This is a genomic window from Variovorax sp. J22G73 (genome assembly GCF_030317035.1).
Taxonomy (GTDB): domain Bacteria; phylum Pseudomonadota; class Gammaproteobacteria; order Burkholderiales; family Burkholderiaceae_C; genus Variovorax.
In genome coordinates, this window is the sequence record NZ_JASZYK010000013.1 from 1 (window position 1) to 109178 (window position 109178).

Below are 109178 nucleotides of genomic sequence, written 5' to 3' on the forward strand. Positions count from 1 at the left end.
GAACCACAACCTGTTCGTGACCGCGCTGCTCAACGGCAACGAGGCCATCACGGCGCTGCGCGGCCGGCTGGAGAAGGTCGCGCAGGACAATGGCAAGGACCTGGACGAGGACGTGAAGTTCGGCTTCCTGCGCTGCGCCTATGCGTCGGACAGCAAGTCGGAGATCGACGCCTACCTGGACTGCGCACGCTTCCAGCGGCGCATCTCGGAGAGCCTGAAGTACCGCCGCGCGCAGTCCGACGACGGCTACATGGTCAAGGAGGTGCCTTCGGAGACCGACCCGAGCTTCGAGCAACTGCGCCGCAACCTGCCCGTGGGCTCGGTCAACCAGGTGATCGACAAGATGCTGGAAGAGATCAGCATCCTGCGGCCCAAGCACATCGCGCTGCAGACGCAGCTGGGCGACTTCGACCAGAAGACCATGCTGCGACAGATCGAACTGTGGGGCGAGCGGATCATCCCGGCCATCCGCAAGGAAGTCGGCGCCACCCGCCTTGCCACGGCCTGAGGCTCGGCAGACAAGCAGAAAGACCCACCATGCGCGTGCACCTCACCCATGCCGGCGGCATCACCTTGAGTGAGCCCTCGGTCTTCAACCGACTCGATGTCCGGGTCGACCCCCAAGCGCCACAGCAGCTGGAGCAGGCCATTGCCCGCATTGGCCAGCGCGATGGTGCGGAGCACGTCCGGCTCGCGCCGGCCGTGCTGCGGTTCCTCTCGGGCCACGCGGGCGAGGCCGAATGGGACGCGGGCTTCGACGCGATGATCGGCTACGCCGCCAGCAAGGGCTGGCTGGACGCGCAAGGGCGGGTGCGCGCGCACCTGACCCACGGCGAAGCGGCTGGCGTTGCGGACGCCGTGGCGCCGCCGGTCCGCGCCGGGGCCGGGGCAGGGGCCGTGGCCGCCTTCGGCCGCGAAGCGCTGCAGGGCAGGGTGGCGGTGGTCACCGGCGCGGCCGGTGGCCTCGGCCTTGCCATGTGCCGGCACCTGCAGGCGATGGGTGCGAAGGTGGTGCAGGTCGACATCGGCTGCGCGGCCACGCCCGCCGAAACCGACGGCATGCTGGCCGTGCAATGCGACATCGCGGACCCCGCATCGATCGCCGCCATGGCGGACGTGGTTCGGTCGCGCTTCGGACGTTGCGACGTGCTGGTGAACAACGCCGCCATCAGCGCCGCGCCGGTGCGGCTCGAGGCCTTTCCCGTCGCGCTGTGGGACCGCATGCTCCAGGTGAACCTGCGCGGGGCCCTGCTGTGCGCGCAGGCGCTGGTGCCGATGATGTTCGAGCGGCAGGCCGGAAGCATCGTCAACGTGGCGTCGATCGCCGCGCAGGTCGCTACCCGCGTCGGTGCTTACGGTACCTCGAAAGGCGCCATGCTCGCGCTGACGCACCAGATGTCAGTGGAGTGGGGACCGCGCGGCCTGCGCGCAAATTCGATCAGCCCCGGCATGATCCGGACCCCCTTGTCGGAAGTGCACTACCGCGACGAAGCCAAGCTGCAGAGCCGCATCTCCAGCATTCCGGCACGGCGCCTCGGCCTGCCTTCCGACGTCGCGGACGCCGTTTGCTTCCTGGCGAGCGATGCATCCACATACATCAACGGGCAGGACATCGCGGTCGACGGCGGCTTCCTGAAGGCCTCCCTGGCCAACCTCTACTGACAGCGCGCAAAGGAAGCCTCATGCCCGAAACCTCTTCTCCTGTTGCCGAACGGACGGCGACGCCCGGCACCGCCATCGAGCCGCGGCAGCTTCGCCAGTTGCTCGGCTGCTTTCCGACCGGCGTGGCCGTCATCACGACGACCAATGCCGACGGACAGCCGGTGGGGCTGACCTGCAACTCGTTCAGCTCCGTTTCGCTGGAGCCACCGCTGGTTCTTTTCAGCCTGCGCAAGGCCAGCAGCCTGGTGCCCGCGTTCTGCGCGTCCGACGCCTTTGCCATCAACATCCTCTCGCAGCGCCAGGATGCACTGTCAGGACGCTTTGCCTCCAGCAAGATTGCAGACAAGTTCGAGGGGGTCGCGTGGCATGTAGGGTCCCTGGGCATGCCCGTCATCGAGGATTGCCTGGCCAGCTTCGAATGCCGCGTGCATGCCTGTCACGACGCGGGTGACCACCATGTCTTCATCGGCGAGGTGAAGCACATGAGCGAGGGTTGCGCGGACCATGCGCTGGTGTTCTACAAGGGCGCCTACATGCAGTTGGCGGAGTCGCTTCGCAAGCAGGTGATCGAGGGAAAGCTGGGCACCGCCGACCTCGACGAGGCCTACCGCACGCTGTATGGCCGGCTGCTTCGGCTGGCGTGCGAGCACGCCAGCGAGGCCGAGCTCGACATGGTCGAATCAGCGGTCGACGCCATCGAGGCGCATGGCCCTGACGATTCGCTTGCGCAGCGCATCGAATCGGCGAGCCGATTCTTTTCCGCCATCGCGGTGGCCGGGCACAACGCGGCGCTGATGCTGATGGCGCAGACGATGACTGGCGTGCTGCGCGAACGCATGACCCATGTGATCCCGGTGCGACCGCGGCCCGACTTGTTTCCGCTGCGGCGAAAGGTTGTGCTTCGCCTGCGGCAGCGGGACCCCGACGGCGCGGCGGGCGCGCTCGACGAGTTGATCACCAAGCTGCGTGTCGACCGCGACGGCGGCGTTGTCGCGAATGGTTTCGGCGACTGAAGCCAGATCAGATGCACCGAAGCCGAGCAGGTCGGCGGTGCGTGTGGCCCGGTGGCACATTCGTACCAGAGCGTCCGCCAAAAGAAATGAGGACTTGGACCATTGAAGGCGATGAGGAAGCAACCAACAGCGCGATGTGAGCTTGTGCAGATCGTGACGAGCCTAGATCAGCCCGGTGCAGTTGCCGGCATCGCGAATTGCGCACAGCACGCGCTGGATCGCGTCTTCGACCTCGCACGTTTTCCCATCGTTGCCGAAACCCATGACGTGGGCGTGATCGTCGGACGGCGAGGGGCGCGGTCCGTTCGACCGCGACAGGAGTCTCGATCGTGACGATCAGGGCCATGCCGGCATTGCTGCGTGAGGTGTGCGCCACGCCGGGAAGTACGTCGTAGCCGGCCCCTCGCGGACTAACGTGCTGCCCATGCGGGGGGGCGGCATCTGACGCAACAGGTCGAGTGCCTCCTCGGCGCTGCCGTCAATGGTTATCTGCTAGCCGCTCGCGCCGCGTGTCGAGCGCGCGAGAGATGTCGCTGAGAAACAGCAGTCCGAGCACGCACCCGACCACCTTTGGCGCATTGGCGCTCGTTTCCCGGTGCCTACCGCACAGCCCTCCAGGCTTGACGCACATGTACGTCGAAGCGGACCTCGCCATGAAGGAGCGAGCACTGGCGCGCTTGAAGCAACCCAAGATCAAGCATGCTCGATACCGGCCGCCCAAAGCGCTGTTGGCGTTCCGGCGCTCCTTGTGATTATGCGAAGTGCCCCGGCTGCGCGAGTCGAGCGCGTTCGCGTCGGCCATCACGAAGACTTCGCATAAACCCCGACTTCGCCTTATTGCGGCCCGTTTCCCAGGGCTTGATCTGACGCTCCAGGTGGTTGTTACCGAGCATGCTTGTCTTCGCGCGCCTCCCGGCGCACGTCATGCCAGCAGGCGTGTCGTGCAGGTACCGGGATGGGGGCGACGGAAGCATCAGTGTTTGCGGGCAGGCCGCTATAAGACATGAGCTGCGAGCTCGGGTTGTTCTCTGGCTGGAAGCGCGGAAGCCGCGATCGAGGCGTTCATTGAAGCGATGGGCGCACAGCGCCATTTCGGATGAGAGACCAATCCGCCGAATCCTTGAGACACTGATCCGCGGCGGCTGCGGCTACGTAGAGCTGCCACGAGCGGGATCGGTCTCACGGTTCGGGGGTCGTCCTTTCTGTGTGCTCGGCCGAAGCGTTAGGCCACGTATTGAGCGAGTGCGCGGGCAAACGCTTGAAGTCGACCGAACTCTTCATCACTCAGCGGCTGTTCGACCACATCGAAGTGGCACAGCGATCCGAACAGCTTGCCTTCGGCGTCTAGGATGGGAACGCCGTGGTAGGCGACCATCACGCCCTTATACGGATGCCCGTTCAGCCGATCGTCCTGGCTGGAGTCGCTCGTAAGAAATACGCCGTCCCTGAGCACGTACTGGCAAAAGCTGGACGTCAGGGGTACCTCCGCCAGAAACTCCGGGCGAACTTCTCCGCGCTTGTCGACCAGTTCAATATTGGACAGCTTCATGTCGCGAAGCCGGTACACCGCCGTGTAGCGGTGCGGCACCCGGGCGTTGAGCTCCGTGAGAGCCGCATGAATGCCCTGTGCGTTGCACAGGCTGGCGAACTGACGGACTTCCTCCGCGTACTGCTCAGTCTCCCGCTTCTGGCGCATCTGCAGATACAGGCGGTCAACCTCATGCTCCCAGGCACTGCCAGCCATGATCAGAAAGCGATCGGCTTCCAATGGGTCCGCCCGAGCCAACGCGGGGTCGAGCTTGGGGTATGGGCGAATGGCGATCCCCGCGTGCCGGAGCGCAGTCTCTTTTTCCCGCCGCGTCAATGTCATTCAGTTCCTTGGTGTTGGCCGAAGATGTTAAGCCCCGAAGCCCTGAGAAGGCTGGACGACTGGCCAACTTCCGCCAGCCAGCAGGGGCAATCCGATGGACAGGCTCACGCCTTTCTATCGGCGGACACCACTCGCAGCGTCATCCGACGCCGGTGTACCGTCTTTGGGGGCGGCCGAAAGCCGCAGGACTCGGGCAGCTACTACGGCACCGCGGCCTCGATGCCGGCTTTCGCAATCGACTCGTAAGCCTCGAGGATGGCCTTGGTCGAGGCGCAATTACCACATCCATTCTTGGGCTGCTTTGTCAAAAGACGTAGCAGCCGATGGGAAGATCGGTTCATGCTTTTTCCAGTTTCAGGCGGCGCCGAGCGAGCAGAGGCGCTGGCCCTAAAGCTCGGCTGCTCCGTCGTATCGTTTTGCGAGCCCTATGGTCAAGTGAGACCAGCGTTGCTGGGCAGCGTCGGAGCCTTCGCTTCGACGCTCAAGGAGTTTGGAGGCCGGTGGGATCGAGTCGACAGGGTCTACTTTTTCGCCAGTTGGCCAATGCTGGAAGCCGCATTGCAGCACGTGATCGCCCATCGGGAGCGGGCCAGCATCGGGTAGCCATCGACCCGGTGATGATGCCGCCACCGCCACCTCTTTGCTGCAGGCATGGGTCGACCGAGGTGTGCCTGATCCAGAGCTCGGGCTCATCGGGCAAGCGACGCCGCGATGCTTCGTGCAAACAGCCAGTTCTGCATTTAGCATCCGCCGAAATCCGCATCAGGCGGATCGGCTGTACTGCCCTTGGCAGCGCTCGCAAGTTTCTAAGAATGCCCTTGCAAGACTGCACCACATAACCACCGATACCACGACCATCACCGATGCACCGACCAGCCGCCTTGTTGAATCGAGGACGGCGATCTAGATCTGCAGCTCCACTACAACGATGCCGGCGACGGCGAGCAGACCGTCGTCATGCTTCATGGCTGCGGTTCCCGGCGCGAGTGGTTGGTCGAACCTCCTTCGCAATGTCGAGTCGCTCGTCTCGGTCGGCTACCAGGTCGTCCTCATGGATGCTTCTGGCTGGAGCAAAAGCGATCCGATTTTTCTTGACGGGGTCTCGCCCTGAGCTCAACGCCACGGCCGCGAAGGGCTTGATGGATGTGCTGGAGATCGACAGGGCGTACCTCATTGGAAAGGCGATGGGTGGCCACAGCGCCGTGGCATTCGCGTTCGCTGATCTTTCGCGCGTCGGCAAGCTCGTGTTCATGGGCGGCGGCACTGGCGGCAGCTCGTATGTCCCGATGCCCTTGGAAGGTACCGAGCTCATCGGTGCGCTGTACCGCGATCTCAGTAACGAGAACCTCAGGCGAATGATGAATGTGTTCGTATAAGACACGAGCACGCTCAAAGAAGATCCTCCACCTGTGCCTACAGCGATCCGGCTGTACGCGCAGCGTGCGCCGGCTGTTCCACTTCGGCTCAAAGTCCTCAGCGTGAAGCGAATGTGGATATATCGTGAAGTGATATATTTGCGGCCGTTTCGCTGCACCCATAGACCATGGCCTCATCCCGCAAACTCGCCAAGAAAGACTTCGAGGCGCTCTCCCAGTTCCGCTACCAGATGCGCCGCTTCGAGCGCTTCTCCGAGCGCGCCGCGCAGGGCGAGGGCCTCACGCCGCAGCAGTACCTGGTGCTGCTGCACATCAAGGGCGTGCCCGGGCGCGAGTGGGCCTCGGTGGGCGAGATTGCCGAGCGCCTGCAGCTGCAGCCGCACGGCGTGGTGGCGTTGGTTACGCGCTGCGAGGCGCTCGAGCTCGTGCAGCGCCGGCCCAGCGAGGCCGATCGCCGGCAGGTCGAGGTGCACCTGCTCGCCAAGGGCGAACGGCTGCTTCTGCGTCTGGCCGAACTCCACCGCGCCGAGCTGCGCTCGCTCAAGGGCGTGTTCGACGTGCCGCAAATCGATCTTCCCGACACGCCATGAACGCCCGCACCGATCATTCCCATCCGCCGCGTGGCGACTTCGCGCTCAACACCCGCCTGCTGCGCATCACCGCCATGGCCGCCGTCATCGGTGCCATCAGCACAGGCGCGGCGCGCGTGCTGCTCGACCTGATCCGCTTCTTCACCAACCTGTTCTTCTTCCAGACCTTCTCGCTGGCCGAGCATTCGCCGGGCGCGAACACGCTGGGCCTGTGGGTCATCGCGGTGCCGGTGGTGGGCGGGCTCGTCGTCGGGCTGGTGGCGCGCTACGGCTCCGACAAGATCCGCGGCCATGGCATTCCCGAGGCCATCGAGGCAATCCTGTTCGGCAAGAGCAGGATGTCGTTCAAGGTCGCACTGCTCAAGCCGCTGTCCTCGGGCATCGTCATCGGCAGCGGCGGGCCCTTCGGCGCCGAGGGGCCGATCATCATGACCGGCGGCGCCATCGGCTCGCTGATCGCGCAGCACTTTCACCTCACCGCGGCCGAGCGCAAGGCGCTGCTGGTGGCCGGCGCCACCGCCGGCATGACGGCCGTGTTCGGCACGCCGGTGGCAGCCGTGCTGCTGGCCGTGGAGCTGCTGCTGTTCGAGCTGCGCCCGCGCAGCCTGCTGCCGGTGGCCGTGGCCTGCGCGGTGGCGGGCTTCACCCGGCCGCTGCTGATGGACGCCGGCCCGCTGTTCCCGCTGCAGACGGCCGTGCCCGGCCCCCTCGCCATGCTGTCGTGCGTGGTGGCGGGTGTGCTGTGCGGGGCGCTGTCGGCGTCGCTGTCGCTCTCGCTTTACAAAGTGGAAGACTGGTTCGGCAAGCTGCCGGTGCACTGGATGTGGTGGCCCGCCATCGGCGGCCTGGCGGTGGGCATCGGCGGCTACTTTCAGCCACGTGCGCTGGGCGTGGGCTACGACGTCATCGGCGACCTGCTGAACAACCACCTGGCGCTGGGCGTGGTGGCTGCGCTGCTGGCGGTGAAGGCGTTGATCTGGGTCGTCTCGCTGGGCTCGGGCACTTCGGGCGGCGTGCTCGCGCCGCTGTTGATGATGGGCGCCGGCCTGGGCGCGGTGCTGTCGCACGTGCTGCCCGGCAACGACCCAACGCTGTGGCCGCTGGTGTGCATGGCCGCCACGCTGGGCGGCGTGATGCGCGCGCCGCTTACCGCCACCGTCTTCGCCTTCGGCCTCACGCACGACAGCAATGCGCTGCTGCCGCTGCTCACCACCTCAGCCGTGGCCTACGGCTTCACGGTGCTGACCATGCGCCGCTCCATCCTCACCGAGAAGATCGCGCGCCGCGGCTATCACATCTACCGCGAGTACGGCGTCGATCCGCTGGAGCGGCATTCGGTCGAAGAAGTCATGACGCGCGAGGTGCGCAGCATCGACGCGGCGCTGCCGGTGGCGCGCGCGCTGTTCGCGTATTTCGGTGAAGGGCAGGCGCACCGCGCGTTCCCGGTGCTGCGCAACGGCGGCGTCATCGGCATGGCCGACCGCGTGATGCTGGCCGCGTGCCATGCCCGCGACGTGCATGAGGCGGGCGGCGCCGGCGGCCCGCTCGCCACCGTGGGCGAGGCCTGTGCCGACCTGCCGCTGTACTACGCGCTGCCGGGCGAAAACTGCCGCACGGTGGCCACGCGCATGGCGCGCCACCGGCTCGAGCGCCTGCCCGTGGTGAAAGACGCGCAGTCGTTCGCCCTGGCGGGCATCGTGGCGCGCAGCGACCTCATCAAACCCTCGCTCGCGCATTTCGACGAAGAAGAAAAGCGCGAGCGCACGCGCAGGCTGCCGTGGCGCTCCGCATAGGTACCCGGTTCGCGCGGGCTATGCGATTCGGCGCTCTGCGGGCAAACCGTTCCGGTCGTGGCCGGCAGCCTGTCGGCTGGCTGCAGCAGCAATCGGTGCGACCCTGAGATTTCCGACGACCCGCGTTGAGCCAAGTGCTGGATTTCGCCGCTCTTTGACCCTGGATTTCCATCGAGGACTGACCCACCCGCTTCGTGAGCCTCAGGCTTCACTGTGTGGATAAGTGCTTGATATTCCCCTTTTTGGGTTGAGTGTGTGAATCTGCCGCAGATTGCGCCGCTGTTTACGCGATTTCGTGGCCTCGATGCGAGCGAGGTCGCGAGCTTCTCGCATAGAGAACGAGCTTGCTTGAGTTCAGCCACTTGGCGTCGCGCGGCATTTTTTTGCCCGCTCCGAGGTACTTCTCATTTCGTTGAGCGCGATGGCTCATAGCGCCAGAGAGGCGCACTCAAGCGCAGTTGCGGGATCGTCCTACAGTACGCTTTTCGCCAGGAAGCTAGATTTATCGCGCTTCTCCGGAAGGAAGCGTGGTTAGTTCTGAGCCCAGTCGGTCTGCCCGGCTGGGCTATTTTTTGGCTCACTGACCGTCGATAGGCCTTTGAACTCCACGGCTTTGTGTTCGCGCGCTGGCGCGTTTTGCGGGGATTTTCCGAACGCCTATGACAACATGCTCGGCTCCGGTGCCGGCATCACGCTGGCCTTCCATTCGTATTCGATGATCATTCAAGCGTTGCACACGGTCAACGCTTAAGGGTCGTAAAACTTGAGTGCGGCGAGCATCATCAACGGGGGCATCCTCATGGGCGCCTTCGTCATGCTCGCATTGAACCGCAGCGCTCCCACGCGCCGCAGCAGCACGACTCGGCAGGGCAGCGCGCACATCGCTTGCGATGGAAATGGGCCCATGACCACGGCGGCGACGGCCGTGGGAATGCTTGATCCCGCACGCGGGAAGGCCGCCTTGGTTCGAGGCAGGCACCTCGGCTCTGGTCGCCGTCAGCTCGGCCAGCTTGCCAGCGACACCCGCGAAGGCTTTTCCTGACGCAGGCCTTCACTCACCACCGCGCCACATTGCTGGTGTTGCGGATACCTTGCATCTTGTGCTTGACCATCAAATGCATGCCGGTCGCCGTGACAGGGATGGTCGACTGAACCGTCCTACTTCGGAGCGGACCGGTCTCATACCTGTCGGTGGTGTTCACGCTGCGGGAATAGGCTGGTCTTGACGGGACAGCCGCGCAAGGGTACGTGGATGCCAATTCTATGATCCCCCGAATTCGCTGCGTGCTGTATTCACCTCCCAGTGCGGCTCTAGTCCCTTGTTCTGCATGCGGCCACAGGCTCGCGCGGTCAAGGCCTGCCAAGCGACAGGATTTCATTGGCGTTGACGATGGTCTGCGCGATTTCGTCGATGCTGACACGCTTGCTCATCGCCTGGTCTCGCAGCAGATCGTAGGCCTTGGTCTCGCCGATGCCTCGAGTGCGCATGAGGATGGCTTTGGCTTCCTCGATCCGGCGCACACCCTGGACCTTGCCAATCAGCTTGCGAAGGTGTCGCTTCTGAGCTTTCAGGTCCCCATGGACTTGCCGGGCGACGACCAGCACGGAGAGCAACCCGAAGGACCGCACGGGCGAAGGCAGCGTGGCCTTGGCCCCGACCCGGAGCACCGTCTCGACGATCGTGGGATTTTCGTAATTCACCACCGCAATGATGGTCGGCCCGTCCTCTGCACTGAACCACTCATAGTTCATGTCGATGCTGTCCGGTCGTACCGCGAGAAAGACGACATCTGTTTGCTCGGGCAATTGGGGCAGTGGCGGCCAGAACCCCTGCACGTGGCAGCCGATCCGGCGCAACTGCTGTGTCAGCTGTTGGCCGTCCGCGTCGTCGGGGTGGCACACCGCCACGCGCAGCATTCGCAGGTTTTTCAACTGGGTCGACGTCGGCCCGGCGTTCTGACGAACGGGATCTGCGCTCACGTCAGAGCTCCAGCGTGCTCAGCTCGGCGGCCCAGTCACCGAGCGAATGGGTGACCATGTACGGATCAGGATGGACTGGGCGCGTCGCCTCGCGCACGATGGTGAACTGCCCTTTGGAATTGACCACGCCGATACGCGGATAAAGGCAAGTGTGGTGGTTCGTTGGATCGATTCGGATCCGGCCTTGTGGCGCTTCGAACTCGCTGCCCAGGATGTGGGGCATGAGCTGCGCCAGTTCGTCAGTACCGGCCCGCGCGAAGGCATTGGCGAACACATGGGTCTGAAAATAGGCGGCTTCCCAGCACAGGTTGGGAACACAGTCCTCCCCGAAGCGCTCGCGCAGCCGCTCGAGACATCGAAGGTTGGTCTGCGAACTGATCGACTGGAAATAGGGTGCGGACGTGAAGTGGCCCGTGCCCGCCCCACGCATTTGCGAGACCTCCGCTTCCGAAGTAGTAAGGCTGCCGATGGGCATGGTCTTGGGGTCAAATCCAGCTTCGGCATAGGCTCGATACAGGCACGCAGCGGAGTCGCCGACGACCGTGGAGAAAATGAAGTCCGGCCGAAGGTTCTTGATCTCCTCGATGATCGGACGAAAGTCCTCCTCGGTCGCGTCCAGCGCCACGTAGCGTTCTGCCACCTTCTCGCTGTTCTGGCGCTGCAGAACGAGCTCGCTCATGATGCGGTTCGATTCGTAGGGATAGATGTAGTCGGATCCGACCAGGTACACACGCGCGCCGAAGTTGGCTGTCATGAACTCGGCGAGTTGCACACTGTTCTGATTGGGCGCCGCACCGGTGTAGATGATGTTGTTCGAAAACTCGAACCCCTCATAGAGGGTGGGGTAGAACAGGAGCTTGTTCCACTTCTCGATCAGCGGCAGTACCGCCTTCCGGCTGCTCGACATGTAGCAGCCCAGGATGACGTTGACCTTGTCTTCGACGATCAGCCGCTCGGCCAGGCTCGCATAGATCGCAGGTGTCGACTGAGCATCGTAATAAACCGGCACCATCTCTCGACCGTCGAGCCCGCCGGCCGCGTTGATCTCGTCGATGGCCAGCAAGGTGCCCTGAAGCTGAGACTTTCCGATGGTCGAGGTAACGCCGGTCTTCGAATAGAGAACGCCGACGCGCACGGGATCTTTGTTGGCCACGGACTGTGTCCTCGCGGTTGACTAGGGGTGTTTCAACGCCAGTGCCCGGCGATTCACGCTGGATGACTCATGCCGAACTCAGGCGAGCATACAGCCGGCACAGCGTGGCGGGCAGAGCATGCGGATCGTCCACGATGTCGAAATGGCCCCAGCCGAAGACCTTGCGAACATAGACGTCGGCCGCGGCGTCCACGGCCAGGCAATGAACTTGCAGCCCTTCGGCGCGCGCTTCCAGCACCGCGGTGCGTGCATCCTCGATCAGGTACGCGGGATCGTGGACGTCCACATCCGACGGCGCACCGTCCGTCACGATCAGAATAACCCGGTGCTGCGAGACCTCGTGAGACAGCGTGCGCGCGCCATGGCGCAGTGCGGCGCCCATGCGCGTGGAGTGGCGACCAGGCGCCGTGCAGATCATGGCTTCCGCTCGCGCATCCAGCGGCGCACCAAAGTCGAGCAGCCGATAGTTGTCGACCCCGGCACGGGTGTTCGAGGAAAATCCGTGGATCGCTATCCGGTCCGCAGTCCCGTGCGCTGTCGCGGCCGCATGGAGTGTAGGGGGGGACACCGCCTTCACGGCGCGTGCCAGCATCAACGCCGCCTGCTTCTCCAGGTCCAGCAGGCAGGCACCGGTGTCATTCAGCGGGTCGTTGGTCGACTCCGACAGGTCGAGCAGAACCAGCACGCTGCAGGCACGTGCCTCGCTGGCGCTGCCGATGAACAGGCGCGGCTCCGCCGGGATGCCGGCTCGATGCGCCACCATCACCTCGATGGCCGCATTCAGGTCGAGGTCGTCGCCTTCCCACTGACGGCGAAGCCTGTGGGCGCGGCTGAGCCGGCGCGCGCGTACCAGCCGCAACGCTTCGCCCCCGATGCGCGCGGGCGCCGCTGCTTTGGCCCCGGCCATTGCGGTTCGCCACGACGGAAGCTTGTCGATCACTGTGCACCAGTCCTTGCGCAGCACAGCGACGCGATGATCCCATTCGGGGTACGTTGTCCTGCGCAATTCTTCTTCGCGCGTGCCCGTTTCTTCCGATGGCAACTGCGCATCGTCCGATGGGGGGGGCGGTGGCGGCGCTGGTGGCCGCGATGGGCCGGGAGGTGGCGACTCGAGCACCATTTCCTGAGGCCGCGCGCGCGAGTCTTCATGAGTCCAAAGGAAGGCGTTGTCGTCCCGATAGGGGGCCGGTACCCGGTAGAGCTCGGACCGGAAGGGCACGCGCATCTGGCCCAGGTCGTTGGCGAGCAGCGAGCCGATGCGCCTGAATGCGGCATAGTCGTCGAGGTCGATCGTCGCCTGCGCTTCGAAAAGATCGCGTGCCTTGTTGACCCAGTAATTGTCGTCCTGGTAGTTGCCATCCATGAGCACCAGGTCCATGCGCGAGACCAGTGCTCCAAAGCTGAGGGCGCGGGGCTGCAATGCCAGCGTGAGCGCATCAACGAACCACCCACGCATGCCCGGGTAGGTGCGCAGCATCAGTCGTTCCACCCGCGCGTCCTCGATTGCGGAGATGACGGCAAGACTCATCGGTTTGAGCTTGCCGGCGGGAAGACCGGCTGGCGAATGCAGCAGGTGCGCCGCGGCATGCGCCGTGGCTGCGCGGTAGAGCCGCGAGCGGTCACTGCCGTCCAGGACGGTGTAATCGCCGGGCAGCAAGAGGTGAGTCGGTGTCAACGAGGGGCGCAGCGGGGCTGCGTAGAGCCTGCCCTGGTCGAGCGGCTGGATAAGGATGGAACGCCCGGTGAGCCCTCGCAAGAACCACCCGAGTGACGGTGCCCAGCGTTCGACGCCACCCGACGCCGCTTCTCGGTGCAGCGACTCGATGGAAGGTCCGTTCGCCAAGGACAGGTAGGCGCGCCGGCCATTGCGATCGTCAGCGTGCAGGCGCAAGCCGGTGAGAATCCAGCGTCCGACCGCTTCGATGGACGCGTGCTCGAGCAGCGCAGCGAGGCGGTCCTCCACTGCTCGCGCACACGCCGGATCGTCTTCGTTCAGTTCTTCCAGCCATGCCGAGAGCAGCACGCGCGGCGCTGTGGAATCCATCGAGATCATGTTTGTACTCAACCCTCGTCGAATTGCGCCTCGACGAAGCCTTGCAGTGCCCTGGACATGTCGGGGTCATCCGTGAGAGCACGGGTCATCGTCATCTCGCAGCTTTGACGGGGACTCACGCCGGAGACGATCAGGCGTGCGGCATAGATCAGCATCCGGGTCGAAATTCCCTCGTCCAGCCCACGGTACTTGAGTGCTCGCGAGCGGTGCGCGATGTTGACCAGGCACTGCGCGACCTGCTCGCTCGCGCCGCTTTCCCGGGCCACGATGGCGGCTTCGATGGCTTCTTGCGGATAGTCGAACTCCAGCGCCGCGAAGCGCTGGCGCGTGGACGGCTTCATATCCTTGCTGCGGCTTTGGTAGCCCGGGTTGTAAGACACAACCAGCTGGAAGTCAGGGTGCGCTTGCACCACCTCGCCTTTCTTGTCAAGCGAGAGGATGCGGCGGGCATCGGTCAACGGGTGAATCACCACCGTGGTGTCCTGCCGCGCCTCGACGACCTCGTCGAGATAGCAGATTCCGCCGTGGCGCACCGCCAGCGTCAACGGTCCGTCATGCCATGCGGTGCCGTCAGCATCGAGCAGGTAGCGCCCGACCAGGTCGGAGGCCGTCATGTCCTCATTGCAGGCTAGCGTGACGAGTGGCCGGTCGAGCTTCCACGCCATGTATTCGATGAAACGGGTCTTGCCGCAGCCCGTCGGACCCTTCAGCAGCATGGGCATGCGGTGGGCATAGGCCTGCTCGTAGAGCTCGACCTCATTGCCGGTGGGCTTGTAGAAGGGTTTGGCCGCCAGCCTGTAGCTGTCGATGGAATTGGGGGTGATCGTCGAGGTAGGCACAGGTGTCCTCAATGACGGGGCGGCGCAAGGGCGCCACCGCCCCGTGAAGTGGATGGATGTCAGCGGTGCGTGGAGGCTTCGTGGGGAATGCCCTCGATGGGGCATTCCGGCGTGCCCGGCGCCTCGCGGGTGAAGCCCTCGACCATCTTGCGGGTGCCCTCAGGGTCGTTGATCCACTTGCCGTAGAAATCGTACGGACAGGCGGCCACGCCGGCGGCATCTTCGCCCGAATTGATCTTGCCGGTGTAGCCACGGTGCACGAGCTTGTAGAGGAAGTTGTTCGACTGCTGGTTCTTGCGCGCGTCGCGAATCGCGCTGACCGACATCTCGGCGTACTGAATGCCCATTTCTTCGGTCCCGCAATCGCCAAGGCTGCGCCCGTCGAAGCCCACCAGCGCCGAATGGCCGAAGTACGAATACACGCCGTCGAAGCCGGTCGCGTTGGCCACGGCCACGTAGACGTTGTTCATCCAGGCCATGGTGCGCGCGACCATGATCTGCTGCTCCTTGGCAGGGTACATGTAGCCCTGGCAGCGCACGACGAGCTCGGCGCCGCGCATCGCGCAGTCTCGCCAGATCTCCGGGAAGTTCCCGTCGTCGCAAATGATCAGGCTCACTTTCATGCCCTTGGGACCATCGCTCACGTAGGTGCAGTCGCCCGGGTACCAGCCCTCGATGGGTGTCCACGGCATGATCTTGCGGTACTTCTGCACGATCTCGCCCTTGTTGTTCATGAGGATCAGCGTGTTGTAAGGCGCCTTGTTCGGGTGCTCCTCGTGACGTTCGCCGGTCAGAGAGAAAACGCCCCACACATTGGCGCGGCGGCAGGCGTCGGCGAAAATCTCGGTCTCGTCGCCCGGAATGGTGGAGGCCGTCTCGTACATCTCCTTGGGGTCATACATGATCCCGTGCGTCGAGTACTCGGGGAAGATCACCAGGTCCATGCCGGGCAGCCCCTGCTTCATGCCCACGACCATCTCGCCAATCTTGCGCGCATTGGCAAGCACCTCGCTTTTCGTGTGAAGGCGGGGCATCTTGTAGTTGACGACGGCCACGCCGACGCAATCGTTGCTGCTTCCAATATCTCCGTGACGCATATGAAACTCCAGGTGGTTGAGGTGAAAGAAACGGGTTGAGGAAAATGTTGTGAATCAGATGGTGAGGAACGACTTGACTTTGTCCTGGTCGAGCCGCGCGCGAGCCTCGTCGTGGACGATGCGTCCACCGTCGATCACGAGGAAGCGGTCTGCCAGGTCGAGCGCGAAGCTCAGCACTTGCTCGGACACCACGATGGCGATTTGTCGCTCGGTGCGCAGCACGTTCAGCGTGCGCGCGATCTCCTTGATGATCGAGGGCTGTATGCCCTCGGTCGGCTCGTCGAGGATCAACACCTTCGGCTCGGTCACCAGTGCGCGTGCGATCGCCAGCATCTGCTGCTGTCCGCCCGAGAGATTGCCGCCACGGCGGGATTTCATCTCGGCCAGCACCGGGAAGAAGCGGTAGATGTATTCGGGCACCACCGCATGGGCCGCCGCGCGCAGGCCGACGAGGATGTTCTCTTCCACTGTCAGCTGCGAGAAGATCATTCGCCCCTGCGGAACGAACGCCAGCCCGTGGTGAACGCGTGAATGACTGGGAGTCCCTGCCAGTTCTTGGGCGTCGATGCGGATGCTTCCTGAGCGCGTCGGCAGCATGCCGATCAGGGCTTTCAGCAGCGTGGTCTTCCCCATGCCGTTGCGGCCCATGATGGCCACCGATTCGCATCGGCCCACGCTGAAGGACACATCGCGAACCGCTTGCGACTCGCCGTAGAAAACATTCAGATGGCTGACTTCCAGCATGTTCTCTCCTTCAGTGCCCGAGGTAGACATCGATGACACGCGGGTCGCACTGCACTTGCGCTGCACTGCCTTCGCTCAAGACACGTCCCTGGTGGAGGACGGTCACCTTGCTGGCGATGCGCTTGACGAAGTCCATGTCGTGCTCGATGACGATGACCGATTTGCCGCGCGCTATTCGCTGCAGCAGCTCGCCGGTCAGCTCGCGTTCGCGCGGGCTCATTCCGGCGACAGGCTCGTCCAGCAGAAGAAGCTCGGGTGACTGGATCAGCAGCATGCCGATCTCGAGCCATTGCTTCTGTCCGTGGCTCAGCCGGCCTGCCTTGTGCTGCAGCATCGACTGAAGAAAGACCTGCTCGGCGACCGCCCGGATCCGGTCTTGCACATCGCGGCTTCTGCGGAAGAAGACCGAGCCCAGAACGTCCTGCTTGCCGGGGATGGAGATCTCGAAGTTCTCGATCACCGTGAGGTCTTCATAGACCGAGGGTGTCTGGAACTTGCGTCCCACGCCGGCGCGAACGATCTCGTGCTCGGGCAACCCCACCAGCTCTCGTCCGTTGAAGCGCACGCTTCCGGAGGTGGGGCGCGTCTTGCCGCAGATCATGTCGAGCAGCGTCGTCTTGCCGGCGCCGTTGGGGCCGATGATGACGCGGAGTTCGTCGCGGTGGATGGAAAGGCTCAGGCCGTCGACAGCCTTGAAACCATCGAAGGACACGGTGAGCGCGTCGACCTGCAGGATCTGCTGCGCCGTGGTGGAGACAGAAGACACGGTGGGGGTCTCCGTGGAGGTTGTGGACAATGGCAGCACGGCACTCATGGCGCGACTCCTTTGGCGCCGCGGCCAGTGGCCAGGCGATCGACGATGCCGGCAATGCCCAGCGGCATGAAAGCGACGACGACGATGAACAGCGCGCCAAGAAAATAGAGCCAGATCTCCGGAAAGGCCTCGGACAGGTAGGACTTCAGGAAGCCAACCAGCAGGGCACCAATCACCGCGCCCGGGATCGACAAGCGACCACCGACCGCGGCATAGATCACCATCTCGATGGAGGCCACCACGCCGATTGCAGTCGGCGATATCAATCCGACCTGCAGGCTGTAGAACGCCCCGCCAATGGAGGACAGCAACGCCGAGATGGCGAAGACGAATGCCTTCATGTGCGCCGTGTTGTAGCCGCTGAATCGAACTCGGTCTTCCTTGTCGCGAATGGCGATCAGCACCTTGCCGAAGCGGCTGCGCATGAGCGCCACGCACAAGACCATGGCCACAGCAAGCACCGCCGCTTCCACCAGATAGATGGTCTGCTTGGCGTCGTCGCCGACGATATCCATGCCGACGAGCGTGCGGAAGTCGGTGATGCCATTGGCGCCACCCGTGTCACCCTGCTGGCCGACAATGAGCACAGTGCCGGTGAGCGCGAGGGAAAGTGTGACGATGGCGAAGTAGACGCCGCCCACCCGCTTGCGGAAGATGGCGTAAGCAAAGAGATAAGCCAGCAACGCCGGCAGCGCCACGATCAGAAGCAGCGTCAGCGTCAGGCTATGAAACGGCTGCCACCACAGCGGCAGGTGCTCGACGCTGCTCCACACCATGAAATCCGGCAGCTGCGGCACCGAGGCCTCCAGCTTGAGGAACATGGCCATCATGTACCCACCGGCACCGAAGAAAAGGCCCTGTCCGAGGCTGAGCACTCCGCCATAGCCCCACAGGAGCACGATGCCGAGCGCGACGAAGGCGAAGGACATGTACTTGCCCATCAGGTTGAGGCGGAAGGGATCGAGCAGGACCACCATGGCCAGGAGCAGCGCGATCACAACCATCGTGGCGCGGGTGTCCGCCGCACGAATGAAATCTTTCATTGCATCAACTCCTGGATTTGGTCGCGAACAGCCCGTTGGGCCGGAAATAAAGAACCACGATCACCAGCAGCAGGATGGTCACGCGTGCCATTGAGCCGCTCATGAGGTATTCAAGCGTGGTCTGTGATTGGGCGATGGCGAATCCCGAGAGCGCCGTGCCGATCAGGCTCTGTACACCACCGAACACGACCACGATGAACGAGTCGACGATGTAGAGCTGCCCAGTTCCGGGGTTGGTGGAGCCGATCATCGTGAACACGCACCCGGCGATGCCCGCCAATCCCGCGCCCAGCGCGAAGGTCAGCGCATCCAGCCGTTGGGTGTCGATGCCGACTGCCTCGCTCATCGCACGGTTCTGCGTGACCGCGCGCACCTTCAGTCCCCAGCGCGTTCGGTTCAGCAACAGATAAACGCTCGTGGCCACCGCGACAGTGAGCCCGATGATGAAGATCCTGCTGATCGGCAACTGGATTCCCACCACAGGCTCCCATGCGCCGCTGAGCCACTGGGGCAGCGGCACGCTGACTTCCTGCGCTCCGAAGATCGAGCGATAGGCTTGCTGCAGCATCAGGCTCAGGCCCCAGGTGGCCAGCAGCGTGTCCAGCGGCCGGTTGTAGAAGAAGCGCACGAAACCGCGTTCCAGCAGATAGCCGAAGGCGTAGGTGACGAGGAAGGCCAGTGCGATTGCCACGAACAGGTAGATTCCCATCCACTGAGGCGCGAACTTGGAGAAGGCGTTGGCTGTCAGGTAGGTCACGTAAGAGCCCAGCGCCATCAGCTCACCGTGAGCCATGTTGATGACGCCCATCAGGCCGAAGACGATGGCCAGACCGATGGCCATCAGCAGCAGGATCGTGAACAGGCTCACGCCGTTGAAGACCTGCATGATTGCAATGTCGATAGTCATGAGACTCCAGTAGCCAGGTGGGCGTGGTGGTCCGTACGCTTACAGCGTGGGGAACGGGTTCGGCTCGACCAGGTTGGGCGATTCCCAGACGATCTCGAACTGGCCGTCCGCGAGCGCCTTGCCCACACGGACCTTCTTCCAGACGTGCTGGTTGCCTGCATGCACGCGCACCTTGCCTTCGGGGGCGTCGATCTCGACGCCGGCGCTCGCGGCCAGCACCTTCTCGGGGTCGAACGACTTGGCCTTCTCGACCGCGAGCTTCCACAGGTAGACGGAGTTGTAGGCCACCTCCATCGGGTCGCCGATCACGCGGTCACCTCCGTACTTGGCCTTGAACGCCTTGACGAATTTCTCGTTTGCTGCGCTCTTGATGCTCTGGAAGTAACCCATGCAGGCGTAGTAGCCTGCCGCGTTGTCCTTACCGATCCCTTCGATCTCGTTTTCGGACACGACGGTTGAAAGCAGCGTCTGCTTGCTGCCATCGAGGCCGGCCGCGCGCAGCTGCTTGTAGAACGCGACGTTGGATCCACCGACTACCGTGCTGTAGATGCAGTCGGGCTTCGCGGCCTTGATCTTGTTGATGATCGAGGAGAACTCGGTGTGGCCGAGCGGCGCGTACTCTTCGCCGAGCACCTTTCCTCCCAGCTTGGCGATGGTGGGCTTGGCGATCTTGTTGCAGGTGCGTGGGTAGATGTAATCCGAGCCTACGAGGAAGAACGTCTTGCCCTTCTCGCGTGCGAGCCACTCCACCGCAGCAACCACCGATTGGGTGGCCTCCTGAGAGGTGTAGATCACGTGTTTGTCCTGTTCCTGGCCTTCGTAGTAGGTCGGGTAGAACAGCAGGCCTTTGGCGCGCGCAAGCGCCGGCAGTACGGCCTTGCGAGAGGCGGAGGTGTAGCAGCCGATGATGGCCGCGACCTTGTCGCGCTCGAGCAGCTTGCGAGCTTTTTCAGAGAACACCGAGTTCTCGCTCGCGCCGTCTTCGACTACCACCTCGATCTTGCAGCCCATCACGCCACCAGCGGCATTGATTTCGTCGACGGCCATCTTCTCGGCGTCCACGAGCGAGGCTTCCGCAATCGCGATGGTGCCTGACAGGGAGTGCAGGAGGCCCAGCTTCACGCTGTCTTGCGCATGCGCTGCCTCGGACAGCAGCGCTGCGCCCGAAGCGGCGCCGAGAAGAAACATGGTGCCGCCGGTCTTGACCAGGTCGCGGCGATTGAGTTGGCTCATCAGATCATCTCCTTCAAGGGTTGAGGTGTTCAGGTCTGACGGATCCACCGCTGGCATCTCGTTCGCTTTCTTCAGGCCGAGTTCATCCCTGGACGCCGAGGCGTCCATTTGAAAATGGCGTCTTAGAAACCAAAAAAGCAAAAGGGCCTGAGCCGGGGTAAACCGGATCAGGCCCTTTTGCCTTGCACCTGACTGGCAACACTGGCAGTCGGTGCGAAATGATGAGCGACGAAGTTCTCGTCTGGGCCGGAATTTAGCACTCGGCTGTTGCCCCTGAATAGGGGTTTGCGCTAACAAACCGTAGACGGTCGGTCTAGTTGAAGAGGCGCAAGTCCGACCCGAGCCCGACGCTTCGGCAACCCGAGAGGGCCTTGTTTAGGAGATGAAAGCTGAACTGATGCCGCATCACAGATGCGAAAAGAGAAAAAGGCGCTTGATTTAACGAGACGAGCAGTCTAATAATCAGCGCATGAGTGCCAATCTCGATCTTCCGCGCAGGCGCGGACGCCCCGCCAAAGATGAGGGAGACCATCGCGCCTCCCGCGAAGCGCTTTTGAACGCTGGCGTTGCGGCGCTGACGGAGAAGGGGTTCTCGGCCACGGGCATCGACGAGATACTCAGGTCTGTCGGAGTGCCGAAGGGGTCCTTCTATCATTTCTTCGGTAGCAAAGAAGCGTTTGGTGCGCAGCTCATCACGCGCTACGACGAATACTTCACCCACAAGCTGGATCGGTTTTTTCTTGATGAAACCCTCTCGCCGCTGGATCGGATCGACGCATTCTTCGCGGACGCTGAGCGTGGCATGAAGCGCTTCGGTTTTCGCCGTGGTTGCCTGATTGGAAATCTGGGTCAGGAGATGGGGGCGCTGCCAGAGCCCTTTCGCGCACAGTTGACCAATGTGTTGCTTGGCTGGCAGCGACGCACGGCGGTGGTGCTCGAGCAAGCCAGGCGAGCGCGCGAGATCGACCCGGCCGCAGACTGTGCCGAATGGGCTGCGTTTCTCTGGACCGGATGGGAAGGCGCCGTGCTGCGCGCCAAGCTCGAGCGCAAGGCTGCGCCTCTGCAGATGTTTGCGAAACTCTTTCGCAAGAGCATCGAGGCCTGAGCATCACTGGACCACGACGTTCCTTTTTTTTGCCTTTTAAAAGACGATCGGTCTAATTTATAGGAGTGGTCCCCATGGCATTTGTCATAAGCGGAGATATCGCATGAGTTCGCTGGAGTTTGACTATGTGGTGATCGGGGCGGGCACGGCGGGCTGCCTGCTCGCCAATCGCCTGAGCGCCGACAGCACCCGTCGTGTCCTTCTGATCGAAGCGGGAGGAGCGGACAACTACCCGTGGATACACGTCCCGGTGGGCTATCTTTACTGCATCGACAACCCGCGCACCGACTGGCGGTTTCGCACCGAGGAGTCGGCCGGTCTGAATGGCAGGTCGCTGCTCTACCCACGGGGAAAGACCCTGGGCGGATGCTCGAGCATCAACGGCATGATCTACATGCGCGGCCAAGCGCGCGACTATGCGCATTGGGCCGACGTCACGAATGACGAAGCGTGGAGCTGGGCCAACTGTTTGGCCGACTTTCGAGCGCACGAGGACCACTACCGGCTCGACGCCGTGGGTGCGGGGGAGGGTGGGATGCAGGCGTTCGATGCCCTGCACGGTTCGGGCGGCGAATGGCGGGTCGAGAAACAACGCCTGCGCTGGGACGTGCTGGACGCATTTGCGATGGCCGCTCAGCAGGCAGGCATCCCGGCCACCAGTGACTTCAACTCCGGCGACAACTTCGGCGTGAGCTACTTCGAGGTGAATCAGCGCAGTGGATGGCGGTGGAACGCTTCCAAGGCATTCTTGAGACCCATCCGCAAGCAGCGCAAGAACCTCACGGTCTGGACCGGCGCACAGGTCTGCCGCGTCTTGTTCGACCGGGCAGCGGACGGGACCCAGGTTTGCAGCGGTGTCCAGCTTGTCTGGAAGGGCCAACGGCATACCGTGAAGGTATTGCGCGAGGTGATCCTCAGCGCGGGAGCGATCGGTACGCCACAGGTGCTCCAGCTGTCAGGCATCGCAGACAGCACACTGCTGCAGTCTCTGGGCATTCCCGTGGTCAGGCACAGCCCGGGCGTTGGCCGCAATCTTCAGGATCATCTTCAGATCCGCTCTGTGTACAAAGTCGAAGGCGCCAAGACCCTGAACACCCAGGCCAACAGTCTCTTCGGAAAGACAAGGATTGCGCTCGAGTACGCACTCAAGCGCAGTGGTCCGATGAGCATGGCACCGTCGCAATTGGGAATCTTCACCCGAAGCGACGCGGCACGCAGCCACGCGAACATCCAATATCACGTTCAACCCCTGAGCCTGGACGCCTTCGGGCAGCCGCTTCACGCCTTTCCTGCGATCACCGCGAGCGTTTGCAACCTCAATCCGACCAGCCGGGGCAGTGTGTCCATTCGAAGCGCCGATTTCACTCACGCTCCGCGTATCGCACCTGACTATCTGAGCACCGAAGAAGATCGGCGCGTGGCTGCCGACTCGCTGCGTGTGACGCGGCGCATCGCGGCACAGCCGGCGATGTTGCGCTACAGGCCGCAAGAGTTCAAGCCCGGCGCGCAGTACGAAACCGACGAACAGCTCGCGCGCCTGGCCGGAGACATCGGGACGACGATCTTCCATCCGGTGGGAACCGCGAAGATGGGGCGCGCTTGCGACGAATTGGCGGTGGTGGACAGTCATCTGCGGGTGCGCGGTTGCCGCGGTTTGCGCGTCGTGGATGCAAGCGTCATGCCGACGATCACCAGCGGCAACACCAACAGTCCCACGCTCATGATTGCAGAGAAAGCCGCAAGGTGGATCGTTGCCGGGCAATGAAACTCAAGGAGACAACAAATGCAAAAACCCCAAGACAACCCGCTTCGTAAAGGCCCGCTCAGCGGCATCACGGTGCTTGATTTTTCCCGGGTACTGGCCGGGCCGTACTGCACGATGGTGTTAGCCGACCTCGGCGCGCGCGTCATCAAGGTCGAGAAGCTCGGCACCGGTGACGACACGCGTGCCTTCGGCCCGTTCGTGCAGCAGGAGTCCGCGTACTTCATGTGCTTCAACCGCGGCAAGGAAAGCATCGCGCTGGACCTCAAGAGTCCACGTGATCGGGAGCTTCTCGAGAAGATGCTGTCGCAGGCAGACGTGCTGGTCGAGAATTTCCGGCCCGGCGTGATGGACCGCCTGGGTTACGGTGCCGAGCGGCTGGCGCGCACCCACCCGCATCTGGTGTACGCATCGATCTCGGGCTTCGGGCACACGGGCCCCTACAGCGACCTGCCCGGCTACGACATGGTCGTGCAAGCAATGGGCGGGATCATGAGCCTGACAGGCTGGCCGGACGCAGCGCCCGCGCGGGTGGGCACCAGCTTCGGCGACCTCAGCGCCGCACTTTTCGCGGCAGTGGGCATCGTCTCGTCGCTGTACAAGCGCACCCACGATGCGCAGGGAATGCGAGTCGATATCGGAATGCTCGATTGCCAGGCGGCGCTGATGGAAACGGCGCTGGCACGCTTCGATGTCGAGGGGATCGTCCCCACGCGCACGGGTGACAGCCATCCCTCGCTTGCTCCGTTCGAGACTTTCGCCGCGAAAGATGGACGCTTCGTCATCGCCGCAGGAAACGACCAGCTCTTCATGCTGATGGCAGATGCGCTGGGCACCCCCATGCTTGCCCTTGACGCCCGATTCCTCAGCAACGACCTGCGCTGCCGCAACCGGCCCGAGATGGTCGCGGCCATCGAAGCAGTGACGAGCACGCAGCTCAGCGCGCATTGGATCGACAGGCTCAACGAGGCCGGCGTCCCCTGTGCGCCGATCAACACCATCGACGAGCTGTTCGATCATCCTCAGTTGCTGGCACGAAACATGATTGTCCAGGTGCAGGGCACATCGCCGCAGGTGGTCCGGACCGCGGGAAATCCGATCAAGCTCAGCGCGTTCGCCGACATCGAAGCGGGCACGCCGCTGCGAGCGCCAGGGCTGGACGAACACAGGGAAAAAATCCTGGCCGAGCTCATGTCGGCAACTGGGGATTATTCCCCCGCGAAGTCGCCGTCCACCGCGGCGGCAAGAGTTTTGCATACGGCTTCGAACGAAGTCCTCTGAATCCTTTCACAAGCAATCCGCGAACCAAGGAGTCCACATGGCCGCCATCACTGCAACCAAGACACAGTCCGTATCGACTGCTTTGCCGCAGTCCACCGAACGGCAGGCGCAGCATCAACCGTCGTCGCTGACGAAGGCCGCGCAATCACCCGTGCAAACGCCCTTGCAAGCGCCGCTGCCAGGACTGTACGAAACCATCCTGGTAGAGCGTCGCGAGCGTGTCGGGTTGATCACCCTGAATCGCCCGAGGAGCCTGAACGCATTGAACGTCGCGCTCTCCGTCGAAGTCATGTCGGCGTTGCGAGCCTTCGACGCAGACAGCAACGTCGGCGCGATCGTGATCGCAGGAAGTCCGCGCGCATTTGCTGCCGGCGCGGACATCGCGGAGATGGCAGACAAGACCTTCGCCGAACTGCAGAGCGATGATGTGTTCGCAGCTTGGCAGGGCATGCAGGCCATCAGCAAACCGGTCGTCGCCGCCGTCAGCGGCTACGCCTTGGGCGGCGGATGTGAACTGGCGATGATGTGCGACTTCATCATCGCCGCCGACGATGCGCACTTTGGCCAGCCCGAGATCAAGCTGGGCATCTTGCCCGGCATCGGTGGAACGCAGCGCCTCACACGCTGCGTCGGCAAGGCACTCGCCATGGACCTGATCCTGACCGGACGCAGCATCACCGCCGCCGAGGCAAAGAGCGCCGGACTCGTTGCGCGCGTGGTGCCTGCCGCGGAGTTGCTGCAGACGGCCCTTGAGGCTGCGCACACCATTGCAGGCTACAACGCACCTGCCGTTCGCATGGCAAAAGAAGCGGTAAGCCGTGCGCAGGAAGCGTCTCTGGCTGAAGGGTTGCTTCACGAGCGGCGCCTGTTCCAGGCGGCGTTCGCCACCGACGGACAGAAAGAGGGCATGCATGCCTTTCTCGCCAAGCGCGCGCCGGTGTTCCGCCACCGGTGAGCACAAGCGATTTGCCCCCGGAACCTGAGCAGCAGCCCGTGCCAAGTACCTCAATGACGCCTTCGGCCGCATCCCGCTCTCATGTGCAGCGGCGCGGTCAACGCACCTCGACCAGGGAGCATCTGATCCGAGCAGGCCTTGATTCGGTGCTTGAAAACGGCTGGACAGGTACAAGTGTCGACAAGGTGCTGAGCAGTGTCGGTGTCCCAAAGGGCTCGTTCTATCACTACTTCAGCAGCAAGGACGACTTCGGCTTCACGCTGCTGGACACGTACCAGGCCTTCTTTTTGCGCAGGCTTGAGCGTTGCTTCGGCGAACGTCCCAGCGGGGCCGCTCCCACATTCACGCACCAACTCGCAGCCTTTCTTTCGGAGTCCGCCGTTGGCATGCGTCGCTACAACTGGCGGCGCGGCTGCTTCATCGGCACACTCGGACAGGAGGTTGCCGGCCTTCACGACGAATTCCGCACCCGACTGGACGCGTCGATCGAGGCGTGGGAGATCCTGTTGAATGCGTCGATCCGCAAAGCGCAAGCGAGCGGGGAGGTGCGCGCCGACCTCGACGCGCGGCGCCTGTCCCGAAGCTTCTGGTCAGCGTGGGAGGGTGCGGTGCTGCGGGCGCGCCTTGCGCGGTCCGCAGCACCGCTGGTTTTCGTGGTCGAGGACTTCGATCAATTGATCCATATTTGAGGAGTCAGCATGTTCAAAGCGCTGGTGCTGGAAAAGTCGCCGGAATTTTCGGCCAGGGTCCGGGACGTCGCAGACGAATTTCTTCCTGGCGGTGATGTGATGATCGATGTTGCCTATTCGACGCTGAACTACAAGGACGCGCTGGCGATCACCAACAGTTCGCCAGTGGTGCGCGAGTGGCCCATGGTCGCTGGCATCGATGGCGCGGGCACTGTGCGAGAGAGCGCTCATCCGGCATGGAGGCCGGGTGATCGGGTATTGCTCAATGGGTTTGGCGTCGGAGAAAGGCACAAGGGTTGCCTCGCGCAGCGCGCGCGGCTGGACGGCGACTGGCTGGTACGCTTGCCGGACGTGTTCACTCCACGTCAGGCCATGGCCATCGGCACCGCGGGATACACGGCGATGCTGTGCGTGATGGCGCTCGAGCGACACGGACTGGTGCCGGGCGAAGGCGAAGTTCTTGTCACCGGGGCAACCGGCGGGGTCGGATCGGTTGCGGTGGCGCTGCTGTCGAAGCTTGGCTACAGGGTGGTCGCCGCGAGCGGGAAGATCGGCGAGATCGCCTACCTGAAAACGCTTGGCGCCACGTCGGTAATCGATCGTGCCGAACTATCCCAGCCGGGCAAGCCCTTGCAGAAGGAGCGTTGGCGCGCTGTTGTCGACGCCGTGGGGAGCCAGACCCTCGTGAATGCGTGCGCACAGACACAGTACGGCGGCGCAGTGGCCGCCTGTGGGCTGGCGCAGGGCGCTGACTTTCCTGCTACGGTGATGCCATTCATCCTGCGCGGCGTCGCATTGCTCGGCGTGGACAGCGTGATGGCGCCACTTTCGCTGAGAAATGAAGCGTGGATGCGCTTGGCAAGGGACCTCGATGGCGCGCTGCTGGAGACGATCACACACGAGATCGCACTGACAGAGGCCATTGATGTCGCGCGGGAACTGTTATCAGGAAAGATCCGCGGGCGTATCGTGGTGCGCACAGCCGACTGACGCAGCAACGCGGAATTCGTCTTGGCCTGTGCGCAGAATCGGGGTGTTGGCACGCGCCCGGCGAGGGTTCAGCCGCACTATGTGCGAGCCGCCGAGTTTCGGCGCATGTGCGCGGTTGATGGTTTGGCAGAGCCGGCGGGCTGCCGTGCACACGAATCTCTGGGGCTGGCGTCCTTAACTTTGAGGCTGTGTCGCTTGAGCCTTGAGTTTCAGGCTGCAGCCGGTCAGCTCGCCTGCGCGTCGCCTGCCCACACGGCAGGCCGCCGCGTCTTCCAGGGCAGTGACTGTTCAAGTTGCCCCGCCAGGCGCAGCAACAGGTCCTCCCGGCCGAATCCTGCTGCGAACTGGATGCCGATGGGCAGGCCCGTGGCGGGCTCTACGGCCAGAGGAACGGACATCGCTGGCGTCCCCGCCACATTGGCGGGGGGAGTGAAGGGGGTGTGGCGAAAGACGCGCGCGGTCCATTCCAGTCCGTTCATGCGCTCCGCGCCTTCGCTGTAGGTTGCAAGAAGCCCCGGCATTTGCGGCAGTGTCGGCGTCATGAGCATGTCCATGCTGGAGAACCAGCTGCCCACAGTGCGTGCAACTGTGTTGCGCACTTCGAGCGCTGCGGCAAACTCCACCGCGCTTGCGGTGCGGCCATAGCGATAGTTCGCCAATGTGGAAGGCTCCAGCGTCGTCGCGTCGATCGGGCGGCCGGTTGCCGACGCGAGGCCATCGATCCAGCGCACGAGCGTCGCGCACCAGATCTGCGCGTTCGCGTGAACGAAGGCCTCCCAAGTCACGCCAAGCGGCAGCGCAACTTCCTCCACACGGTGACCAAGTAACTCCACTTGGCGCGCTGCCTCCCGTGTAGCCTGCGCTCTGACGTTGCACCAGGCACGCCGCGATGTGGGGTACGTGTGGCCGCTGCGCCAAGGCGCAGGGAAGCCGCGAGGGTACCTGGTCGATCCGGTGGTCGTGGCCAGCGACCCGGCATTGCTGCACGATGCGCTTTGCGGCGGTGTGGGCATCTCGTTGGCAATGGAGCGGAGCATGGCGGCAGACGTCAAAGCGCGGCGCCTCGTGCGGGTGCTGCCGCAATGGGTTGGTCCGCCTCAGGAGCTGAACGCGCTTTCGTCGCGTGAGCGAATGCCTTCGCCGAAGGTACAGGCCTTCATCAGCTACCTGAAGGAGCATCTGACGTTCGAAAGCGGATCGAGATCTCTCACGGCTCCCTCAGCCCCATCGAATACCGGGTGAGCCGTGGATTGCGGCATAAAACCAGTCCAAGTTTTTATACGCACCCCCACTGAGTCACTTCTAGATGGAGATGAACATGTTCGGGTCATGGACAGCTACCAAGCCGTTTCGTCGTTCGACTACCCGAAGCTCGGCAGCGGCGCGCCCTCGGCATTTAACTCAAGCGACTTAGGAGGCTGTGCACATGGCCGCCGTGGAGGCCTGCTTGCATTTCTGCTCCTGGGCCTTCTTGAATAGCTTCGTGCACTTGGCAACTGAACTTGCGAACCAATCAGCATGCGCCTCTTGAGGGGGTCTGATTGCATCGCCGGCCAGCGCCGTCGCTAGACGTGCCATGTTGTGTGAGTGCGTTCCGAAAGTGCTTGAATCGTAGTTGAATCTCACCTCCTGGATATGCAGATGCGCGGGATAGAAGATCTTGTGGAAGATCCTCAGATTGCTCAGGATCTCGTTGGACTCGTACACCCGAATGATCGGCGCCTCGGCGCCCAAGTCGCGCGAGCAATTGCACAAAGCTACCCTCTCAGCACCGTCGATGGCCGTGTATCCCGTGATGATGCTAGGATCAAAAACGACGGCTTGATGAATCTCCTTGGGGTAGCTATATAGCGCGTGTTGAGCCAGTCCTCCTCCGAGAGAGTGACCTGTCACGATGACTTTCGCTCCAGAAAGATTCGGAGTCGCCTTCACCTTATCGAGGACGTTACGAACATGTCTCTGAACCTCGCTGTATTGAGTCTTTTCGGTGAGACCGCGGCTCAATGGCCACAGATTGCCGTACCACCAGTCGCGTGCATCGGAGGTTCCTCTGAACGCGATGACTAGTTCGTTGCGATCCGGGCTGTGCCAGACGCGATACATCAGACCGAACCTGTCTTCGCATCCGTGATTCCCTTCCAATTCTTCTACGGGCGTAAACGGCTTCGCACGATCGAAGTTTGTGAGGGTCTCCCTGACCGTAATCGCTTCGGCCCTTATTCGCTCTATTTCGGCGGCCGACTGTGTAGTACCTGGGCAGCCCTCTTTGTCGAAATAGGCGTACGCCGACATCAGCGCATAGGGTGCGAAACGCGTGGCGGCGCTCGGAACATCTCCGAGAGCCATGCGGTACTTCGCCGATCGCACGCGAGGGACGTCGTGACCAAGGACCGAGAACGGGTTGTACCAATCCTTGGGGGCGGGGCAATCGGAAACGCTCATGTGAGTGCATCCGCCGAGAATGAAGGACAGAGAGCAGATCGTTGTTGCGTGCGAGAGCCTTCGGTATTTCATGGAGCACCTCGGTTGTTGCCTCTGACTGAACCTTCAACTCGCGTGTCAAATGTTATTGCTCGCCCAGCGACTGGTGTCTCCCCTGTTCATGGGAGAGCTCCTGTGGCTTACCACGCCCGCATTGCGCATCGCAGGAACCGTTGCTGCAGTCCAGACCGATTGGTCAGTCTCATCGCTATCTGCGCTCGTCACGCCAAGGTCCGGCTGGATTCATGGCCCTCCCAGATTTTGGGGATGCGCATGCATGCCAAGGGGGCATAGAAAGGCGGACAGTTTTCTCTTTGAGGAGCCGTCATGCCGGAAAGCACCTTCAATCACCCTTTGTTCGGTCCCGTCCGGTTCCGTACAGCGTCGAAGTTGCAGTGGATACGTGGGGATGCCATTAGCTTTGTCAGTGGCTTCGACGAAGCCGACATTCTTTCGCTCCAGATACCGCAACTCGCAGGCATTGATGGCGCCAACAATGGCCACCTGAGGTTCCACAAACGCGGCCATGCCCAGCTTCTGCGTTCCTTCGAGGAGATTGCGCAGCGCGGTCTGCTGCATCACATCAAGACGTGCGCCGGCACCTTGAACAAGCGGCTGCGAAAGCCCGTAGGCGGCGGGCTCAGCAAGCTTCCCTCGAACCATGCATTCGGAATCGCGATCGACCTGAACTCCGACGACGGCAGCATGGGTGGGTCCGTCGCCCCCGTGGCTCCGATTTTTCAGGCAAACGGCTTCATCTGGGGAAAGTCGTTCAACGATCCGATGCACTTTGAGGTGAACACCTTCGTGTCGGCCGATTCGTTGGCTGCCAAGGGTGTCGAAGCAGTCCAGCCGCAATTTATCGCCTGCGGCCAGAAGGTTCACAACCGGGGCGCACCGCCCGAAGCATTTCTCACCGAGCTGGTCAAATGGGGCCGCGGTGCGGATAACGAGGTCTTCGAGCGGAACGGTGTCTTCGACATCTATTCGAGCGTCGTCTCACAGCTGGGTCCGTGGCGCGGCGAGCTGCATCGGCGTGCCGTGATGCTGGAGGTACTCAGGGTGCTCGCAGGATTCGAGAGTTCCTGGAAATGGGATGCCGGCCGGGATGTGACGAACCCAAACTCAGGCACGTCTTGTACAGAGGAAGCGGGCATCTTTCAGTGTTCGGGCAACTCGATGGCATTCAGCCCGCATCTTCGGCAACTGCTGGTCGACGCTGGCGGCGACGGGACGTGCGAGTCGTTCATCAAGACCACCAAGTCGAATCACAGGTTCGCACTGGAATACTGCGCTCGGTTGATGAGAGTCACGACGAAGCATCACGGCCCAATCAAGAATGGGCACATTCATTCATGGCTTCGCAGGGATGCGGTCGACGAGTTCATGCGATACCTTGGACATGACTGAAGAAGTGGGGGCGGCGCTGACCCCGTCATCGCCGAGGGCAGCGTGCCTGAAGTGCTCTTTCCCCACCCATGATGTGTCGCTTGATGACAGCTGCGCGCACGCGTCCCGGGGCGCGGACGGCCGCGCCGCCGGCCCGGCGCTTGCCCAGACGCATTCGCACGGCAGCATGACTTCGAAGGTCTCGTGTTAGTCGCCGAAAGTGTTGATTTCCACCGAGATTTGAACCGACTAGGGTCATAACCGTGGCGGTTGTCTGCCGCGGATCCACCTCGTCGAGTCGCATCATGCAGACAGCATCTCGCCAAATCGACAGCAAACCAGTGCGTAGCGGCTGGCCACGATGAGGCTGTCATCTTCCGCATCCTGCGTACCGACGAAGAACACCCACGCCTTGCCAGGAGACTTCTGATCCTGCTTTCTTGAATCTATGGCGTCTTGCTGTGCAGCGCGGATTTCGCCGTGAAGCGTGGTGCGCTGCCGATCTGTCCAATGCGCCCATTGAACACGCAGCCGGTAGAACCGCCCCGGCTTTCCCGTGGCTTCATCCCACTCACCAGCATCCAGCGACACTTCCATGTGGTCATCGGTTCGCGCCGGCGCTGACCATCGAAGCGCCACGCAGAAAAGACGCGTCCTTTGACGCATCAACCACATGCCTGAAAAAGCCAAGCGCTGAAATACCGTCGCATAGGTATCGCCCGGACAGTCCGGAATGCTCAAGTCCAGACCACGATCATGGGGGTATTGCATATATTGCCCGCAGATGGGGCAGATGGTCGCCACGGTGTGGCCATGGAAACTCGCCGCAGCTTGGCGATTCGGTCGACCACCCGGTCGAGTAGCAGCCCCATGAGGAACTGGTCGCGTGTCGCCGCCATCCACCACCGGCCGCTCGTCGGTCAAAACCAATTTGTTGGGATACGGCAGAGGGAAACCGTCTGGGAGGCTGATCGACTCCTCCTTCGCCCTGTCGACCAACTTCTCGAAGCCGCTGACGCCGCAAGGATCGATGTGCTTGTTTGCACTTGGCGTGAAGTACGGTGCGCGTTTGCTCACGCCCTTTTGAAACGATGCGGGAAAAACCTGAATGCCACAGCCGGGACACACGTAGTCGTCGCGACCGACGACCTCCATTTCCCAAAGCCGGATGGCGTCGATGATTCTTCCGCTTCGTCTATCGCGAGCACTATCCATTTGACTGCCTTTCAGCGTGACAGCGAACAATCACAGGTAGACAGATGCGTTTCTCGACAAATGTTTCGCATCGCCTTTGGTCCCAATCGGCCGCGTGAAAGCTGATCACCAATTCATCGGGCGGCAGCGTTTTCGTGGCGATTGACAGCGCGCCGTTGCTCATTTTTTGACATCGAATGGTCATGTCGACGTGTCGCCACATCGGCGACGCCGCACCCTTAGCGTGCGCAGCCACATCGCTGCAGGCACCAGCCTTGGAGCGGGGTGTCCGATTCTTCGGTCGGCGCGCCGCGCATGGCCCGTCTTGCCAGCGCCGCGGGGAGGAACCGAATTCGGCGAGGTCTGGCTATGCGTTGTCGCTGCCGGAACGGACAAAGGAGTAGCGGTGGATGTCGGTGCGCAGCTTCCATTGCTTGCGCTCCCAGAATCGCTGGGCCTGCAGGTTCGTCTTGAACACGTCGATGTGCGTCTTGAGGATGCCCAGGCCTTCAAGTGCGGCGAGGCATTGCTCGGCCAGCTCGGAGCCGACGCCGCGGTCTCGGTATGTCGGCAGGACGATCAGGTGCTGCAGATACCCGCGGCGCCCATCGTGTCCAGACATCACGCAACCGACGATCGCGTTGCCATGCTCGGCGACGAAACTCAACGACGGGTTGCGCAACAGATATCGCTCGGTGGATGCGCGTGAATCGGCGTCGCGCAACGAGATCCCGGGCGTTTGCGTCACCAGCTCAATGACGCCCTCGTAGTCTGCGATCGTCATCGCTCGGATTGACGGTCGGGATAACGTGTCGAATGAATTCATAGGGGTCGCGAGGCCTACGCAAGTTCGCGCGTCATTGGCGGGCTCGCACCGCAGCGCGGCGCCGCCGCTCTTGCGCGAAGCCAGGTACGGACATCACCATCGGAGGCTGTCAGATGGTTGCGTCACGGGTGCTGGCGCCGCCCGCACGCGAACCTGAGATAAACCAGGGGGAAGTGAGGATGAGCCAATGGTACAACCTGCGTGCTGCCGGCGAGGCCGCGTCATCCGCAGGACAAGGCGAGGGTCGGATCGGCCGTGCAGGTCGTGCAACGGTGGATCCTGATGCGCTTGCGCGATTCGAAGGCGAGGTCACTGCCCGAGATGGCGATGCGATGGCTCATGCCCGGCCTCTCCAAAGCAGCGCGATGGCGCGCAACACGGCTTGCGGATCGGCCTTGCCGCGGCCCGCGGTGTCCGTGGCACTGCCATGCCCGACGCTCCACCGCAGCGCGTCGCCAATTGGCTCATTTGGAGTTGCGAGCCCGCTTGCTCGGTACGTCTCGGGTCAGCCATTAGTTGCTGGAGGACCGTAATCGGTCAGCCAACACATGTTGACGTGTCGTATGCACAGGTGACCAGCAATGTAGCGAAGCACTCGGCGTCGCAGGTGAGAAGGTGTGAGCCAGTGTCCTGAATGCCAAACCTGCGGCTCGATAGGCGTTCTATTTCGGCCTCGCCTAGACACACGACCGGAAAGAGAACATCATTAGTTACATGAAATGCGCCAGCTGCCTTTCGTCCGTGCTCACGGGCTGCTGCACATGACCGAGCAGGACGGACCCCATTGCCTGAGAAGACCTGGCTCAGTGCCTTAGCGCCGATCCCGTGCCGGTCGAGCAGCTGACTGCCGGCGACTGAATACGTTGGTGAGAACCGCCCAGCCCAGCCCCGCTCCGCGAATATTGATTGTTCAACCACGTCTTCGAATGGAAAGCGCGATGAAACTCTATCAATTCTCCTGGGGCATCTACCCGCGCCGCATTCACGTCTACCTCAAGGAAAAGAAAATCACCAGCCTGGAGATGATCGAGATTGACGTCATCGGGCAAGAAAACCGCAAGCCAGGGTATCTAAAGAAGAACCCAACCGGCGGCATTCCGACGCTGGAGACCGAGGATGGGTTCACCATCTGTCAGTCGAGCTCCATCATGCAATATCTTGAGGATCTATACCCCGCACCGGACATGCGCGGAAGCACCCCGGAGGCGCGAGCGCGCACCCATGATCAACTCATGCTCGTGAATGAGGCTTACAACTTTGCAGGAATTTGCACATTTCACGCCAGCCCGCTCTTCTCCAAGATGCGCCTGCAGAACGACGAGGTAGCCCGTGGGATGCATTCCGAGTATGTACGGGTGCTGGGAAGCCTCGAGACGATGGCCGGCGCGAGGCCCTATATGGGCGGCGAAACGCCCAGCATCGCTGACGTGGCTTTCTTTGCCTCCGAGCAGTTCATGCGTGATCTCTACCAGCTCGAACTGCCCGCCACATGCGCAAGATTGGAGGCCATCTACAACCGATTTCTGCTGCGCCCGAGCGCGGCGCCGGCGGCGTATCCGAAGTTCATCGTGCCACTCGCTCCCTTGCGCGCGATCTAAAGACGTTCCGGCGCGATCAGCAGCCATCCGGAACGACAGAACGCCGAGCGGCTCATGCGCGCAGTCACTCCACTGGGCAATTCGCCGGATAGCATGGTCAATGTCTCCCGCCTCGATGCAGGTGTCGTCACTCCCGACAACCAACCGGTCGAACTCGACGCACTTCTGCTGGCGACTCAATCATGTCTTCCTGGCGACCGCGGTGGAGGTTGGACTGCAACTTCGCGTGCAGGCCAGCGGCGTCTGGCACGTGCCATGTCCAGTGCAGAGATGGAAGGCTAGCCCTTCAACTGCTGCTGTGCGGCTACCGATTGGCCGACGGTGGCCGCAGGCTCGATGCGGGGCTGCGCCTGAAGCAGCGCAGTGGCATGCGGATTCCGCTGCTTCCGATCATCGGAGAGACTGCGCCCGATCGCCCCCGGCGTGTTTGGCAATCAGGTGTCGCCGTGCTTTTCAAGCCCGTCGACCCAGACCGACTCCCGCGTGCCTTGAAGGCGACGCTCCAAGATGCCCGGGAATTTCCAGGATTTTTAAAAGGCCGATGGACGTTGCCTCAAGGCTGTGGGTATCGCACGGCAAGTCTCTTTGATGCGGCGAGGGTCCGAGCCAGGGCGCGTGCGTCGCGATGGGTCGCGATAGCTTCGGGGCTCACGAATGGTCGTGATCCAGCGCAGTTTCTTGTCGGGATGGCCGTATCGAATGGCGCTTGAGTCCGACGTCCACGTTGTCGTTGGGCTGGCGGCGAGAACTGGCTGTCGGCCCGACGGGATGGCGGCAGCCCAAGTGAGTCGCTGATCTGGTCACGCGGCTCTCGGGCACCGCTGCCGTGTGGCGCCACAGATGAGCGAAGGACTGGCCCGAGTGCGGGTTGATTTATCGCAAGACGGTTTGGACGGCCGATGCTAGAAACCCACCATCACAGCTTGCGGCCTCGAAAGGAGTTTTCATGTTCGATCACATCGGTATCCGCGCCAGCAACAGCGAGGCCAGCGAGACCTTCTTCCTGCGCGCACTGGCGCCGCTGGGCGTGACCGTTGCGATGAAGGGCCCGCACGGGGCTGGCTTGGGAAAGAACGGCAAACCATCGCTCTGGATCTACGAAAGCAAAGCGTGCCCAGTTCCGCTGCACCTCGCGTTCACGGCGGAGCACCGCAGCCAGGTCGATGCGTTTCATCGCGCGGCGATCGAAGCAGGCGGCAAGGACAACGGAGCGCCGGGCCTGCGAGCACACTACCACCCCCACTGTTACGCAGCCTTCGTCATCGCGCCCGATGGCCACAACGTCGAGGCGGTATGCCACGTGCCATAACTGTGCGTTCATCAGCACATGACAAATGCTTTGCTAAATGCGCTCATGATGGCGGGCTTTCTTGCCTTCGCATTGCTTGCCTTCGCATTGCTTGCCTTCGCATTGCTTGCCTTTGTCCTTTTTCTAGTTTGGCGGCGAGCCGTCGGGCGCGGTCCTGTCGGCCCGCTGTCCGCAAACCTTGGCTACGCATCGTGCGTCGCCGTCATTCCGCCCGCGGTGTGGTGTGCAGAGCGCGCCTGTCTGATGAGCTTTCGAGACGCGAGCCAGTCGTTTTGGGCGCACATGGACGACATCGCGCATGGGTTCGCGCTTTTGGCGGCCCTCTGGACGTCCTGGGGCGTGGGCGCCTTAGTGGCGTGCCTCGCCGCTTAGCGCTTCGTCGTGATCAATCGACGTCTTGCAACGGCCCCTTGATTGAAGCGGTGTACACGGTTCGCACGCACGAACGGATCTCTCGAAAGTTGTCGCTCGTGACCGGCCGCATTCTGACCTAGCCCGGCCAGCACGCGCAGCAGCCCGACAGCTTCCTCGCGCCCCGGCGAGACCAAAGCGGGCAAGCTGGGCGGTAGCTTCCGGAGGTGCGGCGGCCGTTTGGCTTTCTGAGTTGGAGAGGATTTGTGCCGAGGCAGCGCATGCCCCATAGCGACGAACTGCTCGCTTTGCGAATCGCCAACAGGAGGCTGCGCTCGTTCGCATTCGATACGCGCAGCCGAAGCCTGTGCACAGGGAGACGAACCGCTGGTATCCGTCAATGGCAGCTATTGCGAAAGTCTTCATGTACCTAGGTGGACGTCTGTGCTGCATGTCCGGTTGTGACCTGTCGCCAACTTGGCGCCCATATTGGCTGTCAAGCTTCCTCATGGCCGTCGTTCGAGCCGCGCCCTGCAGTGTTCCTACTCGATGCGAAAGAACTGTCCAAGTCAATGACAGCTCTAGCCCTCTCGATAGTCTTGAATTTGAGAACGCGCGAGGTTCTGTGCCGCTGCAACATCTTCTGCTGTGGCGGCGGCTGCGTCGGGCAGCCACAGGAAAACGTTCGGCCCTTGGAACAGCATGAGACCGTCAGCGAAACGACGAGCTTTTGTGAAGATCGCCCAGCCCGTGCGCGATTCAGAGCCCCGGCCTCGCACGTGCGCTCCGCTCTCGGACAGAGAAAAGGTGATCTCGTCGTTATAGAACGGGCTTTTTCGGAATTTCTTCTCAAGCATCCAGATGCTTAGTGAGCGAGGCCAACCCGCCAAGAGCACCCCCACCATGATCAGGCAAGCCAGAATTACCGCCACGCCCGGAGCCTTGTTCGCCAAGATGCTCAAAGCCAGCACACAAGAGAGTCCCCACAGCCATCGATTCTGAAAAAACGGGCGCATCCACCAGATTTCCCGCTTGTAGCGTTGAAGGCCCGTCCAGAAGTGGTGTACCGAAAATTGAAACCGGTATTCGATCGGCATTCGAGGTAACGCATTCTTGTCTTGCATGGAAGTGTGACTAATCCGGGTCGATATGGTGATTTGAACTGTTTGCGGTCCCTGGCTGAATGCCATGCGCTTTCACGGTCGCGCAAGAACCGCATGCCGCCGGCGCACAAGACCAGGCGGCGTCGAGGGACCAGTTTCTGGCCGGCAGAAGCCCTTCAATGAAGGACCGCATCCTGTTGTTGTTCGGCAGAGGCCGCCAGAGCGTTCTCGAGCACCTCGAACACGTCGCGTCCGTGCTCGACACGTAGTAGTTGCCAAGGTTCGCGATGTGCGTTGCGATCTTGTCGCCCCAGGGCGGCTTGGAGCCGCCGTTCTCGAGGTCCCATAACAAAAATGCGGGAGGCAACTGCTCAGGGTTACTTTGATCAGTTGCAGCTCTGCGAGCTCAAAGAGCACTGGCATGTGGTCGATGCCCAACTGCGCGGGGAGGCCGTTGGTGCAAAACCCGACGCGAGCATTGCCATGCAGCGCCGCTATGCATTGAGCCGGATGATCGGCCACGGCAAGATTCGGGATGAGGTTCCACTCGACATCTGAAGTTCATGTTTGGGCTTACGCGAACTGTTCCGGGCGCGCGAAAGATCACCTCTCAGGGTGCTTGCGGGTCAACGCCAACCGCGCGCTGCCGGAGAGCGGAACGCCTTCCGGCAGCGAAGCCAAAACCTCGGCGCCTCGCGCTGCGGTCCCCATGTTGGCTACGAAGGTCAGTGGTGTGTGGCGAAACGAGAAGATCAGGTTGAACGTGCCGTAGGCCTCGCGCACGTCAACCTCGCGAATGTCCGTACAGGGCCGCTGGCGCCGGCGGATCACCCGGAGGACCAACTGGTCGCCTTCGATGCGGCAGACGGGATTCAGGCTGTTGGTCGCAAGTGCGATCCACGGCAATCCACGCAGACCGGTAAATGTTGCCAACGGCGCCGCGGCCTCAGCCAAGCGCGTTCACTCCCTGGGTGCGCAAGCGCTGCATCAGCGATTCCCAGCGCTCCGCTTCCCAATCCGCAAGGCATTGTTCGAGCAGCGCGGGTGAATGCAGCTCCGCCGTGATCGTGGTCTTCCGAGAACTCAGCCATCCCGTCTTTAGGGTGCGCATGAAGTGCACCTGGTCGTAAGGCGCTTCGTCCATCGGCACATGACTCACGTACAGCTCCGCACGGGAGGCCGGGGCCTGGAACACGATGGCGGGCAATGGTCCTTCTTGCGTTTCGTACCATGCGGCCATGACCTTCTTCCAGTCGACCGACCTGACGAGCGCGATGGCCGCTTCAAAGCCGTCGACCTGGCCGATGTCGATCGGGTCTGTCGAAGGCACACCGGACTGGATGGTTGTGTAGTGGAGCATCGGGTTGCTGCGGGACGAAATGAAAAGTTGTCGACGACATGCATCGCTGCGTCCCGCACATATATCACAACATCCTGAAGACCAGCGGCGCGTCGCCGTTCTAAAGTCTGCGGTCTCGCCACTTCTGTAGGAACATGCAGGACAGTATTTCGCGTGTGCGACATTGCCGGATGGGTGGCCGTCCTGGCCTTGCCGATGACCGTTGCCCTGACTGGTTGCAAACCGGAAGCGTCGACAACTCCGACAGCGCCAACAGGCGCGTGCAATCTCGTGGTGTCGGAGAAGCAGCAGATAGCAAAGCTGAACGCCTATGGCGTGGCTTACAACAAGTTGCTCCAATGGCACAGCTTCGGCAGGATCCAGCGCGACTACCGGCTTGCCAACCCGAAGGTCGCAAAAGCAGGCGCCCCGCTTGACAGTTACAGCTTTGCGGGCGGGATGTCGACGACGCCCTGCGCGCTTTCGACAAGGCCATGGCCATGGCACAGCCCTGGCCAGAACTAGACGCGCCGGGCAAGGCGCTCAAGGCCGCGCTCGAAGCGTTCAACCCGCTGATCAAGGAAGCGCGCACCTGCGAAAGCACCAAGGAATACCTGGGCGACAAGGGCGCCAAGGCGTGCCTGGATGTGCCTCTGGTCGCAGCACTCGATGCCGCCAACAAGGCCACCGCGGCCTTCGGTGCCGCGTTGTCCGCGCAGACGCTGAAGCGCGACGAGGCAGAACTGGCCACGCTCAAGCCGGGTACGCCGGGCTTTCACCGTTGAAGGTGTCGCTCGAAACGCGCAAGCTCGCAGGTACCGTCAGGCTCGCTCTCGAAGAGAGGCAGAATCTGCCCGCCGTGGACGCCGCGCTGCAAGGCGTGAGCGCCGCGAACACCGAGCTCGGCACGCTGCGCAAGGGCCCGAAGGCGCCGCCGGCCTGGGATCCGGTGTGCGCGAGGTACAAGGAGAAGATCGACAGCCTGATCGGCAGCACGCGCGCGCTGACGGCCACGATGAGGGACGGCTCGAACAAAGCGGTTGCCGATGCAGCTACGCAGTGGGCCGACGCGCGCAACAAGGCGGTCAACGCGGCTTACAGCTGTGCCAGCTGAGGCGCCTATAGGCAGGATCAGCAAAGCGGTACATAGCTGAAGACGGGTACTGCACCAAGGCGACGACATTGCATGGACGCGCGCCCGCTCATCTAGTTCGAAAGCGGCATGCCGAGAGCAGTGGGCCAATCGAACTCTCCACATGTTGATTTTCAGGGCTTGACCCCCCACATAGAGTTCAAGATTGGCTTTGCTCTGAATGACCTTCAAACAGCTCTTGGAATTTTCCAACGTCGGCGAGCAGTTTCTGCCCTTCCACGACGACACCCGTGATGCGGTTTCCTGCGACTTCGATCGCTTCAACCGTTCCCTGGCGGACACGTGCCCCTGTGGCCTGCGCTCCTGCCAGCAATTGGCGTGTGGATGCAGAGGGTTCCAATTCAAAGTCGCTGGGCGCCCAAGTGGCGAGCGACGGCGGTTTTGCAAGTATCGGCCCGCGTTTCGGCGGCCTTGGAGCGAGGCAATCGCTCCATTCGCGTGCCGGCGCTCGATGCTCAGCAATCATTGCCTCCGTTTCGTCTTCCGCAGACCGCCGGAGAAGCGCGCCGCGCGTGGCAATCGGCGACGGGCCGAGCTCGAGCTTGATCGATAATGCGCTTGAGCAGTATGGGCATGTGTTTGGCGGAGCGATTCATCAACGGCGGGGGTGGGGTCGCATTCCCTCTTCCATCGGATTCCAATGGATCCGCTGGTGCCGAGTCAGTCAGGTGATTCCAAGCTGAGACGCAGGACCGCTCCTGGCTGACTGCAGCCGGTCGGGGCTGGGCCTTATGGGCTCGAGGCGGTCACGGGCCGTTGCTTCTCCAATCGGACGTCTCCGCCACCAATCTCCACCTCGTGACCCCATCCGAGGTAACGATAGAGTTGCGCAGCGCGGCTGTCCTGCGCGGTTTCGAGCCATGCCGCAGGGTGCCGCTCGAACAAGGCCGACTCACAGGCCTGGGTCAAGCGCGTGCCTATTCCACGACCTTCATGCTCGGGCAGAACGAACAAAGCAAATAGGCATCCGTTGTCCAAGTCGACCATTGCAAACCCAACGATTTCTTCATCAAGGGTCGTTACCCACGAGCAAGGTGCGCTACTGACCGCAATGGCGATGGATTCCGGCGTAACGCCTATTTCCGTCAGCTCATCAGTGGTCATCTTGTTTTCTCCGACCGACGCTCTGACCTTGAACATAGCGCTTACGTCTTTGACTGATGCAGGCCGGATTTTTGGAGCTGATCTTTTCATCGAGGAGAGGTGAGGGCTAACGACTGCTCTTGAGCGGTTCGGCCGGGAGCTAGGTTTTGCGGTGCTCGGCCGGCACGGCGGAAGCTCCAGCGACCGTTCGACGCGGGCCGGCGAAGGTTAAATCGTATGTCGACGGGCAAGGAGCGCCATTCCGCGCTGCCAAAGCTCCCCCTGCCGGAACCGTAGGACGCTTTGCCCGAGGACTACCCGACCTTGTGGCCCAGAGCGCTGGAACTCCTATTGCGTAAAGGTGCCCAAGGCGAAAACGCTGTTCGGCACATTGGGCAGCGAGGGCGGGAATCGATGCTGGGCCGAAGCGACTGATGGCGGATTCTTCCGCTCGTGTTCGCGCAGCCTCTCCCGGCCAGCCGGCAAAAGGAACCACTCAGCAGGCCCCATGCGATCTCCTGGCTCAACATCCACCAGCGCCTGCGCTTTAGCGGCACGAAGTGCGCGCCGCACCTGCTCCGCATCGCAGTGCAACAGTACCGCAAGTTCCTTCGCTTGAGCACCCAAGGGCAGGGACAACATCGCACGAAGTATCAAAGCCGTCAGTGGCTTGATGGACGATTCGCCTTGCGCAAGGATTTCAATTGACTCTTTTGACATAGTTCACAAAATTGATCGTTGGATAGCAGCCGTTGCACTACAACTTGTATCGTGTCGCTCGTCAATAGGCGAAGCCGCCGTCTTGGACAAGTGCAATTGATGTCGGGACCCATGCGATGGCACGCCGTTGTGTGTTTTGTCTTTGCTTCCGCGTCGGGTTGCCGAGACCCACCAGCTACCAACCTCCGCTACCGGATCCGCCTTTGAAGGGTCCGGCCAAGTCGGGGGTGATCCAGCCTCCATAGAAAGGGCCCGCCTGTGGCTGGGCCTTCGATCCGCCGACACGGCAGTCAAGATTGTGGGCATAGAAGGCGACACAGCCGGCGAGCGGCTCGGCACCAGACAAGGGATGGGGATAGCTCCAAGCGACCTGGTCCAAGCGGCGTGCGCCGTCGACCAGATTCCAATAGCGCGCCTGTCCCTTCCACTCGCAAAACGAACCATTGCCAGCGGGCTGCAACAGTCCACGCCTTACGTCGGCCCGCGGCAGGTAGAAGGTCGGTGGGTGGGCCGTTTCTCGGACTGCCCAGGCGGCGCGGGTGCGCGCTACCTCGAGATGGCCCCAGAGCACGACGATCTCACGTGGTTCGCGTACGAGCTCTGGCGGCCTCGGGAAATCCCAAACCGAAACCTGTCCCGGCGCAGGAACGTCGGCGAACGGCGGGCGCTTCTCCCCTCGCCAATGCCACTGCGCGCGGGCGCTATCAAGCCAGTTGGAATCGCTGCTCATGATGGATTGGAAGATACACGACGACGCCATGTGCCGGTCGAACGCCGAGAACCCCTGATGGTTCGGAACAATGAGTTTGTGGCGGAGACCGTGATGCCGATGTGCACCTGCGGCCCAAACATTTTCCATCAGCGATTGGCCTGATGCCAGCTGTTCAGACCTGCGCAGTGACGCTGCCGCTGCAATGCGGACATGTGCTTCACCAAGCCGTATGACTGCAATGGGTCCGATGCACCCCGTTGTGGGGCAGGTCGGCCGGTTGCTCTGCAGCGATTGCCGACGTTTTCGAAGGCAAGTTCGATGACGGCGGCGCAGCCGAAATCGGTCTTTTAGCAGACCGTGCCTCGCGTCAACTCTTATGGCAACAGCAAGCGGCGCGATGAATCTAGAGGATCGTCGGCGGGGTCTAAAGGGCTTGGTTTTCCGAATTGCTGGGTTCACGCGGCACGGTCTGGCGGATGAGCATGAAAAGCGCGATCGAAAGCGCTTGTGATGCCGTCACAACCAGTCCCATGGCCGTCATCGGCGACACGCCTGCAAGCTTCGTCACGAGGGTTGCGCCCAAAGCGGCCCCCGACATCTGCATGAAGCCCAGCATGGCCGACGCGGCACCGGCTTGGGCCGCCACTGGCGCGAGCGACAGGGCGGTGCCCAGTGGATTCGCGATGCCCATGCCGAAAAGGAACACGCAAAGGGCCGCGGTGAACGCGACCAGATCGGTGGGCGCCCAAACCGCCACGCCGCACATGGCCATGCCACCGGCAAGCGAGAGCACAAGCCCGAATTGCAAGGTCTTTTGCGGACCCCACCGGCCCGACAGTTTCGGCACGAGCATCCCCGCAGCGAACACGACGGGAACAGTTGCCGCGAAGAAGAATCCCAATTGCAGCGAGCTCAAGCCGAGGGCGCCGATGAGCACGGCAGGCGCGGCGGCAAAGAAGCCGTAGAGCGCGCCGGTGACGCATGCCACGACGGTCGCTGGCCGCACGAAACGCGCATCTTTCAGCAAACCAGCGTACGTCGCGAAGACGGGGCCGATCGACAACGGCGTACGCTGTGAAGTGGCGTGGGTTTCCGGCAGCCGCAGTGCGTACCAGGTCGCCAGAATCAGCCCCAGCGCGCTGACCGTCCCGAAAGTCCAGCGCCAGCCGACGAACTGCTCGGCCACGCTGCCCAGCAAGGGAGAAAACCCGGGCGCCGCGGCCATCGCCACGATCACCATCGCCAGCACCTTCGAGAGCGTCTCGCCTTCGAACAGGTCTCTGGCAATGGCGCGCGCGAGCACCGATGCGGCACACACGCCGGCCGCCTGAACGGCCCGACCGCCCACCAGCCAGGCGAGGTTGGGCGACAGCGCGCACATGACGCCCCCTGCCGCGAAGAGCAGCAGGCCGCCGATGACCAGCTTTCGCCGTCCGTACCGGTCCGAGAGCGGGCCGACGATGAGTTGACCGATCGCGAACACGACAAAAAAAGTGCTCAATGTCAGCCCGAGCTGGGCGCCGGTCGCGCCAAGTCCTGCGCCGATGGCAGGAAACGACGGCAGGATGATGTTGGTCGACAAGGCCCCGATGGCCGCGAGAGCGGCAAGCAGCGACACCAGGCCGCGCGTCGGCGCCAGCCGAGCAGCCGCACGCATCTGGACGGTGTCGCTTTTCATTCGGGGACCACGATCCGGATGGGTCGGGTGCCAAGCTCGAAGCCGGTGACGGTGTCGATCGCGGCCGGCTTGAGTTCTGTGCCGTTCTCGGCATCGAGGAAGCGCGTCAACCGACCGCCGCCCCGATGCTTCTGACCCCACGCTGCAATCATGAAGAGGACCGGCAGAAAGTCTCGCCCGGCATCGGTCAGCACGTATTCCTCGCGCGGCGGGCGTTCCGAGTAGAGCTTTTTCTCGAGCAGGCGCTCGTCCGTCAGCGTTGCCAATCGCTTGGTCAGGATGGTCGGCGCGATGCCCAGATTTTTCTTGAACTGATCGAAGCGCGTCACGCCCGCATTGGCGTCTCGCAGGATCAGCATGGTCCAGTTGTCCCCCAGAAAGGCAAGGCTGCGCTCGATGGGGCATGTGGATTGGGCATCGGGTTTCGAGTTCATATCGATTCGATATTGACTTAGTATTGAATCGATACTAACCTGCGGCCCGCGGTTCGTCCAGAGCCGAGAAATGCCTCGATCGATCCTTCAACGGGAAGCTCACATGAAAAAGACAGTACTGATCACAGGCGCGTCGTCGGGCTTCGGCCTGATGCTGGCCACCCGCCTGCACGCCCAGGGCCACCACGTGGTTGGTACCAGCCGCACGCCGGAAAAATATGCAGCGCAGATGCCTTTCCAGCTGCTGCGCCTGGACATCGACGACGACCAATCCATTGCGTCATTCGCTCGCGAACTGGCCCTGTCCATCGAGCGCTTGGATGTCCTCGTGAACAACGCCGGGTACATGGTGACCGGCATTGCCGAAGAAACGCCCATCGGCCTGGGCCGCCAGCAGTTCGAGACGAACTTCTGGGGAACCGTCAAGGTGACCAACGCATTGCTGCCCCGCCTGCGGGCCCAGAGGTCCGGGCAGATCATCACGGTGAGTTCGATCGTGGGACTGATCGGTCCGCCCAATCTGTCTTTCTACGCCGCCTCGAAGCACGCGGTGCAGGGATACTTCAAGTCGCTGCGGTTCGAGCTGGACCAGTTCAACATCAAGGTCAGCATGGTGGAGCCGGTGTGGTTCAAGACGAACCTCGGCCACAACGCGGTCGCCGCGGCGAGCGGCGAGATCGCCGACTACAACGCTTACCGCCAGCAGGTGCAGGCCGCGACGCAAAAAGGCATCGACGGGGCGGAATCGCCGGACGCCGTCATCCAGGCCATTTCCAGCCTCATCGAGGCGCCCGCCCCGAAGTTCAGCAATCCGGTCGGAAAGATGACCGGGATGATCCTGTTCCTGCAGAACTACGTCCCGAAGCTGTTCGAGGGCTCGATTCTCAAAAGCGTGAAGACGGCTTGACTGGAGACACCATGAAGTTCTACCTGTGCAAATTCATTCCGCCCCGTGCAGATTTCCTCGCGACGATGTCCCCGGATGAAAAGATCTGGATGAGCGAGCACGGCGCGTTCCTGAACGACCTGCTCGACAAGGGCGTTGTCGTCGCGCATGGCCCGGTGATAGACCCGGCAGGCGGCTACGGCGTGTCGCTGTTCCGGATCGAAGAGGGGCAGGACGTTGATACCTATACGTCACAAGACCCCATCGTCAAGAACGGGGTCGGGCACTATGAGCATTTCAAGATGCTGAGTCTGAAGTCGCGTCCTTAGTTGCGTCGCTTCATGTGCAAACGCCGTTGAAGCAGGCGGCGAGCCGCCTATGGAGCGAAGCCTAGATCAAGATGACTGTGCCGGACGCACACGGGCTCCCAGCAGCGCTGCCTTGTTAGCGCCAGCGCAATCGTGATCAGCGTGGGATGCGGAAAAAAACGCGGACTGCCAAGAGCTAGTTCATGTATTCAGTCGACGACAGGATTTGAGCGGTCGCGCTGTACATCAAGCTCGGCAAACGCGTCGGAGCGACCATTCGTCAGTTGGGTTACCCAACCAAGAATGCCTTGAAGGGCTGGTGCCGGGAATTCGAGCAGCGCCTCGAATTACCTGTGGGCCATGCGGGGCCGGAGACCCAAGTTCTCGCAGAATCAAAAAGCGGAGGCTATCGCGCACTGGCTCACTGAAGACCGCTGCATTGCTGCCACCAAGGGCATTGGGTTAACCCGGCAGAGGGACACTGACTGCGTGGGTTCGAGGCCCTTCGTGAGGCCAGAAGGGCTGTCGTTGGCGGTGTGCGGCGACGCAAAGCCGACAGGAACATGGTCATGGCAATGGCCTCGAGCTTCGGATGATCGACCAAAGCGTCGCAGCCAGCTATGCCTTCCACGTCAACATGTGTGACCCAGTGCTGCAACCGAGCGGCAATGCGCTTTCAGCGCGTCCATGCCGCGGGCTCGGCCGAGGAGGGCAGTCAGCAGCTGGCAGGCAACAAGGCCGCAGGTGCCGGGCCGCGAGGCCAAGCTGGGGGCGAGAGGTTCTTGATACGGGGAAGTCAGGGCTGAGCAGTTCGGCTGAGCCGACCGTCGACCCGTGCACTCAGTGCCCAAAGACGGCGCGCCGATCGCCGTGCGCGTCGATGCCGACCAGAATCCCCTCACGCAGTCTCCAGGACTGCGCGACCGATTCGATTCGAAAGGCCTCCATTGATCGATTTCCTGAGCCAGCGCCCCATCGGGCGCACCGGCATCTCCGTGACCGCGCTGGGTCTGGGCGGCGCACCCTTCGGCAACATGTACGCCGCCATGGCGGCCGGCGAAGCCGAGGCGACCGTCGCCGCCGCGTTTGCGGCCGGCATCCGCTATTTCGACACGGCCCCGCTCTACGGCTACGGCCTCAGCGAGACCCGCCTCGGCGAGGCGATCAAGCCGCTGCCACGCGACGAACTGGTGATCGCGTCCAAGGTCGGGTTCGACCTGATCCCGGTCGATCCGTCCGAGGTGACCTCGCGCATCTTCGTGCAGCCCGTGCCCATGCGCGCCGAGTTCAACTACTCGCGGGACGCGACGCTGCGCTCGATCGAGGCGAGCCTGAAGCGGCTCGACACCTCGCGCATCGACATGCTCGCGATCCACGATCCCGACGAGGCGGTCGATGTGTTTGGCGGCGCCGACCCGCGCAGCCGCTCACATTTCAAGGAGGCCATGGAGGGCGCCTACCCGGCGCTCGCGGAGCTTCGCAGCCAGGGCGTGATCAAGGCCATTGGCGTTGGCATCAACCAGTGGCAGATGCTGTGCGACTTCGCGGTGGAGGGCGACTTCGACTACTTCCTGCTGGCGGGGCGCTACACGCTGCTGGACCAGGGCTCGCTCGACCAGCTGTTTCCGCTGTGCAAGCAACGCGGGATCAGCCTCGTGATCGGCGGGCCGTACAACTCCGGCATCCTCGCGAGCGGCGCCGTCGAAGGCGCGACCTACAACTACCGTCCCGCCACGCCGAAGACGCTCGAGCGGGTGCGCCGCATCGAAGCGGTCTGCGTCGCGTATGGCGTGCCGCTGCAGGCCGCGGCGCTGCAGTTTCCGATGAACCATCCGCTGGTGACCAGCGTGATTCCCGGCGCGCGTTCGATCGCCGAATTGGAGCAGAGCGTGCGCCTGTCGACGATCGCGATTCCGGCCGACTTCTGGCTCGAACTGAAGGCGCAGCAACTGATCGACGAGCGCGCGCCGCTGGGTCCGGCCTGAGCGGCATGCCGATGCCACCGACGAGCCGGCCCGATGACGGCGTGGTGGGCGAAAAGCCGGGCGTCGACCTGAACCCCGAGAGCACGCGGGGGCTTGCCGTGCTCTGCTCGGCCTCGGTGGCGGGGGTGTACTTTTTGCAGCCGCTGCTCGTGCTGGTCAGCATGAGCTTCGGCGTGACCGGCGCCAGCGTCGGCCTGATCCCGATGCTCGCGCAGGTCGCCGTGGGCCTCGGCGTGATCTTCCTGCTGCCCCTCGGCGACATGGTCGACAACCGCCGCATCGTGATGGCCGCGATCACGGGGCAGGCCGCTGCGATGCTGCTGATGGCGTGGTCGCCGAACTTCGCAACTTTCCTGTTGGGCATCGCGCTGCTGGGGCTGCTCACGATCGCGCCCTACCTGATTCCCTCGGCCGCATCGCACCTGACCACGACGCGCACGCGCGGCCGCGTCACCGGCGCGCTGACCAAGGGCATCATCGTCGGCATCCTCTTCGCACGCACCGTGGGCGGCTTCGTTGGTGCCTATGCGAACTGGCGCCTGGTCTATGGCCTGTCGGCCGTCGCGGCGTTGATCTTGCTGGCCTGGAGCGCGCGGCACGTGCCGCGCACCAACCGCACAGCCACCATTTCCTATCCACGATTGCTCGGCTCACTGCCCGTGCTGATCCGCCGGGAGCGGGTGCTCAGGGTGGCGGCCCTCACGCAGGCCCTGATGTTCGGCACCTTCGGTTCGCTCTGGATTGCGCTGGGCCTGCACATCCAGGGGCCGGCCTTCGGCCTGAGCAGCGCGACGGTCGGTGCCCTCGGCCTGCTCGGCCTGATCTCCGCGGCGCTCGCGCCGCGCTCGGGCAGCCTGATTGACCGGCTCGGTGCCGACCGCGTGGTTCGCGCGGCGATCGTGCTCACCATCGCGGCATGGGCGCTGTTGGCCGCCTTCGGTCATTCGCTGATCTGCCTGGGCGTGGGCATCGTCATGCTCGACGTGGGCGCCTCGGCTGCCCACATCGCGAAGCAGACCATGCTCTTCGCGCTCGAACCCGGCAACCGCACGCGCATGGTCACGGTCTACATCGTCGGCCAGTACGTCGGCGGCGGGCTGCTCGCGCTGCTGACCGGCATCGCCTGGGCGCAGGGTGGCTGGACGGGCGTCTGCCTGCTGGGCATCGGCACGACAACGCTGGCGCTCGCGGTCAACCTCAGGGCGCGGCGGCACTGAATTGCGCGGGTCTTGTGCACTGGGTGCACGGAACGCCGACGCCGCTCGTCGCGGGCGAAGCCCGCCACCAGAATCACTTCATGCGCGCATTTCGCTCGCGAACGGAGAACAAAGATGTCGAACACCACCCAGCCCCACCACACGAAGACGCTCGTCCTGCATACCGAACACACGGGTCTCACCGTGTCCTCGCTCGACGAGGCCCTCGATTTCTGGTGCGGTGTGATGGGCTTCGAGCTCGTCTCTCGCAAGGACCTCGGCACGGGCCCGCTGGTCGAGAACATCGTCGGCGTACCGGGCGCCGACCTGCAGATCGCAACGGTGCTTGCGCCCGGCGGCCACAAGATCGAGCTGCTCGAGTACCGCGCGCCGGCCGATCGCACCGTCTACCGGCCGCGTTCGTGCGACGTGGGCTCGGCCCACCTGACGTTCTCAGTGTCGGACATCGAAGAGATGATCGCGCGCGTCGAAGCGGCGAACTGGCAGCGGCTCGGCATCACGCAATTGCTGCCGACGGGTACGCGCGCCGCCTACGTCCGCGGCCCCGAGGGTCACACGATGGAATTCATGCAGTTCCCCGTCGCGAAGGCCGCGTCCGCGAACTGAAGGCCGCAGGCACAACAACAACGATCCACGGAGACAAACCAATGAAAAAGCTCATTGCCGCCTGCGCGGCCGCCATCGCCTTGGCCGCGCCTGCACTGGCGCAGGTGAAGGTCGGCGTGATCATCGGCACGACCGGCCCTGCGGCCGGCCTCGGCATTCCGTACAAGAACACCTTCGCGATCCTGCCGAAGACGCTGGGCGGCCAGCCGGTGGACTACATCATCCGCGACGATGCGAGCGACCCGACCAATGCCGTGAAATTCGCGCGCGACCTGGTCGTCGGCGACAAGGTCGACCTGCTGATCGGCGCGGGCACCGTGTCGTCTTCGCTCGCCATCGCGGATGTGGCGGCCCAGCTCAAGACGCCGCAGATCGCCATGGCGCCGGTCGGCGCGGAGATCTCAAAGAACCTATGGATGTTCGCGAGTGTGCAGCCGGCGCCCCTGATGATGGCCGCCGTCGCGGCCGACATGAAGGCCCATGCCATCAAGACGGCCGGCTTCATCGGTTTCTCGGACTCGTGGGGCGACACGGTGCTCAACGGCCTCAAGGCCCATGCGGATGCCAATGGCGTGAAGATCGTCACCGACCAACGCTATGGGCGCCTCGACACCAGCGTGGTGGGCCAGGTGCTGAAGGTGCTCGCGTCCAACCCGGACGCGGTGGTGCTGGGCGGCTCGGGAACGCCCGGCGTGCTGCCGCTGATGACGCTGCGCGAGCGCGGCTACAAGGGGCGCATCTACCAGAACCACGGCATGGTCAACAGGGAGTTCATGCGCGTGGGCACCAAGGCCTGGGACGGCGTGGTCGCGCCCGCGGGCCCGGTGGTCGTGGCGGAGCAGCTGGCCGACGGCGCGCCGACCAAAAAGACGGCGATGGAGTTCGCGAAGTTGTATGACCAGGTCTATGGCCCCGGCACGCGAAATTCGACCTCGGCGTATTCGTACGACACGTACCTTATCGCCGATCGTGCGGTCGCCGAGGCCATGAAGAAGGCGAAGCCTGGCACGCCGGAGTTCCGGCAGGCGGTGCGCGATGCGCTCGAGTCGTCGAAGGAGGTGGTCGGCACGCACGGTGTCTACAACATGACGGCGACCGACCACGTGGGCGTGGACCAGCGGGCCGTGGTGCTGCTGCGCGCCGAAAACGGCGACTGGAAACTGGTGAAGTGATCGGCCCGGCGCCCAGCGCGCCCGGCCCTGTTCCAACCAAGCTGCCACAGGCACACGCATGGACTTCCAAACCGCATTGCTTCTCGCGCAGGACGGCGTGATCACCGGCGCCATCTACGCGCTGCTGGCCGTCGCGATCCTGCTCGTCTTCACGGTCACGCGCGTGATCTTCGTGCCGCAGGGCGAGTTCGTCGCTTTCAGCGCGCTCACCATGGCGGCGCTGCAGAACGGCAAGACGCCCGGCACGCTCTGGCTGCTGCTCGCGATGTCGGGCATCGCGGCCGCCATGGAGCTGTGGGCGGGATGGCGCGATCGCGATCGCGCCCGCATGGTGAAGGGCGTGGTGCTCTACGGCGCCTTGCCGGCCGCCCTGGCGGCCGTCGTCACCTGGTTGGTCCCGCTCGGCATGCCACTCTTGGTGCAGGCCCTGGTGGCGATGGTCATCGTCATTCCGATGGGGCCGGTGCTTTATCGCATCGCCTTCCAGGATGTGGCACATGCCTCGGTATTGCTGTTGCTGATCATCTCGGTTGCCGCGCACCTGGCGCTCGCGGGCGTCGGCCTGCTCGTGTTCGGGCCCGAGGGCACGCGCACGACGCCCTTCAGTGATGCGAGCTGGACCGTCGGGCCGCTGCAGGTGACCGGCCAATCGCTCTGGGTCGTCTGCGCGAGCGTGCTGGCCATCCTTGCGCTCTTCTGGTTCTTCACCCACACCTACCGCGGCAAGGCGCTCAAGGCGACCGCGGTGAACCGCGTGGGCGCGGAGCTGATGGGCATCGGCACGACCCGTGCGGGCGCTGTGGCGTTCACGCTGGCGACCGCCATCGGTGCGCTGTCGGGACTGCTGATCGCGCCGATGACGACCATCGTCTACGACACCGGCTTCCTGATCGGCCTGAAGGGCTTCGTCGCCGCCATCATCGGTGGACTGGTCAGCTATCCGCTCGCCGCGGCGGGCGCGTTGCTGGTGGGCCTGCTCGACTCGTACTCGTCCTTCTGGGCCAGCGCCTACAAGGAGGTGATTGTCTTCACGCTGATCCTGCCGGTGCTGCTGTGGCGCTCGCTGCAATCGCCTCATGTCGAGGAGGATGAGGAATGACGCGCCTGCGCTCCCCCCTGTTTGCACTGCTGGTGCTGCTGCTGTTGGCAGTCGGCCCGCAGCTGTTGCCCGAATCGGCAGTCACCATCCTGAACTACACCGGCCTCTACGGCCTGGTTGCGATCGGGCTGGCCCTGTTGACTGGCATCGGCGGCATGAGTTCATTCGGCCATGCCGCATTCGTCGGCGTCGGCGCCTATGCGACCAGCTACCTCACGACCGCAGCCGGGCTCTCGCCCTGGATCGCGCTGCCGGTGGGCATCGCCGCGAGCTGCGCAATCGCGACGGTGCTCGGTGCGTTGACCCTGCGGCTGGCCGGGCACTACCTGCCGCTCAGCACCATCGCTTGGGGGCTCAGCCTGTTTTTCCTGGCCGGCAACCTCGACTTCCTCGGCGGCCACACCGGCATCGGCAACATCCCGGTCATCACGCTGTTCACGTTCGACTTCGACAACGCCCGGCGCTTCGCCTACCTGATCTGGGCCATCGTGCTGGGCGTCGTGCTTCTCGTGCACAACATGCTGTCGTCGCGCCAGGGCCGGGCGATCCGCTGCCTGAAGGGCGGTCGTGTGATGGCCGAATCGATGGGCGTGGACATTCCGCGCACCAAGCTCATCGTTTTCGTCCTGTCGGCGGTGCTGGCTTCGGTGTCAGGCTGGCTCTACGCGCACCTGCAGCGCTTCGTGAACCCGACCCCGTTCGGCCTCGACTACGGCATCGAGTTCCTGTTCATGGCGGTGGTGGGCGGGGCCGGCCACATCTGGGGCGCGCTGCTCGGCGCCGGGCTGATCACGGGCCTGCGCGAGACGCTCAACGACGTGCTTCCGCGGCTGCTCGGGCAGACCGGCAATTACGAAGTGATCGTGCTGTCGGTGCTGACCATCGTCCTGTTGCAGCGCGCACCCGAGGGCCTCTGGCCTTTGATCACGCGGCGGTTCCCGGCGGGCGCTGACCCGACGGGTGCGCAGAGGCGCACGGAGCCTGCCCTCGAGCGTCGCACGCTGCCGCCGGCGGGCGAGACCCTGCTCGACGTCGAGGAGGCGACCAAGCGGTTCGGTGGCCTGGTGGCGGTGGGCCGCGTGAGCCTCACGGTCAGGAGCGGCGAGATCCTCGCGCTGCTCGGGCCCAACGGCGCGGGCAAGAGCACGATGTTCAACCTGATCTCGGGCGTGCTGCCCGTGAGCTCGGGCACCGTACGCTTCCTCGGCAAGACGATCGACGGCCTCAATGCCCACGAGCTCGCACGCTGCGGCATGAGCCGCACCTTCCAGCACGTCAAGCTGCTGCCGCAGCTCACGGTGCTCGAGAACGTCGCGATCGGGGCGCACCTTCGCGGCCGCGCCGGCATCCTGCGCTCGTCGCTGCACCTGGAGCGCCACGAAGAGAGCCGCCTGCTGGCCGAGGCCGCGCGGCAGCTCCATCGCGTCGGCCTGGGCGCGCACCGGCAATCGCTGGCCGGCAGCCTGCCGCTCGGCGACCAGCGCGTGGTCGAGATTGCCCGCGCGCTCGCAGCCGACCCGTGCCTGTTGCTGCTCGACGAACCGGCGGCCGGTCTGCGCCTGCAGGAGAAGCAGGCCCTCGCGGCGCTGCTGCGCAAGCTGCGCGCAGAGGGCATGGGCGTGTTGCTGGTCGAGCACGACATGGACTTCGTGATGGGGCTGGTCGACCGCATCGTGGTGATGGAGTTCGGCCAGAAGATTGCCGAAGGTCTGCCCGCGGAGATCCAGAAGAATCCGGCCGTTCTCGAGGCTTACCTGGGCAGTGTCGAATGAGAGTTCGAGAACCGTCAGACGGTGAAGTCGCAACCCTTCTTGAAGTGCGAGGCCTGAACGTGGCCTACGGCAAGGTCGACGCGCTGCTTGGCGCGACGCTGCGCGTGAACGCGGGGCAGATCGTCACCGTGATCGGCCCGAACGGTGCCGGCAAGACCACCATGCTCGCCGCGATCATGGGGCAGCTGGGCTGCAGTGGTGAGGTGAACTTCCTCGGCAGAAGCCAGGCAGGCGTCAAGGTCGAGCGGCGGGTCGCGGCCGGAATGAGCCTGGTGCCGGAGCGCCGTGAGCTGTTCGGCACCATGAGCATCGAGGACAACCTGCTGATGGGCGCCTATGCGCGCCATAGCCAGGGCCTGCGCGACCACCGCGAGACGATGGACGAAGTGTTCAGGCGCTTCCCGCGCCTGAAGGAGCGGCGCGGGCAACTCGCCAACACGCTTTCTGGCGGCGAGCGCGCGATGCTGGTGCTCGGGCGAGCCTTGATGGGCAAGCCCCGGGTGCTGCTGCTCGACGAACCCAGCCTCGGCCTCGCGCCGCTCGTGGTTCGCGAGGTGTTCCGCATCATCGCGGACCTCCGCCGCAGCGGCGTGGCCATCCTGCTGGTGGAGCAGAACGCGCGCGCCGCGCTGCAGGTAAGTGACCACGGCTATGTGCTCGAGACCGGGACCATCGTGCTGGACGGCCCAAGCGCCGCGCTCGCGGAGGACCCGCGCGTGGCCGCGACCTACCTCGGTGGCGCGGGCCGGCATTGACGGCGCCGCGCCTGTTCACCCGATCCCTTCAACGACAGCCTTTGAAATGACCGCCTTGTATCACCCATCCCATGCCCCATTGGCCGGACCGCTCCTCGATCGGCGTTCGATCCTCCTCGCGACCGGTGCAGTCGCCGTGTCCGGCTTAGCATGGGGCATGACTGTTCCCGCATTGGCCTCGCGCACCTTCGGCACGCCGCGCCACACCACGCACTACCTCGAGTCGGGGCCAGCCGACGGGCCGCTCATGATCTTCCTCCATGGGTGGCCTGGCATCGGGCTGATCTGGCATGCGCAGATGGATGCGTTCGCGGCCGAGGGCTGGCACTGCGTGGCGCCGGACCTGCGCGGCTACGGCGGCTCTTCGGCTCCTGCGGCCAACGATGCCTACACCATGGAAGCCATCGTGGCGGACATGACCGAGCTGCACGACCACCTGGGCGGCAAGCCTGCGGTATGGGTCGGCCACGACTGGGGTGCGGCCGTGGTGGGCGCGCTGGCCGCGCATCATCCCCGGCGCAGCCGCGGCGTGGTGCTGACCTCGCTCGCGTACTTTCCGGAGGCGTTCGCGCTGCCCACGCTTGTTCCGCTGGTGGACCGCACGCTCTATCCGGCCGACACCTATCCCGACGGGCAATGGGACTACTACCGCTACTACACGACGAATTTCGCGTCGGCCGTGGCCGATCTCGATGCCGACCCGGCGGCCTCGCTGGCCTCGGTGTACCGGTCCGGCAACCCGGCCGCCATGGGCAAGGTGTCGCCGTCGGCGATGGTCACGCGCAACGGCGGGCGTTACGGCGCCGCGCACCGTGCCCCCGCGATGGCGCCTGACCCGGCGCTGTGGCCGGCGGCGGACTTCGATGCGCTGGTGCAGGCCTTCAAGGCCCATGGCTTCGGTCCCGTGAGCGCCTGGTACACGAACGGCGACGCCAACATCGCCCATGCCCGGCGCGCGCCCGACCATGGCCGCCTGTCGCAGCCGGTGCTCTACATCAACGGCGACTGGGATGCCATCTGCAGCATCGCGGGGAACCGCCAGGGCGACCCGATGCGCGCCGCGTGCCCCGACCTGACGGAGACCAGCCTGCCGGCCGGGCACTGGCTGCCGCTCGAGCGCAAGGCGGAGCACGTCGCGGCGATCCGCAGCTGGCTGCGTGCCAAGAAACTCTGAGCGCGAAGCAGGCGCCGGCTGTTGGCGGGAGTCTTGCCGGGGCTCACCCCGTGCGCAACTTCGACTCGCTCTGCGCGATCGCCACTTCGATCTCGGATGCGGCGTCGCGCAGTTGCGCGAGGAACTTCTTCGCGAGCTGGTCGGGGCTCGTCGCCCGCGTGATGGCAACCACGTTGATGCATGCCAGCACCGCCCCCTGCTTGTTCGTCACCGGCACCGCGATGGCCGCCACCTTCTTGTCCGCCGACCATTCGCCATGGTTGGCGCCGTAGCCGTCGCGCTGGGTCCGCAGCATGATCTGCTTGAAGGTCGCGAGCGAGATCAACGGCACTTCGCCGGCCTCGTACTTGCTCGCGATCAGGTCGAGGATGCGGTCGCGTGTGGAAGCGTTCGAGAACGCCAGGTAGGCGCGGCCCATCGACGTCATGAGCATCGGCAGCCGCCGGCCCAGTGTGCGCCGGTGGAACGACAGAGGGCTCTGGTGGTGCGTGGCCGCGCGAATGACCATGGTGTCTTCCTGCGGCGTGGCCAGCGAGCAGGGCCAGGTGATGCGCGCTGAGAGCTCGTCCAGGATCGGCGCGGCCAGTTCGGCCACATGGTCGTAGGTGGTGAAGGCGTCGCCCCAGCGCTTCAGTTCTGCCGTGAGGAAGTAGGCGCCGTCGTCCTCGGAAGACTGCACGAGCCCTTCGAGCACCAGCGTCTCGAGCAGCCGCCGCACCGTGGTGCGGTGGATGTCGGTGCGCGCGCTCAGTTCGGGAATCTGGGCGCGCCCGTCCGCGCAATCGCACAGGGCGCGCAGGATCGCGAGGCCGCGAGACAGGCCCTGGACGTGCTTGTAGACAGAGGAGTCGGGGGAGGAATCGTTGGCGGGCATGGCGGTCGGAATGGCAGAACCCATGAACCGATTGTGCGGCGGTCGGCTGCGAACTTCCACCTTTGCCGCCGCGCGCGAAGCGTTCGTGCACCCAGTGCACAACCCGTTCGAAGTCGTTGGCGTGCAGCGAGGCCGCGCCGAGACTCGGTCGCACTTGAACCAAACCGACCTCATGACCGCCTCAACTTCGCCCCCCTTCTCCAGCGTCTGGAGTGATCTCCACGGCGTGCCCTTCACGCAAGGCTATCTCGACGCAGGGGGCATCCGCACCCGCTACCTCAGCGCGGGCGACCCTGGCCAGCCACTGCTGTTGTTGCTGCACGGTGTCGGTGGGCATGCGGAGGCCTATGTGCGCAATCTGGCGGCCCACGGCAAACACTTCTGGACCGTCGCGATCGACCTGCTGGGCCACGGCTGGACCGACAAGCCTGATGTCGACTACCGGCTGCGCCATTACGCGCAGCACCTGCACGACGTGCTAGCGGCCCTGGGCCGCAAGAAGGCGCATCTTTCGGGCGAGTCGCTCGGCGGTTGGCTGGCGGCCTGGATGGCGGTGCACCACCCCGAGGTGGTCGAACGGCTGGTGCTCAACACGGCGGCCGGCTGGACCGCGCATCCGGAGGTGATGACGCGCCTCAAGACGATCTCGACCGCCGCGGCCGAAGACCCGTCGTGGGAGCGCATCCGCGCCCGCATCGAGTTCCTGATGTACGACAAGGCCATGGTGACGGACGATTTGATCGAGACGCGACGTGCCATCTATGCGCAGCCCGGCTTCGTACGGACGATGCAGCACATCATGTGCCTGCAGGAGATGGTGGTACGGCGCGAGGACATGATCACGGCCGACCAGTACCGCTCGATCGTAGCGCCTTCGCTCGTGGTGTGGACCTCGCACGACCCGACCGCGACGCCCGCCGAAGGCCGGCAGATCGCCGAAATGATCCCCGACAGCCGCTATGTCGTCATGAACGAGTGCGGCCATTGGCCTCAGTATGAAAACGCGAACGAGTTCAACCGCGTCCACCTCGACTTCCTGCGGGGTGGCTGAGCAATGGACGCCCTTCAAAACGACCTGGCGCAGCGCCTGCGTGCGGCCCGCGACACCGGCGTGCCGATCGCGCCGATCCGGGACCTCGTCGGCGTCGCGGATGTCGACGCGGCTTACGCGATCCAGGACATCAACACGCGCGATGCCATCGCATCCGGCAGGCGGCTGACCGGCCGCAAGATCGGGTTGACATCGCTCGCCGTGCAGAAGCAGCTGGGCGTCTCGCAGCCGGATTTCGGCATGCTCTTCGCAGACATGCAGGTGGGCGAGGGCGAGCCCATCGCGATGCAGCGCTTGCAGCAGCCGAAGATCGAGGCCGAGATTGCGCTGATCCTCGGGCAAGACCTCACTGGCGACGAGCTCACGATGGCCGACGTGCTGCGGGCCACCGCGTATGTGCTGCCCGCGCTCGAGATTGTCGGCAGCCGCATCGCGAACTGGAACATCGGCATCGTCGACACCATCGCGGACAACGCCTCGGCAGGCCTGTTCGTGCTCGGCGGCCCGGCGCACGGCGTGGCCGGCCTCGACATGAAGGACGCGGCCATGGTCATGACGCGCAACGGCGAGACGGTGTCCACGGGCTCGGGTGCAGCCTGCCTCGGCCACCCGCTCAACGCGGCGACCTGGCTCGCGCGCGAGATGGTCAGGCGCCGCCGGCCGCTGCGTGCGGGCGACATCGTGCTCACCGGCGCGCTCGGGCCCATGGTGCCGGTGCAACCGGGAGACCGCTTCGTCGCCACGGTCGAAGGCCTGGGCACGGTCGAGGCGCTTTTTTCTGGGGCCTCGGCATGAGCAGGGTCAAGGCTGCCATCATCGGCTCCGGCAACATCGGCAGCGACCTGATGTTCAAGATCATGCGGCATGCCGAGCACCTCGAGATGGGTGCGATGGTCGGCATCGATCCGACCTCGGACGGGCTGCAGCGCGCCGCGCGTTTGGGCGCCGCAACCACCGCAGACGGCATCGAGGGCCTTCTGCGCCTGCCGGTGTTCGACGAGATCGACGTGGTGTTCGACGCGACCTCCGCGGGCGCCCATGCCGGGCACGACGCGCTGCTGCAACGGCACGGCATCCAGGTCATCGACCTCACGCCGGCCGCCATCGGCCCCTTCGTCATTCCCGCGATCAACCTCGAACGCGAGCATGCGAGCAACATGAACATGGTGACCTGCGGCGGGCAGGCGACCATCCCGATGATCGCGGCGGTGTCGCAGGTCGCCCGGGTGTTCTACGGCGAGATCGTGGCGAGCATCTCGAGCAAGTCGGCCGGGCCCGGCACGCGCGCGAACATCGACGAGTTCACCGAGACGACCGCGCGCGCCATCGAGGCCCTCGGCGGTGCCGAACGCGGCAAGGCCATCATCGTGCTCAACCCGGCCGAGCCGCCGCTCATCATGCGGGACACCGTCTTCGTGCTGTCCGAGGACGCTGACCGCGCCGCGATCGAAAACAGCATCGCCGACATGGTGGCCCGGGTGCAGTCGTACGTGCCGGGCTACCGGCTGAAGCAACAGGTGCAGTTCGAAGCCGTTGCGGCTGACCGTCCGGTGAACATTCCGGGTGTCGGGCTGCGGCACGGCCTGAAGACCTCGGTGTTCCTGGAGGTCGAAGGGGCCGCGCACTACCTGCCGGCCTACGCCGGCAACCTGGACATCATGACCTCGGCGGCCGTCGCCTGCGGCGACCGGATGGCGCGTCGGCGCATCGAGGCCGGCATCGCGCGCCGACGGGGGAACCAGCCATGAACGAGCGATCCATGCGCAACAAGATCTACATCTCCGATGTCACCTTGCGGGACGGTAGCCATGCGATCCGTCATCAGTACTCCGTGCCGGATGTGCGTCGGATCGCCAAGGCGCTCGACGATGCACGGGTCGATTCCATCGAGGTGGCGCACGGCGACGGGCTGGCGGGCTCCTCCTTCAACTATGGCTTCGGGGCGCACACCGACCTCGAGTGGATCGAGGCGGTCGCATCGACGGTACACTTCGCGAAGGTCGCAACGTTGCTGCTGCCCGGCATCGGCACCGTGCACGACCTGAAGGCGGCGCACGCGGCCGGTGCGCGGATCGTGCGGGTGGCCACGCATTGCACCGAAGCCGACGTCTCGCGCCAGCACATCGAGGCGGCGCGAGCGCTCGGCATGGACACGGTCGGCTTCTTGATGATGAGCCACATGACCACGCCACAGCAGCTGGCGCAGCAGGCCAGGCTGATGGAGGGTTACGGCGCCACCTGCATCTATGTCGTCGATTCGGGTGGTGCGTTGAGCATGACGGATGTCCGCGACCGGTTCCGGGCGCTGAAGGACGTGCTCGCGCCCGAGACGCACACCGGCATCCATGCCCATCACAACCTGAGCCTGGGCGTGGCGAACTCGATCGTCGCAGTCGAGGAGGGCTGCGACCGCGTCGATGCGAGCCTGGCCGGCATGGGCGCGGGCGCTGGCAACGCGCCGCTCGAGGTGTTCATCGCCGCGGCCGAGCGCCTGGGCTGGAACCATGGCTGCGACCTGTACACACTGATGGACGCCGCCGATGACATCGTGCGGCCCTTGCAGGACCGGCCCGTGCGCGTCGATCGTGAGACGCTGGCGCTCGGCTACGCAGGCGTGTATTCCAGTTTCCTGCGGCACGCGGAACTGGCCGCCGCTCGCCATGGCCTGAAGACGGTGGACATCCTCGTCGAGCTGGGGCGGCGTCGCATGGTGGGCGGACAGGAAGACATGATCGTCGACGTCGCGCTCGACCTGCTGAAGGCCGCGCCATGAAGGTGCTCTGCATCTCCCACACGCCGCTGCGCGGGCACCTCGATCCGGCGGATTCGGCCATGGCCGAGATCGACGCGCAGATCGAAGCGCTGCGCGACAGGGTGCGGGCCTTTGCGCCCGAGCTGGTGGTGCTTTTCGCGCCCGACCATTTCAACGGTTTCTTCTACGACCTGATGCCGTCGTTCTGCATCGGCACCGCGGCCTCGGCCATCGGCGACTTCGGCACGGTGGCCGGGGAGCTGTCGGTGCCGACCGCGATGGCTTCGGCCTGCGCCGCCTCTTTGCTCAAGCAGGGGATCGATGTGGCAGTGTCGCATCGCATGCGGGTTGACCACGGCTTCGCCAATCCGCTGCAGGACATCTTCGGCGGGTTGGCCGAAGTGCCGGTGATTCCGGTCTTCATCAACTCCGTCGCGCCGCCGCTGCCGGCCCTCGCGCGCAGCCGTGCGCTGGGTCGGGCGGTTGGCGTCTTCGCCCGGTCCACGGGCAAGCGCACGCTGTTCATTGGCTCGGGCGGGCTCTCGCACGAGCCGCCTGTGCCCCGCTACGCGACTGCGCCTGCGGACGTGAAGGAGCGCCTGATCTCCGGGCGCAACCCGCCGCCCGCGATCTCCGAAGCGCGGTTCGATCGCCTCATGCAAGCGGCCACGTCGCTCGCGCGCGGCGATCCGCAGTTCAAGCCCTTGAACCCGCAATGGGACCGGCAGTTCCTCGACTTGCTGAAGGAGGGCCGGATCGCCGAGTGCGACAGCTGGAGCGACGAGGAGGTGGGCCGCATCGCGGGCGATTCGGCGCACGAGGTGCGGACCTGGCTTGCGGCCGTATCCGCCGTCGAGGCGGATGGGCATCCCACCGTCGATTTCACGTACTACCGAGAAGTACCGGAATGGATCGCGGGCTTCGGCCTGCTCTGGGGGAACGGCAAATGACACTCGATAACGGAATCAAAGGTGAATGACATGACGAACACGAACTTGAGCGGAAAGACGGTCCTGGTCATCGGCGGCAGCGCCGGAATCGGCCTCTCCATTGCGCGGATCGCGGCCAGCGAGGGTGCTCGCGTCCATGTCGCATCCCGCGGCGTCACCAACCGCGAGGGAAACCTGGAGGCGGCGACTTACCACCAGTGCGATGCGAAATCCCAGGAGTCCCTGGACGAGCTCTTCGAGGCGATTGGCCGAGTCGACCACGTCGCCATGACGGTCCACGAGTCAGCCGCGCGGCTTGGCATCGACACGACCGCCGACAAGATGAATTTGGATGCGGTCATGGAGTACTGCAACGGCAAGTTCTTCAGCCAGTACCGTGTCGTCAAGGCTGCGCTACCGTACCTGGCGAGCGGCGGGTCGATCACGCTCACCTCCGGTGTCGCGAGCCGCGCGACGATGGCAAACCACTCCGCCATCTCGGCGGTGAACGCGGCGATCGAGGCTTGCGTCCGGCAACTGGCCAAGGAACTCGCGCCGCATCGCATGAACGCCGTTGCGCCCGGGGTCACAGCCACCACGACCTACGACGCGATGTTGCCTGCCGCCAAGGAAGATTTCGTGAAGAAGATCGTGGCCAAGGTCCCGCTGCAGCGGATTGCCAGCGCTGAGGAGGTTGCACTCGCGTACATCTTCGCAATGAAAAGCGGATACGTGAGCGGAAGCGTCATCGACGTAAGTGGAGGTCAGCTCGTCGCATAATAGACATCGTGGACTGCCCATCCAAGCACTCGGCCATCCTCAGCCAGCCACTCCGCAATCCACTGCTTCGCCCACGCGTGTCCCCGGTATATCGGCCCAAAACTCTCGATCACTTCGCAGTCTGGGTGAAGCGTGTTCAGAATTGCGTTCGCGTCATGCGCCCGCCAACCGGCGATGTATTGTTCAAGCAAAGTCATGAACTTTAGTGCTGAGCGTTGTAATGTGCGCCCCGCCATCGAGGTTCGACAGCCGCGCGGGGCGCGAATCATAGACAAGCTGGTCACGCAGTTCCACACCGAACACCCCGAGCGCTACCTGCTCGCTTACGTCTACGGCTACCTCGGCGAGCACGACCTGCTGAAGATTCGCACGGACGCCGAGAAGTCCTTGCTACTGGCCGTACTCAACCTCGTCGAGTGCATCGCAGCCGTCAACGCAAGGCCGGCGGGGCTGTAGCTGCACAGCGTGCCGGAAACCCAACGGCTACCTACAGCGCTGTCCATTTACGCGCGGCCTTGTAGGCCGCTTGAGCCTCAGCGATGAGGCCGGCTTTATCGGGGCCATCCTCAAGCTGACCGGCGACTTCCAGAATCTTGGCATCCACCCGTGTGTCGTCTGCCGGCGAGTTGACTAGGAGTATCTTCATCAGCTGCAGCGGCCCGATGTCAACGCGCGAGGTCGATGCATCGATCTTCGCCAGCTTCTTCTCGATCGCCGAGCCAAATGATCTATTAGAGCTCAGTCCGACGGGCATCACCGCCAGCCACACGTCAGCCATCCCGGGACCAAGGCACGCCCGGTTGATGACGTGATCGGCGTCGAGTTGGCTCATGTCAGTTTCTGAAGTTCCATGCAGCTTGGCATGCGCAATCATCGCCTCGCGATACCTGTCGCTGGCCGATTCGACCCAAATTCCATCATAGGTGCGGCCCAATTTGTCGACCACATTCACCGCCTCATCGCGTGCAAAGCCATCAAGGGGCCTGAGCTCGAAGCGCCGCTTATCGACCCAGGCCTCAAGGTTCGCGAACCCTTGGAACATCGCCGGCGGCATCACGCCATGCTTAGCGTGGTAGAGGTCGACGTCCATGCGTTTCATCACTGTGTAGAAGGTCGATCCGCTAGGGAGCTTCCCATCTGTCTTGTGTTGCGCCATGACCTAGCCATTGAAGTAAGTTCAGCCGAGCATGACGTGCAGCGCACCGTCAGCCTCGGCGCGTCTCACACTTCCGCGATCGCGTTCTCCGTTCTTCCTTATTAAGTTGCATACATATATGCTGCCTCAAAACACTTGGAGGTGGAGATGAATCGAGGCTACTGGAATCGCGCCGCGCGGTGCGCGGCTGCCCTGTTTTTCCTTGTCGCGCTGAGTGGTTGCGGAGCGATCACTTCAGTTCGAGAGGCTATGTACTACAACTCGGATATGGCCAGGAAGGCAAATGACAGTCTGAAGGAATGCCGGGCTACGTCTTCTCTCGAAATCCGGCATCCCATGGACCATCGTCCGGCGAGCGCCGAGGAACCAGACTGCTATAGCGTGGTGATTTCCACGTCCAGTCGTGCACTGGGCGATATGAGCATCAGCCCCTCTGCGTCATCCGGCGAGTACCGAGGACCGATGGCACCGCAAGAGTTTGGACGAGCAAGCTCTGCAGCTGCTGTGCTCGGTCAGATTGCATGGCCTGCGGTTCTAAGCAAAATTGTCTATCGCCGCTACGCACCCGAAGCCGACCGCAGCGACTGCAACTATGAAGCTGGACTGCACCCGCTAGGCCGAATTCCAATCGCTGCTGCAGGACGATGGGAGTCTTGGGAGACCACTGGCGATGGCTGCAAGGCAATCGGCGGACTCTTCTATGAAACGTTCATCTATCGGCTGCGCAATGGGCCAGTAACCCAGGCATTCATCGTTTTCCGAGGAACCGAAAACTACTCGGGCCAGGCTCTCACGGATTGGTCCACGAACTTCGCGATGGCGATGAATATTGAACCAAGCCAGTTCAAGGATGTTCGCCGCAACGTAAAAGTCATCATCGCGAGATTGAGAGTGCAGTATCCAGGCGTACGAATCTTTACTGCAGGTCACTCGTTGGGAGGAAGTCTTGCGCAGCTTGCCGCCTACGTGAGCAAGGACATCGACATCGCCTACGCTTTCAACACCTCGCCGGTGAGTGGCTGGACAGCATTGCGGGAACAGCAAGAGCGGAACCCGCCAAAACGATCATCGAGAACCAAGATCCTGCAATCATCCGGGTCGTGCAGGAAAAAGAAGCTCTTGGGCTGTTCCGGATCGTCTCGAATGCCGCGAACACTGCTGTGCGTCGAGAAGGCAGGACCGATGTGGCGCTTGACTTTCCCGCGAGCCATGAAGTGCTGAACATTTCCGAGGAGCGCGGTTGGGCGAGCAGTGGCATCGAACTACATTCGATCACTCTTCTGGCCTGCAACCTCACTGCGCGCGTGGCTGCAAGCAAGAACGAAATAGGAGCCTTCGGCTTTACCGCGGCTCAAGCCTCTGCCATTCTTCGTGAAAACACTGGGGAATTTTCCGTCAAGAGCGGCGACGGATTGGCTCGTCCCGGTACAGAAGGTCTGTGCCAAGTGGTCGACAAGGGCGTTGACTGCGATGTCAATTGGACCGGCGGGAAGCTCCCAACCACTTGCAGTCGTAAAAGCTCACTTGATCAGGCAGCTCCGCCTTCACCATGACGTCATCTCCGCAACTGCACCAAATCTTCAGCTGTTGATTCCATCTAGAAGTGAGCCGGTGGGGGGGGGCGGGATTCCATGGAAATCAACACTCAAGATGGGTGAACTGAACGCTCACCGTCCTCCCGTAGCTTTGGCTTAAATCAACATGACCCGCGACTACTCAAAGTCGCCTACACCGAGATGCATTGGAAAACTATCGGAGTAGAGACTGCCGGAAGGATCCAACTCCAAAGCCTTCGCATTGATGGACTTTTGATGCGCCAAATAGGCCTGCGCAAGAGTCGTGCCTTCTTCTGCGAGCGCGAAGTGGACTTCGAATACTTCTTGCGGGATCAGTACAGGCACCGATCCTCCGTCCGCGCGTCTGATACGCACGAACAGAGTATTTCCGCGGTCTTCCAGATTCACAAAATCTTTACCGCCGTCGGCGCTCTCCGTGCTGTTGTTCGCTCGCTCGCCACCAGTCATGTTGTACTCCAGTCTTGCAAGCTGCATGTATCAGATGCTCGCCCTGACGGCGAGCAAGAAGGGCAGGCAGAAGTGCATACGTAAAGCAGGACAGTCGCTTGAGTTGAGGGTCTTGGGTTGCGCATCGAATTTCGAATTCAGCGGCCAAGTCACGCCCGCTGCATGCTTGGGCAGCTCGAATGCTGGGCGGCCGCCAAGTCGCCCTAAAGTGCATCGAGAGGCGGGCACCCAGTTCAGCAGTTGTCTATGAGATCTCAGCGGAAGGGCTGTATCCCCTCCAGCGCGGGGCCGTCTGATGCGCACTTCATGACGCAAAGTTCATGCTGAATACTCGATTTCATGGGGATGAAAAGGAACACCAGCGTCTTTTCCCTCTAGTTTCACCCTCACATAGTCGCCACTCATCCCGGTAATTATTCCCGCACAGCCACCAACCACGACCAGTCCGCCACGGCGCGCGGGAACGCCGAACTTCTTGCGAATCAAGGTCAGGTTGTCTGGTTTTTTGATGCTCATGGAAACCAAGGTACTACATGTCTGCGACTTGCAGGTAGGACTTGCGCCTTTCATCGTGCGGAAAGGAGCTTGCCTCCCGATTCGCTGCCGGCCGTTCGGGCCTCAGGGGCGCGCCCAAAGCCCGTCGGTTAGTTCTTCGCTCATGGCAGTCGGTTCGTGGGATTCCTCTGCCCCACTTGTGGCCTATCGTCTCACCAACTTCGGAAGTTAGCGGCTAAATTGCGGCGTCGGATGGCGCTCATCGTTCTGGCGCGACGCCGAAAGACCGCCACAATCCGAGATTCACCTGCCGCGTACAGCCGCGCGTGTCGCGTGTCGTATCTATCAAAACGCCGCGCGTCCGAGCGATGCGCCACCATCGACATGCAGGGTCTGACCGGTCATGGATGCCGCATCTTCGGACAGCAAGTAAGCGATGGTTGCGGCAATCTCATCCGGCTTGCCGAAGCGTCCCATCGGCACCCCCGCCAGGTAACACCGTTCACCCTCGCTTCTGGCGGATTGTTGGCGCGGAACAATGCAGTTTCGGTGGGGCCAGATGCCACGGCATTCAACTTGATACCCGCGGCGGCCAATTCCAGTCTCTAACTGCGGGTGAGAAGTCTTGTGATTCAAAAGCTCAGGTGGCATTCGACCAAGTGGGCGTGTGGGAAAGCTCTCGACGACCCTCGCGGTCGTGGCAGCGCTGCCCTGTCGCCCCGGCTCGCCGGCTCACGCCGGCGGCGTTGTCACTTGCTTCTCGGGCGGCCTGAGTCGGTTCGCCGCGCGCTCACGAAGCACTGCGTTGATCTCTGCGCCGAAGATGAGGGTCGTGGCGCTGATGTACAGGAAGACCAGCGTCGCGACCACGCCAGCGAAGCTCCCGTAAATCAGCGCCAGCTTCCCCGCGCTGCGCAGCGTGTAAGACAGCGTGGCTGCTGCTGCGACCCACAAGGCGGCGCCTGAGAACGCGCCAGGTATGACTGTGTACAGGCGCTGCCGGGTGTCGGGCAGCCAGCCGTACAAGAGGGCGTACAGGCAGGTCAAGACCAGGAACGCCGTGCCATACCGAACGCTGTTGCGCAGCCAGAGCGTTTCTTCCCCGACGCCCACATTGTCCCGCAACACGGCCCACAGATATGGCATCACGACCACGGAGCTGAAAGCTGCGACGGTGGCCGCGCCGACGACCACCGTGAAGACCGTCGACTTGATGCGCGCGCGCCAGAACGGAAGCCCGTGCTCGATGCCGTACGCGCGATTCAACGCGGAGCGTACAGCCTGCATGCCCGATGACGCGGTCCACACAGTTCCGACCAGCCCCACCGCGACCAGGGCTTGATTGCGCTGCGCGAGCACCTGGCGGATGACGGGCTGCATGGCATCTTTCACAAGCTGTGGCGCATAACTCATGACACGGTTGGCCAGGGCTGCTGCGTCGCCTGGCTCTCCCACGTAGCCTGCGGTGGCAGACAACAGGATGAGCAGTGGAAACATCGCCAGCACGGCGGAAAACGCGAGGCTACCTGCCTGGTTGGCGCTTTGATGAAAGATGTAGTTGCGAAGGGCCAGAACCAATACCCGCAGGCCGGGCGTCGACAACACAGCGCTGTGCAGACGCCGAATCACTTGTCCAGCGGATGTCACTCGGCGATCTCCAGCCATGCGGGCCCGCCTGGATCGCGCGATGTCATGGCGGGGAGACGAATCATCTGCGTATTGGGCACGATGGCATGCAAGCTCGGCGTAGGAAGATCTCCCCACACCGGTGACAACGCTGCGCGCCTTGCGGCGCCGTCCCATCGCATGCACGCACACTTGATGATCCTGTGCGGCGTCGTTCCATCCCAACTCGCACCGCAGCCTTGACGCGTGTCGCACGTGCGCGGGGTGCACCCGCCCAGTCGACGCCCGCGTAGGAAGACTTCTGACGAAACGTTGAGTAGATCACTGACGATGCTGGAAACATCGGGCCCCGAACTATCCCTCGGTCTTGCTCTACGACCATTCCTCCCCGGAGCGAGACCCTCTTGCGTGACAGTCAGAGGCATGGCCCGGCGAATGCCGGGCTTTTTTCTTGGATCGGTGATCAGGGCGCCGTTCCTATGGCTCCAAAGCACGGCGGCGAGGTTTGCGGCCAGGCTCCACGTGGCAGCGAGGTTGAAAGTTCGAATTCGGGCGTCTGTCGAGCCACTTGCCGCGCTTCGGCTTAGCAACTCTGTGCGTCCGCGGTAGGTCCCCGGTTGCACCCAGGCCAACCGCCTGGGGGAGGGCTTGTGGCGATAAGGCGATGTAGGGGAGGCAGCCGCACCGCGTTCGACCGAGGTCCGCTCACTGCGAGCGGGGCGCTACAGGTACTTGTGCAGCTATGTCGATGCCGGCGCGCGCAAGGTCACTGCCATGACCGATCAGCCAAGGCGCGATGTGCGAATGGCCTGTCTCCGGATGAAATTGCAACGTGAAAGCGTTGCCGCTATGACGGAAGGCTTGTTGCGATGTCAGGGACGTGCCGGCGGCGTGGCACCGCCCTGCCGAAAGTTGATCTCATGGTCCACGTTCGCGAGAATTGGCTCGAACAGGCCGAGATCCTCGAAGGCAACGTGTTGCAGGAAGATGCTTTTTTTCATGGCGTCAACCTCTTGCGCTGCGGCAGCGGTCTTCATCACAGTGCTCGTCGTCAGCGTCGTCAGCGTCGGCGTCGCCAGAAGCGCGAGTGATCAGCGTCGTAGGCATCTCCTCGGCGGCCAACTGGCCGATGGCCGCGCCGAGCGCCATGTCGTCGATCACACCGAAGCGGCTCAATCGGACGCGCCCTTGCTTGTCGACGAGCACGATGCTTGGGGTGCCCTGCAGCTGATAGGCCCGCATCGTCGCGGGAATGTTGCCATCCGCGGGCGCGTCGATACCGATCGGGAAGGTGTAGCGGAACTCGCGCACGAAGGCCTCGAGCGCAGCGGGCGTCATGACATCGTGATGTTCGAACACGGTGTGCAGGCCGACCACGGCGACGTCCCTGTCGGCGAAGAGTTGACGCGTCTTTTTCGCCTGCGGTAGGCCGTGGGTCACGCAGGCGGGACACAGCATCTGGAACGCGTGCATTACCACCACGCGACCGCGCAGCGACTCAAGCGTGAGGGCGGCGTCGCTGTTGAGCCATCGGGCGACCTGCAGAGCGGGGGCTTCAGGAAAGTGGTGCGACATGGCGTGGAAAGCTCCGACTCGAAGGCAAAGCTGGAAAGCGAGCAACGCGCGCTTCCCAGGACGGTTGTTATCGGATTGCTCTCACGCAGCGGCGCGCAGCTTGACCGAGGGGAAGTCGACCGGCACGTCGAACGCCACGTTCACGTAGTTGGTGAACAGGTTCAGCGCCACATGCGCCAGGATCTCGACGATGTGCTGGTCGTCGAATCCTGCATCGCGCAACGCCTGCACATCCGCATCGCCGACCTGGCCGCGCTCGTCGACCACCTTGAGCGCGAAGCGCAAGGCCGCGGCGGTCGGCGGGTCGGACGATTCGCCGGCCTGCGCGGCCGCCATGTCCGCGGCGGACACGCCAGCCTTGCGGCCCAGCGCTGTGTGCGCGGCCAGGCAGTAGTTGCAGGCGTTGCGGTCGGCCACCGCCACTGCGATCTGCTCGCCGAGCTGCGCGGAGATGACGCCGCCGCCGAGCGCGCCGAAGGAACCCCACAGGCTCTTGAGCGCGGCCGGCGAGTTGGCGACGGCGCGGAACATGTTGGGCGTGGCGCCGAACGCGCCGTGGATCTGGCCGAGGAGCGCCTGGGATTCGCCAATGGCTGCGGCTTGGGTAACGAGTTGAATGCGGGACATGAAGCAGTCCTTGGAAAGTGGTTGAAGTCCACAGTGTCCTGCTTCAATCAGTATGATTCGGCACGTTCAGTCCGAACTACATATCTTTTCGTCCAATGCCGCCACCTACCATGCCTTCGATCGACCGGCTGTCCTCGCTGCTGGAGCGCTTCCGTGTGCGGGCGCATTTGTTTCACGCCGGCCCGTTGTGCGGAACTACCCACTTCGCGGCAAAGCCGGGACGCGGATTCCTGCATGTGTTGCGTCAAGGCGAAATGGCGGTCACGCATTCCTCGCGCGCGGGCGTGCCGCGCAAGCTGGTCGTGAAGGAGCCCAGCCTGCTTTTCTATCCACGACCGCTGGCGCACGACTTCCACAACGCGCCCACGGAAGGATCCGACTTCGTGTGCGCAACCCTCGATTTCGACGGGGGCGAGACTCATCCGCTCGTGCGTGCGCTGCCGGCCCTGATTCGGCTCCCGTTGCACGCCGTGGAGGGCCTCGAGCAGTCACTGGCACTGCTCTTTGCCGAGACCACCCGGGTCCTCTGCGGGCACAGGCTGTTGGCCGACAGGATGTTCGATGTGGTGCTGATCCAGCTCTTGCGCTGGCTGCTCGACCATCCTCAGGAAGCCGAGCTACCTACAGGCCTGCTCACGGGACTGGGCGATCAGAAGCTCGCCTGTGTACTGGTCGCGATGCACGAGCGGCCGGGTCATCCATGGTCGCTGGAGGACATGGCTCGGGAGGCAGGTTTGTCGCGCAGCGCCTTCGCCCAACACTTCAAGGCCAGGGTCGGAACGACGCCGGCCGACTACCTGGCCAGCTGGCGCCTCAGCATCGCGCAGGCTGAACTCAGAAAGGGCGCTTCTGTGAAGGCCATCGCAGCCAGCCTGGGCTATGCGAATGCTTCAGCGCTGTCCCGTGTCTTTGCGCAGAGAGTCGGGATTTCGCCACGCGAATGGCTTGCCTCGTCAAGCTGAGCGGGCAACGCGCGTCTTTGCGTGGACATCGCTCGCGGGGCCACGCAACCGCACACTTTTCTTTGCGGGCGCGATGACGCGGCCAACGGCAGCCCTGAACCCGTGGGGCGATGCGAGAACCTTATCCAGGTGAACGCAGCCCCTCAATCAGCATCATGGAAATGGCACCCGGCCACAACTTGGAGTTTTGCGATGGCGCATGGCATTCAGGGGCAACGAAGAGCGGCGGCTGATCTCCAAATGCGGTGGTCGCACGCCTGTGACCTTGCAGATCAGCGACTCACACTGACAACGGCGACGGTGGGGGGCGTTCCTCTCCCGGCACACCCGCCGGCGAGGGAGCGAGGGGTCAAAAATGTTCAGGAACGGAATGTGCCCGGGTCACCCCAGCGAAGCCTCCGCGGGGACCATCCGAAGCCGCTTCAAAACTTCGGCCGGCGTGGCAAGTGCAACTGGTCGGCCAAATCCGCCATAGCCTCTGGTCGTCTACTCGGCCAGTTCGAATCGCTTCTGAAGTTCACGGATTGCACGCGCAATCTCGGGACGATGCTGGTCGACGTTCGTTTCGCTGCGTACTGTCCAGTTTGCTGCGCCAGCGCGCTCGGCGGCTGCGACCACTTTGGCCCGGCCGAGGTCAGTGATCAACGCGAAAAGTGCCGAATCACTAGCTACGAAATCCAGTAGCGCGTCCATAAGCTCGTTCGCGGTTCGGCGTTCCTTTTTCACAATCGCTCCCAAAAGGACAGACGATAGAAGCAAGGAAGCTTCCACAAGATTACATGTGCGTTAGGCCAGCGCCCTGGCCGCCCAAAGCGTTAAATAGTTCGCGATCTGCTTCACCTGAGACCGGGCTGTAGGATTCCGCCAATCTCCACCTTCGGGGGGTGAGGATCAGAACTTGAACTGGCTGACGAGGATGGCGCAGACGGCGGCGCCGCTCATGAGCGCCACGATGTCGCCCAGCGCATTCAGCGGCAGGGTGGCATTGCGCCGCACCACGCCGTCGAGCAGTGCGAGGCGAAGCCGGTCATGTGCGAGGTGTAGAGGTGCGGAACCAGGGAGCCGCCCTTGTTGATGGCGCGGACGTTCAAGGCCAGCCGCAGGCCGAGCGCCAGGTTCATCGAGGGCGCCTTGTGGCGTTGGTAAGACAGCGGAGTCTGCGCATGGGCACCTTGCAGGCCGGTGCCGGCCTGCCTTCCGGCTGTCAGCGCTGCTCCCAGCGCCAGTTCTCAATGTCCGGCATGTCCTTGCCGTGGCGCACGATGTAGGCCCGATGTTCGAGCAGCCGGTCGCGCAGGTGCTGCTGCACGTGGCCGGCGGTGTCGCGGATGCGCGGCACGCGGTCGATGGCGTCAGCGGCCAGGTGGAAGCGGTCGAGCCGGTTGAGCACCGTCATGTCGAAGGGTGTGGTGGTGGTGCCTTCTTCCAGGTAGCCGTGCACGTGGAAGTTGCTGTGGTTGCGCCGCTTGTAGGTCAACCGGTGGATCAGCGCCGGATAACCGTGGAAGGCGAAGATCACCGGCGCGTCGGTGCTGAAGATGGAGTCGAACACCGCGTCCTCCAGCCCGTGCGGATGGCCCGAGGGCGATTCGAGCGCCATCAGGTCGACCACGTTCACCACGCGGACCTTCAGATCGGGCAGCAGCGTGCGCAGCAGGTCGACGGCGGCCATGGTCTCCAGCGTGGGCACGTCGCCGGCGCAGGCCATCACCACGTCGGGCGCCACGCCGTGGTCGTTGCTGGCCCAGTCCCAGATGCCCAGGCCGACCGTGCAATGGCGTTCGGCCGCGGCCATGTCCAGCCACTGCGCCTCGGGCTGCTTGCCGGCCACGATCACGTTGACGTAGTTGCGGCTGCGCAGGCAGTGGTCCGTGACGGACAGCAGCGTATTGGCGTCGGGCGGCAGATACACCCGCACCACCTCGGCCTTCTTGTTGACGACGTGGTCGATGAAGCCCGGGTCCTGGTGGCTGAAACCGTTGTGGTCCTGGCGCCAGACGTGGCTGGTCAGCAGGTAGTTCAGCGACGCGATGGGGCGGCGCCACGGAATGTGGCGCGTCACCTTCAGCCACTTCGCATGCTGGTTGAACATCGAGTCGACGATGTGGATGAAGGCCTCGTAGCACGAGAAGAAGCCGTGCCGACCCGTCAGCAGGTAGCCTTCGAGCCAGCCCTGGCACAGGTGCTCGCTCAGCACTTCCATCACCCGCCCGTCGGGCGCCAAGTGGTCGTCGCCGGGCAGGATCTCGGCGGTCGAGGTGCGATTGCTCACCTCGAACACCGCACCCAGGCGGTTGGACGCGGTCTCGTCGGGGCCCATGAGGCGAAAATTGCTGTCCGCCGCGTTGAGCCGCATGACGTCGCGCAGGAACTCGCCCATCACGCGCGTCGCCTCGGCATCGACGGCGCCGGGCTTGGTCACCGTGACGGCGTAATCGCGGAAGTCGGGCAGCTTGAGATTCTTCAGCAGCAGGCCGCCGTTGGCGTGCGGGTTGGCGCTCATGCGGCGCGTGCCCTGCGGCGACAGGGCGGCAACGTCGGCTCGCAGGGCGCCGTCGGCATCGAACAGTTCTTCCGGCCGGTAGCTCTGCATCCACTGCTGCAGCAGCGCGATGTGCCCGGGCTTGTCGGCAAAGCCGGTGAGCGGCACCTGGTGCGCGCGCTGCGTGCCCTCGATGGGCAGGCCGTCCACTGTCTTCGGGCCTGTCCAGCCCTTGGGCGAGCGCAGCACGATCATGGGCCAGCGGTGTCGGCGGCTGAAGCCGTCGGAGCGCGCTTCCACCTGGATGGCGCGGATGGCATCGAGCGAGGTGTCCAGCGTGGACGCCATCAGTGCGTGCATCAGCGCGGGGTCGTCGCCCGACACGAAGCGCGGCTCGTAACCGTAGCCGCGCAACAGCTGTGTGAGCTGTTCGTCGCCGATGCGCGCGAGTACCGTCGGCCCCGCGATCTTGTAGCCGTTCAGGTGCAGGATCGGTAGCACCGCGCCGTCGCATGCGGGGTTGAGGAACTTATTCGAATGCCAGCTAGCCGCGAGCGCGCCGGTCTCGGCCTCGCCGTCGCCGATGACGCAGCAGGCCAGCAGGGCGGGGTTGTCGAACACCGCGCCGTGCGCGTGCAGCAGTGAATAACCGAGCTCGCCGCCTTCGTGGATCGACCCGGGCGTTTCGGGGGACACGTGGCTGGGGATACCGCCTGGGAATGAGAACTGCGTGAAGAGGCGCTTGAGCCCTTCTGCGTCGCGCGAAATGTGCGGATACACCTCGGTGTAGGTGCCTTCGAGGTAGGTGCTGGCCACCACGCCCGGCCCGCCGTGGCCGGGGCCGGCGATGAAGATCGCGTCGAGCCCGCGCGCGTTGATGGCGCGGTTCATGTGCGCGTAGATGAAGTTCAGCCCCGGCGTGGTGCCCCAGTGGCCCAGCAGGCGCGGCTTGATGTGCTCCAGCGCAAGCGGCTCGCGCAGCAGCGGGTTGTCCATCAGGTAGATCTGGCCCACCGAGAGGTAGTTGGCGGCGCGCCACCAGGCGTCCAGCAGGGTGAAGTCTTCCAGGGGCGGGTGAACGGCGGGGTTTGGCATGCGACGGGCTCCAGTCAGGGCGTGCGGGCGCCTGCGATGGCAGGCGGTGTCTTGGAACCGAATGTGCGCGCACGGCGCCCTCGGGTCTGTACGACGTCGCACAGACCGCCTGCCGGGTGGGTCTCCAGAATGACCCGGTTCATGAAACTTCACCAATCAAAAGCAAATGAAATTTCTTCTTGCAACTGATGGGTCAGCCCCAGCCTTACGGGCCGTCAAGTACGCAGCGAAGCTCGTCGCGCTCTTGGAGAAATCGCGCGAGCACAAGGTCACGCTGGTCAGCGTGCATGACGACGCGGGCCTGCGCCATGCCAAGGCGCTCGTGGGCAGCGATGCCGTACAGGATTATTTGCGTGAACTCAGCGACAAGGAGCTTCGGCCCGTCATGAGGGCGCTCGACGCCGCCGGCATTCGGCACGACATCGTGATTCGCACCGGCAGCATCGCCGGAGAGATCGTCGCACTCGCGAACAAGGGCAGGTTCGACATGATCGTGCTGGGTTCGAAGGGGCGCGGCGCGATGATGGATCTTCTGATCGGCTCCGTGGCCCAGCGAGTACTTGCCACTGCGAAGCAGCCGGTGACGCTGGTGAAGTAGGCGCATGTTGCCTCGCCGCGGCGTCCCCCTGACAGCACCGGAAGAAGCTCCCCGCATGGCGACACAGCCCTCCGCGGACATTTCCAGGACGAGGATTCAGGTGCTGGCGAAGCGCTGGTCCACCGACCTTCGGCAGGACGTGCACTTGCCGCCGCACGTCACTCATTACCTCCGCTTCGAAGGCGCAGGTCCGCCCACTGGATACAGCGCTCCAGGACCATTTCAGCGACCTCCAAGCGTGTGCGCTTCCTGTCGACGACCTGCAAGACGGCTTTGAGGACTGAGTGCTCGAAAATTTCCGCTCTGCACACCACGGTCCGTCCATCGGTACTCTGCTCGACGTGGAACACAAATTCAAAGCGATCCCGGTATTGCGGGGGCACGGTCAGCTTCATCCCTGTACTCGAGGTTAGGCGGCCTTGCGATGCGGAGATATGTATGGGAAGCCCGCGGGAACCGTGGGGACGTGCACGAAATCCATTCTTTTCCATCCTTTCACTGCCGTCCCCAATCAATTGATTCGGACCGGTTTTTTAGGATAGAAAATATATCTCTAGATTGAAAATCTATCTATGCGACCGTGCGTTTTTTGCGACGGCTAGCGAAATCGCTTGGTGAATTCGCGCACCACACCAATGACCTTGGCATCGCCGAGCGGTTTCAAGGGATAGCGGCTGTTCAACGGCTTGAGATAGAGGTCGCCGCCGTCTTTCACGAGTTGTTTGAACGTGGTCTCGCGCGCTGGATTTAATGCAATGACGTAGTCACCCGGAATTGCCTCCATGTCGGGCTCCACGATCAGGATCGACCCGGCAGGAAACGAGTCTCCGATATCACTGACCATGCTGTCCCCGTGCACCCGCAACGCGTAGGTGTGCTTCTTGACCGGCACGCTCACAGGGACAGTGTCGAACTGTGTCACCGGCTTGAAGTTGTCGATGACGGTGTAGTTGCCGGCCTCAACCTCCGATACGAGAGGAACTTCAACTCTCATGTCGGCACCCCGCGCACCCGCTGACACCCCGGATACCAGCTCGGCGATGGTGATCCCGAGCAGTTTCGCCACTCGCCCTTGATTGGCCCGCTTTGGAGCTGTGCCGCCTTGCTTTTCCCATTGCTGTACTGCGCCACGGCTCACCCCCAACGCAACAGCAAATTGCTGTTCGCTCATCTGGAGACGCTTGCGTCCTTCGCGAATTAAACGGCTGCTGGTCACAGCCCCTAGAGTAGGCGCTGTTTCAGATAGAAATAAAATCCATGATAGCTCTTCCATCCTTGGGGTAGGGAAATCCTTAGAGATTCGATAGATTGACTGTGGTTTGACCAAATTTCTATCGTCGTTCTAACGCTTTGGTAGCCCTACTATCAGCCGCCTGCCGGCTCGGTAAGTAATAGTTCACCGGCAGTGTTTGAAGAGCCCCTATGACCAGCGATGGCAATTTCAACGAATTGCGAGTGACTACGCCCAGCGAAGTTCGTGGCAGCACCATGCTCGGGGTCCGCGTAAGGGCTGCTTGCCAAGCGCCGTTTGCGGAGAATTCGATCGGTGGGGTGCAGGACCGTATCGACCGGCAGTTTCGATACTTCGAGGCGCTCGGAAAATTCGTCATGTTCGCCGACGGCGCGGTCTTCGTTGGAGCTCGTGTGAGTTCCATCGTCGCCACGACAGCAAGCATTTGCTGGAAGTCTGCTTTCTACCCGGGGCCGCGTCATCGGCAAGCCATCCAGGCAGGGCGCGGCGAACTGCTCCCCCTGGGCTTTCACGGACGGTTCGATCTGTACCTGCAGCAAGCCGAGGACATGCTTGGTGGTGCGAAAGCCTCCGTTGTGGCTAGATCAGGGTTGGGCGAGGCAACCACGCTCGATTGCAAGATCGGCATGCCCGCAGATGTTGCACGTGCCCTGTGCGACGGCATGATGCGCGCGAGGCTCCTGGCTGCCGGGCCTCCATAGCAGCAGTTGCGGGACCAGTCCCCTGAGAGCACGCCGGTGCGAGCGATGAAAAAGCCGATCTTCCACCGCGCAACCATCACGTTGAAGCTCCCGCTGGACATCAGCGCGCGCGAAGAAGTCGAAGCCCTGCGAGCCGCAGGTATTCCGGTCGACGCGCTGGGCCATGAGAGATCCGGTTTTCTGTTTGTGCGAACCGTTGGAGGCGGCGGGCAGAGCCAGCAGAACATCTTTCGGTGGTTTGCCTCCCAAATACGCTAGATCCACCGGCTTGCAAGGGGATCGGTCTCATCAGACACGGGTGGTGTGGCCGATTGGACGACGCTTTGGTTTTCAATGGACGGAGGGGGAAAAATGACGGAAAAGATTCGGCTCAACGATGAGCAATGGAAGAAGCTGCTCAGCCTGCCCCACGAGGGCGAGACCAAGACGCATGGGGAGCCAAGCCCTGTGTCGAACAGGTTGAGGTCACATGGATTGGTGACACAAGACAGCCAGGGCCGCGAGCACCTTACCGAACAAGGAATTCGTCGATTGAGCCAAGGCGGTAGTTTTTGCACGCTCATCCTGGCCGCCGCACTCACGCCAGTAGTTGCGTGAGTACGCACGGTCGACCAGACTGCCTCAACGGGCCTGCCTGAAATCCGCCGGGGTCTTGCCGGTCCAGCGCTTGAAGGAGCGGACGAAAAGTTGGGCTCCGAAAAGCCGAGCTCTGGCACGTCACCGTGCAGCTGCGGCTCCAGGATCTTGCGCACCGCCGCCGCGGTACCGCGGGATGAGGCTTCGTAGGGCCCGCAGGTCGGGTTCGACTGCCGACTCGAACATCGTGGTCACACCCTGGTTGGTGCTGACCAGCGGCGGGTCGTTGTCGGCACGCCTGAATGCGGTCAAATCATGGGACGAACAAATCCGAGTGCATCGGCTGCAGCCCGACAAAGAGCCCCGTGGCCGGGTTGTCGGCTTTCTTGTACTTCTCGAGGAAGACGCGGTCGGCCTGTTCGCTGCTCAGCGGCGGCCTCAGGTCGTCGGTTTCGGGACCGGCAAGTGCGGGCGTCGCGCCCAGATTGACACCGGCCTTTTGCACGCCATTGAGCCTTTTCCAAAGGAAGGCGTGCCAGCGTCCTAGCGACGTGTCGAACGGACCTGCTTTCGCAAGCCCATGCTGTGGGCGGCGTCGAACAGGGGTGTCCGCATCGAGGCCCGGGCAGGCCGCTCCGACGCAAGGAGTTGAAGAATGGACGCCCCGATCACTCCGAGGAAGGAGGCCGACTTGCATCAGGAGCGAGGACACGAACGGTGGCGGCCGTTAAACCACACCTTTTTGTAAGAGATGCCGGCCTTCCCGCGTAATTCCGTGGACGACCGCAGACTGCGGTTGTGCATCTGGTGAAGTGCGTTGCACCGTTGCCGTGATGACCAGCGCAGCGCGGAGTAGCTCTATTTGTTTGATGTCTTCGGGATCAGTGACGGTGAGCGGCAATGTTGCTCGTTCGATTACTCGAAGAAAATTGAGGGGCATGACATCAGGTCATTGAAGCGAGGAAAGTTTAAACCGAAAAACGGCGACTCATGACGATAAAAAACTGCGATGGGCAGCCCTTATCTCTTGCTCAAATAATTTTAGGTCGGAACGGGTCGCTCTCCACTTATTTTTCCCAGATAAAATCCTAAGCATTGCGACTAAATGTAATTTCGCTGCGACAACTCCATCAATAATATGAGCAGCAGCGATTATTGGAAATTCACCGATCTGGACAGCATAAACAAATGGGCTTGATTCCCAAACGAGGAATTTCTGGGACTATAAGAGGGGTCTAAGAATACTGGAAGGCCGTATTTTGAAAAACGGTGGTTGTTTTCATTTCAGAAGAAAGCGCGTCGAAGCGCCATCCTTTTCCTACAAGCATCCCTGGTGGCAGGGTGGGAGCCAGCAGCCTCAAGCCACAAGGTTGCGCCTGGCAGAGAGAGTTGGAACTCCATCACGGCTTCAATCGAGGGGACTTGAACAGATCCAGCATGCGCCAGCGCTATTTCTCGGAGGACATGCAGACCAGGGCCAACGTTCGCACGCGCAACCTCGGATTCCGAACCTAAGTGAAGGAGCGGCCATCTAGGCGTGCTCTCACATTGCCTATCGTCCTTGAGCGCGCAGGCAGGCGCGGGCGCCCCGGGAACTTGCGATGAAAACTTCCATGACCCCATTCGCATGGCCGTCGAAATGTCTCGAGAAGGCTGCCCTGGTTGAGGCAGAGCCCCGGCTTCGGTCGCCTCCAGATCAGCCAGCCTGCCCCCGCTCTTTGCGCCGACGCCGCGGAATCGAACCGGACGCTGGAGTTCTGCACCGCCCATATCCGCAGCACGCATTGGCCGCACGCGCGCAGGGTAGCGCTGAACTCAGCCTTTCGGCAGCGTCACGGGATTTCCGTTGAGCACCGCGGGTGCGAATAAAGGAAAAGCGAAGGGCTGGAACCGGCAACGCAGGTGCCAGCCCTTTGCCTATCCTGCCCCGCTGGTTCAGTCCAACGACGTGCAAGCATGTTGGGTCGAGATTCAGTTTTTCGCAATCGGAAATCCATTCTTCTCCGATCGCCGATCCATCGAATGCCTGTACTGAGTTTGTGGCTACGCGATCCGCCCGCGTTCAATCCACGTGCGAATCACGGGTTGGTACCCCCAGGAGAGAAGCCGCGCTGGTCACCATGGAACGCGGCCTTGGGATGACCCATGCGGGCATGGGTTGCCTCGCTGTTTGGTGTCGAGGTTCCGGACCGTCGCCTCTGGACCAGCGCTAAAGAAAATCTGAAATTGGTGCCGGCGAAGGTTGCCTCTGCTCAGCCGTCCCATGAGAACAGGTTGGAAACGCGTTTTCTTTTAGCCGAAGGTCAGCCCATCGTATGCATCGTTCCAAGACAGCATCGGTGACTTCCAAGTGGGTTTGATTTTTTGTCGCGATTTGCAGCGTTGCTTTCAGAACCGAACGCTCAAAAATTTCCGCCCGGCCACAACCGTTTTTCCATCGGCGCTCTGATCAATATGAAATATGAATTCGAACTGGTCGCGGTATTGCGGCGGAACAGTCAGTTTCATCCCCATTGGATATCTCTCCCTGGCGCAGCTCCCACTGCGCTTTATCAAACCAACGCATTATTTTTACTTCATTGGACCCGATGGTTTTATTGGGGTAAACAGCTATCGACTCAAAGAAGCGGTGACCTTTACAGAATGCAGCAGCGGATGCCAACGAACGGGCCCCCACTTACCGGAACAGCGCGGTATGCGCTCCTCGTCGCACAAAGCTGATGCGCTAACCGGCGACCTGGTAAATCATCATCAAGTCGCCTTTGGCGCGGCACCCGAAGGGTTCGGCGCGCCACGAGGTGAACGGCCTGCGCCTACTGCAGCGCTTGGCGAGGCAGGGAGATGGTGAAGACGCAACCCGAGTTGGGGACGTCACGCACTGTTAGCGCGCCCTCATTGGCTTCGATGCTTTGACGTGCGATGGACAGCCCGAGCCCAAGGCCTGCGCGCCCGTCGTCATTGGGCTTGAAGGGCACGAACATCTTGGCCGCGCCGCCAGGAGGCAAGCCGCCGCAGTGGTCCTCCACATCGATGAGGACATGGTCGCCGAAGGCATAAGCATTCAGCGTGACCAGCGAGTCCTTTCGCGTGAACTTGAACGCGTTCTGCAGCAGATTGGCCAGGGCCGCGTGCAGTAGATCTCGATTGGCGTGCACTGCCAACCCTGGGTCCACGGCACGCACTTCGAAAACTGCCGCTTTCATATTCGGGTCGAGGCGGGCCGCCAGCTCGACGTCGACGATGAAGGTGGCGACCGAGAAAGTCTGGCGCTGGTCCGATCCTTCGCCCCGGACTTCTGCAGTGGCTCTGCTGATCAACAGGCCGAGCGTGGAAAGGCTGCGCTTGAGGATCGCACCGGTGGCCCCGCCAATCTGCATGTTGCCGAGTTCGAGCGCCCGCACCGCAAGGGTGGCCGTGCCCAGCGAGTTGCGCAGTTCGTGAACCAGGAAGCCCAAGCGCTGCTTCTCGCCGGCCGTTTGCTGCACCAACAGGAATGCATCGCGCTGAGAGCTGAACTCGGTCACTGCGTCTGCAATGGCGTTGTCCAGGCAGCGATTCAGGGTGCGGAACTCACCCACCGCAAACGGCGCGTCGCGCTCGAACGCCAGGTCGGTGATCGCCTGGCAAAGATCGCCATAGTCATGCACCACCTGATCGACGGTGTAGCCGAGGTTCAGCAGTTCTTTGCCGTGGGCAGTAGCACTCACGCCGATCTCAGACAGCGCGAGCGAGTCCCCGCCGGACGGGCCGGAAATGGCGATGCTCGCTGCGGCGTCGTCGTTACGCTCAGCGGCAAGTGTTCGCGTGAGCTGGTCGAGAAACATCGGCACCCCGTGGGCCAACTGCTTGTCCGTGGCCGCGCGCAAAGGACGTTGCGCCACCTTCAGCTTGCATCTGGCGACCAGTTCGTCGCGGTTGTTTGAAAGAAATCGATGCATGTCCGTTCGCGCTTCACGCGCTGTTTTTTCTGATGTCAGAACGAGCCTTTTCCTGTGCTACGGCCAAGCTTCCTTTTGCCGTGATGACCTTCACCAGCATGGCGTGGAGCCCGATGCCCGATTTTGTGGAATGCATTTGATGCGAGGCTTCGATGAACCCATCGTCAAGGAGTCGCTTCGCAGCGGCGAAGTCGGCCTGCAGGGTCAGGATCCTGGGAGGAAGCATGCGGTCGAGGCGCATTAAAAGTTGAATGTCCATAGAGGCTCTCTGAAGTGGGACCGCGGCCAAGCCGCATCGCTGCCTGCTGTCAGGGTGTCCGCCATGGCGAGGGTCGTCTGTACGCCCCCGTACAGACTGGTGGGAATTTGCAACCTCAGGCGGTCCCCCTAGCAGGCGTCATGTCGCGAGAATCAGACCCAATGCGACTCTTTCAGCATGGCTGCGAGTCTTCGAAAGATGTTGCTGCGTTTACTGACCCGCAGCGCGAACAGCTAGCCGGCCTGCCGATTGCCCCGCGCGCGCGCGGAAGTTCCCACAGGGCGACGTGTCGTTGACTCGCTCATCCGAAACGATCCTGAAGGAACGCGAAAACGTCAGCGTGGCTCGGCACCCACGGCGTCTTGGATTGCCGCCCTTCCTGCGTTTTCCGACGAAGCGGATTTCCCCCGGGGCGTCACGCGCATCACGATGGCTTGACCCGAATAGACGGTTCTTCCACGCTCGTGCGTCACTGGCGGCAGCTCGGCTTCAATCAGCCCCGCGCTACGCAGCAACTCGCACTTCTGAATCTCTTCCTGATCGTCGAGCTTCAGGGGCAATTCCGTACAGCAAAGGCGGCAGAGCAGTCGCATGGGCATGTCATTCTCCTGAGGGCCCGCCTGCGGGCGTACGAGCAACTGATACCTCGGGTGCGCTGGCTTCGTGGTCGATGTTGGCGCGCAGGGCCGCATCGAGCACGGGCAGCTTGCCGCTGTTCATGCGCGTCTGTGCGATCCACACCACCGCGTGGTGCAGGACCTTCGGCAACTGCCTGCTACTCAGGTAGGCCCGAACCAGCTTGTCGGCGGCAACTTCCGAATAGTTCATCGAGTGCATCGTGTGTTCCTCCAGAACAGAGAGAGATCTGGTTCCCACGCTAGCCAGAAACAGGTTCTAGCACCGTTCGCTAGCGCACCGAAGCGCTCATCTGGCAATATGTCCAGGGTATGTGCGTCACCGCACAGACGTGCAGCGTTCTGCCGCGGAATCATGTGAGCTTTGGAAGGTCCCTCCCCCCTATGGCATTGCCCCCGCGTTCGTCTTCGCTCAATATGGCCCCCGCGCGCAATGGCCTCCTGGATGCCATCCCTCCCGAGTTGATGGCCCGAATGAAACCTTCCCTGGAACTGGTGCAGCTGGGTCTGGGCGAGGTGCTCTACGAGTCGGGCGTGGTGCAGCAACACGTATTTTTCCCGACCGACAGCATCGTCTCGCTGCTGTATGTGCTGGAGAACGGCCAGTCGGCTGAGATTGCGGTCGTGGGCTTCGAGGGCATGGTGGGCGTGTCGCTGCTCATGGGCGGAGGCAGCACGCCCAACCGCGCGGTGGTGCAAAGCGCCGGCCATGCCTTTCGCTTGAGTGCCACCCATATCAAGGAATTGACGGACAAGGGTGGCCCGCTGCTGCACCTGCTGCTGCGCTACACACAGTCGCTGATCACGCAGATGTCGCAGACGGCGGTGTGCAACCGCCACCATTCGCTGGAGCAGCAGCTGTGCCGCTGGCTGCTGCTGAGCCTGGACCGCCTGCCCGGCAACGAACTGGTGATGACGCAGGAACTCATTGCCAACATGCTTGGCGTGCGGCGCGAAGGCGTGACCGAAGCGGCGGGCAAGCTGCAGCGTCTGAACCTCATCAAGTACGCGCGCGGCCATATCACGGTGCTTGATCGGCAGGGGCTGGAACGGCAGGTGTGCGAATGCTACGAAGTCGTCAAGCGCGAGACCGACCGGCTGTTACCGCACCGGCTGGCCACCTGAGGCGGTGTGTGGGTACGGCGGCGCACAAAGGGCAAGCCCTCGGTGAGCAAGAATGGCTCGCCAGCGCTTTTGCAGCGTTGGCATTTCTGACCTTTTCCTCTTCCTGACAGGCGGTTTCGTGGCTCCAGATCCGTCCGCCTCCATGGTCAACCGGCTGCTCGAGGCCCTGCCTCCCGAAGAGCACATTCGGCTGCTCTCGCGCTGCGATCAAGTGCAGCTGGAGGGTGCGCAGGTTCTATACGAGCCGGGCGACGTTATCCGGCACGTGCACTTTCCCACCACGGCCTTCGTGTCGCTGGTGTCCACCGCGGATGGGCACGACGGTCTGCAAGCCGGCATGGTGGGCAACGAAGGCGCACTTGGCTACGAGCTGTCGCTGGGTGCGCAACGCGCTCCGTTGCGCACGCTGGTGCAGGGCGCGGGCCTGGCGTGGCGCCTCTCTGCGCAGTCGTTCGAGCAGGAGCTGGCGGACAGCGCAGCGCTGAAGCGCGTGCTGCATCGCTATGTGTGCGTGCTGCTGGCCGAATTCGGCCGCTCGGGCCTGTGCCATCAGTTCCACCAGATCGAGGAACGCCTGGCCCGCTGGCTGCTCACCACGCAGGACTGCGCGCAGTCGGCGCAACTTACGCTCACGCATGAGGTGCTGGGGCGCATGTTGGGCGTGCGCCGGGTCGGCATCACCAACGCGGCCACGGCGCTGCACACGCGCGGCCTCATCTACTACCGGCGCGGCGTTATCGCCATCACCGACCGCCAAGGGCTGGAGAACGCGGCCTGCGACTGCTACCGCGCCAATCGGCGCAGCTACTCGCAACTCATTGCAAGGGGCTAGCAAGCGGTCGAATCAGACTACGGCGTTGCGAAAGCCGTGCTCACGCAGCCTTGCGGCTCCCGGTCAGCCTGCCAGTGCTGGCAGAGACGCCAGTAACAAGTAAAGATTCGCTTGCTGCCGTTTTCCGGGCAAGGCATGTTGCCCCCGACTTACTCCGCCGTGGACCTCAGCTCGGCGAGCAGCACGACGCGTTCGCGCAGCAGCAGCGGTAGAGGAATCGACGAGTTCAGTGAACATCGAGAGGTCGAAAAGGGTCAATTCCTATGCCAATCAATTTGCCGCGGCGCATCGAAATGCTGCCTTTTCGCTTGCAGCTCGCTCGCCCACGCTTTTGTCTCGGCTAAGGTGTTGGCGTTGATGTTCAGGGTCTTTGCATGAACGGTCATGCTCTCGTCAGAGAATAAGTCTGCGGGCGCGAGCGGCCCAAGTTGGAAGAGCGACGACGATGGCAAGTTGATCGCGACGTTCGATCCGCAAATGCAGCATCTGCGTTGCCGGTGTTTCTCACGAACGCGCGAACCTGCTGCAGAGGCCGCGCGGCCCGCCGTTCATATACAAGACGCTTACAAGACCGTCGCGGTACCATCTCCCAACCATGCCACTCTCACGCTTTCAGAAAGAACAAGCTCTCAAACGGGCAGGGGTTCTAGTGCCTCCCTACCCGGTCACGCCGGCGGGCGGCGAAATCCTCGGCGACCTCGATGCCGCCCGAGCGCTACTGGCAGCAGGCACGGCCTGGGATACTGAGGTTGACCGCCTGTACCTTCAGTTGCTGGCAACCAGTGAGGCCGCGGAGCCGCAGGAGGCCGTTAAGCAGTTCATGGAGACGTGCGCCTCCAAGAGCCTCACTGAAGCGCTCGTTTCATTGAATGCTCGGGTACCTCATCGATACACGGCTGTCTATCAACTGGAAGGCGCCTTGCTCCGAAACGTGGAACTGGTCGACAAGGCGGGGGAGGCACGGCCTGAGTTCCTGAAAGCCGTGCCCCTGGGCTCCAGCTTTTGCCAGTTCGTGCTCCGAGACGGTGTGTTTTTGACGAGCAATTCGGCTCAAGACGATCGACTCACCGGCCATCCGTACAAAGGCGTGATGGTGGCCTATCACGGGGTCCCGATTCCGAAGCCGGACGGAGGGCTGTTCGGCACGCTCTGCCACTTCGACGTTCTTGAGCAACCTCTCAGCGATGCGGAGTATGAAAATCTGCGCGGCGTGGCCCGGGTATTGCCCGCCTTTCTTCGCTGAAGGTTGCAGCCAATGGCGGCAAGGTCCGAGCCCACCTTGGGACTGAGCGCGCCTCTCGCGCCCGCAGATCAGCGGCCGCGAGGTATGTGCCCGGGCGAGTCATGTTGACCCGGCGCGATCAGTCGATCAAGCCCGCCAGCACCCCGGTAGCAGCTCGCGCGCGCGGCTGTTCGCTGTTCGGCAAGCGCTCGATCACCTCCTTGAGGCACTGGTACGGGTCGTGGCCTTCAAAGGCATGATCTCTCCAAGAAGCAATCGAATCTCCATGATCTGCGTTCAGGGTCCCACTTGAAAGACGCCTGCTCAAGGCCGCGACCGCCCACGATTCATCGGGTCTGGCAACCGAGGCGACATAGCCAAAAATGGCGCGAGCAACGCGGAGCGCTCACGCGCTGTCGCTGTCCTCGCCGCGTTGACCGTCGGCGTCAACCATTCCGTGGATAGTGGCGAAGAGATCTTGGGCCGCTGCAGACTCATGCGCGACTGGTGTGTCGCCGACGCAGTGTAAAAAGATGGGCACCCGCATATCGTCGAGGTGGCGGGCGTTGCAGGGATGAAGGCGACGATATCGATCAAATGGCTCGCGCCTTCCTCCAACGCCTTCAACGCTTCTGGATTGAGGATCACGAAGCGCTCTTCGTCCAACTCGTAACCCTTGACCATCTCGGCCTGCGGTGAAGCCATTGATGGCGACCCCGATACCTGCTGTGCACTTATCAAACGCATCACGCCGGAAGGCAGGGCTGCGCTCGCAGGGGCACCCAATCCCGACGTCTAGGGAGGCGGCGTAAGACGCTCGAGGAAATCCAGGAGCCCGTCAATTTCCGTGGACTTGTCGAAAATCGCGTCTGCCCCGAGCTCCTTCGCACGGCGGCGGATTTCCTCGGTGGCATAGTTAGAGAAGATGACCACGCGCTGGCCAGCGCGTCGATTCACGCAGCTCGCGAGCACGCCCAAGCCAGACCCCTCGCGCAAGAAAAGGTCCACCACCGCCACGTCCCAACCATCGTGCGATTCAAGCCAAGCGATCGCCTCGGCCTCGGTCTCGGCGACACCTTCCACGCGGGCCTCAGACAACGCCTCGAGCGTCGGAATAAGGTTGTCGCGGATTACCTTGTTGTCTTCGACGAGCAATGCATGAATGACCATGCTGCGAAGGTAAGCCGCGAATCCGTCTCATTTGTAGGAAATAGGGCCTGCGGAAAGAAAGCATGGCGGCATTTCGCATCTCTGATGCCGGTCCTTCCTGGGATGTTGAAAGGCCTTGGCCCAGGTCCCTGGGCATTTTCTCGTGCCGGCAAGTTCGCCGCACGTAGCAATCGCTACGCTACCCGATCGGAGTAGCTTCCACGCCGTGGGCGCCCACGGGGATTCCGGCGCGTGAGCGGCTCTTACCTCGAAGACCGTTCCAGCGTCCGCTTCGCGCCTCCAAGGGCGTCAGGTTCGCGATCATCCCGCCTGCCCGTCGCAGGATTTGCATGTTCTCTTCGAAGATCTGCTTCGGTGTGCCTGGGTCGTGAGCCGCTTCGAACGGGGCCAACGCTTCCATCCGAACTCTGCACATGCGCGAGTCAATGCCCGGAAGTGCTCGGCGGCATCGGCGCGGAAAATCGGGACCTGCGAGGTAGACAAGCGGCAACGACGGAGAGGGCATGCCGGCACTATGCGGAGCCTTCAGGTCGCATCGTTGTCGGGATCGATGCCACTGTCGCCGACAGGATCGGCGTCTTCGTCCTCGTGGGACAGAATCAACGCTCCAGGGACGAAAAGTCCGACGCGCTCCGCGAGGGCCTGCAGGACCGCTCGATTCGAGTCGGGAGACTTGGAATGGGGAATGTTTGACTCTGCATCGGGCACGGCAAAAATCCTCATTTGCGCCAGGCCGAGGCTAAGAAAAGGAACGCACAAATGCACGCCAACGCGCTTTCCAGCGTGCAAGCACTCCGGCACGCTCGCCTTCGGCGCGAACGTTGGCGATCTCCGAGGCAGTCCATTGGCGCAGCGTCGCCTCTGGCGACCGATGCTTGTCACCGCTTGTACCCCAACAGCTTCATCGCCTCCGCAAGCGGCTGGCGTGTCTTCCAATAATCGACCCACGGGTCTGACGTTTGGAAAGACAGGTGCTCGCGCGCGGTGCGCACGGTCCATTGGGCCCCGCTCTTCAGCTTGGGAAGATCGTCCCAACTCACAGGGATCGACACGCCCAGGCCCGGCCGCGCGCGCGCGGAGAATGCCGCAGCGGTCGTCGCACCATGGCCATTTCGCAGGTAGTCGATGAAAAGTTTGCCTATTCGGTTGCTTGGGCCGCTCTTGGACACGAATCGCATGGGGATCGTCCTGGCCATATGCTGGACAATGGCTTGAGAAAATCCCTTCACCGTGTCGTAGTCGTAGCGCGGCGCCAGCGGGATGACGACATGCAGCCCTTTGCCCCCACTCGTCTTCAGCCAGGATTCCAGGCCCAGAGCGTTGAGCATGGTTCGCATGAGCGTCGCAGCTTCCTGGATGTGTTCCCAGGTTGTCCCTTCGCCGGGGTCCAGGTCGAAAATCATCCGGTCGGGCTTGTCGATGGCCTTGGCCGTCGAATTCCACGTGTGGAACTCAATCACGTTCATCTGCGCGGCGCCGACCAGCGCCTTTCCGTTGCCCACCTCGAGCAGTGACGTATGCCCCGGCCATAGGGTTTCTTTCAACTCGGTGATGCCGGGAATGCCGATTTTTTCGCCGTGCTTCTGGAAGAACAACTCCCCCGTGACCCCAGCAGGACCGCGAACGAGAGAGCAGGGGCGCCCTTTCAGGTGTGGCAGGATGAAATCGGCGACCGATTCGTAATACCTCACCAGGTCGAGTTTGGTGACGCCAGTGGTGGCGTCGATCACCCGCTCCCCGTGACTCACTTTGATGGTTCTTCCGGCGTCCCTGCGGCTGGCGCCGGCAACGCCAATGTCGCTATTGGCGCCCACAGCCGCAGGCGCGCCAACGACCTTCGGTTGCTCTCTCACGATGGCCTCGGCCGGCTTGTCGTCGCGCAGCCCGATGAAGGATGCATGCCTCACTTGACCATCCGGCGTCCATTCGGCGAACGAAGCCTCTGCCAGGAGGACTGGCTTTACCCAACGCTCGCTGCCCACCTTGCGCTTGGACCATCGGCCCGGCTTCGAGGTGCCTTTGTCGAAGGGGGATGCGTCGACAGCCAACGGCAGGAGCTGACGCTTGAACTCAGCCGCCTCGTCGCCGCTCCAACCGGTTCCTACGCTGCCCGCAGGGACCAGGTTGCCCTGGTCATCATGAATGCCGAGCAGCAAGCTTCCGATTTGGGCGCTGTTGTCCGTCCGGTCCGTATACCCGCACACGATGAATTCCTGGCGGAGCTTGCATTTCAGCTTCAGCCAGGTCTCGCTGCGACGCGACACATAGGGGGCGTCTGCCCGTTTGGCGATGACACCCTCCAGGTGCATCTGGCAGGCAGACTTCAGAATCGAAACCGGATCGGCTGGGAAATCAGCGCTGAAACGCACGTGCTCAGATGCGCGCTCTTCGAAAAAATCCCGAAGAAGCGCTCGACGCTCCTTCAACGGCACTTCGCGAAGGTCCGCGCCTTCGAAGAAGGGGGCGTCGAAGACGAAATACACAATCTGCTCGGCGCCTTTGCGCTGGTCGAAAGCGTTCTGCAGGGCATTGAAGTCCGGTGCGCCATTGGCGCCCAACACCACGATTTCACCGTCCAGGAACGCGGAATTCAGGCCGAGCGCGCCGAGCTCGGAAACGAGACCTGGCATCTTGGCGGCCCAGTCATGCCCACCGCGGGTCATGAGGCCAATCCTGCCCTTCTCGATGCGAGCCATGAGCCTGTAGCCGTCGAATTTGATTTCGTAGAGCCATTCGCCCGCCGAAGGAACGCCGGCGGCCAGCGTGGCGAGCTGAGGCTCGATCTTGGCGGGCAGAACGGCTTTGCGCGCGCTGGCCAGCGGGTCTGCTTTCCTGGCAGTCTTGCGCCCGAGGGCCGCTGCAGGTCGAGCTGCAGCCTTCTTCAATGGCTTGGAAATAACGCTGTCGGGCAGGGCGGTGAGCACGTTGTACTCCAGGTGCGGCCGCGCGAAGTCGTCCTTTTTCTTGAAAAGAATCCACGGTTCCTGCCTCTCGCCCTCCTTGGCGATCTTCACAAGTTCCCACAGGCCTTCCAGCTTCTGACCATGCAGCCTGAACACCAGCTTGCCGGCGGCCAAGCCCTTGCGCGGGTCGCCCACAGGCTCCCAGGTGCCGTTGTCCCAAACGATCACGGTGCCGGCGCCGTACTGCTTCGGTGGAATGGTGCCCTCGAAGCAGGAATAAGAAATTGGATGGTCCTCTACGTGGATAGCCATCCGTTTCTCTTTGGGATCGAAGCTGGGGCCTTTGGGCACGGCCCAAGACAGCATGACTCCATCCAACTCGAGGCGGAAGTCGTAGTGCAGTCGAGAAGCTGCATGCTTCTGGATCACGAACGACAGGGCGGCCGGGTTGGCTACGCCGCCCTCTGAAGGCTCTGCGGTCACGGCGAAATTGCGCTTCGCCTTGTAGACGGACAGCGCGTCGGCCTTCGGCATGATGGCCGCCGGCTACTTTTTCTTCGCCAGGTACTCGCGGACCTTCTCTGCCGAATGGCCTACAGCCTTCACAGCTTCACGCAACTCGCCCGGGGTACAGCCCAGGCTTTTGGTCCAGTCCCGCACTTCGTAATCTTCTTCAAGCGAGATGAGTTTGCGGTCGAGCGCGGTTTTCTTGCTGTCGTCTGTCATGCGTGCCTCCCAAAAAACAATAACCTTGCGAGGGTTCATGGACTGCCGTTGTAGGCGGTCGTCGCGAGCGCGACTCAGATGTTGGCAGTTCGCGCATCAACACGGCGGGATTGAGCGCGAGCGGCGCACGCCCCGTCAGTCCTTATACGGCTGCGGGGCACGGGCGAACGAACGCAGGATTTGGGGGTGAGATCTGACCGCCGGTAGACGTCCCGCGTCAGCGCCAGCGGTCTTGAAAGCGCCGTCGCCGCACATGGCAGCGCTCCCACCGTGTTACTCCAACGCCATCGCAATCTGTTGCACACATTCCGCGATGACCACCAAACGGGCAACACCTGATGCCTGCTCATTTCGCGACACGGATCAAAGAAACATCAAAAAGAAGAGGTTTTCTGCACATGAGGAGCTTGCCAACTCAACGTCGGCGTCAGCAAAACGAAGCGACGTGAGCTAGCGATGCAATTTGCATGGACTCGACTGTCCACACCCAGATCGAAGTTGAGATTTTCTATTCCGCAGTGCGCGAAGCCATCAAGGACACCGACCTGTTGGATGAAGCCAACGATCGAGCACGCAAGTGCGAAGGATCTCATCCCAGTTGCAGGAGGCCCCCAAGGGGGACGACATGTTTAACGCTAAGGTCAAACTGCTTGGAGAGTGCATCGACCACCACGTCAAGGGAATGCAACGAACTATTCCCGAAGGCAAGGGCGGCACGCCAGCTCGACCTCGTTGCGATGCGCGAAACGCTCGCGGCGCGCAAGGAGGAGCTGATGGCAAGAATGGCGGTCATGGCCTAGCGCCTACAACTTGATTTCAGTCCACCCGCAGTCGCCCAACAGGGCGGCTTTGTGACTTGTACGAGCGAAAAATCACAAGCAAAAATGCGGGTGAAGGCCGAGCTATTGGCGATCTCGTCGGTTCGATGCCCGCCACGACGAGCGCGTCGCTAAGTTCCACGTTCAACCTGCAGCGCTCGCGCGTGAAACCCGGTCGTGCAGGGAGCGTCACTCGATCGACGAGCGCTCCGAAACACCACCGATTTCCCATGAGAGTAGAGCGCGCACCAGCGCCTCAGGGGGCATCGATCGCGACTTTATTGGGCCGGCCTGCACCATCGATGCGCGGACCTGAACGGTTCTCCCGCCAAGTCTCAGCGGCGCGTGAAGGCCGTCGCCCGACGATCTAAGCCCCTGGTACTGGGTTAGTCGACCTTTACCTCAATACGTCTGGGCTGCGCGTGTGACGTCTTGGGGATCCGGAGTTTGAGCACGCCCTGCGACAACTCCGCCGTCACATTCTCGGTGTCCAGCTCCTTGCTGAGAGTGAACACGCGGCGAAAACGGCCAAACTCCACCTCGGTATGGCTCGTCTTCAGCCCTTCGGGTGTCTTCAGGGAAGACTCGGCGTCGATGGTCAGCGTAGCCCCTTCGACATGCAGGTTCAGTCCCTCGCGACGCACGCCAGGCAAGTCTGCATACAGCGTGATGCCGCTGACATCCTCGATCACATCCACAGGAGGTGTGAGTGCTGCCGCGTCGTAGCGAGAAGCATCGGAGGCGGCAGCGTCTTGGCGCACTGCGCGACCGGCGGTCTGGACATCGTGGTTCATGGTCATCTCCTTTGATCTGAATAGCTATTGAATATCGATCCGACGTGGCTGTGCAGAGGCGCGACGCTGAACGGTGATGTGAAGAAGGCCGTCTCTCAGCTTCGCATCCACGGCTTCAGGATCTGCGTCTTCGGGCAAAGTCATCACACGACGAAACGCGCCTTCGAAACGCTCATGAATATGAACTGCAGCCTTGCCTTCAGGCGGCGTCGCAATGCCCTTTCGCTCTCCGGAAATGGTGAGCAGGCCCCGCTCCAGGTGGAGCTCGAGCGTGGCGGGGTCCACGCCAGGGGCAAATGCGTAGATCTCCAGCGAATGATCAGTGCTCCCAACGTTCAACGCTGGAAACCCGTCGCGTGGAAGGCCGCGGATATTGGGCGACAGATCAGCGGCTTGGCGGATGTCCCGTTGGAGCCGATCAAGCTCGGCCAGGACGTCTCGGGGAAACAGGGAACGGTACATGACAAACCTCCAGAAGTTGCAGGCACCCCCCGGTCGTCGGGGCGGCGATCAAAGCAAGAAACGTACGGCGGCGCAAGGCGTTTTGGCTCGGTGCCGCAGGCCCTACTGCATCCGTGGCGGCTCGCGTGATTCGGACGTCGTGCGAAGGAGCTTGGCCCACGGCGCAGATCTGACCCGAGGCATCCTGAAGCGCCACCGTGGAGGGCGTGATTCGGGGTATTGAAATCTCGCGAGTTCTTCGCGGCCCTTCTGCGTGATGGCCAGCACCTGGGCCATAGATGGCGCGTGAGGGGGGTGTGTAGCAGACGACAACATCGCCACTACCAAGCCGGCTGCGCTCAACACCCTGACTTGATCGATGTCCTCGGTACGGTAGAACGTCAAAGGCAAGCGGGAGCCGGCGATTTGCTTGAGCAAGTTCATGGTCATTCGATACCTCCTTTTGCGGGTGACCAGGTTCCGACGGTGTGAAAGTTAGGTGCCGCCCGAAGAGTCTTCAAGAGCACCATCTACATTTTTTTTGGGCGCGGTTGTCGCCTCGCAAGCGTTCCTCCGCTATCCCCTGACAGCCGGCGCCAGTCAAGTCGAAATGGCAACTTCCTACAAGGCGCGAGGCCCGCGCATGCCAGCGTATCCGCTTCACGAACGACCTGGAAATTCCATGTTCAAGCTCCCAAACTCCGCCGTCATCGCTGCGGCCTCGGCCACATTGGCAATGTCGATGTTCGCTCCCGTTGCTCAGGCAGCCGGGAAACTCTCATCCGCAGACGAGTCGATGCTCAAGGACATTGCGCGAGCCAATATCGCGGAAATCGATAGCGGCAGGCTCGCGGTCGAAAAATCGACAAATCCCGAGATCAAGAAGTTCGCCCAAATGATGGTCGATGACCATTCGAAGGGTTTGGAGGAGACGAAGGCGTTGGCTTCGTCCAAGAGTGCAAGCTTGCCTGACGGGCCCGATACGAAGCACAAAGCAGCGATGATTGAATTCAAGACGCTATCGGGCGGTCTGTTCGACAGCCGCTACGTGAAGCAGGCGGGCGTGGGCGACCATGAGGCAACTGCGAAGCTCTTGCAGAAGGTGCAGGCGGAAGCCAAAGATGCGGATCTCAAGGCCCTCGCCACCAAGATGCTTCCCGCCGTGCAAGGCCATCTCCAACATGCGCAGGATCTCGCCGCCAAGACCGGCAAATGAACCCACAGGCTTGAGGCGGGAGCGAAGCGCCCGCGATCTTTAAGGACAACACATGTCACTCATCTGGACCATCATCATCGGATTTCTTGCAGGCCTGGTAGCGCGGGCGGTACTGCCCGGGCGTCAGTCGCTCGGCATCATATGGACGACCTTGCTAGGTATTGTGGGGTCGGTGATCGCTACTTACATCGGGCAAGCCTTGGGGTGGTATGCCGCGGGAACCGGGGCTGGATTCATTGCATCAGTCGTCGGTGCGATCATCGTTCTGGTCATCTACGGGATGGTCGCGAAGCGGGCGTAAGCAGGCAGGAGCCTGCCGGGAGCTCGGGATTCCGCGGCCCCGGACTCTGCCCTCCCGCTGTGCTGCTCGGCCAGACATGGAAAACAGGGTGTTGTTCGCCAGAACGGGCTGCTGCTCCTCTCCCAACCCGCGACCATGTCGCCTTCGCGCCCCAGCATAGCCTCGAGGCCAAGCTTGGCTCCCTGAGCGGCGCCGGCCTTTCCGCTGGCCACTTTCTCGCCAAGCATGTCTGCGCGCGCGACGGTGGCGAGTGAACCGTTGTGATCAGCCGCAGAAGAGATCTGGTGGCTCCATCTAAGGGATCGTTGTCTCAGGATGTGCGCTTGTTCGGCGGCTGTGCCCGTTCCTGCACTTCCTGTTTCGCCGCCGGATCAGTCGGCAGTTCGGCCGGCGTCCGACCGTCGGGATTGGCGCCGGTGGTTGGCTTGGGCGTCTTGGTGGGACTGCCCGCTGAATGAACGCTTCGTCGCTGGGTCATGACCGGTCTCCGAATATGTACAGGGGATTCACGATGGCACCTTCAAAACGTGCCCGTGTAGGAGGGTGGCGCGTGAACTCCGAAGGAAGCCGGGCGCCGGAAGCGATTCACATCCATCCATCGGCACCGGCGAGCCGGCGCGCAGGACGATTGCCTGTGCTCCTACACGGAGGCTGGATGGCGAGACCTAGCTTCCAGCACCGGGGCAGTGTTCCCGTCCCTGCATCTCCCGTTGCCTCCAACCCCTAAGGAAAACTGCGCCATGAAAGCCCTGACCTACCAGTCCTCCAAGAACGTAAGTGTTGAGACGGTGCCCGATCCGGTGCTGGAGCAGGAGGACGATGTGCTGCTGCGCGTAACCGCCACGGCCATCTGCGGCTCCGACCTCCACATCTTCCGCGGCAAGATTCCCGACATGGAGTCCGGCGACATCCTCGGCCACGAGTTCATGGGCATTGTCGAGGAGACGGGAAAGGGCGTCACGCGCCTGAAGAAGGGCGACCGCGTGGTCGTGCCCTTTACCATCGCCTGCGGCCAGTGCTTCTTTTGCAACAAGACCCTGTTCGCGGCCTGCGAAACCACCAACCCTGGACGCGGCGCCATCCTCAACAAGAAGAACGTTCGCTCCGGTGCGGGGCTGTTCGGGTACTCGCACTTATACGGCGGCTATCCTGGTGGCCAGGCGGAGTACGTGCGCGTGCCCAAGGCCAACGTGGGCCCGCTCGTGATCCCGCCGGGGCTGGCCGACGAGCAGGTGCTGTTCCTGTCGGACATTCTCCCCACGGGGTACCAAGCGGCGTTGAACGGCGAAGTCGGGCCGGGCTCGACGGTAGCCATCTTCGGCGCGGGTCCGGTGGGGCTGATGGCTGCCGCCTCCGCCCGGCTGCTGGGCGCTGAGCGCATCTTCATGGTCGACGAGCACGCGTACCGCCTCGAGTTCGCGCGTGCCACGTACGGCGTGGAACCGATCAACTTCAAGGACATCGACGACCCTGCGGGCGCCATCATCGAGCGCACCGATTTCCGCGGCGTGGATGCATCTATCGACGCTGTCGGGTTCGAGGCCAAGGGCAGCACGTTGGAGACTGTCATGACCGACCTCAAACTCGAGGGCTCCAGCGGCAAGGCGCTGCGACAGGCCATCGCAGCCACGCGGCGCGGCGGTGTGGTCAGCGTGCCCGGGGTGTACGCGGGCTTCATTCACGGCTTCCTGTTTGGCGACGCGTTCGAGAAGGGCTTGACCTTCAAGATGGGCCAGACACATGCGCAACAGCACATGCCCAAGCTGCTTGAGCACATCCAGGCAGGCGACCTGAAACCCGAGGTGATCATCACGCACCACATGGCGCTGGAAGACGCTGCGCGCGGCTATGAAATCTTCGAGAAGGCGGAGGAGGAGTGCCGAAAGGTAGTGCTCACGCCTTCGGGGCCGCGGCCCATGGCGGCCGTCGGGCTCGAGACCAACGGCACCTTGCCGCTCTGATGCAAATTTCTTCAAATTCTTAACTGGAGGCCTCATGGCAGACCACGATTCCGCAACACCCCGCATTGACAAGAACGACTCGACGCAGATCGAACGATGGACGCGCGAACTCAACGTGACGGCCGAGCAGTTGACGGAAGCCATTGCCAAGGTGGGCGACAAGGCGGCCGACGTAGAGCTGTATCTGAAGGGCAGCCGCAGCTCGACCAATTCAGACACTGCGGAAGACGCAGCGAAGGTGAAGTAGCGCGCACAGGCGCCGCGGCGCTGGCGAGCCTCGTCACCTGTTAAATACCTTCTAAAGCGAAGTGTGGGGCGCAAGCCAATCCAGCGCTGACGTGCGACCCGTTCTCGTTTGCCGATGGCGGGGTCACTCTCCGACGGCGTTGCGTCCTTCAAGGATTGCCCCTGCGTGCCTGCGTCGCGCCAGCCATCGACGCGCACGCTCTGTGCAACTCGCGAGGGCATATCCATGAGCAACGACATCACTCCCGCAGACGGCCACTCACTCGAGTACCGCGGTTTTCGATTTGAGCTTCGCATTGAGCCGCAGCAGGGCGGCTATCGTCCGGTCGTCGTTCTGCTCCGCTCGCCTGCAGCTCAAGAAGAGTCACTGCTGCCCAACGACACCGAAGAGATCGTCTACGGGACGGCGGCGGAGGCAATCCGGCACGCCGAGCAACAAGCCATGCGCTGGGTTCACGACCGCACGGGCGACGGGCGAGGGCAGTTCTAGGCACAGTGCGTAGCTGCGCCGGACGCAAGGCGCTGTTCGAGCTTAGAGCAGGGGCGTGGTCGGGCGCGGGTCCTGCACTTGTCCGATGGAATCATGTGAGTCCGTGCGTAGCTTGAGCGCTGGACCTATTCTCAACCCGCAACCGAATGGAGCGCACCATGACAGACCCCCAGAACGCAGGCCCCCGTCCGCCCTTCGACACGCCGGAGCAGTCGCCGCCCGGCCTGGAGTCGAAGATGACGCCACGCCCGGACTTCGGCGAGTCCTCCTACGTCGGCAGCGGCAAGCTCAAGGGCAAGGCTGCGTTGATCACGGGCGGCGACAGCGGCATCGGCCGCGCCGTGGCGCTCGCCTTCGCGCGAGAAGGCGCCGACGTGCTGATCTCATACCTGGCACAGGAAGAGTCCGACGCGCAGGCCTGCAAGGAACTGATCGAGCGCGAGGGCCGGGTATGCGTCGCGGTGGCGGGCGACATCTGCGACGAGGCGCATTGCAACCGGCTGGTCGACACGGCGGTGCAGCGCTTCGGCAAGCTCGACGTGCTGGTGAACAACGCGGCGTTCCAGATGAGTCACAAGGACCTGGGCGACATCACTGCCGAAGAGTTCGATCGTACCTTCCGCACCAACGTGTACGCCAACTTCTATCTCTGCAAGGCCGCCGTGGCGCACATGAAGCCGGGCAGCGCGATCATCAGCACGGCGTCGGTCAACGCCGACAAGCCGAACGCCACGCTCGTCGCATATGCGGCAACGAAGGGCGCCATCCAGAACATGTCCGGCGGCATGGCGCAGTTGCTGGCCGAGAAAGGCATTCGCGTGAACTGCGTGGCGCCGGGTCCCTTCTGGACGCCGCTGATTCCTTCGACCATGCCGCCGGACAAGGTGAAGGAGTTCGGCACGCAGACGCCGATGAAGCGCCCTGGCCAACCCGCCGAGCTGCAGGCTGTGTACGTGCTGCTGGCGTCAGACCAGGCGAGCTACATCTCCGGCGCGACCATTCCCGTGACAGGCGGCGTGCCTTTCATCTGAGTCGGCGGCGATGTTCGCGCATGTACGGATGTGCGCGCGCGCGAGTGCACTGGTTTGCGCTGTCTTGCTCAAACGTTCTGGCTACGGCGGTTTCCGAGGATTTCCTCGAGGACCTCTTCAAGCGTCGACCACGTTGGAAACAGGATCACCTCGTCCGAGGAACTCCAGCGCCCTCCAGCGGCCTTGAGTTTAGTGGCCAGCACATCATCGGCTCCAAGGAGGGCAGGTTGGGACCATCCAACCTTCGGCAGTGATTCCCGCACTTCGCATCCCAGCCGCGCAGCAAGTTTTTCCGCGCGCAATCCGCTCCGTCCTGCTGGAGAAAGCATGTGGTCCTCCAAGTTTTCCGTCTTCAGTTGCCTTGTTTGCTTGCCACTCGGGCTTCCCATTCGTGGGTGAAGTGATCAGCACGAAATTGCAAGCGAGCCGAAACTTCGTCTCGACTGTCTTGATGTGCAGCTACGAAGTCACACCGAGTTCCCTTGCCTTGGCACAACTCGCTTTTGAGAAATCCAGTCGTCGCCGTTTTCGGTCAATACAACGCTGCAGCGCCAACCATGAGGAAGACTAAGGTCGGGTGCAGGGTGGGACATCGCAGGAGAGTAGGCTTTCTGGCAAGTTGACGCTAGCCGTCCACGGCTCGCATGGTCTTTTGACGCATGGCCAAGAAAGGCGGCGGCGGAGCGAAGTAAGGGGCGGAGGGGGCGGAGGGGCAGGGCGGCATTGGTCGCTCAAGCACCGGGCGGGCCGGACGCGCGAGGGCCGCCGCCAGTCGGTGGTGGCTCTCCATCGCCCCGCATCTTGAACACGCTCAAAGTGCCGTCGCTTTCAAGGCGGGCGATGCGTACCTCCGCAATGTCTTCAACGCCTTGTTCGCGCAGCTTGCCGTCGAGTTCCTCGCGTGTGATCATCTCCCGCTTCATCGCCCGCCGGTTCACTCGGCCGTGACGCACAAGCACTTCGGGCACCGGCTCGAGAAAGCGCTCGACCATGGGCGATCTGTAGCTCAGCCAGTCAAGGCCGAAGTTCCAGGCGATGAGGGTCAAAAGCAGCACGAGGCCGTCGTTGATGGATTTGTACTCTCCCTGCATTGCATTGCTCGACGCGTCTGCGACCAGCACGACGAACAGAAGATCGGCGACGCCCATCGAACCGATGTCGCGGCGCAGCACAAAACGAAAGACGAGCAGCAGGAACCAGTAAACGACGGTCCCGCGCAGCACCATGTGCCAAACCGGATACTCACGGGCAAACAGTTCTGCGAGGTCATTCATTCGGACGGCCGAGCACGCGGTGTGCGCATGTCACATTGCAGCTGTCGCGGTGTGCAGTGGAGCGGCCGCCTCGGCGAGGCGCTGCGCCACGGCGTTCAACAGCGCGCCTGCGAACCCGCCCGGTGCCCGCGCGTGCACGCGTGCGCTCGTCACCACGCGGGGAAGCGAACTCCAAGCGACATGGCGACCGGCGGCGACAAGTGCGGCCACCAATGCCTCGTCTTCTCCGCAAGCGAGGTGCCTGAAACCGCCGACCGCACGGTATGCCTCGGCCGACACGCCGAGGTTCGCGCCGTGCACATGACGATGGTCGTCGCGATCAAAGTACGTCTCCTTGAAGTGCGATTCCAGCAGTTCAGCGTTGGCACCGTGTGGCGACCAGTCCTGAATGCAGACGGTGCCACAGACCACATCCGCCTGCAGTTCGAGCTGGTTCGCCAGCCACGCTTCTGAGACCACGGTATCCGCATCGGTGAAGGCCAGCCAGCGGGCGCCGCGTGCCAGCATCGCCTGCGCGCCTGCCGCGCGGGCCATGCCCACGTTGCGCGCTCGAATGCTCAACGTCATCGCACCGGCGGCGCCGGCCTCCACACACGTTGCGTCCGTACAGTCGTCCAGCACGACGACCGTTTCCACAGGCTCACCCGTCAAGGAGGGATGTTGCGCGGCGCGACTGACGGCGGCAAGGCAGATGCGGATGACTTGCTCCTCGTTGTGTGCCGGGATGACGATGCCGATCATGTGACTACCTCCGCTGCAGTGCTTTTTTTGGGTGTGCGTCGGGACATTCGTTGCTATGCACCGCTTCTCTGGCGCACGTGCGCTTCGGCCTCCAGCCAATCGCTCGTCTCGTCGCCAGGCCCGCCGTTGCGCCGCAGATACGCCTCGTAGGCGGCCCGTCGGATCGCGTCATCGGGCGTGTCGTTGCTGGATGGGGAAACGGTTGAATCAGCAGTACCTTCGCTGGAGTAGTCGTCGTCCGGCCCATGGTTCCCGTTCGCCTGCTCGGCTTCACCCGGGTAGCCATGCGGTTTGTTTGCTTCCCGCCCCATTCGGCTTCCTTCGGCCGGGCTGTCTTGACCCACGGCCCGGGCTTGGTCAATGTTTACCGGCGACATCTGCTTTTGACCATCACTTTGCTTCATTGATGACTCCTTTGTGGCTCGCCCCGCAAGGGGCGAGGTATCTTTCAATCAGAATTTCGGCGGATCGTTTTCACGCCCGAAGTGACGGTGCGCACCCATCGCGGCGATGAAGGAGGCGATGCCCTCATCCGCCCCTGCAACGTCCACCAGAATGAGACCAGGATCGACTGCACCATCTGGCATCGTCAGCGGAATCTGCGCTTCAGCCAGCAGTGCTTCCGATGCTCCGAACGCCAGAATGGTCTTGCAATGCCAATACTGGTCGCGCAGGAATTCGAGCGTGTGAGCGTCCGCGTCGAGTGCCTCCACGGCCTTGGCGCCGTCAGGCAGTACCAACGCGTCGAAGAGGAAGCCCGGGGAGTTTTCCATCGTGGCATCGGCTTCGAACTTCTCGCCGCCCGCGCCGACGTAGGTACCCAGCCGAGCTGCAATCAAACGCGGAATGGCACCAGCTGCAAAGAGGGACGCAATAAGCTTCTGCAGGGAAGCGCCCTCGACGCCATGGTCGATCAGCACTGCCACCTTGCGCGTGCGAATGCCGCCGTCCCCGGGCCGCGCCATCAAGGACAGCGCCGGCGATGCCTCCACCTCGGGCGCGACGGGCGTTTCCAGCGCTCTGGGCAAAGGTGCGGGGAGCTCCATGCCGAGGTCCTGCGCGACCCGCTGGGCGAGATCGGGCGCCGCGTTCAACAAGCTGGCAACCACGCGCTGCCGGATCGCAGGCACAGTGACCTTCGAAAGTTCGAAGCGAAACGCATTGCCGATGTGGGCCTTCTCGACTTCGGTCTGGCTCTCGAAGAACAGCCGCGCCTGCGTGTAGTGGTCAGCAAATTTTTCGGGCTTGATCCGCACCTTGTCGGCGCTTTCCTTGGCGTCGATGCGCCGGGCAACGCTCATGAAGCCCTGTGCTGCGCCTGCTTGGAAGGGGCAGCCGCCAGCCAATGAGTTCGGCTCGTAGGCAACGCGGCCGCGATTGATCGCTTGGCGGTGCATGCCGTCGCGCTGGTTGTTGTGGACCTGCGCGATGGGCGCGTTGATCGGCAACTCGTGAAAGTTGGGTCCACCAAGGCGGCTGATCTGCGTGTCGACGTAGGAGTGGATGCGCCCCGCCAGCAGCGGGTCGTTGGTGAAGTCCAGGCCGGGCACGATATGCGCCGTGCAGAACGCGACCTGCTCTGTCTCTGCAAAAAAGTTGTCGGGGTTGCGGTTGAGCACCATGCGCCCAACGATTTGCACAGGCACCAGCTCCTCGGGGATGAGCTTGGTCGCATCAAGGATGTCAAAACTGAACTGCTCGGCCTGCTCCTCGGTGAAGATCTGCAGGCCCAGCTCCCATTCGGGGTACTCACCCGCCTCAATCGCCTCCCACAGGTCACGGCGATGAAAGTCGGGATCGGCGCCCGAGATCTTCACAGCTTCTTCCCAAACCAACGAATGCGTGCCCAGCTTGGGCTGCCAGTGGAACTTCACCAGGACGCTTTCACCTGCGTCGTTGACCAGGCGGAAGGTGTGCACACCGAAGCCCTGCATCATCCGGTAGCTCCGGGGGATAGCCCGGTCGCTCATCTGCCACATGAGCATGTGCGTCGACTCGGGCATCAGCGAAACGAAGTCCCAGAAGGTGTCGTGAGCGCTTGCCGCCTGAGGCATCTGGTGATGCGGCTCCGGCTTCACTGCATGCACGAGGTCCGGGAACTTCATTGCGTCCTGGATGAAGAAGACCGGAATGTTGTTACCGACCAGGTCCCAGTTGCCTTCATCGGTATAGAACTTGACGGCAAAGCCGCGCACGTCACGCGCGGTGTCCTTGGAGCCGCGCTCGCCGGCCACGGTCGAGAAGCGCACGAACACCGGCGTCACCTTGCCGGCCTCCTTGAAGGGCGCAGCCTTGGTGTGTTGGGTCAGGGGCTCGTAGCACTCGAAGAAGCCGTGCGCACCCGAGCCGCGCGCATGCACGATGCGTTCGGGAATGCGCTCGTGGTCGAAGTGAGTGATCTTCTCGCGCAGGATGAAGTCCTCGAGCAGTGCGGGCCCGCGCGCGCCCGCCTTCAGCGAGTTCTGGTTGTCGGCCACGGCCACGCCCTGATTGGTGGTGAGTACCTGGCCGGAAGAGTCCACGCGCACGCGGTCCAGCGTGCCAGTCGTGGCATTGAGACCCTCCGGGGCTACAGAGCCCGTCTTGTCGGAGGCGTTGCTTTCTGACAGCGTGCTCGCGCCTGGCAGCCGCGACGGCGGTGCGACGGTCACCCCGGCCGGTGTCGCCGCCGCGTTCGCGTCTCCGTATTCCAGCGCCTTGTTCTCGTTGGCAGGCATGCCAGCGGCCAACGTCTGGGTGTCGATGGCTTTCTGGGCAGGTGAATCGCCAGCACCAGCCGCAGGCGGTGCGGGCTGCGCAGGTGCGCTGTCGGTGTTGCGCGCGGCGGCGCGTGCCGCAACGAGCTCGGGGGTGATTTTTTTGGCCATGGTGGGTGTGCTTTAGGAGGAGGGTTGGGACGGGTGTCGCTGCGCAGCGTATGGACCACGGTTCGCCTTTTTCTGTAGGACGCAACCCCTCTGCACCGCAATCCGCAAATTAAGGTCCAAACTTGATCTGGGTTAATGCAGCGCCGAAAAACATGACGCACGATGGCGCCCTCGTCTGATCTATGCTGACAAATTCCGTACTCCTGAACCGCACCACCTCACTGTCCGACGCCGAGCGGGACCGGCTGGAGAAATCGATCGCGAGTCTCCGGACATATCGTGCAGGTGAAACGGCAGTGCGCCAGGACACGCCGATCAATACAAGCTTGCTGCTTGTGGAAGGTTTCATGACGCGGCACGTCGACGCACGCGATGGCAAGCGGCACCTTGTGGCCGTGCATGTGCCGGGCGACTTTGTGGACCTGCATGCTTTCACGTTGAAGCAGCTTGATCACGACGTCGGCGCGCTCACAGACGTCAGCGTCGCGGTTTTCACGCATGAAGCGTTGGACAAGATCCTGTTAGACGACGCCGCCCTGGCCAAGCGCCTTTGGTTTATCACGATGCTCGATGCCGCACAGCATCGACAGTGGATTTATCGACTTTCCAGCCTCACAGCGCAGCAGCGTGTGGCTCACTTTTTGTGCGAGACCCATGCCCGGCTCTTGGCGGTCGGTTGGTCTCACAGCCACGGGTTCCCGCTGCCGATGACACAGTCTGACATCGGCGAGGTGTGCAGTTTGACGAACGTGCACGTCAGTCGCGTTTTGCGAGATCTGCGCGAAATGGGGCTGTGCCAGGTTCGCTCATCACGGGTCCAAATCCTTGACATTGCGGGGCTGGTGAAAGTCGGGTCGTTCGACCCTGGATACCTTTACTTGAATGCTCACGTGGCCGCGCAGTCGGTTGGATACATTGGAGACTCTCATCATGAATAGCAGGTCCTCGCTCAAGCCGCGTGAAGACGCTGGCGTGGCCACGGCGGTCGATGGCGTGGTGGTTCTGGACGGTCCCGATGGAGTGGCTGTGACGATGACGGCGGACGCTGCCGCCCAAACGGCAGACAGCCTGCATGCGGCTGCGAACGAAGCCCGCCGGTATGCAGGGGCGGGACCCGACCCTGCAGATGAAGTCCGCGCCGGGCCATGAGTTTCCTCAATACGCGCGTCCATTGGAGAGCGGGTGACGATCGACTTTCCGGTGCGTTTCCGGAGGTGAAGGTCCGGAGCCGGGGCAGGCGTCAAGGCCCGAGCGCACTTGCCATACCGACAGCGGCTGCGTTTGGGCAAGCGTTGCATGCCTAGGGATTTCCTGCGCAAGATCGAGTGGGTGGATCTTCCGATTGAAGTTCGAAGTCCGCGGGATATTCGAAGTGCTGCCGTCTTGCGTGCAGCGGGCATGCTCGAAGCGATCGTGCCGCCGGAGCCATTCGACGAAAGAAGCGTCGGTACCATCCTGAAAATCACGCCTCTGGGCCGCGCGGAGCTTAGGCGAGACGCTGATGGGGGACGGCCGCTCGGGAAGGGTGACCCTGACACGGTCGCAAAGAAAGCTTAGCGAGGCCGCCTGTGCACCTGTCTCTCGCGCCGTCCTCCGTGTTCCCGCTCCTACCGAGCGCTTCTTGCAGCGCGCACTACCGCAGCGGTCGCAAGAAGAATGCTGGCCACCAACGCAGCAATGGCCAACAAGCCTTTCGGCGTCACGTCTACTCTCGCCTCGATGTGCAAAGGATTGGTCTTCAAGAGAAATGCCGCCGTCTGAGAGGAAGCGGCACCAAGATCGCGAGTATGTTCTTCCAAAGCCATCTCCTAGCCGGGCGAACGAGCATTGCGAACCACCGGCGTGGTACTGAGAGCAGTGAACAATTCGGACATTGTCTGCACATCAACAGCCGTCAAGCCGGAGTTGCGCTCTCTTTGAACGGCAAGGTGCAAAAGCGCGATCGTCGCCAACAGCGTCAAGACTGCGATGAGCAATCAGAATTCACCTCCGAAGCCGCGGCGAAGGTGGGGGCGAGGATTGTCCATTATTCAACCTCCTTATTTGCAAGCGTTCTAAGTCGACGAGTCAATTTTCGTTCCTGCGAATTTTCCCAGAGATACAACGCAGGCATCGCTAGCAAGTGGGCTATGGACACCAGAAGACCAAACGAAAGCAGTGCAAAAACCACGAATGGAAATGCTGCCGTTTCCACTAAAGCACGCATCACCCTGAGCCTGCCTGACATGCCGCCTCCAAATCATTTGATAAAACCGCTACCCGGACCGATGTTCTGTTGCGGGTGGACCATGGCCCCTCGAAGTTTCCAAGTGGACGCATATTACTGAGTCAGCAAGCAGTGAACTGTGGCTTGAAGCTGACCAGATCATGGGTTTTTTTGGACAAGGACCACCTCAAGACAAAAGATGATTTTGATGACGTCTCCACTCCTACACAGCCGAGATTGGCCCGTTCCACCCACGCGCCAGCCGTTTTTGCCTACAACCGGGCACCTTGTTCCCGGTAGACGGTCACCATGCGCGACGCTGATCCGGTTGCTATCACCAGGTCATCACTGATGGCTGGCACCGAAGCCGACGTGGTGGAACCTGGTTTGGCAACGCACGCCTGCCGTACGCGCGCTGGAGGCGAACGAGCGCGCTGCCCGCTCCGGGTAGGAATTGCAGATGACCACGCGATCGTTCGCGAGGGCCTGAAAGATGTACTTGCCGGGCTGGCTGACATCAAGGTGGTGGGAGAGGCCTGCGATGGACGTCAAGCGGTCGAACTTGCCCGACGCGTGGAGATGGATGTACTGCTCATGGATATCGCCATGCCTCACAGGGGCGGCCTCGACGCTCTGGGGAGCCTCCGTGCGCAGTTCCCACGCGTGTCGGTCTTGATCGTGTCGGGATTTCCTGAAGAACAGTACGCCCTTGCCTTGATACGGCTCGGCGCTGCAGGCTACCTCTGCAAAGACACTGCCGCTCAGGAATTGATTGTTGCGATCCGAGCTGTCGGCACCGGCAAGCGCTACTGGAGCGTGAAGGTCGCGCCGATGCTCGTGTCGCACATGGTCGACCAGCGACCACCCCAACCTCATGATGCCTTGTCGACACGCGAATTCCAGATCTTCTTATGGCTGGCACGCGGGGAAAGGGTGGGCGACGTGGGCCGCAATCTCGCTCTTTCTCACAAAACCGTGTCGACGTACCGAACCAGCCTGTTGCGAAATCTGGCGTTGGCCAGCAACAGCGATCTCATGTATTACGCGATGAAGCATGGGCTGATGGAATAAATCCGTTCGAAATAAAGGCCCAGTGCAGATTGGCGGGTCCATGCGCCCGACATCCACACCGCGGCTCCAGCCGCTAGCAACTCTGACAAAAATATCTTGGAAAGCAATGAACGAAGCGCTCGACCTGATTCAATGGGTCGCATTTGCAGTGTCCCTCCTCGCAGCCTGGTTGGTGGCTTCTACGCAGGAGCGCCGTCGGAATATCGGCTTCTGGGTCTTCCTTCTAAGCAATGTGGCGTGGACTGTCTGGGGAGTGCACACGTCGGCCCATGCGCTCATCGCTTTGCAGGTCTGCCTCGCAGCGCTCAATATCCGCGGCCTGTCAAAGACCAAGCGAGGAAACTAGAGGAGCGGTCTACGGACTTTCATAGTTTCCGTGCGCCAGGAGGGAGGGCACGAACCCAATGAGCCCGCGGACGCTTCACCCAACGCCACGGAAGCGGCCTTGCCCACGCACAAATACCTCACTTTCCTACGTCGAACGGCCATCGATCGGCCGACACCAGAGGGCATGAAAAACCTGTTCTCTCCAACGCTTGGCCGAATGCTCATCTGTTGCGCCTTAGGTGCTGTGGCCGGTCAGGCCATGGCCCAGTCCACTGGAAACCCAAAGGGAACCGCGGCGCCGACTTCGAGCGACGCGCCGAAGGCGCCGGCGGCTCGGTCGCCCACCGGGGCATTCGGCGACAGCGGAAAGATCATCACGGACGAGAGCACCGCCAGGGCACGCACGCAGACCAGCAGGCCGCCCGCCTCAGCAGGGGGAGACAAGGCGACCCGGGATGGTGAGCCTGGAAAGGCCGGAAGCGGGGCCGCTGCGGGCGGCGCAGATCCGACTGCGAAGCCAGCACCGCAGTGACAACCCCATTTGGGGCGGCGAGCGTTGATCTTCATTAAGAAGGATTCCCATGGCCAGCAACAGCAGAACCCTGTGGAAGGGCGCGATCACGTTCGGGCTTGTCCATATTCCCGTGGGCTTGCACACCGCGAGCATCGAGCAAGGGGTCGACTTCGACTGGCTCGACAAGCGCAGCATGGATCCGGTGGGCTACAAGCGCATCAACAAGAGGACGGGCAAGGAGATCGACAAGGACAACATCGTCAAGGGCGTGGAGTACGAAGACGGCAAGTACGTGGTGATCTCGCCCGACGAGATCGAGGCGGTGTACCCGCGCACCACGCAGACCATCGAGATTCAGCGGTTCATCGACGCCAACGAGATCCCCTTTGTGTACCTGGAGCGGCCCTACTACGTGGCGCCCATCAACAAGGGCCAGAAGGTGTACGCGCTGCTGCGCGAGGTGCTCGTCAAGACCGGCAAGGTCGGCCTGGCCAAGGTGGTGATCGCCACGAAGCAGCACCTGGCCGTGCTGGTGCCCTCGGGCAAGGCGCTGGTGCTGAACCTGCTGCGCTGGGGCGACGAGGTGAAGACGCTCGACGGACTTGACCTGCCAGCAGCTGGAGTCAAAGGCGCCAATGTCACAGCCGCCGAGATGAAGATGGCCGAGCAGCTTGTCGGCGACATGTCGGGCAAGTGGAACCCCGACGACTTCAAGGACGAGTTCAAGCACGCGGTGATGAAGATCGTGGACAAGAAGGTCAAGGCAGGCGACACCGAGACCGTCATCCAGCCGGAGGAAGAAGCTCCTGGGGAATCCGCTCAGGTCATCGATCTCACCGAGCTGCTTGCGCGCAGCTTGAAGAGCGGCAAGAGCGTGAAGGCGCCCTCGAAAGGAGCACCGACGGGCGAAGGCGAAGCAAAGGAAAAGCGGCCTGCACGCAAGGCTGCGGCCAAGAGGGCCACGCCTGCAGCCAAACGCAAAGCCGCTTAAGTGGTGGCGCTGTAGAACGGTTGTGCGAGTCGCTACCTACAACATCAACAACGTCGTCGCACGGCTTCCTCAATTGCGCGCCTGGCTTGAAGTCACGAAGCCAGACGTGGTGTGCCTGCAGGAGCTCAAATGCGTCGCGGGGAAGTTTCCATACGGAGAGCTCGCCGCACTTGGCTACGAAGCACTGGTTCATGGGCAGAAGACTTGGAACGGCGTAGCGATCCTTTCTCGCGGGTCCGCTCCCTTGGAGATACGCCGCAGTCTGCCTGGCGACGCAGCCGACACGCAGAGCCGGTATCTCGAAGCAGCGGTCAATGGCATTGTGGTCGCATGCCTGTATCTCCCCAATGGCAACCCTTGGCCAGGCCCAAAATTCGACTACAAGATGGCGTGGTTTGAGCGCTTGCTTCGACATGCTTCCGCATTGGTCCGGGCCGGTCATCCTGCCGTTCTCGCAGGCGACTTCAATGTCGTTCCCACCGACGGCGACATTTATTCGACCAGGTCTTGGAAAGACAACGCGCTGCTACGGCCGGAGCCGCGCGCGGCGTTCCGAAGATTGGTGAAGCAGGGATGGACAGACGCGCTCAAGCCGAACGACGGCCAGCAGTCCCCGTACACCTTCTGGAGTTACCTGCGAAACAGGTGGCCACGTGATGCCGGCATGCGCATTGATCATCTTCTGGTCAGCAAAGCACTCATGCCTCGGCTCAGATCCGCTGGCGTCGACAAGGCCATGCGTGGTCTGGAGGGCGCCAGTGACCATGCCCCTGCCTGGATAGAGCTCAAGGATTCTGCTTAGGCATGCGATCACGAAGCCCTGTCAGGATCAGGGAAAGCAATGGCAGCAAGCCTGCTCCTGCGAAAAGCTGTCCATTCGCCTTCAGGCTGTGCGAGTCGATCGGCAACTGCGTAGAGCACAGCAGGATTGCCGCCCATCCCCGTGTGGCTCCCGTGGACTTCGATGTTTTCCGATTGGGGTCCCGCTTGGATCGTGCTGGCGCGCCATGACACGATACCGTCGGATCGGCTGAAGATCGAGGTGGTTGGCATGTCCAGCGACTGAGCGACAAGCTTTTTCACGCTGGAGTCCGTCTTTCCCTGGCGATTGAGAGCTCGGTAGACGCGATCGGCCTTTGTGACATCAGCGCCGCCGCTGATTGGACTCCCAAGGGTGATGACGCTGCGGACCATTTCCGGGCGGCGAGCCGCCAGCAGCCGTGCGAACGCCCCACCCAAGCTCCATCCGACGATGCTGACTTTGCGCCGGCTTTCGCCAAATATCTCTTCGAGCTGGCCAAGCATCTCGGCTTCCAATTTCTGCCGGTGACCCAGGTTCAAGCCCATGTTCCAACCCTGCGCGTCGTAGCCAAGGGTGCTGAAATACCGCCGCATCAATAGTGTCGATGCATTGCCTGCCAGGAAACCCGGCAGAACAAGCACAGGATGGCCGTCACCTCGAGGTGCAAGCTGCAACAAGGGCCAGAGAGCGAGGCCAGAGCCGAACTCTAAGACCGCTCTGCCTTCCGCTAAGAGCAGCAGCGTTGATGGCGGCGCAACGCGGCCGTCCCTTGACTTGTCAGTCGGCGAAGGGAGATGCTCGGCATGATTCATTCAATGCACTTTGGGAAGCTCTCCGCCGCCTCATCGTCGGACAACGCCGCTTCCTTGACCACCTCGGGACGCCGCTCGGAATGTGAATACAGCGCAGTCAGGTCGATCTCAATGCCGAGTGCCAGTTTGAGCTCGAGGTTCTAAGGGCAGCGATGCCTGCAACTGAGGAACAGGTCCGCCTTGGCCAGGGCGGCACAGGGGCCTTGCCAGTGTCTCCTCAAAACGCTCAACGAACTCGTTGCGCAGGACGTATCGCTCTGGAAGAGCACGTCTGCAGACCGGACGCTCAGCGTCGAAGCGCTCGAATTCAGGAAGACTTCTCCGGTCGCAAAAATGGGGCAACGGGTGAGGCATCATCGGGGTGGTCAATGACTCACCGTTAGCAAGATCCAAGGATTTCATGTCCGACACGCCGACTGACGCTGCCGACTCTCAACGACGAACAAGACGAGCACTCCTGTTTGTCGCCGGCTGCTTGTCCTGGTCCATGAGTTATGCCGATCCCGGCCAATCCAACCGCGATGAACCGGCGCTTCAGAATGAAGCCGACTATCGGGTGATTGCCGCGCGATGCGGCACCCCCGCGTTTGAGAAGCAATTCTCCAAGCAGTCCAGGG

Annotated in this window: 118 protein-coding genes and 4 pseudogenes (1 of these 122 running past the window's edge); 61 read left to right on the forward strand and 61 right to left on the reverse strand. The window is 62.7% G+C overall.

The window, feature by feature from the left end; genetic code table 11:
• The 3 genes from QTI51_RS31650 to QTI51_RS31660 all read left to right on the forward strand — a co-directional run.
• Positions 1 to 508 (forward strand): LLM class oxidoreductase (locus QTI51_RS31650; RefSeq protein ID WP_503011560.1); only part of this gene is annotated, 508 nt, incomplete at its 5' end.
• 29 nt (positions 509 to 537) lie between these two features.
• Positions 538 to 1662 carry an SDR family NAD(P)-dependent oxidoreductase gene (locus QTI51_RS31655; RefSeq protein WP_286517248.1) on the forward strand — a complete coding sequence of 375 codons (1125 nt, stop codon included), beginning with the start codon at positions 538 to 540 and terminating at the stop codon, positions 1660 to 1662.
• A gap of 20 nt (positions 1663 to 1682) precedes the next feature.
• Positions 1683 to 2675: a flavin reductase gene (locus tag QTI51_RS31660; protein WP_286517249.1), complete on the forward strand. Its 993-nt coding sequence runs from the start codon at positions 1683 to 1685 to the stop codon at positions 2673 to 2675.
• A gap of 1222 nt (positions 2676 to 3897) precedes the next feature.
• On the opposite strand, the gene QTI51_RS31665 is transcribed toward QTI51_RS31660, so the two are convergent.
• Positions 3898 to 4545, reverse strand: coding sequence for a GAF domain-containing protein (locus QTI51_RS31665; RefSeq protein WP_286517250.1), 648 nt, complete (start codon positions 4543 to 4545; stop codon positions 3898 to 3900).
• Between the two features lie 1055 nt (positions 4546 to 5600).
• Here QTI51_RS31665 and QTI51_RS38995 point away from each other — a divergent pair.
• From QTI51_RS38995 to QTI51_RS31680, 3 genes are all read left to right on the forward strand, one after another.
• A complete protein-coding gene (locus tag QTI51_RS38995; protein WP_353506561.1) occupies positions 5601 to 5921 on the forward strand; it encodes an alpha/beta hydrolase in 321 nt (106 codons plus the stop codon).
• Between the two features lie 167 nt (positions 5922 to 6088).
• Positions 6089 to 6511, forward strand: coding sequence for a MarR family winged helix-turn-helix transcriptional regulator (locus QTI51_RS31675; protein ID WP_116913353.1), 423 nt, complete (start codon positions 6089 to 6091; stop codon positions 6509 to 6511).
• Positions 6508 to 8304 (forward strand): chloride channel protein, encoded by a 1797-nt coding sequence (locus QTI51_RS31680; protein WP_286517251.1) that lies wholly within the window; start codon positions 6508 to 6510, stop codon positions 8302 to 8304. The genes QTI51_RS31675 and QTI51_RS31680 overlap by 4 nt, the downstream gene beginning before the upstream one ends.
• Before the next feature lie 1350 nt (positions 8305 to 9654).
• Here the strand turns inward: QTI51_RS31680 and QTI51_RS31685 are convergent.
• From QTI51_RS31685 to urtA, 10 genes are all read right to left on the reverse strand, one after another.
• On the reverse strand, positions 9655 to 10221 hold the full coding sequence (locus QTI51_RS31685; protein WP_116913315.1) for an ANTAR domain-containing protein: 567 nt from the start codon (positions 10219 to 10221) through the stop codon (positions 9655 to 9657).
• Between the two features lie 64 nt (positions 10222 to 10285).
• On the reverse strand, positions 10286 to 11437 hold the full coding sequence (locus QTI51_RS31690) for a transporter substrate-binding domain-containing protein (RefSeq protein WP_286517253.1): 1152 nt from the start codon (positions 11435 to 11437) through the stop codon (positions 10286 to 10288).
• Positions 11438 to 11504: 67 nt separating this feature from the next.
• Positions 11505 to 13490: a nitric oxide reductase activation protein NorD gene (locus QTI51_RS31695; protein ID WP_286517254.1), complete on the reverse strand. Its 1986-nt coding sequence runs from the start codon at positions 13488 to 13490 to the stop codon at positions 11505 to 11507.
• A gap of 8 nt (positions 13491 to 13498) precedes the next feature.
• A complete protein-coding gene (locus QTI51_RS31700; RefSeq protein WP_286517255.1) occupies positions 13499 to 14329 on the reverse strand; it encodes a CbbQ/NirQ/NorQ/GpvN family protein in 831 nt (276 codons plus the stop codon).
• Positions 14330 to 14388: 59 nt separating this feature from the next.
• On the reverse strand, positions 14389 to 15426 hold the full coding sequence (locus tag QTI51_RS31705) for an aliphatic amidase (RefSeq protein ID WP_286517256.1): 1038 nt from the start codon (positions 15424 to 15426) through the stop codon (positions 14389 to 14391).
• A 54-nt stretch (positions 15427 to 15480) separates the two neighbouring features.
• Positions 15481 to 16170 carry an urea ABC transporter ATP-binding subunit UrtE gene (urtE, locus tag QTI51_RS31710; protein ID WP_116913319.1) on the reverse strand — a complete coding sequence of 230 codons (690 nt, stop codon included), beginning with the start codon at positions 16168 to 16170 and terminating at the stop codon, positions 15481 to 15483.
• Between the two features lie 10 nt (positions 16171 to 16180).
• The gene (gene urtD / locus QTI51_RS31715; RefSeq protein WP_116913320.1) at positions 16181 to 16984 is read right to left on the reverse strand and encodes an urea ABC transporter ATP-binding protein UrtD; all 804 of its coding nucleotides are present in this window, start codon (positions 16982 to 16984) and stop codon (positions 16181 to 16183) included.
• Positions 16981 to 18027 carry an urea ABC transporter permease subunit UrtC gene (gene urtC, locus QTI51_RS31720; RefSeq protein WP_116913321.1) on the reverse strand — a complete coding sequence of 349 codons (1047 nt, stop codon included), beginning with the start codon at positions 18025 to 18027 and terminating at the stop codon, positions 16981 to 16983. Before urtC ends, urtD begins: the two co-directional genes overlap by 4 nt.
• Before the next feature lie 4 nt (positions 18028 to 18031).
• Positions 18032 to 18934 (reverse strand): urea ABC transporter permease subunit UrtB, encoded by a 903-nt coding sequence (gene urtB / locus QTI51_RS31725; protein ID WP_286517257.1) that lies wholly within the window; start codon positions 18932 to 18934, stop codon positions 18032 to 18034.
• Positions 18935 to 18973: 39 nt separating this feature from the next.
• The gene (gene urtA, locus QTI51_RS31730) at positions 18974 to 20167 is read right to left on the reverse strand and encodes an urea ABC transporter substrate-binding protein (RefSeq protein ID WP_503011565.1); all 1194 of its coding nucleotides are present in this window, start codon (positions 20165 to 20167) and stop codon (positions 18974 to 18976) included.
• A gap of 469 nt (positions 20168 to 20636) precedes the next feature.
• Between urtA and acuR the strand changes: the two genes are divergently transcribed.
• The 6 genes from acuR (at position 20637) to acuI (ending at position 26949) form a co-directional block, all read left to right on the forward strand.
• A complete protein-coding gene (gene acuR, locus QTI51_RS31735; protein ID WP_286517259.1) occupies positions 20637 to 21272 on the forward strand; it encodes an acrylate utilization transcriptional regulator AcuR in 636 nt (211 codons plus the stop codon).
• Between the two features lie 103 nt (positions 21273 to 21375).
• A complete protein-coding gene (locus tag QTI51_RS31740) occupies positions 21376 to 23037 on the forward strand; it encodes a GMC family oxidoreductase (protein WP_286517260.1) in 1662 nt (553 codons plus the stop codon).
• Between the two features lie 18 nt (positions 23038 to 23055).
• Entirely contained in the window at positions 23056 to 24315 is a 1260-nt protein-coding gene (locus tag QTI51_RS31745; protein ID WP_286517261.1) for a CaiB/BaiF CoA transferase family protein, read from the forward strand.
• 37 nt (positions 24316 to 24352) lie between these two features.
• Entirely contained in the window at positions 24353 to 25270 is a 918-nt protein-coding gene (locus tag QTI51_RS31750; protein ID WP_503011561.1) for an enoyl-CoA hydratase, read from the forward strand.
• A 53-nt stretch (positions 25271 to 25323) separates the two neighbouring features.
• On the forward strand, positions 25324 to 25959 hold the full coding sequence (locus tag QTI51_RS31755) for a TetR/AcrR family transcriptional regulator (RefSeq protein WP_286517262.1): 636 nt from the start codon (positions 25324 to 25326) through the stop codon (positions 25957 to 25959).
• Positions 25960 to 25968: 9 nt separating this feature from the next.
• Positions 25969 to 26949 (forward strand): acrylyl-CoA reductase (NADPH), encoded by a 981-nt coding sequence (gene acuI, locus QTI51_RS31760; RefSeq protein ID WP_286517263.1) that lies wholly within the window; start codon positions 25969 to 25971, stop codon positions 26947 to 26949.
• 224 nt (positions 26950 to 27173) lie between these two features.
• On the opposite strand, the gene QTI51_RS31765 is transcribed toward acuI, so the two are convergent.
• Entirely contained in the window at positions 27174 to 27761 is a 588-nt protein-coding gene (locus QTI51_RS31765; RefSeq protein WP_286547674.1) for an amidase family protein, read from the reverse strand.
• Between the two features lie 58 nt (positions 27762 to 27819).
• Between QTI51_RS31765 and QTI51_RS31770 the strand changes: the two genes are divergently transcribed.
• Positions 27820 to 28191 (forward strand): LysR substrate-binding domain-containing protein, encoded by a 372-nt coding sequence (locus QTI51_RS31770; RefSeq protein ID WP_286517265.1) that lies wholly within the window; start codon positions 27820 to 27822, stop codon positions 28189 to 28191.
• 168 nt (positions 28192 to 28359) lie between these two features.
• Here the strand turns inward: QTI51_RS31770 and QTI51_RS31775 are convergent, their stop codons facing one another.
• A complete protein-coding gene (locus tag QTI51_RS31775; protein ID WP_286517266.1) occupies positions 28360 to 29391 on the reverse strand; it encodes a Tle-like phospholipase domain-containing protein in 1032 nt (343 codons plus the stop codon).
• A 366-nt stretch (positions 29392 to 29757) separates the two neighbouring features.
• Here QTI51_RS31775 and QTI51_RS31780 point away from each other — a divergent pair, with 366 nt between their 5' ends.
• Positions 29758 to 30840: a M15 family metallopeptidase gene (locus QTI51_RS31780; protein ID WP_286517267.1), complete on the forward strand. Its 1083-nt coding sequence runs from the start codon at positions 29758 to 29760 to the stop codon at positions 30838 to 30840.
• Positions 30841 to 31122: 282 nt separating this feature from the next.
• Here the strand turns inward: QTI51_RS31780 and QTI51_RS31785 are convergent, their stop codons facing one another.
• Complete coding sequence (locus QTI51_RS31785; protein ID WP_286547675.1) at positions 31123 to 32064, reverse strand: hypothetical protein; 942 nt, start codon at positions 32062 to 32064, stop codon at positions 31123 to 31125.
• A 316-nt stretch (positions 32065 to 32380) separates the two neighbouring features.
• Complete coding sequence (locus QTI51_RS31790; RefSeq protein WP_286517269.1) at positions 32381 to 32797, reverse strand: GNAT family N-acetyltransferase; 417 nt, start codon at positions 32795 to 32797, stop codon at positions 32381 to 32383.
• Positions 32798 to 33777: 980 nt separating this feature from the next.
• Between QTI51_RS31790 and QTI51_RS31800 the strand changes: the two genes are divergently transcribed.
• From QTI51_RS31800 to QTI51_RS31810, 3 genes are all read left to right on the forward strand, one after another.
• Positions 33778 to 34437 carry a glutathione S-transferase family protein gene (locus QTI51_RS31800; protein ID WP_286517270.1) on the forward strand — a complete coding sequence of 220 codons (660 nt, stop codon included), beginning with the start codon at positions 33778 to 33780 and terminating at the stop codon, positions 34435 to 34437.
• Positions 34438 to 35383: 946 nt separating this feature from the next.
• The gene (locus QTI51_RS31805; protein ID WP_286517271.1) at positions 35384 to 35746 is read left to right on the forward strand and encodes a VOC family protein; all 363 of its coding nucleotides are present in this window, start codon (positions 35384 to 35386) and stop codon (positions 35744 to 35746) included.
• Positions 35747 to 35764: 18 nt separating this feature from the next.
• Positions 35765 to 36118 (forward strand): hypothetical protein, encoded by a 354-nt coding sequence (locus tag QTI51_RS31810; RefSeq protein WP_286517272.1) that lies wholly within the window; start codon positions 35765 to 35767, stop codon positions 36116 to 36118.
• Between the two features lie 560 nt (positions 36119 to 36678).
• Here the strand turns inward: QTI51_RS31810 and QTI51_RS31815 are convergent.
• Positions 36679 to 37194 carry a YcxB family protein gene (locus tag QTI51_RS31815; RefSeq protein WP_286547676.1) on the reverse strand — a complete coding sequence of 172 codons (516 nt, stop codon included), beginning with the start codon at positions 37192 to 37194 and terminating at the stop codon, positions 36679 to 36681.
• Positions 37195 to 37510: 316 nt separating this feature from the next.
• Positions 37511 to 37567 (reverse strand): annotated as a pseudogene (locus QTI51_RS39000) (hypothetical protein); the annotation flags it as partial.
• Here QTI51_RS39000 and QTI51_RS31820 point away from each other — a divergent pair.
• Positions 37555 to 37758, forward strand: coding sequence for a hypothetical protein (locus tag QTI51_RS31820; protein ID WP_286517274.1), 204 nt, complete (start codon positions 37555 to 37557; stop codon positions 37756 to 37758). The pseudogene QTI51_RS39000 and the gene QTI51_RS31820 overlap by 13 nt on opposite strands.
• Before the next feature lie 45 nt (positions 37759 to 37803).
• Here QTI51_RS31820 and QTI51_RS31825 read toward each other — a convergent pair whose 3' ends face one another.
• The gene (locus QTI51_RS31825) at positions 37804 to 38154 is read right to left on the reverse strand and encodes a hypothetical protein (RefSeq protein WP_286517275.1); all 351 of its coding nucleotides are present in this window, start codon (positions 38152 to 38154) and stop codon (positions 37804 to 37806) included.
• Positions 38147 to 38560: a hypothetical protein gene (locus QTI51_RS31830; protein ID WP_286517276.1), complete on the reverse strand. Its 414-nt coding sequence runs from the start codon at positions 38558 to 38560 to the stop codon at positions 38147 to 38149. Before QTI51_RS31830 ends, QTI51_RS31825 begins: the two co-directional genes overlap by 8 nt.
• Before the next feature lie 153 nt (positions 38561 to 38713).
• Here QTI51_RS31830 and QTI51_RS31835 point away from each other — a divergent pair, with 153 nt between their 5' ends.
• The 3 genes from QTI51_RS31835 to QTI51_RS31845 are packed head-to-tail and all read left to right on the forward strand — an operon-like array spanning position 38714 to position 39653.
• A complete protein-coding gene (locus tag QTI51_RS31835) occupies positions 38714 to 39064 on the forward strand; it encodes a hypothetical protein (protein ID WP_286517277.1) in 351 nt (116 codons plus the stop codon).
• On the forward strand, positions 39040 to 39324 hold the full coding sequence (locus QTI51_RS31840) for a YiiG family protein (protein ID WP_286517278.1): 285 nt from the start codon (positions 39040 to 39042) through the stop codon (positions 39322 to 39324). Before QTI51_RS31835 ends, QTI51_RS31840 begins: the two co-directional genes overlap by 25 nt.
• Positions 39321 to 39653 carry a hypothetical protein gene (locus QTI51_RS31845; protein ID WP_286517279.1) on the forward strand — a complete coding sequence of 111 codons (333 nt, stop codon included), beginning with the start codon at positions 39321 to 39323 and terminating at the stop codon, positions 39651 to 39653. Before QTI51_RS31840 ends, QTI51_RS31845 begins: the two co-directional genes overlap by 4 nt.
• Before the next feature lie 178 nt (positions 39654 to 39831).
• Here the strand turns inward: QTI51_RS31845 and QTI51_RS31850 are convergent, their stop codons facing one another.
• The 6 genes from QTI51_RS31850 to QTI51_RS31870 all read right to left on the reverse strand — a co-directional run bounded on the left by QTI51_RS31850 (position 39832) and on the right by QTI51_RS31870 (position 44319).
• Positions 39832 to 40158, reverse strand: coding sequence for a hypothetical protein (locus QTI51_RS31850; protein WP_286517280.1), 327 nt, complete (start codon positions 40156 to 40158; stop codon positions 39832 to 39834).
• Between the two features lie 263 nt (positions 40159 to 40421).
• Positions 40422 to 40796: a GNAT family N-acetyltransferase gene (locus tag QTI51_RS31855; RefSeq protein WP_286517281.1), complete on the reverse strand. Its 375-nt coding sequence runs from the start codon at positions 40794 to 40796 to the stop codon at positions 40422 to 40424.
• Positions 40797 to 41123: 327 nt separating this feature from the next.
• Positions 41124 to 41495, reverse strand: a complete 372-nt coding sequence (locus QTI51_RS31860) for a hypothetical protein (protein WP_286517282.1) — start codon at positions 41493 to 41495, stop codon at positions 41124 to 41126.
• 175 nt (positions 41496 to 41670) lie between these two features.
• Positions 41671 to 42354, reverse strand: coding sequence for a DUF427 domain-containing protein (locus QTI51_RS39005; protein ID WP_353506562.1), 684 nt, complete (start codon positions 42352 to 42354; stop codon positions 41671 to 41673).
• Between the two features lie 277 nt (positions 42355 to 42631).
• A complete protein-coding gene (locus QTI51_RS31865) occupies positions 42632 to 43885 on the reverse strand; it encodes a multidrug effflux MFS transporter (RefSeq protein WP_286517283.1) in 1254 nt (417 codons plus the stop codon).
• Positions 43882 to 44319, reverse strand: a complete 438-nt coding sequence (locus QTI51_RS31870) for a winged helix-turn-helix transcriptional regulator (RefSeq protein WP_286517284.1) — start codon at positions 44317 to 44319, stop codon at positions 43882 to 43884. The genes QTI51_RS31865 and QTI51_RS31870 overlap by 4 nt, the downstream gene beginning before the upstream one ends.
• Before the next feature lie 103 nt (positions 44320 to 44422).
• On the opposite strand from QTI51_RS31870, the gene QTI51_RS31875 reads away from it, so the two are divergent.
• The 11 genes and pseudogenes from QTI51_RS31875 to QTI51_RS31925 all read left to right on the forward strand — a co-directional run bounded on the left by QTI51_RS31875 (position 44423) and on the right by QTI51_RS31925 (position 55293).
• A complete protein-coding gene (locus QTI51_RS31875) occupies positions 44423 to 45226 on the forward strand; it encodes an SDR family NAD(P)-dependent oxidoreductase (RefSeq protein WP_286517285.1) in 804 nt (267 codons plus the stop codon).
• A gap of 11 nt (positions 45227 to 45237) precedes the next feature.
• Complete coding sequence (locus QTI51_RS31880) at positions 45238 to 45534, forward strand: YciI family protein (RefSeq protein ID WP_286517286.1); 297 nt, start codon at positions 45238 to 45240, stop codon at positions 45532 to 45534.
• Positions 45535 to 45752: 218 nt separating this feature from the next.
• Positions 45753 to 46064: pseudogene (locus QTI51_RS31885) on the forward strand (IS3 family transposase); the annotation flags it as partial.
• A gap of 396 nt (positions 46065 to 46460) precedes the next feature.
• Entirely contained in the window at positions 46461 to 47498 is a 1038-nt protein-coding gene (locus tag QTI51_RS31890; protein WP_286517287.1) for an aldo/keto reductase, read from the forward strand.
• An 11-nt stretch (positions 47499 to 47509) separates the two neighbouring features.
• Positions 47510 to 48715, forward strand: a complete 1206-nt coding sequence (locus QTI51_RS31895) for an MFS transporter (protein WP_286517288.1) — start codon at positions 47510 to 47512, stop codon at positions 48713 to 48715.
• Between the two features lie 114 nt (positions 48716 to 48829).
• Positions 48830 to 49321, forward strand: a complete 492-nt coding sequence (locus tag QTI51_RS31900) for a VOC family protein (protein ID WP_286517289.1) — start codon at positions 48830 to 48832, stop codon at positions 49319 to 49321.
• A 41-nt stretch (positions 49322 to 49362) separates the two neighbouring features.
• On the forward strand, positions 49363 to 50493 hold the full coding sequence (locus tag QTI51_RS31905) for an ABC transporter substrate-binding protein (RefSeq protein WP_286517290.1): 1131 nt from the start codon (positions 49363 to 49365) through the stop codon (positions 50491 to 50493).
• Positions 50494 to 50551: 58 nt separating this feature from the next.
• Positions 50552 to 51592: a branched-chain amino acid ABC transporter permease gene (locus QTI51_RS31910; protein WP_286517291.1), complete on the forward strand. Its 1041-nt coding sequence runs from the start codon at positions 50552 to 50554 to the stop codon at positions 51590 to 51592.
• Positions 51589 to 53364: a branched-chain amino acid ABC transporter ATP-binding protein/permease gene (locus QTI51_RS31915; RefSeq protein ID WP_286517292.1), complete on the forward strand. Its 1776-nt coding sequence runs from the start codon at positions 51589 to 51591 to the stop codon at positions 53362 to 53364. Before QTI51_RS31910 ends, QTI51_RS31915 begins: the two co-directional genes overlap by 4 nt.
• Positions 53361 to 54119 (forward strand): ABC transporter ATP-binding protein, encoded by a 759-nt coding sequence (locus tag QTI51_RS31920; RefSeq protein ID WP_286517293.1) that lies wholly within the window; start codon positions 53361 to 53363, stop codon positions 54117 to 54119. Before QTI51_RS31915 ends, QTI51_RS31920 begins: the two co-directional genes overlap by 4 nt.
• Before the next feature lie 157 nt (positions 54120 to 54276).
• Positions 54277 to 55293, forward strand: a complete 1017-nt coding sequence (locus QTI51_RS31925; protein WP_286517294.1) for an alpha/beta fold hydrolase — start codon at positions 54277 to 54279, stop codon at positions 55291 to 55293.
• Positions 55294 to 55336: 43 nt separating this feature from the next.
• Here QTI51_RS31925 and QTI51_RS31930 read toward each other — a convergent pair whose 3' ends face one another.
• Positions 55337 to 56167: a DNA-binding transcriptional regulator gene (locus QTI51_RS31930; RefSeq protein ID WP_286517295.1), complete on the reverse strand. Its 831-nt coding sequence runs from the start codon at positions 56165 to 56167 to the stop codon at positions 55337 to 55339.
• Positions 56168 to 56177: 10 nt separating this feature from the next.
• Between QTI51_RS31930 and QTI51_RS31935 the strand changes: the two genes are divergently transcribed.
• From QTI51_RS31935 to QTI51_RS31960, 6 genes are read left to right on the forward strand one after another with little or no spacing between them, the layout of a single operon-like run.
• On the forward strand, positions 56178 to 57218 hold the full coding sequence (locus tag QTI51_RS31935; protein ID WP_286517296.1) for an alpha/beta fold hydrolase: 1041 nt from the start codon (positions 56178 to 56180) through the stop codon (positions 57216 to 57218).
• A 3-nt stretch (positions 57219 to 57221) separates the two neighbouring features.
• On the forward strand, positions 57222 to 58013 hold the full coding sequence (mhpD, locus tag QTI51_RS31940) for a 2-keto-4-pentenoate hydratase (protein ID WP_286517297.1): 792 nt from the start codon (positions 57222 to 57224) through the stop codon (positions 58011 to 58013).
• A complete protein-coding gene (locus QTI51_RS31945) occupies positions 58010 to 58966 on the forward strand; it encodes an acetaldehyde dehydrogenase (acetylating) (RefSeq protein ID WP_286517298.1) in 957 nt (318 codons plus the stop codon). The genes mhpD and QTI51_RS31945 overlap by 4 nt, the downstream gene beginning before the upstream one ends.
• Positions 58967 to 58977: 11 nt before the next feature.
• On the forward strand, positions 58978 to 59991 hold the full coding sequence (gene dmpG / locus QTI51_RS31950; RefSeq protein WP_286517299.1) for a 4-hydroxy-2-oxovalerate aldolase: 1014 nt from the start codon (positions 58978 to 58980) through the stop codon (positions 59989 to 59991).
• On the forward strand, positions 59988 to 60920 hold the full coding sequence (locus QTI51_RS31955) for a 3-carboxyethylcatechol 2,3-dioxygenase (RefSeq protein WP_286517300.1): 933 nt from the start codon (positions 59988 to 59990) through the stop codon (positions 60918 to 60920). Before dmpG ends, QTI51_RS31955 begins: the two co-directional genes overlap by 4 nt.
• A gap of 30 nt (positions 60921 to 60950) precedes the next feature.
• Complete coding sequence (locus QTI51_RS31960) at positions 60951 to 61679, forward strand: SDR family NAD(P)-dependent oxidoreductase (RefSeq protein ID WP_286517301.1); 729 nt, start codon at positions 60951 to 60953, stop codon at positions 61677 to 61679.
• Here QTI51_RS31960 and QTI51_RS39010 read toward each other — a convergent pair.
• The gene (locus tag QTI51_RS39010) at positions 61664 to 61948 is read right to left on the reverse strand and encodes a nuclear transport factor 2 family protein (RefSeq protein WP_353506568.1); all 285 of its coding nucleotides are present in this window, start codon (positions 61946 to 61948) and stop codon (positions 61664 to 61666) included. The two genes, QTI51_RS31960 and QTI51_RS39010, sit on opposite strands and share 16 nt — an antisense overlap.
• On the opposite strand from QTI51_RS39010, the gene QTI51_RS31965 reads away from it, so the two are divergent.
• Positions 61875 to 62135 carry a hypothetical protein gene (locus tag QTI51_RS31965; RefSeq protein ID WP_286517302.1) on the forward strand — a complete coding sequence of 87 codons (261 nt, stop codon included), beginning with the start codon at positions 61875 to 61877 and terminating at the stop codon, positions 62133 to 62135. The genes QTI51_RS39010 and QTI51_RS31965 overlap by 74 nt on opposite strands.
• Positions 62136 to 62166: 31 nt before the next feature.
• Here QTI51_RS31965 and QTI51_RS31970 read toward each other — a convergent pair whose 3' ends face one another.
• Positions 62167 to 62769 (reverse strand): hypothetical protein, encoded by a 603-nt coding sequence (locus QTI51_RS31970; protein WP_286517303.1) that lies wholly within the window; start codon positions 62767 to 62769, stop codon positions 62167 to 62169.
• Positions 62770 to 62982: 213 nt separating this feature from the next.
• Here QTI51_RS31970 and QTI51_RS31975 point away from each other — a divergent pair, with 213 nt between their 5' ends.
• Positions 62983 to 64056 (forward strand): Tle-like phospholipase domain-containing protein, encoded by a 1074-nt coding sequence (locus tag QTI51_RS31975; protein WP_286517304.1) that lies wholly within the window; start codon positions 62983 to 62985, stop codon positions 64054 to 64056.
• Entirely contained in the window at positions 64050 to 64388 is a 339-nt protein-coding gene (locus tag QTI51_RS31980; RefSeq protein ID WP_286517305.1) for a hypothetical protein, read from the forward strand. The genes QTI51_RS31975 and QTI51_RS31980 overlap by 7 nt, the downstream gene beginning before the upstream one ends.
• Before the next feature lie 159 nt (positions 64389 to 64547).
• Here the strand turns inward: QTI51_RS31980 and QTI51_RS31985 are convergent, their stop codons facing one another.
• The 7 genes and pseudogenes from QTI51_RS31985 to QTI51_RS32015 all read right to left on the reverse strand — a co-directional run bounded on the left by QTI51_RS31985 (position 64548) and on the right by QTI51_RS32015 (position 69182).
• Positions 64548 to 64859, reverse strand: coding sequence for a hypothetical protein (locus tag QTI51_RS31985; RefSeq protein WP_286547678.1), 312 nt, complete (start codon positions 64857 to 64859; stop codon positions 64548 to 64550).
• Between the two features lie 318 nt (positions 64860 to 65177).
• Positions 65178 to 65375, reverse strand: coding sequence for a hypothetical protein (locus QTI51_RS31990; protein WP_286517307.1), 198 nt, complete (start codon positions 65373 to 65375; stop codon positions 65178 to 65180).
• A 324-nt stretch (positions 65376 to 65699) separates the two neighbouring features.
• Positions 65700 to 65956, reverse strand: a pseudogene (locus tag QTI51_RS31995) (SDR family oxidoreductase); the annotation flags it as partial.
• 130 nt (positions 65957 to 66086) lie between these two features.
• Positions 66087 to 67001 carry a YihY/virulence factor BrkB family protein gene (locus QTI51_RS32000; RefSeq protein WP_286517308.1) on the reverse strand — a complete coding sequence of 305 codons (915 nt, stop codon included), beginning with the start codon at positions 66999 to 67001 and terminating at the stop codon, positions 66087 to 66089.
• A gap of 851 nt (positions 67002 to 67852) precedes the next feature.
• Positions 67853 to 67981 carry a hypothetical protein gene (locus QTI51_RS32005; protein WP_286517309.1) on the reverse strand — a complete coding sequence of 43 codons (129 nt, stop codon included), beginning with the start codon at positions 67979 to 67981 and terminating at the stop codon, positions 67853 to 67855.
• A gap of 4 nt (positions 67982 to 67985) precedes the next feature.
• Entirely contained in the window at positions 67986 to 68555 is a 570-nt protein-coding gene (locus QTI51_RS32010; RefSeq protein WP_286517310.1) for a peroxiredoxin family protein, read from the reverse strand.
• 81 nt (positions 68556 to 68636) lie between these two features.
• The gene (locus QTI51_RS32015) at positions 68637 to 69182 is read right to left on the reverse strand and encodes a carboxymuconolactone decarboxylase family protein (RefSeq protein WP_286517311.1); all 546 of its coding nucleotides are present in this window, start codon (positions 69180 to 69182) and stop codon (positions 68637 to 68639) included.
• Between the two features lie 110 nt (positions 69183 to 69292).
• Here QTI51_RS32015 and QTI51_RS32020 point away from each other — a divergent pair, with 110 nt between their 5' ends.
• Complete coding sequence (locus tag QTI51_RS32020) at positions 69293 to 70144, forward strand: AraC family transcriptional regulator (RefSeq protein ID WP_286517312.1); 852 nt, start codon at positions 69293 to 69295, stop codon at positions 70142 to 70144.
• Positions 70145 to 70630: 486 nt separating this feature from the next.
• Here QTI51_RS32020 and QTI51_RS32025 read toward each other — a convergent pair whose 3' ends face one another.
• The 3 genes and pseudogenes from QTI51_RS32025 to QTI51_RS32035 all read right to left on the reverse strand — a co-directional run bounded on the left by QTI51_RS32025 (position 70631) and on the right by QTI51_RS32035 (position 73721).
• Positions 70631 to 70870 carry a hypothetical protein gene (locus QTI51_RS32025; protein ID WP_286517313.1) on the reverse strand — a complete coding sequence of 80 codons (240 nt, stop codon included), beginning with the start codon at positions 70868 to 70870 and terminating at the stop codon, positions 70631 to 70633.
• Positions 70871 to 71050: 180 nt separating this feature from the next.
• A pseudogene (locus QTI51_RS32030) lies at positions 71051 to 71309 on the reverse strand (DUF1275 domain-containing protein); the annotation flags it as partial.
• Between the two features lie 39 nt (positions 71310 to 71348).
• Positions 71349 to 73721 carry a phosphoketolase family protein gene (locus QTI51_RS32035; protein ID WP_286517314.1) on the reverse strand — a complete coding sequence of 791 codons (2373 nt, stop codon included), beginning with the start codon at positions 73719 to 73721 and terminating at the stop codon, positions 71349 to 71351.
• Positions 73722 to 73887: 166 nt separating this feature from the next.
• Between QTI51_RS32035 and QTI51_RS32040 the strand changes: the two genes are divergently transcribed.
• Positions 73888 to 74319: a universal stress protein gene (locus QTI51_RS32040; RefSeq protein WP_286517315.1), complete on the forward strand. Its 432-nt coding sequence runs from the start codon at positions 73888 to 73890 to the stop codon at positions 74317 to 74319.
• A 158-nt stretch (positions 74320 to 74477) separates the two neighbouring features.
• Here QTI51_RS32040 and QTI51_RS32045 read toward each other — a convergent pair whose 3' ends face one another.
• On the reverse strand, positions 74478 to 74714 hold the full coding sequence (locus QTI51_RS32045) for a hypothetical protein (protein ID WP_286517316.1): 237 nt from the start codon (positions 74712 to 74714) through the stop codon (positions 74478 to 74480).
• Between the two features lie 203 nt (positions 74715 to 74917).
• Positions 74918 to 75592: a LexA family protein gene (locus tag QTI51_RS32050; protein ID WP_286517317.1), complete on the reverse strand. Its 675-nt coding sequence runs from the start codon at positions 75590 to 75592 to the stop codon at positions 74918 to 74920.
• Positions 75593 to 75741: 149 nt separating this feature from the next.
• Between QTI51_RS32050 and QTI51_RS32055 the strand changes: the two genes are divergently transcribed.
• From QTI51_RS32055 to QTI51_RS32065, 3 genes are all read left to right on the forward strand, one after another.
• Positions 75742 to 76272 carry a hypothetical protein gene (locus QTI51_RS32055; protein WP_286517318.1) on the forward strand — a complete coding sequence of 177 codons (531 nt, stop codon included), beginning with the start codon at positions 75742 to 75744 and terminating at the stop codon, positions 76270 to 76272.
• 45 nt (positions 76273 to 76317) lie between these two features.
• A complete protein-coding gene (locus QTI51_RS32060; RefSeq protein WP_286517319.1) occupies positions 76318 to 76530 on the forward strand; it encodes a hypothetical protein in 213 nt (70 codons plus the stop codon).
• 93 nt (positions 76531 to 76623) lie between these two features.
• Positions 76624 to 76869 (forward strand): hypothetical protein, encoded by a 246-nt coding sequence (locus QTI51_RS32065; RefSeq protein ID WP_286517320.1) that lies wholly within the window; start codon positions 76624 to 76626, stop codon positions 76867 to 76869.
• A 292-nt stretch (positions 76870 to 77161) separates the two neighbouring features.
• Here QTI51_RS32065 and QTI51_RS32070 read toward each other — a convergent pair whose 3' ends face one another.
• The 6 genes from QTI51_RS32070 to QTI51_RS32095 all read right to left on the reverse strand — a co-directional run bounded on the left by QTI51_RS32070 (position 77162) and on the right by QTI51_RS32095 (position 81882).
• Positions 77162 to 77353 (reverse strand): hypothetical protein, encoded by a 192-nt coding sequence (locus QTI51_RS32070; protein WP_286517321.1) that lies wholly within the window; start codon positions 77351 to 77353, stop codon positions 77162 to 77164.
• 222 nt (positions 77354 to 77575) lie between these two features.
• Positions 77576 to 77788, reverse strand: a complete 213-nt coding sequence (locus QTI51_RS32075; protein ID WP_286517322.1) for a hypothetical protein — start codon at positions 77786 to 77788, stop codon at positions 77576 to 77578.
• A gap of 1873 nt (positions 77789 to 79661) precedes the next feature.
• Positions 79662 to 80786, reverse strand: coding sequence for a sensor histidine kinase (locus QTI51_RS32080; RefSeq protein ID WP_286517323.1), 1125 nt, complete (start codon positions 80784 to 80786; stop codon positions 79662 to 79664).
• A 13-nt stretch (positions 80787 to 80799) separates the two neighbouring features.
• Positions 80800 to 81045, reverse strand: a complete 246-nt coding sequence (locus QTI51_RS32085) for a hypothetical protein (RefSeq protein WP_286517324.1) — start codon at positions 81043 to 81045, stop codon at positions 80800 to 80802.
• 335 nt (positions 81046 to 81380) lie between these two features.
• Positions 81381 to 81644, reverse strand: a complete 264-nt coding sequence (locus tag QTI51_RS32090; protein ID WP_286517325.1) for a hypothetical protein — start codon at positions 81642 to 81644, stop codon at positions 81381 to 81383.
• A gap of 1 nt (position 81645) precedes the next feature.
• Positions 81646 to 81882 carry a hypothetical protein gene (locus tag QTI51_RS32095; protein WP_286517326.1) on the reverse strand — a complete coding sequence of 79 codons (237 nt, stop codon included), beginning with the start codon at positions 81880 to 81882 and terminating at the stop codon, positions 81646 to 81648.
• Positions 81883 to 82064: 182 nt separating this feature from the next.
• Here QTI51_RS32095 and QTI51_RS32100 point away from each other — a divergent pair, with 182 nt between their 5' ends.
• The 3 genes from QTI51_RS32100 to QTI51_RS32110 all read left to right on the forward strand — a co-directional run bounded on the left by QTI51_RS32100 (position 82065) and on the right by QTI51_RS32110 (position 84880).
• Positions 82065 to 82805 (forward strand): Crp/Fnr family transcriptional regulator, encoded by a 741-nt coding sequence (locus tag QTI51_RS32100; protein ID WP_503011562.1) that lies wholly within the window; start codon positions 82065 to 82067, stop codon positions 82803 to 82805.
• A gap of 118 nt (positions 82806 to 82923) precedes the next feature.
• Complete coding sequence (locus tag QTI51_RS32105) at positions 82924 to 83637, forward strand: Crp/Fnr family transcriptional regulator (RefSeq protein WP_286517327.1); 714 nt, start codon at positions 82924 to 82926, stop codon at positions 83635 to 83637.
• A 595-nt stretch (positions 83638 to 84232) separates the two neighbouring features.
• Positions 84233 to 84880: a hypothetical protein gene (locus QTI51_RS32110; RefSeq protein ID WP_286517328.1), complete on the forward strand. Its 648-nt coding sequence runs from the start codon at positions 84233 to 84235 to the stop codon at positions 84878 to 84880.
• Between the two features lie 303 nt (positions 84881 to 85183).
• Here the strand turns inward: QTI51_RS32110 and QTI51_RS32115 are convergent, their stop codons facing one another.
• The 7 genes from QTI51_RS32115 to QTI51_RS32145 form a co-directional block, all read right to left on the reverse strand.
• The gene (locus QTI51_RS32115) at positions 85184 to 85564 is read right to left on the reverse strand and encodes a hypothetical protein (protein ID WP_286517329.1); all 381 of its coding nucleotides are present in this window, start codon (positions 85562 to 85564) and stop codon (positions 85184 to 85186) included.
• Between the two features lie 90 nt (positions 85565 to 85654).
• A complete protein-coding gene (locus tag QTI51_RS32120; RefSeq protein WP_286517330.1) occupies positions 85655 to 86029 on the reverse strand; it encodes a response regulator in 375 nt (124 codons plus the stop codon).
• Positions 86030 to 86907: 878 nt separating this feature from the next.
• The gene (gene ligD, locus QTI51_RS32125; protein WP_286517332.1) at positions 86908 to 89466 is read right to left on the reverse strand and encodes a DNA ligase D; all 2559 of its coding nucleotides are present in this window, start codon (positions 89464 to 89466) and stop codon (positions 86908 to 86910) included.
• Between the two features lie 12 nt (positions 89467 to 89478).
• On the reverse strand, positions 89479 to 89697 hold the full coding sequence (locus QTI51_RS32130) for a DUF3606 domain-containing protein (RefSeq protein WP_353506564.1): 219 nt from the start codon (positions 89695 to 89697) through the stop codon (positions 89479 to 89481).
• 550 nt (positions 89698 to 90247) lie between these two features.
• Positions 90248 to 90451 carry a hypothetical protein gene (locus tag QTI51_RS39020; protein ID WP_353506565.1) on the reverse strand — a complete coding sequence of 68 codons (204 nt, stop codon included), beginning with the start codon at positions 90449 to 90451 and terminating at the stop codon, positions 90248 to 90250.
• Between the two features lie 411 nt (positions 90452 to 90862).
• The gene (locus QTI51_RS32140) at positions 90863 to 91270 is read right to left on the reverse strand and encodes an Hsp20/alpha crystallin family protein (protein WP_286517333.1); all 408 of its coding nucleotides are present in this window, start codon (positions 91268 to 91270) and stop codon (positions 90863 to 90865) included.
• 24 nt (positions 91271 to 91294) lie between these two features.
• Positions 91295 to 91732 (reverse strand): Hsp20/alpha crystallin family protein, encoded by a 438-nt coding sequence (locus QTI51_RS32145; protein ID WP_286517334.1) that lies wholly within the window; start codon positions 91730 to 91732, stop codon positions 91295 to 91297.
• Between the two features lie 661 nt (positions 91733 to 92393).
• Between QTI51_RS32145 and QTI51_RS32150 the strand changes: the two genes are divergently transcribed.
• Both QTI51_RS32150 and QTI51_RS32155 read left to right on the forward strand, forming a co-directional pair.
• Positions 92394 to 92927, forward strand: a complete 534-nt coding sequence (locus QTI51_RS32150) for a DUF4142 domain-containing protein (protein WP_286517335.1) — start codon at positions 92394 to 92396, stop codon at positions 92925 to 92927.
• A 52-nt stretch (positions 92928 to 92979) separates the two neighbouring features.
• A complete protein-coding gene (locus QTI51_RS32155) occupies positions 92980 to 93228 on the forward strand; it encodes a GlsB/YeaQ/YmgE family stress response membrane protein (protein WP_286517336.1) in 249 nt (82 codons plus the stop codon).
• Positions 93229 to 93538: 310 nt separating this feature from the next.
• On the opposite strand, the gene QTI51_RS32160 is transcribed toward QTI51_RS32155, so the two are convergent.
• Entirely contained in the window at positions 93539 to 93706 is a 168-nt protein-coding gene (locus QTI51_RS32160; RefSeq protein WP_286517337.1) for a hypothetical protein, read from the reverse strand.
• Positions 93707 to 93968: 262 nt separating this feature from the next.
• Here QTI51_RS32160 and QTI51_RS32165 point away from each other — a divergent pair, with 262 nt between their 5' ends.
• From QTI51_RS32165 to QTI51_RS32180, 4 genes are all read left to right on the forward strand, one after another.
• Positions 93969 to 95189, forward strand: coding sequence for a zinc-dependent alcohol dehydrogenase (locus tag QTI51_RS32165; RefSeq protein ID WP_286517338.1), 1221 nt, complete (start codon positions 93969 to 93971; stop codon positions 95187 to 95189).
• Between the two features lie 34 nt (positions 95190 to 95223).
• Complete coding sequence (locus tag QTI51_RS32170; protein ID WP_286517339.1) at positions 95224 to 95436, forward strand: DUF3606 domain-containing protein; 213 nt, start codon at positions 95224 to 95226, stop codon at positions 95434 to 95436.
• A 225-nt stretch (positions 95437 to 95661) separates the two neighbouring features.
• Positions 95662 to 95925 (forward strand): hypothetical protein, encoded by a 264-nt coding sequence (locus QTI51_RS32175; RefSeq protein WP_286517340.1) that lies wholly within the window; start codon positions 95662 to 95664, stop codon positions 95923 to 95925.
• 158 nt (positions 95926 to 96083) lie between these two features.
• A complete protein-coding gene (locus QTI51_RS32180; protein WP_286517341.1) occupies positions 96084 to 96956 on the forward strand; it encodes a glucose 1-dehydrogenase in 873 nt (290 codons plus the stop codon).
• Positions 96957 to 97024: 68 nt separating this feature from the next.
• Here the strand turns inward: QTI51_RS32180 and QTI51_RS32185 are convergent, their stop codons facing one another.
• The 5 genes from QTI51_RS32185 to QTI51_RS32205 all read right to left on the reverse strand — a co-directional run bounded on the left by QTI51_RS32185 (position 97025) and on the right by QTI51_RS32205 (position 101838).
• Complete coding sequence (locus tag QTI51_RS32185; protein WP_286517342.1) at positions 97025 to 97285, reverse strand: hypothetical protein; 261 nt, start codon at positions 97283 to 97285, stop codon at positions 97025 to 97027.
• 402 nt (positions 97286 to 97687) lie between these two features.
• On the reverse strand, positions 97688 to 98230 hold the full coding sequence (locus tag QTI51_RS32190; protein WP_286517343.1) for a DUF421 domain-containing protein: 543 nt from the start codon (positions 98228 to 98230) through the stop codon (positions 97688 to 97690).
• A 30-nt stretch (positions 98231 to 98260) separates the two neighbouring features.
• Positions 98261 to 98971 (reverse strand): glycosyltransferase family 2 protein, encoded by a 711-nt coding sequence (locus tag QTI51_RS32195; RefSeq protein WP_286517344.1) that lies wholly within the window; start codon positions 98969 to 98971, stop codon positions 98261 to 98263.
• A gap of 53 nt (positions 98972 to 99024) precedes the next feature.
• Positions 99025 to 99375: a DUF2934 domain-containing protein gene (locus QTI51_RS32200; protein ID WP_286517345.1), complete on the reverse strand. Its 351-nt coding sequence runs from the start codon at positions 99373 to 99375 to the stop codon at positions 99025 to 99027.
• Between the two features lie 48 nt (positions 99376 to 99423).
• A complete protein-coding gene (locus QTI51_RS32205) occupies positions 99424 to 101838 on the reverse strand; it encodes a catalase (RefSeq protein ID WP_286517346.1) in 2415 nt (804 codons plus the stop codon).
• Between the two features lie 182 nt (positions 101839 to 102020).
• Here QTI51_RS32205 and QTI51_RS32210 point away from each other — a divergent pair, with 182 nt between their 5' ends.
• The 3 genes from QTI51_RS32210 (at position 102021) to QTI51_RS32220 (ending at position 105461) form a co-directional block, all read left to right on the forward strand.
• Entirely contained in the window at positions 102021 to 102776 is a 756-nt protein-coding gene (locus tag QTI51_RS32210; protein ID WP_286517347.1) for a Crp/Fnr family transcriptional regulator, read from the forward strand.
• Between the two features lie 1577 nt (positions 102777 to 104353).
• On the forward strand, positions 104354 to 105115 hold the full coding sequence (locus tag QTI51_RS32215; protein WP_286517348.1) for a response regulator: 762 nt from the start codon (positions 104354 to 104356) through the stop codon (positions 105113 to 105115).
• A gap of 106 nt (positions 105116 to 105221) precedes the next feature.
• Entirely contained in the window at positions 105222 to 105461 is a 240-nt protein-coding gene (locus QTI51_RS32220) for a hypothetical protein (protein WP_286517349.1), read from the forward strand.
• Positions 105462 to 105694: 233 nt separating this feature from the next.
• On the opposite strand, the gene QTI51_RS32225 is transcribed toward QTI51_RS32220, so the two are convergent.
• Positions 105695 to 105886, reverse strand: coding sequence for a hypothetical protein (locus QTI51_RS32225; protein ID WP_286517350.1), 192 nt, complete (start codon positions 105884 to 105886; stop codon positions 105695 to 105697).
• 137 nt (positions 105887 to 106023) lie between these two features.
• Here QTI51_RS32225 and ku point away from each other — a divergent pair, with 137 nt between their 5' ends.
• Together ku and QTI51_RS32235 are read left to right on the forward strand one after the other, a co-directional pair.
• Positions 106024 to 106947, forward strand: coding sequence for a non-homologous end joining protein Ku (gene ku / locus QTI51_RS32230; RefSeq protein ID WP_286517351.1), 924 nt, complete (start codon positions 106024 to 106026; stop codon positions 106945 to 106947).
• Positions 106948 to 106969: 22 nt separating this feature from the next.
• A complete protein-coding gene (locus QTI51_RS32235; RefSeq protein ID WP_286517352.1) occupies positions 106970 to 107749 on the forward strand; it encodes an exodeoxyribonuclease III in 780 nt (259 codons plus the stop codon).
• 8 nt (positions 107750 to 107757) lie between these two features.
• Here the strand turns inward: QTI51_RS32235 and QTI51_RS32240 are convergent, their stop codons facing one another.
• Positions 107758 to 108561, reverse strand: coding sequence for an esterase/lipase family protein (locus QTI51_RS32240; RefSeq protein WP_286517353.1), 804 nt, complete (start codon positions 108559 to 108561; stop codon positions 107758 to 107760).
• A 400-nt stretch (positions 108562 to 108961) separates the two neighbouring features.
• Between QTI51_RS32240 and QTI51_RS32245 the strand changes: the two genes are divergently transcribed.
• On the forward strand, positions 108962 to 109178 hold the 5' portion of the coding sequence (locus QTI51_RS32245) for a hypothetical protein (protein WP_286517354.1). Its footprint extends 197 nt past the window's final position; only the first 217 of its 414 coding nucleotides appear in the window; its start codon is at positions 108962 to 108964; its stop codon lies beyond the right edge, outside the window.

Excerpts from the sequence above, each read along its gene's own strand:
- QTI51_RS31830 (WP_286517276.1), bottom strand. The coding sequence starts at position 38,560 with ATGCTCCACTACACAACCATCCAGTCCGGTGTGCCTTCGACAGACCCG.
- QTI51_RS32075 (WP_286517322.1), bottom strand. The coding sequence starts at position 77,788 with ATGCCCCTCAATTTTCTTCGAGTAATCGAACGAGCAACATTGCCGCTC.
- urtC (WP_116913321.1), bottom strand. The coding sequence starts at position 18,027 with ATGAAAGATTTCATTCGTGCGGCGGACACCCGCGCCACGATGGTTGTG.
- QTI51_RS31905 (WP_286517290.1), top strand. The coding sequence starts at position 49,363 with ATGAAAAAGCTCATTGCCGCCTGCGCGGCCGCCATCGCCTTGGCCGCG.
- QTI51_RS32190 (WP_286517343.1), bottom strand. The coding sequence starts at position 98,230 with ATGAATGACCTCGCAGAACTGTTTGCCCGTGAGTATCCGGTTTGGCAC.
- QTI51_RS31925 (WP_286517294.1), top strand. The coding sequence starts at position 54,277 with ATGACTGTTCCCGCATTGGCCTCGCGCACCTTCGGCACGCCGCGCCAC.
- QTI51_RS31910 (WP_286517291.1), top strand. The coding sequence starts at position 50,552 with ATGGACTTCCAAACCGCATTGCTTCTCGCGCAGGACGGCGTGATCACC.
- QTI51_RS32155 (WP_286517336.1), top strand. The coding sequence starts at position 92,980 with ATGTCACTCATCTGGACCATCATCATCGGATTTCTTGCAGGCCTGGTA.
- dmpG (WP_286517299.1), top strand. The coding sequence starts at position 58,978 with ATGCGCAACAAGATCTACATCTCCGATGTCACCTTGCGGGACGGTAGC.
- QTI51_RS32110 (WP_286517328.1), top strand. The coding sequence starts at position 84,233 with ATGCCACTCTCACGCTTTCAGAAAGAACAAGCTCTCAAACGGGCAGGG.
- QTI51_RS32185 (WP_286517342.1), bottom strand. The coding sequence starts at position 97,285 with ATGCTTTCTCCAGCAGGACGGAGCGGATTGCGCGCGGAAAAACTTGCT.
- urtA (WP_503011565.1), bottom strand. The coding sequence starts at position 20,167 with ATGAGCCAACTCAATCGCCGCGACCTGGTCAAGACCGGCGGCACCATG.
- QTI51_RS32095 (WP_286517326.1), bottom strand. The coding sequence starts at position 81,882 with ATGCACTCGATGAACTATTCGGAAGTTGCCGCCGACAAGCTGGTTCGG.
- QTI51_RS32020 (WP_286517312.1), top strand. The coding sequence starts at position 69,293 with ATGCCTTCGATCGACCGGCTGTCCTCGCTGCTGGAGCGCTTCCGTGTG.
- QTI51_RS32050 (WP_286517317.1), bottom strand. The coding sequence starts at position 75,592 with ATGGAAGAGCTATCATGGATTTTATTTCTATCTGAAACAGCGCCTACT.
- QTI51_RS31935 (WP_286517296.1), top strand. The coding sequence starts at position 56,178 with ATGGCAGAACCCATGAACCGATTGTGCGGCGGTCGGCTGCGAACTTCC.
- QTI51_RS31960 (WP_286517301.1), top strand. The coding sequence starts at position 60,951 with ATGACGAACACGAACTTGAGCGGAAAGACGGTCCTGGTCATCGGCGGC.
- QTI51_RS31920 (WP_286517293.1), top strand. The coding sequence starts at position 53,361 with ATGAGAGTTCGAGAACCGTCAGACGGTGAAGTCGCAACCCTTCTTGAA.
- QTI51_RS32130 (WP_353506564.1), bottom strand. The coding sequence starts at position 89,697 with ATGAACCCTCGCAAGGTTATTGTTTTTTGGGAGGCACGCATGACAGAC.
- QTI51_RS32165 (WP_286517338.1), top strand. The coding sequence starts at position 93,969 with ATGAAAGCCCTGACCTACCAGTCCTCCAAGAACGTAAGTGTTGAGACG.
- QTI51_RS31790 (WP_286517269.1), bottom strand. The coding sequence starts at position 32,797 with ATGACGATCGCAGACTACGAGGGCGTCATTGAGCTGGTGACGCAAACG.
- QTI51_RS32160 (WP_286517337.1), bottom strand. The coding sequence starts at position 93,706 with ATGACCCAGCGACGAAGCGTTCATTCAGCGGGCAGTCCCACCAAGACG.
- QTI51_RS31895 (WP_286517288.1), top strand. The coding sequence starts at position 47,510 with ATGCCACCGACGAGCCGGCCCGATGACGGCGTGGTGGGCGAAAAGCCG.
- ku (WP_286517351.1), top strand. The coding sequence starts at position 106,024 with ATGGCCAGCAACAGCAGAACCCTGTGGAAGGGCGCGATCACGTTCGGG.
- QTI51_RS31915 (WP_286517292.1), top strand. The coding sequence starts at position 51,589 with ATGACGCGCCTGCGCTCCCCCCTGTTTGCACTGCTGGTGCTGCTGCTG.
- QTI51_RS31840 (WP_286517278.1), top strand. The coding sequence starts at position 39,040 with ATGGCACAGCCCTGGCCAGAACTAGACGCGCCGGGCAAGGCGCTCAAG.
- QTI51_RS31955 (WP_286517300.1), top strand. The coding sequence starts at position 59,988 with ATGAAGGTGCTCTGCATCTCCCACACGCCGCTGCGCGGGCACCTCGAT.
- QTI51_RS32140 (WP_286517333.1), bottom strand. The coding sequence starts at position 91,270 with ATGAACCACGATGTCCAGACCGCCGGTCGCGCAGTGCGCCAAGACGCT.
- QTI51_RS31855 (WP_286517281.1), bottom strand. The coding sequence starts at position 40,796 with ATGACCACTGATGAGCTGACGGAAATAGGCGTTACGCCGGAATCCATC.
- urtE (WP_116913319.1), bottom strand. The coding sequence starts at position 16,170 with ATGCTGGAAGTCAGCCATCTGAATGTTTTCTACGGCGAGTCGCAAGCG.
- QTI51_RS31665 (WP_286517250.1), bottom strand. The coding sequence starts at position 4,545 with ATGACATTGACGCGGCGGGAAAAAGAGACTGCGCTCCGGCACGCGGGG.
- QTI51_RS31945 (WP_286517298.1), top strand. The coding sequence starts at position 58,010 with ATGAGCAGGGTCAAGGCTGCCATCATCGGCTCCGGCAACATCGGCAGC.
- QTI51_RS39005 (WP_353506562.1), bottom strand. The coding sequence starts at position 42,354 with ATGGAAAATGTTTGGGCCGCAGGTGCACATCGGCATCACGGTCTCCGC.
- QTI51_RS31870 (WP_286517284.1), bottom strand. The coding sequence starts at position 44,319 with ATGAACTCGAAACCCGATGCCCAATCCACATGCCCCATCGAGCGCAGC.
- QTI51_RS31990 (WP_286517307.1), bottom strand. The coding sequence starts at position 65,375 with ATGAGCATCAAAAAACCAGACAACCTGACCTTGATTCGCAAGAAGTTC.
- QTI51_RS39020 (WP_353506565.1), bottom strand. The coding sequence starts at position 90,451 with ATGACCGCCATTCTTGCCATCAGCTCCTCCTTGCGCGCCGCGAGCGTT.
- QTI51_RS32100 (WP_503011562.1), top strand. The coding sequence starts at position 82,065 with ATGGCATTGCCCCCGCGTTCGTCTTCGCTCAATATGGCCCCCGCGCGC.
- QTI51_RS32115 (WP_286517329.1), bottom strand. The coding sequence starts at position 85,564 with ATGGCTTCACCGCAGGCCGAGATGGTCAAGGGTTACGAGTTGGACGAA.
- QTI51_RS32215 (WP_286517348.1), top strand. The coding sequence starts at position 104,354 with ATGCGCGACGCTGATCCGGTTGCTATCACCAGGTCATCACTGATGGCT.
- QTI51_RS32010 (WP_286517310.1), bottom strand. The coding sequence starts at position 68,555 with ATGTCGCACCACTTTCCTGAAGCCCCCGCTCTGCAGGTCGCCCGATGG.
- QTI51_RS32060 (WP_286517319.1), top strand. The coding sequence starts at position 76,318 with ATGAAAAAGCCGATCTTCCACCGCGCAACCATCACGTTGAAGCTCCCG.
- QTI51_RS31780 (WP_286517267.1), top strand. The coding sequence starts at position 29,758 with ATGCCGGAAAGCACCTTCAATCACCCTTTGTTCGGTCCCGTCCGGTTC.
- QTI51_RS31975 (WP_286517304.1), top strand. The coding sequence starts at position 62,983 with ATGAATCGAGGCTACTGGAATCGCGCCGCGCGGTGCGCGGCTGCCCTG.
- QTI51_RS32090 (WP_286517325.1), bottom strand. The coding sequence starts at position 81,644 with ATGCCCATGCGACTGCTCTGCCGCCTTTGCTGTACGGAATTGCCCCTG.
- QTI51_RS31740 (WP_286517260.1), top strand. The coding sequence starts at position 21,376 with ATGAGTTCGCTGGAGTTTGACTATGTGGTGATCGGGGCGGGCACGGCG.
- ligD (WP_286517332.1), bottom strand. The coding sequence starts at position 89,466 with ATGCCGAAGGCCGACGCGCTGTCCGTCTACAAGGCGAAGCGCAATTTC.
- QTI51_RS32055 (WP_286517318.1), top strand. The coding sequence starts at position 75,742 with ATGACCAGCGATGGCAATTTCAACGAATTGCGAGTGACTACGCCCAGC.
- QTI51_RS32080 (WP_286517323.1), bottom strand. The coding sequence starts at position 80,786 with ATGCATCGATTTCTTTCAAACAACCGCGACGAACTGGTCGCCAGATGC.
- QTI51_RS31875 (WP_286517285.1), top strand. The coding sequence starts at position 44,423 with ATGAAAAAGACAGTACTGATCACAGGCGCGTCGTCGGGCTTCGGCCTG.
- QTI51_RS31865 (WP_286517283.1), bottom strand. The coding sequence starts at position 43,885 with ATGAAAAGCGACACCGTCCAGATGCGTGCGGCTGCTCGGCTGGCGCCG.
- QTI51_RS32085 (WP_286517324.1), bottom strand. The coding sequence starts at position 81,045 with ATGGACATTCAACTTTTAATGCGCCTCGACCGCATGCTTCCTCCCAGG.
- QTI51_RS31805 (WP_286517271.1), top strand. The coding sequence starts at position 35,384 with ATGTTCGATCACATCGGTATCCGCGCCAGCAACAGCGAGGCCAGCGAG.
- QTI51_RS31815 (WP_286547676.1), bottom strand. The coding sequence starts at position 37,194 with ATGCCGATCGAATACCGGTTTCAATTTTCGGTACACCACTTCTGGACG.
- QTI51_RS31660 (WP_286517249.1), top strand. The coding sequence starts at position 1,683 with ATGCCCGAAACCTCTTCTCCTGTTGCCGAACGGACGGCGACGCCCGGC.
- QTI51_RS32040 (WP_286517315.1), top strand. The coding sequence starts at position 73,888 with ATGAAATTTCTTCTTGCAACTGATGGGTCAGCCCCAGCCTTACGGGCC.
- QTI51_RS31810 (WP_286517272.1), top strand. The coding sequence starts at position 35,765 with ATGACAAATGCTTTGCTAAATGCGCTCATGATGGCGGGCTTTCTTGCC.
- QTI51_RS32005 (WP_286517309.1), bottom strand. The coding sequence starts at position 67,981 with ATGAAAAAAAGCATCTTCCTGCAACACGTTGCCTTCGAGGATCTCGGC.
- QTI51_RS32220 (WP_286517349.1), top strand. The coding sequence starts at position 105,222 with ATGAACGAAGCGCTCGACCTGATTCAATGGGTCGCATTTGCAGTGTCC.
- QTI51_RS31680 (WP_286517251.1), top strand. The coding sequence starts at position 6,508 with ATGAACGCCCGCACCGATCATTCCCATCCGCCGCGTGGCGACTTCGCG.
- QTI51_RS32150 (WP_286517335.1), top strand. The coding sequence starts at position 92,394 with ATGTTCAAGCTCCCAAACTCCGCCGTCATCGCTGCGGCCTCGGCCACA.
- QTI51_RS31800 (WP_286517270.1), top strand. The coding sequence starts at position 33,778 with ATGAAACTCTATCAATTCTCCTGGGGCATCTACCCGCGCCGCATTCAC.
- QTI51_RS31745 (WP_286517261.1), top strand. The coding sequence starts at position 23,056 with ATGCAAAAACCCCAAGACAACCCGCTTCGTAAAGGCCCGCTCAGCGGC.
- QTI51_RS32210 (WP_286517347.1), top strand. The coding sequence starts at position 102,021 with ATGCTGACAAATTCCGTACTCCTGAACCGCACCACCTCACTGTCCGAC.
- QTI51_RS32045 (WP_286517316.1), bottom strand. The coding sequence starts at position 74,714 with ATGAAGCTGACCGTGCCCCCGCAATACCGGGATCGCTTTGAATTTGTG.
- QTI51_RS31985 (WP_286547678.1), bottom strand. The coding sequence starts at position 64,859 with ATGACTGGTGGCGAGCGAGCGAACAACAGCACGGAGAGCGCCGACGGC.
- acuR (WP_286517259.1), top strand. The coding sequence starts at position 20,637 with ATGAGTGCCAATCTCGATCTTCCGCGCAGGCGCGGACGCCCCGCCAAA.
- QTI51_RS32175 (WP_286517340.1), top strand. The coding sequence starts at position 95,662 with ATGAGCAACGACATCACTCCCGCAGACGGCCACTCACTCGAGTACCGC.
- QTI51_RS39010 (WP_353506568.1), bottom strand. The coding sequence starts at position 61,948 with ATGATTCGCGCCCCGCGCGGCTGTCGAACCTCGATGGCGGGGCGCACA.
- urtB (WP_286517257.1), bottom strand. The coding sequence starts at position 18,934 with ATGACTATCGACATTGCAATCATGCAGGTCTTCAACGGCGTGAGCCTG.
- QTI51_RS31655 (WP_286517248.1), top strand. The coding sequence starts at position 538 with ATGCGCGTGCACCTCACCCATGCCGGCGGCATCACCTTGAGTGAGCCC.
- QTI51_RS31930 (WP_286517295.1), bottom strand. The coding sequence starts at position 56,167 with ATGCCCGCCAACGATTCCTCCCCCGACTCCTCTGTCTACAAGCACGTC.
- QTI51_RS31685 (WP_116913315.1), bottom strand. The coding sequence starts at position 10,221 with ATGCTGCGCGTGGCGGTGTGCCACCCCGACGACGCGGACGGCCAACAG.
- QTI51_RS31965 (WP_286517302.1), top strand. The coding sequence starts at position 61,875 with ATGAACTTTAGTGCTGAGCGTTGTAATGTGCGCCCCGCCATCGAGGTT.
- QTI51_RS32015 (WP_286517311.1), bottom strand. The coding sequence starts at position 69,182 with ATGTCCCGCATTCAACTCGTTACCCAAGCCGCAGCCATTGGCGAATCC.
- QTI51_RS32065 (WP_286517320.1), top strand. The coding sequence starts at position 76,624 with ATGACGGAAAAGATTCGGCTCAACGATGAGCAATGGAAGAAGCTGCTC.
- QTI51_RS31860 (WP_286517282.1), bottom strand. The coding sequence starts at position 41,495 with ATGTCAAAAGAGTCAATTGAAATCCTTGCGCAAGGCGAATCGTCCATC.
- acuI (WP_286517263.1), top strand. The coding sequence starts at position 25,969 with ATGTTCAAAGCGCTGGTGCTGGAAAAGTCGCCGGAATTTTCGGCCAGG.
- QTI51_RS31705 (WP_286517256.1), bottom strand. The coding sequence starts at position 15,426 with ATGCGTCACGGAGATATTGGAAGCAGCAACGATTGCGTCGGCGTGGCC.
- QTI51_RS32035 (WP_286517314.1), bottom strand. The coding sequence starts at position 73,721 with ATGCCAAACCCCGCCGTTCACCCGCCCCTGGAAGACTTCACCCTGCTG.
- QTI51_RS31755 (WP_286517262.1), top strand. The coding sequence starts at position 25,324 with ATGACGCCTTCGGCCGCATCCCGCTCTCATGTGCAGCGGCGCGGTCAA.
- QTI51_RS32195 (WP_286517344.1), bottom strand. The coding sequence starts at position 98,971 with ATGATCGGCATCGTCATCCCGGCACACAACGAGGAGCAAGTCATCCGC.
- QTI51_RS32205 (WP_286517346.1), bottom strand. The coding sequence starts at position 101,838 with ATGGCCAAAAAAATCACCCCCGAGCTCGTTGCGGCACGCGCCGCCGCG.
- QTI51_RS32200 (WP_286517345.1), bottom strand. The coding sequence starts at position 99,375 with ATGAAGCAAAGTGATGGTCAAAAGCAGATGTCGCCGGTAAACATTGAC.
- QTI51_RS31775 (WP_286517266.1), bottom strand. The coding sequence starts at position 29,391 with ATGAGCGTTTCCGATTGCCCCGCCCCCAAGGATTGGTACAACCCGTTC.
- mhpD (WP_286517297.1), top strand. The coding sequence starts at position 57,222 with ATGGACGCCCTTCAAAACGACCTGGCGCAGCGCCTGCGTGCGGCCCGC.
- QTI51_RS32120 (WP_286517330.1), bottom strand. The coding sequence starts at position 86,029 with ATGGTCATTCATGCATTGCTCGTCGAAGACAACAAGGTAATCCGCGAC.
- QTI51_RS32170 (WP_286517339.1), top strand. The coding sequence starts at position 95,224 with ATGGCAGACCACGATTCCGCAACACCCCGCATTGACAAGAACGACTCG.
- QTI51_RS32145 (WP_286517334.1), bottom strand. The coding sequence starts at position 91,732 with ATGTACCGTTCCCTGTTTCCCCGAGACGTCCTGGCCGAGCTTGATCGG.
- urtD (WP_116913320.1), bottom strand. The coding sequence starts at position 16,984 with ATGAGTGCCGTGCTGCCATTGTCCACAACCTCCACGGAGACCCCCACC.
- QTI51_RS31750 (WP_503011561.1), top strand. The coding sequence starts at position 24,353 with ATGGCCGCCATCACTGCAACCAAGACACAGTCCGTATCGACTGCTTTG.
- QTI51_RS31850 (WP_286517280.1), bottom strand. The coding sequence starts at position 40,158 with ATGATTGCTGAGCATCGAGCGCCGGCACGCGAATGGAGCGATTGCCTC.
- QTI51_RS31880 (WP_286517286.1), top strand. The coding sequence starts at position 45,238 with ATGAAGTTCTACCTGTGCAAATTCATTCCGCCCCGTGCAGATTTCCTC.
- QTI51_RS31900 (WP_286517289.1), top strand. The coding sequence starts at position 48,830 with ATGTCGAACACCACCCAGCCCCACCACACGAAGACGCTCGTCCTGCAT.
- QTI51_RS31820 (WP_286517274.1), top strand. The coding sequence starts at position 37,555 with ATGCGGGAGGCAACTGCTCAGGGTTACTTTGATCAGTTGCAGCTCTGC.
- QTI51_RS38995 (WP_353506561.1), top strand. The coding sequence starts at position 5,601 with ATGCTTCTGGCTGGAGCAAAAGCGATCCGATTTTTCTTGACGGGGTCT.
- QTI51_RS31970 (WP_286517303.1), bottom strand. The coding sequence starts at position 62,769 with ATGGACGTCGACCTCTACCACGCTAAGCATGGCGTGATGCCGCCGGCG.
- QTI51_RS32180 (WP_286517341.1), top strand. The coding sequence starts at position 96,084 with ATGACAGACCCCCAGAACGCAGGCCCCCGTCCGCCCTTCGACACGCCG.
- QTI51_RS31675 (WP_116913353.1), top strand. The coding sequence starts at position 6,089 with ATGGCCTCATCCCGCAAACTCGCCAAGAAAGACTTCGAGGCGCTCTCC.
- QTI51_RS31695 (WP_286517254.1), bottom strand. The coding sequence starts at position 13,490 with ATGATCTCGATGGATTCCACAGCGCCGCGCGTGCTGCTCTCGGCATGG.
- QTI51_RS32240 (WP_286517353.1), bottom strand. The coding sequence starts at position 108,561 with ATGAATCATGCCGAGCATCTCCCTTCGCCGACTGACAAGTCAAGGGAC.